98 protein-coding genes and 2 tRNA genes (1 of these 100 only partly in view) are annotated in these 114,255 nt (G+C 75.2%); 57 read left to right on the forward strand and 43 right to left on the reverse strand.

The genetic code is table 11. The annotated features are described in order from the left end of the window. The 5 genes from Ani05nite_RS21055 to Ani05nite_RS21075 form a co-directional block, all read left to right on the forward strand. Window positions 1–953 (forward strand): alpha-L-rhamnosidase-related protein (locus Ani05nite_RS21055; protein ID WP_275410591.1); only part of this gene is annotated, 953 nt, incomplete at its 5' end. A gap of 29 nt (window positions 954–982) precedes the next feature. Next, window positions 983–2,293: an ABC transporter substrate-binding protein gene (locus Ani05nite_RS21060; RefSeq protein WP_203770623.1), complete on the forward strand. Its 1,311-nt coding sequence runs from the start codon at window positions 983–985 to the stop codon at window positions 2,291–2,293. An 8-nt stretch (window positions 2,294–2,301) separates the two neighbouring features. Further along, window positions 2,302–3,228: a carbohydrate ABC transporter permease gene (locus tag Ani05nite_RS21065; protein ID WP_203770625.1), complete on the forward strand. Its 927-nt coding sequence runs from the start codon at window positions 2,302–2,304 to the stop codon at window positions 3,226–3,228. Continuing rightward, window positions 3,225–4,082 carry a carbohydrate ABC transporter permease gene (locus tag Ani05nite_RS21070; RefSeq protein WP_239130457.1) on the forward strand — a complete coding sequence of 286 codons (858 nt, stop codon included), beginning with the start codon at window positions 3,225–3,227 and terminating at the stop codon, window positions 4,080–4,082. Before Ani05nite_RS21065 ends, Ani05nite_RS21070 begins: the two co-directional genes overlap by 4 nt. Window positions 4,083–4,200: 118 nt before the next feature. Then, window positions 4,201–5,661, forward strand: a complete 1,461-nt coding sequence (locus tag Ani05nite_RS21075; protein ID WP_203770627.1) for an aldehyde dehydrogenase family protein — start codon at window positions 4,201–4,203, stop codon at window positions 5,659–5,661. Here Ani05nite_RS21075 and Ani05nite_RS21080 read toward each other — a convergent pair. From Ani05nite_RS21080 to Ani05nite_RS21095, 4 genes are read right to left on the reverse strand one after another with little or no spacing between them, the layout of a single operon-like run. Further along, complete coding sequence (locus tag Ani05nite_RS21080; RefSeq protein ID WP_203770629.1) at window positions 5,606–6,403, reverse strand: ABC transporter ATP-binding protein; 798 nt, start codon at window positions 6,401–6,403, stop codon at window positions 5,606–5,608. The two genes, Ani05nite_RS21075 and Ani05nite_RS21080, sit on opposite strands and share 56 nt — an antisense overlap. A 12-nt stretch (window positions 6,404–6,415) precedes the next feature. Beyond that, window positions 6,416–7,192, reverse strand: a complete 777-nt coding sequence (locus Ani05nite_RS21085; RefSeq protein WP_203770631.1) for an ABC transporter permease — start codon at window positions 7,190–7,192, stop codon at window positions 6,416–6,418. Next, entirely contained in the window at window positions 7,189–7,995 is an 807-nt protein-coding gene (locus Ani05nite_RS21090) for an ABC transporter permease (protein ID WP_203770633.1), read from the reverse strand. Before Ani05nite_RS21090 ends, Ani05nite_RS21085 begins: the two co-directional genes overlap by 4 nt. Beyond that, a complete protein-coding gene (locus tag Ani05nite_RS21095; RefSeq protein WP_239130458.1) occupies window positions 7,992–8,954 on the reverse strand; it encodes an ABC transporter substrate-binding protein in 963 nt (320 codons plus the stop codon). Before Ani05nite_RS21095 ends, Ani05nite_RS21090 begins: the two co-directional genes overlap by 4 nt. Before the next feature lie 113 nt (window positions 8,955–9,067). Here Ani05nite_RS21095 and Ani05nite_RS21100 point away from each other — a divergent pair, with 113 nt between their 5' ends. Genes Ani05nite_RS21100 through Ani05nite_RS21140 form a run of 9 tightly spaced genes read left to right on the forward strand, consistent with a single transcriptional unit; the run spans window position 9,068 to window position 16,529 of the window. Continuing rightward, window positions 9,068–10,210 (forward strand): 4-hydroxybenzoate 3-monooxygenase, encoded by a 1,143-nt coding sequence (locus Ani05nite_RS21100; RefSeq protein ID WP_203770635.1) that lies wholly within the window; start codon window positions 9,068–9,070, stop codon window positions 10,208–10,210. Continuing rightward, window positions 10,207–11,010, forward strand: coding sequence for a CoA transferase subunit A (locus Ani05nite_RS21105; RefSeq protein ID WP_203770637.1), 804 nt, complete (start codon window positions 10,207–10,209; stop codon window positions 11,008–11,010). The genes Ani05nite_RS21100 and Ani05nite_RS21105 overlap by 4 nt, the downstream gene beginning before the upstream one ends. Then, a complete protein-coding gene (locus tag Ani05nite_RS21110; RefSeq protein WP_203770639.1) occupies window positions 11,007–11,765 on the forward strand; it encodes a CoA-transferase subunit beta in 759 nt (252 codons plus the stop codon). Before Ani05nite_RS21105 ends, Ani05nite_RS21110 begins: the two co-directional genes overlap by 4 nt. Further along, entirely contained in the window at window positions 11,762–12,436 is a 675-nt protein-coding gene (gene pcaH, locus Ani05nite_RS21115; RefSeq protein ID WP_203770641.1) for a protocatechuate 3,4-dioxygenase subunit beta, read from the forward strand. The genes Ani05nite_RS21110 and pcaH overlap by 4 nt, the downstream gene beginning before the upstream one ends. Then, the gene (gene pcaG, locus Ani05nite_RS21120; protein WP_203770643.1) at window positions 12,433–12,948 is read left to right on the forward strand and encodes a protocatechuate 3,4-dioxygenase subunit alpha; all 516 of its coding nucleotides are present in this window, start codon (window positions 12,433–12,435) and stop codon (window positions 12,946–12,948) included. The genes pcaH and pcaG overlap by 4 nt, the downstream gene beginning before the upstream one ends. Continuing rightward, entirely contained in the window at window positions 12,923–14,590 is a 1,668-nt protein-coding gene (locus Ani05nite_RS21125) for a lyase family protein (protein WP_203770645.1), read from the forward strand. The genes pcaG and Ani05nite_RS21125 overlap by 26 nt, the downstream gene beginning before the upstream one ends. Continuing rightward, on the forward strand, window positions 14,587–15,354 hold the full coding sequence (gene pcaD / locus Ani05nite_RS21130) for a 3-oxoadipate enol-lactonase (RefSeq protein ID WP_239130459.1): 768 nt from the start codon (window positions 14,587–14,589) through the stop codon (window positions 15,352–15,354). Before Ani05nite_RS21125 ends, pcaD begins: the two co-directional genes overlap by 4 nt. Further along, window positions 15,347–15,727, forward strand: coding sequence for a 4-carboxymuconolactone decarboxylase (gene pcaC, locus Ani05nite_RS21135; protein WP_203770648.1), 381 nt, complete (start codon window positions 15,347–15,349; stop codon window positions 15,725–15,727). Before pcaD ends, pcaC begins: the two co-directional genes overlap by 8 nt. A 4-nt stretch (window positions 15,728–15,731) precedes the next feature. Continuing rightward, the gene (locus Ani05nite_RS21140) at window positions 15,732–16,529 is read left to right on the forward strand and encodes an IclR family transcriptional regulator domain-containing protein (protein ID WP_239130460.1); all 798 of its coding nucleotides are present in this window, start codon (window positions 15,732–15,734) and stop codon (window positions 16,527–16,529) included. On the opposite strand, the gene Ani05nite_RS21145 is transcribed toward Ani05nite_RS21140, so the two are convergent. Together Ani05nite_RS21145 and pdxR are read right to left on the reverse strand one after the other, a co-directional pair. Next, window positions 16,510–17,565 carry a diguanylate cyclase domain-containing protein gene (locus Ani05nite_RS21145; protein ID WP_203770650.1) on the reverse strand — a complete coding sequence of 352 codons (1,056 nt, stop codon included), beginning with the start codon at window positions 17,563–17,565 and terminating at the stop codon, window positions 16,510–16,512. The genes Ani05nite_RS21140 and Ani05nite_RS21145 overlap by 20 nt on opposite strands. Window positions 17,566–17,863: 298 nt before the next feature. Continuing rightward, window positions 17,864–19,270, reverse strand: a complete 1,407-nt coding sequence (pdxR, locus tag Ani05nite_RS21150; protein WP_203770652.1) for a MocR-like pyridoxine biosynthesis transcription factor PdxR — start codon at window positions 19,268–19,270, stop codon at window positions 17,864–17,866. Window positions 19,271–19,328: 58 nt separating this feature from the next. Here pdxR and Ani05nite_RS21155 point away from each other — a divergent pair, with 58 nt between their 5' ends. Then, window positions 19,329–20,297 carry an EamA family transporter gene (locus Ani05nite_RS21155; protein WP_203770654.1) on the forward strand — a complete coding sequence of 323 codons (969 nt, stop codon included), beginning with the start codon at window positions 19,329–19,331 and terminating at the stop codon, window positions 20,295–20,297. Next, window positions 20,294–20,962 carry a B3/B4 domain-containing protein gene (locus Ani05nite_RS21160; protein ID WP_203770656.1) on the forward strand — a complete coding sequence of 223 codons (669 nt, stop codon included), beginning with the start codon at window positions 20,294–20,296 and terminating at the stop codon, window positions 20,960–20,962. The genes Ani05nite_RS21155 and Ani05nite_RS21160 overlap by 4 nt, the downstream gene beginning before the upstream one ends. A gap of 57 nt (window positions 20,963–21,019) precedes the next feature. Here the strand turns inward: Ani05nite_RS21160 and fliQ are convergent, their stop codons facing one another. After that, the gene (gene fliQ / locus Ani05nite_RS21165; RefSeq protein ID WP_203766748.1) at window positions 21,020–21,289 is read right to left on the reverse strand and encodes a flagellar biosynthesis protein FliQ; all 270 of its coding nucleotides are present in this window, start codon (window positions 21,287–21,289) and stop codon (window positions 21,020–21,022) included. Window positions 21,290–22,188: 899 nt separating this feature from the next. On the opposite strand from fliQ, the gene Ani05nite_RS21170 reads away from it, so the two are divergent. From Ani05nite_RS21170 to Ani05nite_RS21180, 3 genes are all read left to right on the forward strand, one after another. Then, window positions 22,189–23,097 carry a SemiSWEET transporter gene (locus Ani05nite_RS21170; RefSeq protein ID WP_203770658.1) on the forward strand — a complete coding sequence of 303 codons (909 nt, stop codon included), beginning with the start codon at window positions 22,189–22,191 and terminating at the stop codon, window positions 23,095–23,097. A gap of 101 nt (window positions 23,098–23,198) precedes the next feature. Continuing rightward, the gene (locus Ani05nite_RS21175; protein ID WP_203770661.1) at window positions 23,199–25,430 is read left to right on the forward strand and encodes a putative bifunctional diguanylate cyclase/phosphodiesterase; all 2,232 of its coding nucleotides are present in this window, start codon (window positions 23,199–23,201) and stop codon (window positions 25,428–25,430) included. A gap of 35 nt (window positions 25,431–25,465) precedes the next feature. Then, a complete protein-coding gene (locus tag Ani05nite_RS21180; protein WP_203770663.1) occupies window positions 25,466–26,503 on the forward strand; it encodes an LLM class flavin-dependent oxidoreductase in 1,038 nt (345 codons plus the stop codon). Window positions 26,504–26,524: 21 nt separating this feature from the next. Here Ani05nite_RS21180 and Ani05nite_RS21185 read toward each other — a convergent pair whose 3' ends face one another. From Ani05nite_RS21185 to Ani05nite_RS21210, 6 genes are all read right to left on the reverse strand, one after another. Then, entirely contained in the window at window positions 26,525–27,343 is an 819-nt protein-coding gene (locus Ani05nite_RS21185) for an SAM-dependent methyltransferase (protein ID WP_239130461.1), read from the reverse strand. Beyond that, window positions 27,340–29,406, reverse strand: coding sequence for a bifunctional diguanylate cyclase/phosphodiesterase (locus tag Ani05nite_RS21190; RefSeq protein ID WP_203770665.1), 2,067 nt, complete (start codon window positions 29,404–29,406; stop codon window positions 27,340–27,342). The genes Ani05nite_RS21185 and Ani05nite_RS21190 overlap by 4 nt, the downstream gene beginning before the upstream one ends. After that, the gene (locus Ani05nite_RS21195) at window positions 29,403–30,035 is read right to left on the reverse strand and encodes an RNA polymerase sigma factor (RefSeq protein WP_203770667.1); all 633 of its coding nucleotides are present in this window, start codon (window positions 30,033–30,035) and stop codon (window positions 29,403–29,405) included. Before Ani05nite_RS21195 ends, Ani05nite_RS21190 begins: the two co-directional genes overlap by 4 nt. Window positions 30,036–30,117: 82 nt before the next feature. Continuing rightward, window positions 30,118–31,104, reverse strand: a complete 987-nt coding sequence (locus Ani05nite_RS21200) for an aminoglycoside phosphotransferase family protein (protein WP_203770668.1) — start codon at window positions 31,102–31,104, stop codon at window positions 30,118–30,120. Then, on the reverse strand, window positions 31,101–31,406 hold the full coding sequence (locus Ani05nite_RS21205) for a hypothetical protein (protein WP_203770669.1): 306 nt from the start codon (window positions 31,404–31,406) through the stop codon (window positions 31,101–31,103). The genes Ani05nite_RS21200 and Ani05nite_RS21205 overlap by 4 nt, the downstream gene beginning before the upstream one ends. Before the next feature lie 44 nt (window positions 31,407–31,450). Further along, complete coding sequence (locus Ani05nite_RS21210; protein WP_203770670.1) at window positions 31,451–32,404, reverse strand: GlxA family transcriptional regulator; 954 nt, start codon at window positions 32,402–32,404, stop codon at window positions 31,451–31,453. A 144-nt stretch (window positions 32,405–32,548) separates the two neighbouring features. On the opposite strand from Ani05nite_RS21210, the gene Ani05nite_RS41915 reads away from it, so the two are divergent. Beyond that, on the forward strand, window positions 32,549–32,680 hold the full coding sequence (locus Ani05nite_RS41915) for a hypothetical protein (protein WP_275410592.1): 132 nt from the start codon (window positions 32,549–32,551) through the stop codon (window positions 32,678–32,680). Between the two features lie 70 nt (window positions 32,681–32,750). Here Ani05nite_RS41915 and Ani05nite_RS21215 read toward each other — a convergent pair whose 3' ends face one another. Next, a complete protein-coding gene (locus Ani05nite_RS21215) occupies window positions 32,751–33,542 on the reverse strand; it encodes a hypothetical protein (RefSeq protein ID WP_203770671.1) in 792 nt (263 codons plus the stop codon). A gap of 204 nt (window positions 33,543–33,746) precedes the next feature. Here Ani05nite_RS21215 and zwf point away from each other — a divergent pair, with 204 nt between their 5' ends. The 8 genes from zwf (at window position 33,747) to Ani05nite_RS41920 (ending at window position 41,798) form a co-directional block, all read left to right on the forward strand. Beyond that, complete coding sequence (gene zwf / locus Ani05nite_RS21220) at window positions 33,747–35,141, forward strand: glucose-6-phosphate dehydrogenase (protein ID WP_203770672.1); 1,395 nt, start codon at window positions 33,747–33,749, stop codon at window positions 35,139–35,141. 63 nt (window positions 35,142–35,204) lie between these two features. Continuing rightward, window positions 35,205–35,277 (forward strand) — tRNA-Cys (locus Ani05nite_RS21225). Window positions 35,278–35,300: 23 nt separating this feature from the next. Next, window positions 35,301–36,854 (forward strand): ankyrin repeat domain-containing protein, encoded by a 1,554-nt coding sequence (locus tag Ani05nite_RS21230; RefSeq protein ID WP_203770673.1) that lies wholly within the window; start codon window positions 35,301–35,303, stop codon window positions 36,852–36,854. Between the two features lie 58 nt (window positions 36,855–36,912). Next, window positions 36,913–36,985 (forward strand) — tRNA-Asp (locus tag Ani05nite_RS21235). 22 nt (window positions 36,986–37,007) lie between these two features. After that, window positions 37,008–38,333 carry an SDR family NAD(P)-dependent oxidoreductase gene (locus Ani05nite_RS21240; RefSeq protein ID WP_307836711.1) on the forward strand — a complete coding sequence of 442 codons (1,326 nt, stop codon included), beginning with the start codon at window positions 37,008–37,010 and terminating at the stop codon, window positions 38,331–38,333. Further along, entirely contained in the window at window positions 38,330–39,466 is a 1,137-nt protein-coding gene (locus Ani05nite_RS21245) for a leucine-rich repeat domain-containing protein (RefSeq protein WP_239130462.1), read from the forward strand. The genes Ani05nite_RS21240 and Ani05nite_RS21245 overlap by 4 nt, the downstream gene beginning before the upstream one ends. Then, on the forward strand, window positions 39,463–40,632 hold the full coding sequence (locus Ani05nite_RS21250) for an AAA family ATPase (protein ID WP_203770675.1): 1,170 nt from the start codon (window positions 39,463–39,465) through the stop codon (window positions 40,630–40,632). The genes Ani05nite_RS21245 and Ani05nite_RS21250 overlap by 4 nt, the downstream gene beginning before the upstream one ends. Then, a complete protein-coding gene (locus tag Ani05nite_RS41920; RefSeq protein WP_275410593.1) occupies window positions 40,629–41,798 on the forward strand; it encodes a vWA domain-containing protein in 1,170 nt (389 codons plus the stop codon). Before Ani05nite_RS21250 ends, Ani05nite_RS41920 begins: the two co-directional genes overlap by 4 nt. On the opposite strand, the gene Ani05nite_RS21260 is transcribed toward Ani05nite_RS41920, so the two are convergent. The 7 genes from Ani05nite_RS21260 to Ani05nite_RS21290 all read right to left on the reverse strand — a co-directional run bounded on the left by Ani05nite_RS21260 (window position 41,785) and on the right by Ani05nite_RS21290 (window position 52,278). Then, entirely contained in the window at window positions 41,785–42,288 is a 504-nt protein-coding gene (locus Ani05nite_RS21260; RefSeq protein ID WP_203770677.1) for a deaminase, read from the reverse strand. The two genes, Ani05nite_RS41920 and Ani05nite_RS21260, sit on opposite strands and share 14 nt — an antisense overlap. 18 nt (window positions 42,289–42,306) lie before the next feature. Further along, the gene (locus Ani05nite_RS21265) at window positions 42,307–42,873 is read right to left on the reverse strand and encodes a hypothetical protein (protein WP_203770679.1); all 567 of its coding nucleotides are present in this window, start codon (window positions 42,871–42,873) and stop codon (window positions 42,307–42,309) included. 59 nt (window positions 42,874–42,932) lie between these two features. Further along, entirely contained in the window at window positions 42,933–43,373 is a 441-nt protein-coding gene (locus Ani05nite_RS21270; RefSeq protein ID WP_203770681.1) for a hypothetical protein, read from the reverse strand. Further along, complete coding sequence (locus Ani05nite_RS21275; protein ID WP_203770683.1) at window positions 43,370–43,855, reverse strand: hypothetical protein; 486 nt, start codon at window positions 43,853–43,855, stop codon at window positions 43,370–43,372. The genes Ani05nite_RS21270 and Ani05nite_RS21275 overlap by 4 nt, the downstream gene beginning before the upstream one ends. Next, window positions 43,848–45,617 carry a hypothetical protein gene (locus Ani05nite_RS21280; RefSeq protein ID WP_203770685.1) on the reverse strand — a complete coding sequence of 590 codons (1,770 nt, stop codon included), beginning with the start codon at window positions 45,615–45,617 and terminating at the stop codon, window positions 43,848–43,850. Before Ani05nite_RS21280 ends, Ani05nite_RS21275 begins: the two co-directional genes overlap by 8 nt. An 83-nt stretch (window positions 45,618–45,700) precedes the next feature. Then, entirely contained in the window at window positions 45,701–46,669 is a 969-nt protein-coding gene (locus tag Ani05nite_RS21285; protein WP_203770687.1) for a hypothetical protein, read from the reverse strand. A gap of 131 nt (window positions 46,670–46,800) precedes the next feature. Beyond that, on the reverse strand, window positions 46,801–52,278 hold the full coding sequence (locus tag Ani05nite_RS21290; protein WP_203770689.1) for an ATP-binding protein: 5,478 nt from the start codon (window positions 52,276–52,278) through the stop codon (window positions 46,801–46,803). Between the two features lie 293 nt (window positions 52,279–52,571). Between Ani05nite_RS21290 and Ani05nite_RS21295 the strand changes: the two genes are divergently transcribed. The 4 genes from Ani05nite_RS21295 to Ani05nite_RS21310 all read left to right on the forward strand — a co-directional run bounded on the left by Ani05nite_RS21295 (window position 52,572) and on the right by Ani05nite_RS21310 (window position 57,217). Continuing rightward, window positions 52,572–54,182 (forward strand): methyl-accepting chemotaxis protein, encoded by a 1,611-nt coding sequence (locus Ani05nite_RS21295; protein WP_203770691.1) that lies wholly within the window; start codon window positions 52,572–52,574, stop codon window positions 54,180–54,182. An 8-nt stretch (window positions 54,183–54,190) separates the two neighbouring features. Continuing rightward, window positions 54,191–55,219, forward strand: a complete 1,029-nt coding sequence (locus Ani05nite_RS21300; RefSeq protein ID WP_203770693.1) for a BMP family lipoprotein — start codon at window positions 54,191–54,193, stop codon at window positions 55,217–55,219. 146 nt (window positions 55,220–55,365) lie between these two features. Beyond that, complete coding sequence (locus tag Ani05nite_RS21305) at window positions 55,366–56,913, forward strand: methyl-accepting chemotaxis protein (RefSeq protein ID WP_239130479.1); 1,548 nt, start codon at window positions 55,366–55,368, stop codon at window positions 56,911–56,913. Window positions 56,914–56,926: 13 nt separating this feature from the next. After that, the gene (locus Ani05nite_RS21310) at window positions 56,927–57,217 is read left to right on the forward strand and encodes a hypothetical protein (protein ID WP_203770695.1); all 291 of its coding nucleotides are present in this window, start codon (window positions 56,927–56,929) and stop codon (window positions 57,215–57,217) included. Between the two features lie 9 nt (window positions 57,218–57,226). On the opposite strand, the gene Ani05nite_RS21315 is transcribed toward Ani05nite_RS21310, so the two are convergent. Next, the gene (locus tag Ani05nite_RS21315) at window positions 57,227–58,150 is read right to left on the reverse strand and encodes an AEC family transporter (protein ID WP_203770697.1); all 924 of its coding nucleotides are present in this window, start codon (window positions 58,148–58,150) and stop codon (window positions 57,227–57,229) included. Window positions 58,151–58,306: 156 nt separating this feature from the next. After that, entirely contained in the window at window positions 58,307–58,747 is a 441-nt protein-coding gene (locus Ani05nite_RS21320; RefSeq protein WP_239130463.1) for a spore germination protein GerW family protein, read from the reverse strand. A 234-nt stretch (window positions 58,748–58,981) separates the two neighbouring features. Here Ani05nite_RS21320 and Ani05nite_RS21325 point away from each other — a divergent pair, with 234 nt between their 5' ends. From Ani05nite_RS21325 to Ani05nite_RS21345, 5 genes are all read left to right on the forward strand, one after another. Then, entirely contained in the window at window positions 58,982–59,854 is an 873-nt protein-coding gene (locus Ani05nite_RS21325) for a universal stress protein (RefSeq protein ID WP_203770699.1), read from the forward strand. Further along, the gene (locus Ani05nite_RS21330) at window positions 59,835–61,502 is read left to right on the forward strand and encodes a GAF domain-containing sensor histidine kinase (protein WP_203770701.1); all 1,668 of its coding nucleotides are present in this window, start codon (window positions 59,835–59,837) and stop codon (window positions 61,500–61,502) included. Before Ani05nite_RS21325 ends, Ani05nite_RS21330 begins: the two co-directional genes overlap by 20 nt. Window positions 61,503–61,620: 118 nt before the next feature. After that, window positions 61,621–62,613, forward strand: coding sequence for an Acg family FMN-binding oxidoreductase (locus Ani05nite_RS21335; protein WP_203770702.1), 993 nt, complete (start codon window positions 61,621–61,623; stop codon window positions 62,611–62,613). Beyond that, the gene (locus Ani05nite_RS21340) at window positions 62,610–63,566 is read left to right on the forward strand and encodes an Acg family FMN-binding oxidoreductase (protein WP_203770703.1); all 957 of its coding nucleotides are present in this window, start codon (window positions 62,610–62,612) and stop codon (window positions 63,564–63,566) included. The genes Ani05nite_RS21335 and Ani05nite_RS21340 overlap by 4 nt, the downstream gene beginning before the upstream one ends. A 511-nt stretch (window positions 63,567–64,077) precedes the next feature. Continuing rightward, on the forward strand, window positions 64,078–65,904 hold the full coding sequence (locus Ani05nite_RS21345) for a right-handed parallel beta-helix repeat-containing protein (protein ID WP_203770704.1): 1,827 nt from the start codon (window positions 64,078–64,080) through the stop codon (window positions 65,902–65,904). Here Ani05nite_RS21345 and cydC read toward each other — a convergent pair. From cydC to Ani05nite_RS21365, 4 genes are read right to left on the reverse strand one after another with little or no spacing between them, the layout of a single operon-like run. Beyond that, entirely contained in the window at window positions 65,894–67,615 is a 1,722-nt protein-coding gene (gene cydC, locus Ani05nite_RS21350; protein ID WP_203770705.1) for a thiol reductant ABC exporter subunit CydC, read from the reverse strand. The two genes, Ani05nite_RS21345 and cydC, sit on opposite strands and share 11 nt — an antisense overlap. After that, window positions 67,612–69,240 (reverse strand): thiol reductant ABC exporter subunit CydD, encoded by a 1,629-nt coding sequence (gene cydD / locus Ani05nite_RS21355; protein WP_203770706.1) that lies wholly within the window; start codon window positions 69,238–69,240, stop codon window positions 67,612–67,614. The genes cydC and cydD overlap by 4 nt, the downstream gene beginning before the upstream one ends. Then, window positions 69,237–70,256 carry a cytochrome d ubiquinol oxidase subunit II gene (gene cydB, locus Ani05nite_RS21360; RefSeq protein WP_203770707.1) on the reverse strand — a complete coding sequence of 340 codons (1,020 nt, stop codon included), beginning with the start codon at window positions 70,254–70,256 and terminating at the stop codon, window positions 69,237–69,239. The genes cydD and cydB overlap by 4 nt, the downstream gene beginning before the upstream one ends. 12 nt (window positions 70,257–70,268) lie before the next feature. Then, window positions 70,269–71,660, reverse strand: coding sequence for a cytochrome ubiquinol oxidase subunit I (locus tag Ani05nite_RS21365; protein ID WP_203770708.1), 1,392 nt, complete (start codon window positions 71,658–71,660; stop codon window positions 70,269–70,271). 155 nt (window positions 71,661–71,815) lie between these two features. Here Ani05nite_RS21365 and Ani05nite_RS21370 point away from each other — a divergent pair, with 155 nt between their 5' ends. Beyond that, the gene (locus Ani05nite_RS21370; protein WP_203770710.1) at window positions 71,816–72,433 is read left to right on the forward strand and encodes a thiamine pyrophosphate-dependent enzyme; all 618 of its coding nucleotides are present in this window, start codon (window positions 71,816–71,818) and stop codon (window positions 72,431–72,433) included. A 15-nt stretch (window positions 72,434–72,448) separates the two neighbouring features. Here Ani05nite_RS21370 and Ani05nite_RS21375 read toward each other — a convergent pair whose 3' ends face one another. Next, a complete protein-coding gene (locus Ani05nite_RS21375) occupies window positions 72,449–74,581 on the reverse strand; it encodes a sigma-70 family RNA polymerase sigma factor (RefSeq protein WP_239130464.1) in 2,133 nt (710 codons plus the stop codon). 351 nt (window positions 74,582–74,932) lie between these two features. On the opposite strand from Ani05nite_RS21375, the gene Ani05nite_RS21380 reads away from it, so the two are divergent. Next, the gene (locus tag Ani05nite_RS21380) at window positions 74,933–76,351 is read left to right on the forward strand and encodes a pectinesterase family protein (RefSeq protein WP_203770712.1); all 1,419 of its coding nucleotides are present in this window, start codon (window positions 74,933–74,935) and stop codon (window positions 76,349–76,351) included. Between the two features lie 32 nt (window positions 76,352–76,383). Further along, a complete protein-coding gene (locus Ani05nite_RS21385) occupies window positions 76,384–77,820 on the forward strand; it encodes an RICIN domain-containing protein (RefSeq protein WP_203770714.1) in 1,437 nt (478 codons plus the stop codon). A 46-nt stretch (window positions 77,821–77,866) separates the two neighbouring features. Here the strand turns inward: Ani05nite_RS21385 and Ani05nite_RS21390 are convergent, their stop codons facing one another. Further along, the gene (locus Ani05nite_RS21390; protein ID WP_203770716.1) at window positions 77,867–78,394 is read right to left on the reverse strand and encodes a hypothetical protein; all 528 of its coding nucleotides are present in this window, start codon (window positions 78,392–78,394) and stop codon (window positions 77,867–77,869) included. Between the two features lie 17 nt (window positions 78,395–78,411). Here Ani05nite_RS21390 and Ani05nite_RS21395 point away from each other — a divergent pair, with 17 nt between their 5' ends. Then, on the forward strand, window positions 78,412–79,152 hold the full coding sequence (locus Ani05nite_RS21395; RefSeq protein WP_203770718.1) for an SAM-dependent methyltransferase: 741 nt from the start codon (window positions 78,412–78,414) through the stop codon (window positions 79,150–79,152). Window positions 79,153–79,166: 14 nt separating this feature from the next. Here the strand turns inward: Ani05nite_RS21395 and Ani05nite_RS21400 are convergent, their stop codons facing one another. Both Ani05nite_RS21400 and Ani05nite_RS21405 read right to left on the reverse strand, forming a co-directional pair. Further along, window positions 79,167–79,982, reverse strand: coding sequence for a DUF4142 domain-containing protein (locus Ani05nite_RS21400; RefSeq protein WP_307836713.1), 816 nt, complete (start codon window positions 79,980–79,982; stop codon window positions 79,167–79,169). 113 nt (window positions 79,983–80,095) lie between these two features. Continuing rightward, window positions 80,096–80,740 carry a TetR/AcrR family transcriptional regulator gene (locus Ani05nite_RS21405; RefSeq protein WP_203770720.1) on the reverse strand — a complete coding sequence of 215 codons (645 nt, stop codon included), beginning with the start codon at window positions 80,738–80,740 and terminating at the stop codon, window positions 80,096–80,098. Here Ani05nite_RS21405 and Ani05nite_RS21410 point away from each other — a divergent pair. Beyond that, window positions 80,726–81,100: a VOC family protein gene (locus Ani05nite_RS21410; protein WP_203770722.1), complete on the forward strand. Its 375-nt coding sequence runs from the start codon at window positions 80,726–80,728 to the stop codon at window positions 81,098–81,100. The genes Ani05nite_RS21405 and Ani05nite_RS21410 overlap by 15 nt on opposite strands. Window positions 81,101–81,132: 32 nt before the next feature. After that, window positions 81,133–81,681: an ester cyclase gene (locus Ani05nite_RS21415; RefSeq protein WP_203770724.1), complete on the forward strand. Its 549-nt coding sequence runs from the start codon at window positions 81,133–81,135 to the stop codon at window positions 81,679–81,681. A gap of 65 nt (window positions 81,682–81,746) precedes the next feature. Here the strand turns inward: Ani05nite_RS21415 and Ani05nite_RS21420 are convergent, their stop codons facing one another. Beyond that, complete coding sequence (locus Ani05nite_RS21420) at window positions 81,747–82,049, reverse strand: DUF1905 domain-containing protein (protein ID WP_203770726.1); 303 nt, start codon at window positions 82,047–82,049, stop codon at window positions 81,747–81,749. Window positions 82,050–82,154: 105 nt separating this feature from the next. Between Ani05nite_RS21420 and Ani05nite_RS21425 the strand changes: the two genes are divergently transcribed. Both Ani05nite_RS21425 and Ani05nite_RS21430 read left to right on the forward strand, forming a co-directional pair. After that, the gene (locus tag Ani05nite_RS21425; protein ID WP_203770728.1) at window positions 82,155–83,378 is read left to right on the forward strand and encodes an SGNH/GDSL hydrolase family protein; all 1,224 of its coding nucleotides are present in this window, start codon (window positions 82,155–82,157) and stop codon (window positions 83,376–83,378) included. 34 nt (window positions 83,379–83,412) lie between these two features. Further along, window positions 83,413–84,633 carry a cysteine desulfurase-like protein gene (locus tag Ani05nite_RS21430; protein WP_203770729.1) on the forward strand — a complete coding sequence of 407 codons (1,221 nt, stop codon included), beginning with the start codon at window positions 83,413–83,415 and terminating at the stop codon, window positions 84,631–84,633. 382 nt (window positions 84,634–85,015) lie between these two features. On the opposite strand, the gene Ani05nite_RS21435 is transcribed toward Ani05nite_RS21430, so the two are convergent. Then, complete coding sequence (locus Ani05nite_RS21435) at window positions 85,016–85,540, reverse strand: putative immunity protein (RefSeq protein WP_239130465.1); 525 nt, start codon at window positions 85,538–85,540, stop codon at window positions 85,016–85,018. Window positions 85,541–85,748: 208 nt separating this feature from the next. Here Ani05nite_RS21435 and Ani05nite_RS21440 point away from each other — a divergent pair, with 208 nt between their 5' ends. Then, entirely contained in the window at window positions 85,749–86,534 is a 786-nt protein-coding gene (locus tag Ani05nite_RS21440) for an ATP-binding protein (protein WP_203770731.1), read from the forward strand. Here the strand turns inward: Ani05nite_RS21440 and glpK (Ani05nite_RS21445) are convergent. Together glpK (Ani05nite_RS21445) and Ani05nite_RS21450 are read right to left on the reverse strand one after the other, a co-directional pair. Further along, a complete protein-coding gene (gene glpK, locus Ani05nite_RS21445; RefSeq protein ID WP_203770732.1) occupies window positions 86,527–88,029 on the reverse strand; it encodes a glycerol kinase GlpK in 1,503 nt (500 codons plus the stop codon). The two genes, Ani05nite_RS21440 and glpK (Ani05nite_RS21445), sit on opposite strands and share 8 nt — an antisense overlap. Next, window positions 88,026–88,793, reverse strand: coding sequence for an IclR family transcriptional regulator (locus tag Ani05nite_RS21450; RefSeq protein WP_203770733.1), 768 nt, complete (start codon window positions 88,791–88,793; stop codon window positions 88,026–88,028). Before Ani05nite_RS21450 ends, glpK (Ani05nite_RS21445) begins: the two co-directional genes overlap by 4 nt. Before the next feature lie 114 nt (window positions 88,794–88,907). On the opposite strand from Ani05nite_RS21450, the gene glpK (Ani05nite_RS21455) reads away from it, so the two are divergent. Together glpK (Ani05nite_RS21455) and Ani05nite_RS21460 are read left to right on the forward strand one after the other, a co-directional pair. After that, window positions 88,908–90,425: a glycerol kinase GlpK gene (gene glpK / locus Ani05nite_RS21455; protein WP_203770734.1), complete on the forward strand. Its 1,518-nt coding sequence runs from the start codon at window positions 88,908–88,910 to the stop codon at window positions 90,423–90,425. A 37-nt stretch (window positions 90,426–90,462) separates the two neighbouring features. Beyond that, a complete protein-coding gene (locus Ani05nite_RS21460) occupies window positions 90,463–92,184 on the forward strand; it encodes a glycerol-3-phosphate dehydrogenase/oxidase (RefSeq protein ID WP_203770735.1) in 1,722 nt (573 codons plus the stop codon). A gap of 207 nt (window positions 92,185–92,391) precedes the next feature. Here Ani05nite_RS21460 and Ani05nite_RS21465 read toward each other — a convergent pair whose 3' ends face one another. Next, window positions 92,392–92,934, reverse strand: coding sequence for a DUF2569 family protein (locus Ani05nite_RS21465; protein ID WP_203770736.1), 543 nt, complete (start codon window positions 92,932–92,934; stop codon window positions 92,392–92,394). 556 nt (window positions 92,935–93,490) lie between these two features. On the opposite strand from Ani05nite_RS21465, the gene Ani05nite_RS21470 reads away from it, so the two are divergent. The 4 genes from Ani05nite_RS21470 to araD all read left to right on the forward strand — a co-directional run bounded on the left by Ani05nite_RS21470 (window position 93,491) and on the right by araD (window position 96,154). Further along, entirely contained in the window at window positions 93,491–93,877 is a 387-nt protein-coding gene (locus tag Ani05nite_RS21470) for a response regulator (RefSeq protein WP_203770737.1), read from the forward strand. A 493-nt stretch (window positions 93,878–94,370) separates the two neighbouring features. Further along, the gene (locus Ani05nite_RS42400) at window positions 94,371–94,820 is read left to right on the forward strand and encodes a hypothetical protein (RefSeq protein WP_239130466.1); all 450 of its coding nucleotides are present in this window, start codon (window positions 94,371–94,373) and stop codon (window positions 94,818–94,820) included. Continuing rightward, window positions 94,817–95,356: a RidA family protein gene (locus tag Ani05nite_RS21480; protein WP_203770738.1), complete on the forward strand. Its 540-nt coding sequence runs from the start codon at window positions 94,817–94,819 to the stop codon at window positions 95,354–95,356. Before Ani05nite_RS42400 ends, Ani05nite_RS21480 begins: the two co-directional genes overlap by 4 nt. A 78-nt stretch (window positions 95,357–95,434) precedes the next feature. After that, window positions 95,435–96,154: an L-ribulose-5-phosphate 4-epimerase AraD gene (gene araD / locus Ani05nite_RS21485; protein ID WP_203770739.1), complete on the forward strand. Its 720-nt coding sequence runs from the start codon at window positions 95,435–95,437 to the stop codon at window positions 96,152–96,154. A gap of 10 nt (window positions 96,155–96,164) precedes the next feature. On the opposite strand, the gene surE is transcribed toward araD, so the two are convergent. Together surE and Ani05nite_RS21495 are read right to left on the reverse strand one after the other, a co-directional pair. Beyond that, on the reverse strand, window positions 96,165–97,040 hold the full coding sequence (gene surE, locus Ani05nite_RS21490; RefSeq protein ID WP_203770740.1) for a 5'/3'-nucleotidase SurE: 876 nt from the start codon (window positions 97,038–97,040) through the stop codon (window positions 96,165–96,167). A gap of 155 nt (window positions 97,041–97,195) precedes the next feature. Continuing rightward, the gene (locus Ani05nite_RS21495; protein WP_239130467.1) at window positions 97,196–97,690 is read right to left on the reverse strand and encodes a CAP domain-containing protein; all 495 of its coding nucleotides are present in this window, start codon (window positions 97,688–97,690) and stop codon (window positions 97,196–97,198) included. A gap of 192 nt (window positions 97,691–97,882) precedes the next feature. On the opposite strand from Ani05nite_RS21495, the gene Ani05nite_RS21500 reads away from it, so the two are divergent. Further along, entirely contained in the window at window positions 97,883–101,113 is a 3,231-nt protein-coding gene (locus Ani05nite_RS21500) for an ATP-binding protein (protein WP_203770742.1), read from the forward strand. Here Ani05nite_RS21500 and Ani05nite_RS21505 read toward each other — a convergent pair. Beyond that, window positions 101,110–103,212: an alpha/beta hydrolase gene (locus Ani05nite_RS21505; RefSeq protein WP_203770744.1), complete on the reverse strand. Its 2,103-nt coding sequence runs from the start codon at window positions 103,210–103,212 to the stop codon at window positions 101,110–101,112. The genes Ani05nite_RS21500 and Ani05nite_RS21505 overlap by 4 nt on opposite strands. Before the next feature lie 72 nt (window positions 103,213–103,284). Here Ani05nite_RS21505 and Ani05nite_RS21510 point away from each other — a divergent pair, with 72 nt between their 5' ends. Beyond that, window positions 103,285–104,334, forward strand: coding sequence for a class I SAM-dependent methyltransferase (locus Ani05nite_RS21510; RefSeq protein WP_203770746.1), 1,050 nt, complete (start codon window positions 103,285–103,287; stop codon window positions 104,332–104,334). Here the strand turns inward: Ani05nite_RS21510 and Ani05nite_RS41925 are convergent. The 3 genes from Ani05nite_RS41925 to Ani05nite_RS21525 form a co-directional block, all read right to left on the reverse strand. Next, a complete protein-coding gene (locus Ani05nite_RS41925; RefSeq protein WP_275410598.1) occupies window positions 104,331–105,329 on the reverse strand; it encodes a methyl-accepting chemotaxis protein in 999 nt (332 codons plus the stop codon). The genes Ani05nite_RS21510 and Ani05nite_RS41925 overlap by 4 nt on opposite strands. A 114-nt stretch (window positions 105,330–105,443) precedes the next feature. After that, a complete protein-coding gene (locus Ani05nite_RS21520) occupies window positions 105,444–108,131 on the reverse strand; it encodes a molybdopterin-dependent oxidoreductase (protein ID WP_203770748.1) in 2,688 nt (895 codons plus the stop codon). Continuing rightward, window positions 108,128–108,931, reverse strand: a complete 804-nt coding sequence (locus Ani05nite_RS21525) for an FAD binding domain-containing protein (protein ID WP_203770749.1) — start codon at window positions 108,929–108,931, stop codon at window positions 108,128–108,130. The genes Ani05nite_RS21520 and Ani05nite_RS21525 overlap by 4 nt, the downstream gene beginning before the upstream one ends. Window positions 108,932–109,129: 198 nt before the next feature. Here Ani05nite_RS21525 and Ani05nite_RS21530 point away from each other — a divergent pair, with 198 nt between their 5' ends. Both Ani05nite_RS21530 and Ani05nite_RS21535 read left to right on the forward strand, forming a co-directional pair. Then, window positions 109,130–110,344, forward strand: coding sequence for an APC family permease (locus Ani05nite_RS21530; protein ID WP_203770750.1), 1,215 nt, complete (start codon window positions 109,130–109,132; stop codon window positions 110,342–110,344). Between the two features lie 120 nt (window positions 110,345–110,464). Then, window positions 110,465–111,154: a response regulator transcription factor gene (locus Ani05nite_RS21535; protein WP_203770751.1), complete on the forward strand. Its 690-nt coding sequence runs from the start codon at window positions 110,465–110,467 to the stop codon at window positions 111,152–111,154. Between the two features lie 5 nt (window positions 111,155–111,159). Here Ani05nite_RS21535 and Ani05nite_RS21540 read toward each other — a convergent pair whose 3' ends face one another. Beyond that, window positions 111,160–113,001, reverse strand: coding sequence for a sensor domain-containing diguanylate cyclase (locus Ani05nite_RS21540; protein WP_203770752.1), 1,842 nt, complete (start codon window positions 112,999–113,001; stop codon window positions 111,160–111,162). A gap of 301 nt (window positions 113,002–113,302) precedes the next feature. Between Ani05nite_RS21540 and Ani05nite_RS21545 the strand changes: the two genes are divergently transcribed. Then, window positions 113,303–114,255, forward strand: partial view of an ABC transporter substrate-binding protein gene (locus Ani05nite_RS21545; protein WP_203770753.1) — the 5' portion only. The gene runs 412 nt beyond the window's last position; the window shows 953 of its 1,365 coding nt (coding positions 1–953); it begins with the start codon at window positions 113,303–113,305; its stop codon lies off the right edge, out of view.

Here is a 114,255-nt window from a genome sequence, read left to right on the forward strand (position 1 = left end):
CCCGCCGGTACGACCGGCTGGCGGCCCAGGTGCGCGCGGCGTTCGCCCGCGAGTACGTGACCAGCTCCGGCCGGGTGCTCGGGGACGCGGCGACCACGTACGCCCTGGCGTTGCAGTGGTCCCTGCTGCCGGCCGAGGCGCAGCGGCTCCACGCCGGCCGGCGGCTGGCCGACCTGGTCCGGACGGCCGGCTTCCGGATCAGCACCGGCTTCGTCGGCACGCCGCTGATGACCGACGCGCTGACCGACGCGGGCGAGCCCGAGCTGGCGTACCGGCTGCTGCTGCAGACCGGCTGCCCGTCCTGGCTCTACGCGGTGACGATGGGCGCGACCACGGTCTGGGAGCGCTGGGACAGCATGCTGCCCGACGGCAGCATCAACCCCGGCGAGATGACCTCGTTCAACCACTACGCGCTGGGCGCGGTGGCCGACTGGCTGCACCGGCGGGTCGCCGGGCTGGCCGCGGCCGCGCCGGGCTACCGGCGGCTGCTGGTCCGGCCGGTCCCCGGTGCCGCGCTGACCTCCGCGTCGGCCCGGCACCTCACGCCGTACGGCGAGGCCGCCGTCTCGTGGCGGCGGGCGGACGGCCGGCTGCGGCTCACCGTCACCGTGCCGGTCGGGGCGGAGGCCGAGGTGCACGTGCCCGGGGCGGCGGCGGGGGTCGAGGTGCGTCACGGCACCCACGAGTGGACCGTGCCCGACCCGTACGCCCACGGCCCGGCGCTGGCCGCCGAGCCCACCATCCGCGAGGTCATGGACCACCCGCCGGCCTGGGACCAGGTCGTCGCGGCGGCCGCGGCGGCCGGGGCCGGCGACGAGGCGCAGGTGGCGCAGCGGCTGCGGCCGTACCTCGACGCCCCGGCGACCGGCCTCGCCGACGCCCTCACCGCCGGCGGCTTCGTCCCCGGCGCCGCCGAGCTGCAGGCGCGGCTCGCCGGCCTGTCCTTCCCGTAGCCCGCACCCACTCCCCCGGAGGCACCCCGATGAGATTCCGACCGCTGATCCTGCTCGCCGTCACCGGGCTGGCCCTGTCCGCCTGCAGCGCCGGCAGCCTCGGCTCCAGCGACGACGAGGGCGGCGGCAAGGTCGCCCTGTCGTTCCTGGTGGACAACTCCGAGGACGCCGCGCGGATCGGCGAGCAGCTCGCCCGGGACTTCACCGCCGCCAACCCGGACATCACCGTCAAGGTCGAGACCCGGCCGCAGGGCGCCGAGGGCGACAACCTGATCAAGACGCGGCTGTCCACCGGCGACATGACCGACGTGTTCCAGTACAACTCCGGGTCGCTGTTCCAGGCCCTCGCCCCGCAGAAGAACCTGGTGTCGCTCGACGACCAGCCGTGGGTGGGCCACCTGGACGACAACTTCAGGACCACCGTGTCGACCGGCGGCCGGACCTACGGCGCGCCGTGGGGCGGGTTCATCGCCGGCGCGATCATGTACAACAAGGCGGTCTACGCCAGGCTCGGCCTCCAGGTGCCGAAGACCTGGGCCGCGTTCATGGCCAACAACGCCCGGATCAAGGCGGCCGGCATCGCCCCGGTGATCCAGACCTACCAGGACACCTGGACCTCCCAGCTGTTCGTGCTGGGCGACTTCCACAACGTCACGGCGGCCGAGCCCGACTTCCCCGCCCGCTACACGAGGAACCAGGCCAGGTACGCCACCTCGCCGGCCGCCCTGAAGGGCTTCCGGCACCTGCAGGAGGTGCACGACGCCGGCTACCTCAACAAGGACTTCGCGTCGGCCAAGTTCGACGACGGGCTGAAGAAGCTGGCCCGCGGCGAGGGCGCGCACTACCCGATGCTGTCCTCGGCGGTCAGCACCATCGTGGCCAACTACCCGCAGCAGGCCGGGGACATCGGCCTGTTCGCCATCCCGAGCGACGACGCGGCCCGCAACGGCCTGACGGTCTGGTCCCCGGCCGGCGTCTACATCCCCACCTCCACCGCGGGCGCGAAGCTCGACGCGGCCAGGAAGTTCCTCGCCTTCATCGCCAGCCCGGCCGGGTGCGCCTCGACCGGCACGGCCAGCACGCCGGTCGGCCCGTACGCGGTCAAGGGCTGCCGGCTGCCGGCCGACGTCACCCAGGTGGCCAAGGACACCCAGCAGTACCTGGACCGCCCGGGCGGCTCCAGCCTGGCGCTGGAGTTCCTCTCGCCGATCAAGGGCCCGGCCCTGGAGCAGATCACCGTCGAGGTGGGCTCCGGCATCCGCCCGGCGGCCGACGGGGCGGCGCTCTACGACCAGGACGTGCGCAAGCAGGCCCAGCAGCTCGGGCTCGAGGGCTGGTAGGACCCGCGATGGCCACGACAACGATGCGCCGGACGCCGGCCGGACGCCGCGCCACGGGCGCCCCGGCGCCGGGGGTCGGGGCGCGCAGCCCGTACCCGTACTGGTTCTACCTGCCCGCGGCCGTGATCTACGGCCTGCTGTTCATCGTCCCGACCCTGACCGCGTTCTACTTCAGCCTGACCCGCTGGACGATCTTCGACGCGCAGTTCATCGGCCTGGACAACTACGTCACGTTCTTCCGGGAGCCGGCGCTGGTCTCCGGCCTGACCCACACTCTGGTGTACGCCGTGGTCACCTCGGGCGCCAAGGTCGTGCTCGGGATGCTGCTGGCGCTGCTGCTCACCTCGCGGATCGTCGGGCGCGGCTACCTGCGCTCGGTGGTGTTCTTCCCGGTGCTGGTCAGCACCATCGGCGTCGGCCTGACCTTCACCGTGCTGATGAACCCGGACCAGGGCCTGATCAACGACGCGCTCGCGGTGACCGGCATCGACGGGCCGGCCTGGCTCACCGACCCCCGGTACGCGCTGCTGTCGGTCGCCCTGGTCGACGTCTGGAAGGGCGTCGGGCTGGCCACGGTCATCTTCATCGCCGGCATCGTGAGCATCCCGCGCGAGTACTTCGAGGCCGCGAAGGTCGACGGGGCGGGCGCCTGGGACACCTTCCGGCGGATCGTCCTGCCGCTGTCCCGCCCGGCCACGGTCACGGTGATCCTGTTGTCGCTGATCGGCGGCCTGCGGTCGTTCGACCTGATCTGGGCGATGACCCGCGGCGGGCCGGGCTTCACCTCCGACGTCATCGCCTCGGTGATCTACAAGCAGTACCAGGCCGGCTTCTACGGCCTGTCCACCGCGGGCAACGTCGTGCTGTTCCTGGTCGTGACGGCGATCGTGGTCCCGCTGTCGCGGCTGCTCAACCGCAAGGAGGTCGACCTGTGAGTGCCGTCCCCGCCCCCGGACCACGCCGCAAGCCGCGGCCGAACTACCTGCTCAGCGCGGTCGCGTTCCTGGCGTCGCTGGTCGTGTTCGTGGTGCCGTTCGTCTTCGTCGCGCTGACCGCGGTGAAGGACCGCCGGCAGGCGGCCGACCTGGACTTCTCCTGGCCACACCGGTTCCGGCTGGTGCAGAACTTCGTCGAGGTGATCCGGGCCCGCGACTACCTGCTGATCATCGCCTACATCAACAGCACCGTCCTGACGGTGGCCAGCGTGACCCTCATGACCGTACTCGCGGCCATGGTCGCCTACGTGCTGCAGCGCCGGCGCGGCCGGTGGAACGGCCTGGTCGACTTCCTGGTGCTGGCCGGGCTGATCATCCCGCCGGCGGTGGTGCCGACCATCTGGGTGCTGCAACGGCTCGGCCTGTTCCGCAGGATGCCCGGGCTGATCCTGGTCGAGGTGGCCTTCGGGCTGGCCTTCTGCGTGCTGCTGTTCCGGGCGTTCATCGCCACCATCCCGCGGGAGCTGGACGAGGCCGCGGTCCTCGACGGCGCCGGCCCGGCCCGGCTGTTCTTCCGGGTCATTCTGCCCCTGCTGCGCCCGGTCATCGTCACGGTGGTGCTGGTGCAGTCGGTGTTCGTCTACAACGACTTCGTCAACCCGCTGTACTTCCTGCCGGGCGAGCAGAACGCGACCGTGCAGCTGACCCTCTACAACTTCAACAGCCAGTTCAGCACCCAGTACAACCTGCTGTTCATGGACATCCTGCTGATCACGATCCCGCCGCTGATCATGTTCCTGGCGTTCAACCGCCAGATCGTGGCCGGCATGACGGCGGGGGCGGTCAAGGGCTGACCGGGCCGCTCGCGGCGGCGCCCCCGGTTGACCACCACCACCGGCCGGATTAACGTTTCCCCCACGGTTCGGTCCGAACAGCTGTTCGCATGCCGAACACACCCCGGGAGGTGGCCCCGTGACCGAGAACCGAAGCCTGCTCATCGGCGGCGAGGAGGTGGCCGCCGCGGACGGGCGCACCACCGAGGACCTCAACCCGCACACCGGCGACGTCGTGGCCACCGTCGCGGCGGCCTCGCCGGCCGACGTCACCCGGGCCGTCGACGCGGCCGACGCCGCCTTCGCCGGCTGGTCGACCACCGCGCCCACCGAGCGCCGGCGGATCCTCACCCGGGCCGGCGACCTGCTGGAGGAGCGCGCCACCGAGGCCGCCGCGCTGATGGCCCGGGAGACCGGCGGCACGCTCGGCTGGTCGCTGTTCAACGTCGGGCTGGCCGCGAACATGTTCCGCGAGGCCGGCGCCCTGACCACACTGCCGGTCGGCGAGGTGCTGGCCGGCGCCGACCCCACCGCGCTGTCGCTGGCCATCCGCCAGCCGGCCGGGGTGGTCGCCGCGTTCGCGCCGTGGAACGCCCCGCTGATCCTCGGCGCGCGGGCCGTCGCCGCGCCGCTGGCCGTCGGCAACACCGTGGTGGTCAAGGCCAGCGAGGACGCGCCGCTGGCCTGCGCGCTGTTCCTGGCCGACGTGCTGCGCGCGGCCGGGCTGCCACCCGGCGCGCTCAACGTGCTCACCAACGACCGGGCCGACGCGGCCGTGGTGGCCGAGACGCTGATCGGCGACCGCCGGGTGCGCCGGGTCAACTTCACCGGCTCCACCGGCGTCGGCCGGCGCATCGGCGAGCTGGCCGCCCGCCACCTCACCCCGGCGGTGCTCGAGCTGGGCGGGAAGAACTCGGTGCTGGTGCTCGACGACGCCGACCTGGAGTACGCGGTGAACGCGGTGGCCTTCGGCGCGTACCTGAACTCCGGGCAGATCTGCATGTCCGCGGACCGGGTGATCGTGCACCGGACGCTGGCCGACGAGTTCTCCGCCCGGCTCGCCGAGAAGGCCAAGGGCCTGCCCGCCGGCGACCCCACCGACCCGCACACCGTGATCGGGCCGCTGATCAACGCGCGCGCGGCCGAGCGGGTGGCCGGCCTGGTCGACCGGGCGGTGGCCGGCGGCGCCCGGGTGCTCACCGGCGGCGGCCCGCCGGACGGCGCGCACTACCCGGCCACGGTCCTGGCCGGCGTGACGCCGGACATGGCCGTCCACACCGAGGAGATCTTCGGCCCGGTGGCGACCGTGCTCTCCGTGGCCGACGAGGAGCAGGCCATCGCGGTGGCCAACGACAGCCCGTACGGGCTCACCGCCGGGGTGCTGACCCGCGACGTGAACCGCGGCTTCGCCGTCGCGCGGCGGCTGCGCACCGGCATCGCCCACGTCAACGACCAGTCCGTGGACGACGACCCGACCGCCCCGTTCGGCGGCGTCGGCGACTCGGGCTACGGCCGGTTCGGCGGCCGGGCCGGGGCCGAGGCGTTCACCGATCTGCGCTGGATAACTCTCCAGCAGCGCCCGAAGCAGTACCCGTTCTAGCCTTCGCCGCCTGGATCTGGGCGTAGACGCGGGTACGCAGGGCGGCGAAGCGCGGGTCGGCCCGGGTGTGCAGCTGGTCGCGCTCGGCCGGCAGGTCGACGGCCAGCTCGTCCTGCACGACCGTCGGGGACGCCGAGAGCATCAGCACCCGCTGGCCGAGGTAGACGGCCTCGTCGATGTCGTGCGTGACGAACAGGATCGTCACACCGAGCCGCTGCCACAGCGACCGGACCAGATCCTCCAGGTCGGCCCGGGTCTGCGCGTCGACCGCGGCGAACGGCTCGTCCATGAGCAGGATCGACGGCTCGTACGCCACGGCCCGGGCGATCGCCACCCGCTGCTGCATGCCCCCGGACAGCTGCCACGGGTACGCGGACTCCGTGCCGTCCAGCCCGACCGCGGTCAGCGCCTCGGCGACCAGCTCCCGGCGGCGTGCCCTGGCGACCTTCTTCTGCCGCAGCGGGAGGTCGACGTTGTCGCGGACCGTCAGCCACGGGAACAGGCTGCGGCCGTACTCCTGGAAGACGATCGCGAGGCCGCTCTTGTCGCCCACGGTGACCTCGCCGGAGGTCGGTTCGAGCAGACCCGCGATGCAGCGCAGCAGCGTGGTCTTGCCGCAGCCGGACGGCCCGACCAGGCAGACCAGCTCGCCCTCGGCCACGGTGAAGGTGAGGTCGCGCAGCGCCTCCACCTCGCGGCGGCCGGACCGGTAGACCTTGCGCAGGCCCTTGACCTCGAGCATCGTCGTGCCTCCCTAGGAACGCCGCTGGGCGTCGCGCAGACCGTGGTACCAGGCCAGCGCGAAGTGCTCGGCCAGCCGGAACAGCTCGGACAGCCCGAAGCCCAGCAGCCCGAGCAGGATGATGCCGCTCCACATCTCCGGGATGGCGAAGCTGCGCTGGAACTGCACGATGGTGAAGCCCAGGCCGTTGCTGGCGGCGAACATCTCGCTGATCACCATGAGGATGATCGCGATGGACAGGGCCTGCCGCAGCCCGGCCACGATCCGCGGGGACGCCGCCGGCAGCAGCAGGTGGCGCAGCCGGGCCACGCCGGTGATGCCGTACGCGCGGGTGGTGTCGGACAGCACGCTGTCGGTGGACCGCACGCCCTCGACGGTGTTGAGCAGCACCGGCCACACGCAGCCGGAGACGATGACGATGACCTTCATGCCGTTGCCGATGCCGGCGAACAGCATGATGACCGGGACCAGCACCGGCGGCGGCACCGCCCGGAAGAACTCCAGCACCGGCTCGGCCGCCGCGCGCAGCCGCGGGCTCGCGCCGATCGCCACGCCCGCCGCGATGCCGATCAGCCCGGCCAGCAGGTAGCCCGCGCCGAGGCGGGCCAGGCTGGGCAGCACGTCGGCGCGCAGCCGCTCGGGGGTCCAGGTGTCGGCGAAGGCGGCCAGGATCTGCCGCAGCGGGGGCGCGTAGAAGTTCTCGCTGTTCGCGCTGGCGGCGTACCAGGTCACGATCAGCGCCGCGGGCAGCCCCACGATCAGCAGCAGTCTCCGGAGCACGCCGGTCATGCCGCGACCTCCCCGCGCACCGACTGGTGCCAGGCCAGGAAGTGGCGCTCGGCGCGGCGGGCGGCCAGGTTGATGGCCACGCCGATCAGGCCGGTGACCACGATGAGGGCGTACATGGTGGGGATGGCGCCGGAGGTCTGCGCGACCGCGATGACCGCGCCGAGGCCGGGGGCGCCGATCACCAGTTCGGCGGTGACGGCCAGCACCAGGGCCACCGAGGCGGCGAGGCGCACGCCGGTGAACACGTACGGCAGGGCCGTGGGCCAGAGCACGTACCGGATCCGGGCCGCGGCGGTGAACCGGAAGCTGCGGGCGGTCTCCTCGGCCACCGGGTCGACGTCGGCCACGCCGTACAGCACCTGGACGAGCACCTGCCAGAAGGCCGCGTAGACCACCAGCAGCAGGGTCGAGCCGAGGTCCGAGCCGTACAGCAGCACGGCGAGGGGGATCAGCGCGACCGACGGGATCGGGCGGAGGAACTCGACCGTCGAGGCGGTGACCGCGCGCAGCACCGGCACCGCGCCGATCAGCACGCCCACGGCCACCCCGGCCGCCACCGCGACGGCCAGGCCGATCGCCCAGGCCGTCAGGGTGTCGCCGACGGCCACCCAGAACGCGGCGGTGGCCGCCTCGTCGGCCAGGGCGGCCAGGATCCGGCTGGTCGGCGGCAGGGAGCGGTCGGACACGATCCCGGCGCGGGGCAGCAGCTCGACCAGCACGAGCAGCCCGGCCAGGCCGGACAGGCCGAGCAGGGCCCGGCCCGCCGGCCGGACGCGCGCCACCCCGGCGCCGGCCGCGGTCATGGCAGGATCTTGTCCAGGTCGGGGGTGGCGCCGCCGAAGATGCCGTCCTGCGCGCCGAGCTTGCTCAGCGTCTCGACCGACGGCTTGTTGATCTCGACCGGCCACTTCGGCAGGGTCAGGCTCGCGCGCACCTTGGGATCGATCTTGGTGTACGAGCCGAGGATCTCCCGGACCTCCTCGGGGTGCGCCGAGGCGTAGGCCAACGACTCGTTCATCGCCTCGGTGAACCGCTTGACCAGGTCGGGCTTGTCCGCGATGAGCTTGGTGGAGGCGAAGTAGGCGGCCACGGTGAGGTTCGGCGCCGCGTCGACGTAGTTCCAGGCGACCACCCGGCCGCCGGCGGCGGTCACGGCCGACAGCGACGGCTCGACCACCCAGGCGGCGTCGACCTGGCCGGCCTCGACGGCGGCCGGCATGTTCGGGAACGGCATCTCGACGAAGCTGATCGTGGACGGGTCGCCACCCGCCTTGCGGACCGACTCCCGCACGGTGGTGTCGCCGATGTTCTTCAGCGTGTTCACCGCGATCTTCTTGCCGGCCAGGTCGGCGGCCTTGGTGATCGGGCTGTCCTTCCGGACGACGACGCCGCCGAAGTCCTTGCCGGCCTCGCCGGTCGAGGCGACGCCGTTGCTCACCATCTTGACCGGCACGTTCTTGGTCTGGGCGAGGAGCAGGGAGGTGATGTTGCTGAAGCCGAACTGGAACTGGCCGCTGACCACGCCGGGCACGATCGCCGCGCCGCCCTGGCCGCTCTCCATGGTCAGCTCGATCTTGCGGTTGCCGAAGAATCCCTGTTTCTGGCCCAGGTAGATGGGCGCGACGTCGACGATGGGGATGACCCCGACCTTGACCTGGTCGACCCCGCCGGCCGGGGCGGCCCCGGTGTCTTCGGACGACCCGCACCCGGCCCCGGCTCCGACGAGGGCGAGCACGGTCATCCCCGTGATGAACCGGCGCATTACCGAACCTCCTGGAATCTGGTGTTGTGCGCTCTCCGCACGTAAGTTCTCATAGAGAACGTAGGGTGTGGTCCCGCTCACGTCAACGACCAACATCGATACGGAGGCCGGGCATGCGCACACAGGTCGGCATCGTCGGGGCCGGGCCGGCCGGGCTCGTCCTGGCCCGGTTGCTGCACCGCGCCGGGATCGACGCGGTGGTGCTCGAACGCCGCTCGCGATCCTATGTGGAGAGCAGGGTCCGTGCGGGGGTGCTCGAGCACGGCACCGCCCAGCTGCTCGACGAGCTGGGGGTCGGGCAACGGATGCGCCGCGAGGGCATGGAGCACCGCGGCATCGAGCTGCGCTTCGGCGGCGCCGGGCACCGCATCGACCTGGCCGCGCTGACCGGGAAGACCATCACCGTGTACGGCCAGCAGGAGGTGGTCAAGGACCTCATCGCCGCCCGGCTCGCCGACGACCTGCCGCTGCACTTCGAGGCCGAGGTCACCGGCGTCGACGGCACCGTGCTGGAGTACCGGCAGAACGGCGTCCGGCACCGCCTGGAGTGCGACTTCGTGGCCGGCTGCGACGGCTCGCACGGCGTGGCCCGGATGGCGCTGCCGGACGGCGCGCTGCGGACGGCCGAGCGGGTGCACCCGTACGCCTGGCTCGGCATCCTGGCCCGCTCCCCCGCGGCCGCCGAGGAGCTGGTCTACGCCTACCACGAGCGCGGCTTCGCCCTGCACAGCATGCGGACCCCGGACATCACCCGGCTCTACCTGCAGGTGCCGCCCGGCACCGAGCTGGCCGACTGGCCCGACGCGCGGATCTGGGACGAGCTGCGCACCCGGCTCGACCTGCCGCTGCAGGAGGGAGAGATCCTGGAACGCGGCGTCACCGCGATGCGTAGCTTCGCCGTCGAGCCGATGCGCCACGACAAGCTGTTCCTGGCCGGCGACGCGGCGCACATCGTCCCCCCGACCGGCGCCAAGGGCATGAACCTGGCCGTCGCCGACGTCCGGGTGCTGGCCGAGGCGCTGGCCGCGCACTACCGCGACCACACCGACGAGCTGCTGGACAGCTACTCGGCGACCTGCCTGAGACGGGTCTGGCAGGTGCAACGCTTCTCCAACTGGATGACCACCATGCTGCACCGCCACGACGGCGACGACGAGTTCGGCCACCGGGTGCAGCTCGCCGAGCTGGAGTACGTGACCCGCTCCACCGCCGCGGCGACCACGCTCGCCGAGAACTACGTCGGGCTGCCCCGGTGAGCGGCCGGATCGTCCCGCTCGCCGACGCGGTCGCCGAGCTGGTGCACGACGGCGACACCGTGGCGCTGGAGGGCTTCACCCACCTGATCCCGGTCGCCGCCGGCCACGAGATCATCCGGCAGGGCCGGCGCGGGCTGACCCTGGTGCGGATGACCCCGGACATCGTCTACGACCAGCTCATCGGGGCCGGCTGCGCGGCCAAGCTGGTCTTCTCCTGGGCCGGCAACCCGGGCGTGGGCTCGCTGCACCGCTTCCGCGACGCCGTCCAGCACGCCTGGCCGGCGCCGCTGGAGATCGAGGAGCACAGCCACGCGGGGATGGCCAACCGGTACGTGGCCGGCGCGTCCGGGCTGCCGTTCGCCGTCCTGCGCGGCTACCTCGGCACCGACCTGCCCGCGCACACGGCCACCATCGCCCCGATCACCTGCCCGTTCACCGGCGAGACGCTGACCGCCGTGCCGGCGCTGAACCCCGACGTCGGCATCGTGCACGCCCAGCGCGCCGACCGGGCCGGCAACGTGCAGTTCTGGGGCATCACCGGGGTGCACAAGGAGGTCGTGCTCGCCTCGGCCCGCTCCCTGGTCACCGTCGAGGAGGTGGTGGACGAGCTGACCCCGGTGCCCGGCGCGGTGGTGCTGCCCGGCTGGGCGGTCACCCGGGTCGCGCACGTGCCCGGCGGCGCGCATCCCTCGTACGCGATGGGGTACAGCGACCGCGACAACGACTACTACCAGGCCTGGGACGCGATCAGCCGGGACCGCGGCGCGTTCACCGAGTGGCTCGCGGGGGTGACCGCATGAGCTGGACCGCGGACGAGATGATGACCGTCGCGGCGGCCCGGGCCCTGCGCGGCGACACCCGCTGCTTCGTCGGCATCGGCCTGCCCAGCACCGCGGCCAACCTGGCCCGCCGCACCCACGCCCCGGACCTGGTGCTGGTCTACGAGTCCGGCACGATCGGCGCCAAGCCGGACCGGCTGCCGCTGTCCATCGGCGACGGGGTGCTGGCCGCCACCGCCGACGCGGTGGTCGGCGTGCCCGAGATGTTCAACTACTGGCTGCAGCCCGGCCGGATCGGCGTGGGCTTCCTGGGCGCGGCCCAGATCGACCGGCACGGCAACATCAACACCACGGTGATCGGCCCGGACTACGCCGACCCGCGGGTACGGCTGCCCGGCGCGGGCGGCGCCCCGGAGATCGCGGCGTCCTGCGGCGAGGTCATCGTGATCGTGCGGCAGAGCACCCGCACGTTCGTCGACCGGGTGGACTTCGTGACCTCGGTGGGCCACGGCGACGGACCCGGCGACCGGGCCCGGCTGGGCCTGCGCGGGCGGGGTCCGGTGCTGGTCATCACCGACCTGGGCGTGCTGGAGCCTGATCCGGACGACCGGGAGCTGACCCTGACCCGGCTGCACCCCGGGGTCACCGCCGAGCAGGCCGTCGCGGCCACCGGCTGGAAACTGCGCGTCGCCGACACGGTGACCACCACCGAGGCCCCCAGCGAGCCGGAACTGACCGCGCTGCGGGCGCTGACCGGAGCGAAGGAGCACCCATGACCTCTCCCCATCCGCCACTGCTGTCGCCGGGCTACAAGTCGACGGTCCTGCGCGCGCCGCGGCAGGCGCCGATCCTGCTGCCGCACACCCTCACCGAGCTGACCGGGCCGGTGCTGGGCGAGGGCCCGGTCGCCGCCGCGGACGCCGACCTGACCCGCGACGGCGGCGGCGAGGCGCAGGGCCAGCGGATCGTGGTGCACGGCCAGGTCCGCGACGCCGACGGCCGGCCCGTGCCGGACACCCTGCTGGAGGTGTGGCAGGCCAACGCGGCGGGCCGCTACCGGCACAAGTGGGACGGCCACGACGCCCCGCTCGACCCGCACTTCGCCGGGGTGGGCCGGACCATGACCGACGCGCAGGGCCACTACCGCTTCGTGACGGTCAAGCCGGGGGCGTACCCGTGGGGCAACCACCCGAACGCGTGGCGGCCCGCGCACATCCACTTCTCGCTGTTCGGCCGGGCGTTCACCCAGCGGCTGGTGACCCAGATGTACTTCCCCGACGACCCGCTGTTCGCCTACGACCCGATCTACCACTCGGTGCCGGAGTTCGCCCGCGACCGCCTGGTCGCCGGCTTCGACCTGTCCGCGACCGTCGAGTCGTGGGCGCTGGGCTTCCGCTTCGACATCGTGCTGACCGGGGCGGCCGCCACGCCGATGGAGACCCGGTGACCGCGCCCGGCACCCCGTCGCAGACCGTCGGGCCGTACCTGTCGATCGGGCTGAGCTGGGCCGAGGGCCCGGCCGTGGTCGCGGCCGACACGCCCGGGGCGGTGTGGTTGCGCGGCGAGATCCGCGACGGCGACGGCGCCGTGGTCAAGGATGCCCTGGTGGAGACCTGGCAGGCGGACCCGGACGGCCGGTTCCACACCCCCGGCTTCCGCGGCCTCGGCCGCTGCCCGACCGGCGACGACGGCCGGTACGCCATCCGCACGGTCAAGCCGGGCGTGGTGGCGGACCAGGCGCCGCACCTGGCCGTGTCGGTGTTCGCCCGCGGGCTGCTGCACCGGGTGGTCACCCGCGTGTACTTCGCCGACGAGGCGGCGGCGAACGCGGCGGACCCGGTCCTCGCCCGGGTCCCGGGTGAGCGGCGCGGCACGCTGATCGCGGAGCAGTCGGCGGACGGCTACCGCTTCGACATCATCCTGCAGGGGCCTGATGAGACCGTCTTCTTCGCCCTCTGAGGACGCCGGCGCGCCGGGCCCGGCTTCTCCGGGGGCCGACAACGCCGGCTGGCCGCCCTCTCCTGGCCCGGCTTCTCCCGGCCCGGCCTCCCCCGAGGCCGGCTCGCCGGGCCGGGGCGGCGGGTTGTTCGACGGGGTGCTCGGGGCCGGGGACGTGCGGGCGGCCGTCGGGGATGCGGCGTGGGTGCGGGCGATGCTCGACGCCGAGGCCGCGCTGGCCCGGGCGGCCGCCCGGTGCGGGACCGCCACCGCCGCGGATGCCGCAACGGTCGCCGCGGCCTGCGCGGAGCTGGCGGTGGACCCCGGTGAGCTGGGCGCCGAGGCCGCCGGCACGGGCAACCCGGTGGTGCCGCTCCTCGAGCGGTTGCGCGCGGCCCTGCCGGCCCCGGTCGCGCCGCTGGTGCACCGGGGCGCCACCAGCCAGGACATCATGGACACCGCCGCCATGCTGGTCACCCGGCGGGCGCTCGCGCCGCTGCTGGCCGACCTGAGCGCCGCGGCGGACCTGGCGGCCGGGCTCGCCGACCGGCACCGGGGCACGGTCCTGGCCGGGCGCACGCTGCTCCAGCAGGCGCTGCCCACCACGTTCGGGCTGGTCGCGGCGAACTGGCTGAGCGGGCTGGACAGCGCCCGGCGCCGACTGGCGGAGGTGCGCGAGCACCGCCTCGCCGCCCAGCTCGGCGGGGCCGCCGGCACGCTCGCCGCCTACGCCGCCACCGGCATCCCGGCCGGCCCACCGGACGCCGGCTCGCCGGACGCAGGCCCACCGAACTCAGGCCCACCGAACTCAGGCCCGGCAGGAGCCGACCCGGCAGGAGCCGACCCATCAGGCGCTGGGACGGCAGGCGCCGGGACGGCAGGCGCTGGGACGGCAGGCGCTGGGACGCCAAGCGCCGAAGGGGCGGGCCCACCGCCCGGGTCCGCCGCTTCGGCGTCCCTGGCCGACCCCGGCCTTCGCATGCTGGCCGCGTTCAGCGCCGAGGTCGGGCTGGCCGAGCCGGACCTGCCCTGGCACACCGAGCGGACCCGGATCGCCGACCTGGCCGGCGCGCTCGGCGCCGCCGCCGGGGCCGTGGGCAAGGTGGCCCGGGACCTGGTTCTGTTCGCCCAGACCGAGGTGGGCGAGCTCGCCGAGGGCGGCACCGGCGGCGGCTCCTCGACGCTGCCGCACAAGCACAACCCGGTCGCCGCGGTCAGCGCCGCCGCCGCGGCCGCCCAGGCCCCCGGGCTGGTCGCCACCCTGCTCGCCGCCATGGCGCACGAGCACCAGCGGGCGGCCGGCGCCTGGCACGCCGAGTGGCAGCCGCTGCGCGCCCTGCTCGTCGCGACCGGCTCGGCCGCCCACCAGCTGCGCCGGGCGCTGGCCGGGCTGTGGGTCGACGCCGGCCGGATGCGCGCCAACCTCGAGCTCACCCGCGGCGCGCTGCTCGCCGAGCGGGTGGCCGGGGCGCTGCGCCCGGCCCTGGGCGCCGAGGCGCACGCCGTGGTGCGGGCGGCGGTCGCGCGCGGCGAGCTGGGCGCCGATCCGGTTCTGCTCGCCCACCTGGGCCCGGACCGGCTGGCCGGGCTGCTGGCCCCCGAGACGTACGTGGGCAGCGGCGACGCCCTGATCGACCGGGCCCTCGAGGCGGCGCGGCGGTGAGCGCGGTGGCGGTGCACCACCGGGTGGACGGGCCGCCGGACGCCCCCGTCCTGCTGATGATCAACTCCCTGGGCGCGGACCTGAGCATGTGGGAGCCGCAGCTGCCGGCGCTGACCCCGCGGTTCCGGGTGATCCGCTACGACGCGCGCGGTCACGGTCGTTCCCCCGTACCCCCGGGCCGGTATGCCCTGGCCGACCTCGGCCGCGACGCGCTCGCGCTGCTGGACCGGCTCGGGGTCGCGCGGGCCCACGTCTGCGGGCTGTCGCTGGGCGGCATGACCGCCATGTGGCTCGCCGCGCACGCCGCGGCGCGGGTCGACCGGCTGGTCCTGGTCTGCACGTCCGCGCTGCTCGGGCCGGCCTCGGCCTGGGCCGAGCGGGCCGCCACGGTGCGCGCCGAGGGCACCGGCGCGATCGCCGACGCCGTCGTGGACCGCTGGGTCACGCCCGGCTACGCCGCGGCCCACCCGGGCGAGGTGCGCCGGCTGCGGGACATGGTCGCGGCCACCCCGGCGGCCGGGTACGCGGGCGCCTGCGCCGCCATCGAGGAGATGGACCTGCGCCCCGACCTGCCCGGCATCCGCGCACCCACGCTGGTGGTGGCCGGGGCCGAGGACCCGGCCACCCCGCCCGCCCACGGCGCCCTCATCGCCGCCGGCGTCCCCGGCGCCCGGCTCGAGGTCGTCAGCCCGGCGGCCCACCTGGCCAGCTACGAGCGGGCCGGGACCGCGAACCGACTCATCCTGGAGGCGCTCGATGGCTGAGGACTACGACCGGGGCATGGCCGTACGGCGGGCGGTGCTCGGCGACGCGCACGTGGACCGGGCGGTCGCGGCCACCACCGGCTTCACCGCGCCGTTCCAGGAGTTCATCACCCGCACCGCCTGGGGGCAGGTGTGGACCCGCGACGGGCTGGACCGGCGGACCCGCTCCTGCGTCACGCTGGCCCTGCTGACCGCGCTGCAGTGCCACGACGAGCTGGCGATGCACGTCCGCGCGGCCCGCCGCAACGGGCTGAGCCCCGACGAGATCGCCGAGGTCCTGCTGCACACCGCCGTGTACGCCGGCGTGCCCGCCGCCAACGCCGCCTTCAAGATCGCCGAGGCCGTGCTGGCCGACGACGGCGCCGGGGCGTGACGCCGTGGTGCGACCGATCGGCGACCAGGCCCGCGAGCCGCACTTCGTGCAGTCCCTGGAGCGCGGGCTCGCGGTGATCCGCGCCTTCGACGCCCACCACCGGGAGCTGACCCTCAGCGAGGTGGCCCGGATCTGCGAGCTCACCCGCGCCGCCGCCCGCCGCTTCCTGCTCACCCTCACCGACCTGGGCTACGTCCGCACCGACGGGCGGCTGTTCTCGCTGACGCCGCGGGTGCTCGAGCTCGGGTACGCGTTCCTGTCCAGCCTGTCGCTGCCCGAGGTGGCCGAGCCGCACCTGGAGCAGCTCTCGGCCGAGGTGCACGAGTCGTCGTCGATCTCGGTGCTGGACGGCGACGACATCGTCTACGTGGCCCGGGTGCCGACCCGGCGGATCATGGCCGTCGCGATCAACGTGGGCACCCGGTTCCCGGCGTACGCGACGTCGATGGGCCGGGTGCAGATCGCCTACCTGCCGGACGAGCAGCGGCAGGCGTACCTGGCCCGGGTCCGCCTGGAGCGGCTGACGGCGCGGACGGTCGCCACGGCCGGCGAGCTGCGCGACGAGCTGCGGCGCGTCCGGGAGCAGGGCTACGCCATCGTCGACCAGGAGCTCGAGGAGGGGCTGCGGTCGATGGCCGCTCCCGTGTTCGACCGGTCCGGCAACGTCGCCGCCGCGGTCAACGTCTCGGTGCACGCCAGCCGTACCTCGGTGGCGGTGATGCGGGCCGAGCTGCTGCCGCCGCTGCTGACCGCCGCCGAGCGGATCACCGCCGACCTGCGGGTCACCACACCGGTGCGTTAGCCCGCCGCTTCTCGCGGTACATGGCCGCGTCGGCGGCGGCGGCCAGCCGGGCGAAGTCCTCGCCGGCCGTGCCGAGCGCGTAGCCCACGCTCGCCCCGATGCGGTACACCCCGGTCGTGCCGTAGATCGGCTCGCGGATCGCCTCGCGCAGCCGCTGGGCCGTCTCGGGCAGCGCCCGGGAGAGGTCGTCGCCGGTCAGCACCGCGACGAACTCGTCGCCGCCGGTGCGGGCGAGCACGTCGTCGGGGCGCAGGTGGTGCTGGAGCCGCTGGGCGACGATGCGCAGCACCTCGTCGCCGGCCTCGTGCCCGGCGTCGTCGTTGACCTTCTTGAAGCCGTCCAGGTCGACCACCAGCACCCCGACGTCCGGCGCGCCCGCTCCGGGCAGGGCCTCGACGCGGCGCTTGAGCAGGGCGCGGTTGGCCAGGCCGGTGAGGCTGTCGTGGGTGGCCGCGTACTCCGCCTCGGCCTGGCTGCGCTCGAGCTGGGAGTGCAGCCGGGCGTGCTGGATGGCGATGGCGGCGTGCTCGGCGAACAGGGCCAGGATCTCCTGCTGGTGGATGTCCGGGCGGCGGCCGTCGGCGGGCAGGTCGACGCTGAGCACACCCACCCAGTCCCCCGACGGGGCCATCAGCGGCGCGAAGAGGCTGTCCAGCGGGTGCCACATCTCCGGGTCGTCGGACGGCTCGATGTCGGGCACCCAGACGTAGAGCGACTCCGGCACGCCCTTGCGGTGGTCGACGAAGTAGAGCGAGCCCCAGCGCTCCGCCCGGTCGAAGAGCTCCTGCCAGTTCTCCGCGGCGCCGCGGGTGCCCAGCAGCTCGCGGCGCACCTCGTCGTTGCCGGCCACGGCCACGGTGCTGTAGTCGCCGTTGTCCTCGACCAGGTTGACGGCGGCCAGGCCGAAGCCGGACGCCTCGACGACCCCGGTGACCACCGCGTCGAGGGTCTGGGTGAGGTCGAGGCTGGCGTGGACACGCTTGGTCACCGCGTGCAGGGCCCGCAGGGCCTGCAGCTGCGGATCGGAGGCCGTCACCCGCGCTCCCTTCGCCACACCGTGATCAACCGACCGTAGTGCATCCGCCTACGGTTCGTGGACCCCGTTCATCGGTGGCCGCGCCCGCAAGCTGAGCTGTCCGGCCTCGCGGCCGCACGGGGCGCAGGCCGTCCACGCTATCCGGCACCCGGACCTCAAGGGGCCCGCGGCTCGCCGACGGCGATTTCCGCGCGGCCGGCGCGGCCGGGCGACGGCCCGTGGACCGCCCGCTTCCCCCTCCGGCCGACGTTCGAGCTGGTCGCGCGGCACGGGACCGCTCGTTCGGCAGCCGTACCCGTCACCGGGCGCCCCGAGCGCCCAGCACCTGGCCCATCCGCCGCGCCGCCTCGAGCAGCCGGTCCGGCGCCACCGCCGCGTAACCGAGCACCAGGCCGGGCGGCCCGTCGAGCTGCCGGTGCCAGGAGAGCGGGTGGGCGCGGACGCCGGCCCGCTCCAGCCGGCGCGCCAGCTCGGTGTCGTCGCCGGCCCCGGGCAGGGTGATCAGCAGGTGCAGCCCGGCGGCGACGCCTTCCACCCGGGCCTGCGGCACGTGCTCGCGCAGGCCCTGCAGCAGCGCGTCGCGCCGGCGGACCTGACGCCGGCGCACCGTGCGCAGGTGGCGTTCGTAGTCGCCGGTGGCCAGCAGCCGGGCGAAGACCAGCTGCGGCAGGGCCGGGTTGCCCAGGTCGCTGGCGTGCTTGGCGGCCACCAGCTCGGCGTGCCGGTCGCGCGGGGCGAGCAGCCAGCCCAGGCGCATCCCGGGCGCCAGGGACTTGGAGACGCTGCCGGCGTACGCGACCCGGTCGGGCGCCGACGCCTGCAGCGCGGCCACCGGGGCGCGGTCGTAGCGGTGCTCGGCGTCGTAGTCGTCCTCGATGATCAGGCCGGGCCCCGCGAGCAGGGCCCGGCGACGGGCCGGGCTCAGCACCACCCCGGTCGGGAACTGGTGGGCGGGGGTCAGCAGCACGGTCTCGAGGCCGGTGGCGGCCAGCAGGTCGACCCGCAGGCCCTCCCGGTCGACCGGGACGCTGACCGGACGCAGACCCCAGTGGGTCAGCTCGTCGCGGGTGCCGCGGGACCCCGGGTCCTCGACCGCGACCTCGGTGACCCCCCGTGCGCGTACCGTCTGCGAGAGCAGGGCCAGCGCCTGGGCGACGCCGCCGACCACGATGAGGTCGTCGGGGCCGGCGTGCACCCCGCGGGTCCGGGCCAGCCAGCCGGCCAGCTCGGTGCGCAGCCGCGGGTTGCCGCGCGGGTCGCCGTACCCCAGGTCGGCGTTGGTCGCGGCCGCGAGCACGGCCCGCTCGGCGCGCAACCAGGCCGCGCGGGGAAAGGCCGACAGATCCGGTACGCCGGGTGAGAGGTCGAGATCGACGCCGGGCGCGGGCGGCAACGGCAGCCGCATCGCGGGCTCGTCGCGGGGCCGGGCGGACGGGGCGGGTGTGGTCGCCGGCCCGGAGACCACGGTGCCCGCCCCGGTACGGCCGCTGAGCAGCCCCTCGTCGGTGAGCCGCTGGTACGCCTCGACCACCACGCCCCGGGACAGCCCGAGATCGCCGGCCAGCACCCGGGTCGCGGGCAGCCGGGCCCCGGCGCCGAGCCGGCCGTCGGCGATGGCGGCGCGCAACGCGTCGACCAGCCAGGCGGTCACGCCGCGGGCGGGGGCGGCGCCGCGGTGCAGCTCCAGGAAGTCGATTTGGTCCACTCCTCAAGCCCGCAATTGGTCCTTCTGGTGGACCATACCCGCGACGAGCATGGTCGGCATGTCCCGTCTCCTGCCCCTCGCCGCCGGGTCCGCGGCCATGACCTGCGTCGGCGGCAGCGTCGCCGTCTCGGCCGAGATCGCCGGCGCCCCGCTGTTCACCGTCCAGAGCCTGCGCTACGCCCTGGCCTGCCTGCTCCTGCTCGGCTTGGCCGCGCTGACCCGGTACCGGCCGGTGCGCCCCCGCGGCGCCGAGTGGCTCTGGCTGACCGGGATCGCGGCCACCGGGCTGGTGCTCTTCAACCTGGCGCTCGTGCAGGGCGCCCGGCACGCCGAGCCGGCGGTGCTGGGTGTCGCGGTCGCCTGCGTGCCGGTGCTGCTGGCGGCCATCGGCCCGCTGCTGGAGGGCCGCGGCCCGGCGCCGTCGGTGCTGGCGGGCGCCGTGGTCGTGACGGCCGGGGCCGGGCTGGTGCAGGGCGTCGGCCGCGCCGACGGCGCCGGGCTGGCCTGGGCGGCCGTGGCGTTCGGCTGCGAGGCGGCGTTCACCCTGCTCGCGGTGCCGGTGCTGGGCCGGCACGGTCCGGTCGGGGTGTCGGTGCACACGACCTGGCTGGCCGCGGCGATGCTGGCGGTGCTGGGCGTGCTGCACGAGGGACCGGCGGCGGCGCTGCGGCTCACCGGGCCGGACCTGCTCGCCGGGGCGTACCTGGCGGTGGCGGTGACGGCGGTGGCGTTCGTGCTCTGGTACGCCTGCGTGTCCCGGATCGGCGCCGGGCGGGCGGGGCTGCTCACCGGCATCGCGCCGATCGCCGCGGCGCTGGCCGGGGTGGCGCTGGGCGGTCCCGCGCCGCGTCCGCTGGTCTGGGTGGGCATCGCCGTGGTGGCGCTGGGCCTGGCCGTCGGCCTGCGCACCTCGCCACCCGACCCCGGCCCGACACCCGACCCCGGCCCGCCGGCCGCCCGCCCGGCCGACGCCGCGCCGCCCGGTCCCGTGCTCGCCGCCGTCGCCGGTGGCCGGGTGATCGCATGATGTTCCGTCACCACGACGACATCTGGCGGGACTTCCCGGGCCTGGCCGCCGGCGCCCTGCTCGTACCGCAACCGCCCGCCCCCGGCGAGGCCGCCGCGATCGTCGCCCGGCACCTGACGACCGCGCGGGAACGCCTCGCCGCCGGCCCCGAGGGACAGTTCCCGGCGATCCAGGCCTGGCGGCGGGCCTTCACCGCCATGGGCCTGCGCGCGACGCAGTACCGCTGCGCCAGCGAGTCCCTGCTGCGCCGGCTGCGGCGCGACGGCGACCTGCCCCGGGTGCACCCGCTGGTCGACGTGTGCAACGCGGTGTCCGCCGCCTTCGCCGTACCGGTCGCGGCCCTCGACCTCGCGCGGATCGACGGCGACCTGGAGGTCCGGTACGCCACCGGCGACGAGGTCCACCTGACCTTCGGCGGCGACCGGGAACACCCGGCGCCCGGCGAGGTGACGTTCGCCGACACCGGCGGCAACGCCCACGCCCGGCGCTGGGCCCACCGGCAGAGCGGGCTGTCCGCGGTGAGCGCGCGGACCGGGGCGGCGCTGATCGTCGCGGAGGCCCACCACGGCTCCGGCGTCGAGGCGGTCGTGGCGGCGCTGGCGGAGGCGCTGGCGCCGGCGCGGGCCTCCGTGCTGACCCGGGACGCGCCCCGGTTCACCCCATAGGGTCCACACACGACGAAGGGCCGCCCGGTGGGCGGCCCTTTCTCGTCAGCTTCGCGCTCAGGCGACCAGCGTCGGGATCCTCTCGAACAGCTGCGTCGTGAACGTCACCATCTCATGCAACATCCAGTTCCCCGAGAACAGAATCGCCGCACCCACCCCCACCGCCTTGGGCACGAACGACAACGTCGCCTCCTGGATCTGGGTCACCGACTGGAACAACGAGATCGCGAACCCGATCAGCAACGCCGTCAACAACACCGGCGCACACATCTTCGCCGCGATCGTCATGGCCTGCAGCCCCAGCTCAACAATCTGCGTGTCCGTCATGCCAACCCCATCGGGACACCGCCCGAGCCGGGGAGCGCAGATCGGGGGCGCCCGGGTTGCCGTTCGGTTCGGGCCCGGCGAATCCTCAAGTCCGCCCTTCCGCGACCCCGCACACACCCTCTAGAGCGTCCTAGGATGATGGGGTCGGGGCGAGGGGATCGCGGGCGGAAGAAGGTCGCCCGTCGCGGTCGGGCGCCGCCTGAGGGCGGCCGAGCGGGCCCGGGGGCGAGGCCCGCGGCGCGGAAGCAGGCCGCCCGGCACGGTCCGACGCTGCCTGAGGGCGGCCGAGCGGGCCCGGGGCGAGGGTGCGGGCGGGAAGGGTGTGGTCTGCGGCTGCTCGGGCAGGCGCCGGAGGACCGGCGGCCCGAGGTGCGAAGGTCCGGGGCCCGACGGCATGGCCGGGGTGAGGTCCGGGATGGTCGGGCGTGGCCGGGGAAGTTCGGGCAGGCCGGGACGGGCGGCGGCCCTGGGCGGCGACGGTCCACGGCCGAAAGAGCGTGACACGCGTGTAGCCCGTGCTGGTCGGGCGGGCAGGCCCGGGCTGGTCGGGCGGGCGGGCCGGGCGGACGGGCCCGGGACGGGGATCCGCGGCGGAAGGGCGTGACCGCAACGATCGGGCGGGCTCGCGGCGAAAGGCCGTGGCCCGGATCGGCTGGCGGGCCGGGAGCCGTGCTGCTTCCCGGTCGGGGCCGCTCCCCCGCTGCGCCCACGCCGGGGTCGAAGGAGCGGCAGGCGGCCCCACAGTCGCTCGCTCCCCCGGCGATCTGGTTGCGAAACGGTGGTTTCCCGCCGTGTCACCTCTCACGGATGGATCTTGTCAGCCGGTCCCCCGGAGGCCCGATGGGGCAGGAGGCCGGAACGCTCCGGCCGTCTCCCTTCCCCACGACCGGATATGGATCATGCACTCCACTGCTCTGCTCGGCTGGTTCGGCGCCGCCCTGTCCATCGTTCTCCCCTGGCCCCAGGTCTGGCGATCGGTCGCCCGCGGCCGCACGAAGGGGCTCTCCGCGACGGCCTGCTGGCAGGGCGTGGCGATGCCGGTCGGCTGGATCACCTACGGCCTGCTGACCGGGGAGCTGGTGCAGGTGGTGACCAACACCGTGACGGGTGTGGCCGGGCTGGCGGTGCTGGTGACGGTGCTCGTGAAGCAGGGTGAGCTGCGTACCGGCCGCAACCTGGCGATGAGCGCGGCCGGTGCGGCCATCGTGGTGTCGGCGGCGGCGGCCAGCGCGGTCGCCGGGTGGCTGGCCGGCGTCGGCGGCGCCCGGTCGGCGGCGTTCCTCGGGGCGGTGCTGGCGTGCGCCGCCGTCCTCGGCGCGATCCCCCAGCCGCTGTCGCTGCTGCGGGACCGGCGGCAGGACCTGGCCGGGCTGTCCCCGCTGCGCTGGTGGCTGGCCGCCGCCGCGTGCGCCTGCTGGTGCTCGTACGGGCTGGCGACCGGCCAGCTCGCCGTCTGGTCGTCCGCGCTGGTGGGCCTGAGCAGTGCGCTGATCGTCTGCTGGCGGCTCGTCGCCGACCGGCGCGACCGGGCCGCGGCCGCCGGCCGTACCGTCGCCCCGGCGGTCCGGGTGGCGCACAGCCCGGCCCGGGTCGTCCGCCCGGCCGGCGCCGGTGGCCTGCTGCCCGTTCGCGGCGTCGCCTCGGCCTCGGCGCGCATCGTGCGGCCGGCGCCGACCGCGGCCCGGCCGGTGGCCGGCCCGGCGCGGGTCCGGTCCGCCCCGGCCCGCCCGGCCCGTGGGGTGGCCCGCGTGCCCCGGGCGGCCCCGCCCGCGACCGTGGTCCTGGCGCGGGTGCTCGCCCCCGCCTGACCGCCCCGCACGACCGCCGGGCCCGCCGCGGCCGACCGCTCATCCGTGGCCGCGGCGCGCCGATCAGGGAGCCGGAACAGTTGACGAGACGGGGGTTTTCCATGCGCGGTTGGCTGCCGGCCGGCGGCGGCCTGCGCGACGAGGACTGGGCTCGTCGCCATCGGCTGCTGACGCTGCTCCTGGCCTCGAGTCTGCTCGCGCTGACCGCGTTCGGGGCGCTGCGCCACGGGCCGGCGGCGGACTGGCTGCTGACCGTGCTGCTGGTCTTGCCGTGCATCGTGGGCGCGGTGCTGCTGCCGGCCCGCCGGCTGCCCTCGATCGCCGTCGCGGTGGGCTTCACCGTCGCCTGCGCCGGCTTCGTCGCCGTGTCGGGCGGCCTCACCGAGGCCCACTTCGGCTTCTTCATCGCGGTCGCCGCGCTCGCGCTGTACCGCGACTGGGCCCCGTTCGGGGTGTTCCTGCTGGGCACGACGCTGCACCACGCCGTGTTCGGCACGATCGTCAGCGACCTCACCTACGACCACCACAGCGCCATGGCCCACCCGTGGCTCTGGGCCCTGCTGCACGGGCTGGCGGTGCTGTTCGCCGCCGCGTTCCAGGTGGTCGCCTGGGGGCTGACCGAGGCCGAGGAACGCCGCGCCGAGGACCACCTGGCCGAGAGCCGGGCGCAGCTCAGCGTCGCCTTCGACGAGACGCCGGTGCCGATGGCGATGCTCGCCCTGGACGGGCGGCTGCTGCGCACCAACTCGGCGTACCGGTCCTGGCTGGGCCTGCCGGCGGAGCTGCCGCCGGGGTTCGCGGTGACCGACCTGCCGCTCACCCCGGTCGACCCGGCCGACGCGGACGTCTTCGCCTCCCTGGCCGACGCCCCGGACGCCGTGACGTTCACGACCGCCTACCGGCGCCACGACGACGGCTCCGTGATGCACGTCGAGGTGCACAGCAACGGGCTGCGGGACCGCTCCGGCGCGCTCCAGCTCATCTTCGTGCACTGCCTGGACGTCACCCGGCAGCAGGAGCACGAGGCGGCCCTGCGCCGGCAGGTGCGCCAGGACGCGCTCACCGGGCTGCTGTCCCGCGCGGCCTTCGAGGTCGACCTGGTGGCGCGGCTCGGCGCCGACCCGGGCCCGGTCTCGGTGCTCTACCTCGACGTGGACCGCTTCAAGACGATCAACGACGGTTCCGGGCACGCCGTCGGCGACGAGGTGCTCCGGGCGGTGGCCGGCCGGGTCGCGGGGGCCGTCCCGGCCGGCGCGCTGGTCGCCCGGCTCGGCGGTGACGAGTTCGTGGTGGCGCTGCCCGGCCCGCCGGAGATCGCGCTGGGGGTGGGCCGGGCGATCCTGGCCGCGCTGGCCGAGCCGCTGCCCGTCGCCGGCGCCCAGCTGCCGGTAGCGGTGAGCATCGGCCTGGCCACCGGGCACGGGCCGGACCAGGCCGAGCAGACCGTGCTCTCCGCCGACACCGCCATGTACGCGGCCAAGCGCGCCGGCGGCAACCGCCTCGAGGTGTTCAGCGACGACATGCGGGTGGCGGTGCGGCAGCGCATCACCGCGGAGTCCCGGCTGCGGCAGGCCCTGGCCGGGCGGCGCGAGGCGACCCTGCCGGTCTGGTTCCAGCCCATCGTCTCGCCCGCCACCGGCCGGATCGTCGGCGCCGAGGCGCTGGTCCGGATGTGGACCACCGAGGGCGAGCTGCTGGCGCCCGGCCACTTCATCGCCGCCGCCGAGGAGACCGGCCTGGTCGTCCCGCTCGGCGAGCACGTGCTGGCCCAGGCCCTGCGGCACCTCGGCCGGTGGCGCCACGAGCTCGGGTACGTGTCGGTCAACGTCAGCCCGCGCCAGCTGGCCGAGCCGGGGTTCGTGCCGATGCTGGCCCGGGTGCTGGCGGCCGGCGCCCTGGACGACCCGGCCCGGCTGGTCCTGGAGATCACCGAGACGGCGCTGCTGGCCGACTCCGGCGACCTGCAGGACCGGCTGCACGCGATCAAAGCCCTGGGCGTACGGATCGCCCTCGACGACTTCGGCACCGGCTACAGCTCGCTGACCTGGCTGCAGTCCGTGCCGGCCGACATCGTCAAGCTGGACCGCTCGTTCGTGGCGGGGCTGGCGCACGACCCGCGCAAGGCGTCGATCATCTCGGCGGTGCTGTGGCTGGCCCGGTCGCTCGGCCTGTCGGTGGTCGCCGAGGGCGTGGAGGACATCGCGGACTGGGACGCGCTGCGCACCGCCGACTGCCCGGCGATCCAGGGCTACTACTTCAGCCGGCCGGTGACCCCGGGCGACTTCGAGGCGATGCTGGCCGAGCGCGGCGCGGCCGCCCTGCAGACGGTGTAGGAGCCGGCCCGGCCCGGGTGAGGCATGATCGACACATGCTGCCCGTGGAGTTCGGCCTGGACACGTTCGGCGACGTCACCGTCGGCCCGGACGGCGTACCGCTGCCGTATGCGCAGGTCATCCGCAACGTCGTGGAGCAGGCGGTGCTGGCCGACGAGACCGGGGTGGACGCGTTCGGGCTCGGCGAGCACCACCGCGACGACTTCGCGGTCTCGGCGCCGGAGATCGTGCTGGCCGCGATCGCCAGCCGCACCCGGCGGATCCGGCTCGGCACCGCCGTGACCGTGCTCAGCTCCGACGACCCGGTCCGGGTCTACGAGCGTTTCGCCACCCTCGACGCCGTGTCCCACGGGCGGGCGGAGATCACCCTGGGCCGCGGCTCGTTCACCGAGTCGTTCCCGCTGTTCGGCTACGACCTGGACGACTACGACCGGCTCTTCGCGGAGAAGGCCGACCTGATGGCGGAGCTGCTCCGGGAGGACGCGGTGACCTGGCACGGCACCGTACGGGCGCCGCTGGAGGCCCAGCAGGTATACCCCAAGACGGCGTCCGGGCGGATCACCACCTGGGTCGGCGTGGGCGGCAGCCCGGAGTCGGTGGTACGGGCCGCCCGCTACGGTTTCCCGCTGGTGCTGGCCGTCATCGGCGGCGACCCGGCCCGCTTCGCCCCGTACGTGGAGCTGTACCACCGGGCCCTGGACCAGTACGAGCGCGAGCCGCTGCCGATCGCGGTGCATGCGCCCGGCTTCGTCGCCGCCACCGACGAGGAGGCGGTCGAGACGCTGTGGCCGCACGCCCGGGCCATGCTCACCCGGATCGGCGCCGAGCGCGGCTGGCCGCCGCTGACCCGGGAGCGCTTCGAGGCCGACATCGCCGAGGGCGCCTGGCACGTCGGCTCGCCGGAGACCGTGGCCCGCAAGATCGCCCGGACCGTGCACGTGCTGGACGTGCAGCGTTTCGACCTGAAGTATTCGGCCGGGACGCTGCCGCACGAGGCGATGATGACCGCGATCCACCTCTACGGCACCGAGGTGATCCCCCGGGTCCGCGAGCTGTTGGAGAACCAGGACTGACCGGCCCGCGGCCCGGCCGGCTCAGGGCTTGCGGGCCACCCCGGCGACCACGGCCATGTCGCCCGGTGCGCCGTCGCCGCCGGACGGCCACTCGTGCACCCAGACCAGGCCGGGCGGCTCCAGCACCGCGTCTCCGAAGAAGCGCATGATCTGCGCCCGGCTGCGCCCGGTCGCGGTGGACACGTCCGTGCGGCGGTAGAGGTCGGCGACGCCGTCGGTGGCCGCGTCGGCCGCGGTCTCCGAGACGCCGTGCGAGATCGCCACGTACGACCCCGGCGGCAGGCTCGCCACCAGCCGCTCGACCGCCGGGTACGCGTCGTCGTCCGGCACGAAGTGCAGCATGGCCACCAGCAGCAGCCCGATCGGCCGGTCCGGGTCGAGCAGCCGCCGCACACCCGGGTGGCCGAGGATGGCCTCGGGGAACCGCATGTCGGCCTGCACCGCCGTGGCGTGCCGGTTGTCCCGCAGGATCTCGCCGGCGTGCGCGACGGCGACCGGGTCGATGTCGACGTAGACCACCCGGGCGTCGGGGACCCGGCTCTGGGCGATCTCGTGGACGTTGCCGACGGTCGGGATGCCGCTGCCGATGTCGAGGAACTGCCGCACGCCGGCGTCCAGCATGAACTGCACGGCCCGGTGCAGGAACGCGCGGTTGGCCCGGGCCATCTCGCCGGCGGCCGGCAGCATCGCCAGCAGCCGCTTGGCCGCCTCGCGGTCGGCGGAGAAGTTGTGGCTGCCGCCGAGCAGGGCGTCGTAGATCCGGGCGCTGCTGGGCCGGCTGGAGTAGTCCGCGTCAGCGTTGCCCATGCCGAGGAAGCTTACTCCACTGTGGTCGGTCATGAGGCCACCCGCCGGTCCGCCAGGGCGACCAGGGCGGGCACCCGCAGCAGCGCGCCCACCTGGTGCGGAGTGCCGGGCGGACCGAACCGCAGGCCCTGGGCCCCGTCGACGCCCGTGCCGGCCAGCCTCGCCTGGGCGTCGTCGTCGTCGACGCCGTGCACGGTGAGGGTCAGCCCGAGGGCGTGCGCGACCCGGGTCAACCCGGCGAGCAGCTCCCGGTCGGTGTCGACGCCGCAGGCCGGGGACTGCACCCGCGAAGCCGGGGTGCGCAGACCGTGCAGCGGCAGCTCCCGCAGATACGCCAGGCTGCCTCCGCCGGAGCCGAAGTCGTCCAGTTCGAGCCGGACGCCGAGGGCGGCCAGCGCGGTCAGCACGGTCTGGCTGTGCTCCCCGGCCGGCACGGCGTCCAGCCCGGACAGGTGCAGGTGCAGCCGCTCGGGCGGCAGGCCGCTGCCGGTGAGCGCGTCCCGGACCAGGTCGACGACGTCCGGGTAGCCGATCTGGTGCACCGGCAGGTCGAGGCCGACGAACGGGCCCGTACGGCCGCCGTCCCAGGCCATCGCCTGCCGGCAGGCCTGGTCCAGCAGGCTGCCGGCGAGCCGGGTGGTGGTGTCGCGGTCGCCGGTGAGCTGGCCGATCCGCCGCAGATCGAGCACGCCCAGGTGCGGGTGCCGCCAGGCCATCCGGGTGTGCAGCCCGGCCACCCGGCCGGTGCCCAGCCGCACCACCGGCTGGTACGAGGGCGGCCCGGTGACCAGGCCGCTGACGCCGGTGGCGGAGCCGGCCCGGCGGGGACCGGCCGGGCGCGGGTCGTACACCGCCCAGCCGCTGGTGCCGGCCCGGGCCTGGCGCAGCGCGATCTCGGCGTCGACCAGGACGCGGGTGACGTCCAGCCCCGAGGTCGGCACGTCCACGACACCGACCGCGGCGTGCAGCGCGGCGGTCAGCCCGGTGCCGGGCAGCGAGGCCGGCTCGGCCAGCTCGCGGGTCAGGCGCTCGGCCAGCTCGGCCAGGTGGGCCAGGCCGCCGCTGTCCTGCACCAGCAGCACGAACGCGTGCGCGCCACAGCGGGCCAGCAGGTAGTCCGGGTGCCGGGCGACCCGCTGGAGCCGGCGGGCCACCTCGGCCAGCACGTGGTCGCCGGCGTCGGCGCCGAACTGCTCGCCGACCGCGGCCAGCCCGCCCAGGTCGACCAGGCAGAGCCCGACGTGCCGGGCCGGGTCGTCGCCGTTGGCCGACTGCCGCAGGCGCTGCACCAGGCGGGCCTTGTTGGCCAGGCCGGTCACCGGGTCGTAGTAGGCGAGCCGGTGGTAGCGGGCCTCGCTGTGCTGCAGCGCGGACTGGAACTCGCGGGCGGCCCGCTGGGTGGCCCGGTGCAGCGACTCCTGCTGGGCCAGGGTGCGGGCCTGCAGCGCGGCGGCGAACCCGGCGGCGAAGGCGCTCGCGACCTGGCGAGCCGGGCGGCTCACGGTGTCCCCGTGGCCCAGGTGGTCGAGCAGCAGCGTCATGGTGGCGGGCAGCGCCTCGGTCCGGCTGATCCCGAGGGCGACGGCCTCCGCGCCCACCCGGTAGGCGGCGTCCAGGTCCGGCGGGTCGGCCGCGGCCGCGCGGGCCAGGCAGTCGGCGTACGCCCCGAGGGTGCGGGCCGCGACCTCGCCGGCCATCGGCAGGTAGACACCGGCCGCGGTGGTGGCGGCGTACCAGCTGTCGCCCACGCTGCGGCCGGCCGCGCCGGGGGCCGGGAGGGTGGCCGGCTCCAGCGGACCCGCCGGCAGGCAGCCGGGCGTGTGCCGGGCGCTGAGCACCGTACGGGCCGCCTGCTCGAGGGCGGCGTCCGTGTACTGCACCGCGGTCTCGAGGGCGGCGGCGACGATGCCGTCGGCGCGGTGCCGGGCGTCCTCGATCAGCCTGTCCACTTCCCCGCCGGCCGCGGCCGGCTCCGCCTCGCCGGGCACCGGGTCGTAGCCGCACTCCGCGAGGATCTCGTTGAGCGCGGCGATCATCATCGCGTGGGTGAGCCCGCCGTCGTCCGGCGGGAACCCCTCGTCGCGCGCAGTGGTCATGACCGGCCTCCCTCGGACTCGGGCGCCACGGCGGGGCCCGGCCCCGGCCCGCGCTGCGGCGGGACCGCCTGCCACATCGCCACCGCCTGCTTGCGGCCCAGCTTGAGCGCCGTGCGGACCGCCTCCGGCGTCTTGCCGACCAGCTGGGCGATCTCGGTCGGGGTCAGGCCCTGGGCGGACAGCTCGAGCGCCTCGCGGCGGGCCGGCGGCAGCTGGGCCAGCACCCCGGCGAACCACTCCATCAGCTCGTACTCGACCAGGTCGGGATCGGCCCGGCCGGCGCCGAGCTCGCCGACGTCGGCCACCAGCACCTCGACGTCGCCCGGCCCGGCGCTGCGCCGCTGCTTGAGCCAGTACGACCGGGCCGCCGTACGCACCCAGGCCACCGGATGGGTCAGCTCGGACCAGCGGCGCAGCGCCTCCCGGATCGCCTCGGCAACGGCGTCCTGGGCCTCCCAGCGGTCGGCGCCCTCCCGCAGCAGGCTGCGCACGAGGCCCGCCCAGTAGCGCCGGAAGAACTCCTCGATCTGCTCGGCGGGCGGCGGGTCGGGGATGCCCGCCCGGGGCGGCGCGGGCGACGGCGCACTGTCCACATCGTCCGTGTCGTGCGTGTCGTGCGTGTCCTGCACCGATGTCTCCGTTCGCCCGGGAACTCCCCCTAGTTAGGTCTCCGGGAGCCGGTCTCCGTGACATCGACGGCCAAGATTCTTTTCAGGCGCGGGCGAGCGCCTCCCGCATCGCGGTGGCCAGCCGCACGGTCGCCGCGAGATCGGCGCGCCCGGCGGCCGCGGCGGCCGCGACCCCGAGCCGGTACGTGACCCGCCCGCGCGCGGTCATGGTGCCCCACCGCCAGTCCGCCCGCAGCAGCCGGGCGAAGTGGTCGGCGCCGTCCCGCTCGGCCCGCTCGACCAGGGCGTCGCCCCGGATCACCCAGCCCACGCAGGCGTCCGCGAGGTCCCCGGGCGGGTCGCCGCCGGCCAGCGACCGCCAGGTGTCCCGGTACGCCTGCTCGGCTTCGCGCAGCACGGGCTCCGGTGTGGACCGTACGCACCAGCAGGTCGGGAAGCCGATCCGCAGGTAGGCCAGCTCGCCGATCCCGGGGCCGGCGGCCGCGCCCTCCAGGTCGACGAAGCGCACCCCGCCGGCGGTGGAGATCTCGTTGCCCGGACAGGGGTCGCCGTGCAGCAGCGCCGCGGCCCCCGCCCCGCGGATCCGGCCGAGCAGGGCGTGCAGTTCCGCCTCGGCGCCGGACGGGACGGCGACGCCGAGGCCGCGGGCCAGGGCCAGGAACGCCCGCACGTCCGGCCCGCCGGGTCCGGGGTCGGCGGGCAGCTCGCCGGGGCCGACCGCGTGCAGGCGGGCCAGCGCGGAGGCGTAAAGGACCGGCCAGGGCCCGCCGTCCGGCCCGGCGGCCAGGTGTTCGAGCACCAGCACGCGCCGCTCGGGGTCGGCGGCGAGCACCTCGGGGACGACGGGCGGGCGCGCGGCCCCGGCCCGGCGCAGGGCGGTCAGCTCGCGGGCGAACCGGCCGGCGGGGTCGGCGCCCCCGACGATCTGCTTGACGACGGCCGGCGTACCGGCGAACTCGGCCCGCCAGACCCGCGACCGGGGGCTGCTGGCGAGGCGGCGGACGCGGCGCGGCCGGCCCAGCCGTTCGCGCAGGGCGGGCCCGAGCGGCAGGGCCCGCCGGAGGATCACGCGGCGATCATCCGGATGATCGCGTTGCCGCCGAGCATCAGCACGTCGGCGCCGGCCACCAGGGCCATGGCCAGGTGCATCCGCCGGCTGGTCAGCTCCGGGTCGCCGCCGGTCAGGCCCAGCGCGGCGATGACCAGCGCGAGCAGCACCAGCGGGATGCCGAAGATCAGCAGCACCCCGACCGAGCCGGGGGTGCGGCCCTGCGCCACGAGCAGGGTGAGCATCACCGCCGGTCCGATGCCGAAGAACAGCACGGCGAGCCCGCCGTACCACCGCAGCGACCGCGTCGCGTCCGTCACCATGCACCTCCGATGCGGTGGCCATGGTATCCAGCGGCGGCGCCGGGTCAGTGGCTCCGGGTCCGGAACATCGACCGGTACGCCTGCGGCGTGGTGTCCAGCCGGTGCCCGAAGTGGTGGCGCAGGGTGGCGGCGCTGCCGAAGCCGGCCCGGACCGCGATCGCGTCCACGCCGAGGTCGGACTCCTCCAGCAGCCGGCGGGCCAGCAGCACGCGCTGGCCGGTGAGCCAGTCGTGCGGCGTGGCGCCGGTTTCGGCCCGGAACCGGCGGGCGAAGGTGCGCGGCGCCATGTGCGCCCGCGCGGCGAGCGTCTCCACGGTGTGCGGCTGGTCCAGGCTGCCCAGCACGTGGGACAGCAGCGGTTGCAGCGTCTCGCACTCGACCGGCTGCACCGGGGTCTCGATGAACTGGGCCTGGCCGCCGTCGCGGTGCGGGGGCACCACCATGCGGCGGGCCAGCTGGGTCGCCACGGCGGAGCCCTGCTCCTCGCGGATCAGGTGCAGGGCGCAGTCCACCGCCGCGGCGGTGCCGGCGCTGGTGATCACGGTGCCGTCGGCGACGTACAGCACACCGGGGTCGACCTTCGCCCGGGGGAAGCGGGCCGCCAGCGCGTCGGTGTGCCGCCAGTGGGTGGTGCAGCGGCGGTCGTCGAGCAGCCCCGCCTCGCCGAGGGCGAACGCGCCGGTGCACACGCTCATCACCCACGCGCCGCGGGCGTGCGCGCGGCGCAGCACGTCGAGGACCGCCCCGGGCGGCGTCAGCTCGGTGTCGCTGGGCACGACCGCGACCAGGTCGGCCCGATCGGCCGGTCCCAGGTCGTGGCCGGGCGAGATGGTGAAGCCCGCATGGGTACGCACGTCGCGCCCGTCGGCGCTGCACACGGCGAACTCGTAGCCGGGCAGCCCCTCGGCGGTGCGGTCGTAGCCGAAGAGCTCGCAGAGCACGCCGAGCTCGAAGACGGCCACGTCGGGCAGGGCGATGACGGCGACGCTGCGCAACATGCCGCCACCCTACGACGCGCTGGCAGGATTTTGAAGATGTATGGCATCCCTGCCACTGTCGGCCGACCGGCGACCGGCGCATGCTGGGTGTCGCAACCCGGTGCGCACCGGCCCTCCACCAGCCGGAACAAGGGTGTGAACGTCATGGGCATCGCCATCCTGCTCTTCTTCGTCGCCATCGCCGTCGCCTCGGGCGCCGGGCTCACCTTCGACAGCCGCGACAGCGGCGACTGGAAGCCGACCGCCGACGGCGTGCGGGCGCCGGATCGATGGTGACCCGCAGGCGAACGGCGCCGGCCCGGCCCGCGTGAGCGCGGGACGGGCCGGCGCCGCCGGGTCCGTGCGGTTACTTCTTCTTCGGGGCCTGCTCCGCGGCGCCGGCCTGCTCGTCGGCACCGGCCTGCTCGTCGGCACCGGCCTGCTCGTCGGCACCGGCCGCGTCACCGGCGCCCGCGGCCTCGGCCGCGGCGGCCTTGGCGGCCGACAGGTCCAGGCAGGCGACCAGCAGGGCCGCCCGGGCGTCGGTGACCGCGGCGTCGAGGTCCGCGGCGCCCGCCTCCTGGCCGGCTCCGGCTTCCTCGCCCGCGCCCGCCTCCTCGGCAGCGCCCTTCTGCTTGCCGCCCTTGGCGTTCCCGCCCTTGGCGTTCCCGGCCTTGGCGTTGCCGGCCTTCGCGCCCATCTTCCTGGCGTACTTCTTGGCCACGGCCTTCTTGGCCTTCTTGGACATCTCGGCCGGGGCGGCCCCGTCCCCGGCGGCGCCCGCCTCCCCGGCCCCGGCCGCGGCCTCGGCGTCCGCGGCGGCCTGGTCGATGGCGAACTGGTCGCACGAATCCTCGAGCGCCTGCGCCGACGCGGCGGCGGCCTGGGCGGCGCTGATCTCCTGCTCCGGCGCCAACGGCTCGCCGTCACAGACCACGGCGCCCGCGTTGATCTCCAATTTCTCGCAGCCGGCGATGTCGAAGTTCTGACCGTCGACCACCACGATCTCCGACGCCTGGGCCTGCTCGCCCGCCGAGGCCAGCTGCAGCCCGGAGACCCCACCCAGCACCAGCACCCCGGCGATGACCGCGCCGCCGACCGCCTTCCGGTTGACCCCGGTCCTGCCGGCTCCGATGCGTCGTCGCTGTCGCAGTCTCATCACCACTCCTCGTCGTCGGTCGGCACTTGTCGTTCGGCAGCAAGTACGCGACCGCGCGGCGATCGGGTTCAGATTCGCGGCGAATTCATCCGGTTCAAAATACCGGCGACCATTTTCCGCAGATCATGAGAACAGCGGCCCGGGTCACAGCTTGTCCCGCCGTCGGCGCGATTAGCCGGGCACCGAACGGAGAATGGTGGGGCCATGGCAACTGCGAAGACGGTTTTCGTGCTGTTCGGGGCGACCGGGGACCTGGCGCGGCGGATGGTGCTGCCCGCCTTCTACACCCTGGCCATCGAGGGACTGCTGCCGCCCGGGTGGGCGCTGATCGGCAACGGCCGCGGCGACGTGGCGCACGAGGACTTCCGCAAGCACGTGCACGACGCGCTGGTCGAGTTCGGACCGCACCCGGACCAGGGGCCGTGGCGCGAGTTCGAGCGGCGGTTGTACTTCGCCGGCGGCGGCTTCGACACCGACTCCCCCGGCAGCCTGCTGGATGTGATCGGCCACGTCCGCCGCGAGCTCGGCCCCCGCCCGGAGCTGGTGCACTACCTGGCCGTGCCGCCGCAGGCCTTCCCCGGGCTGACCCGGGCGCTGGGACAGCACGGCCTGGCCGAGGGCGCCCGCGTGGTCTACGAGAAGCCGTACGGCACCTCGCCGAAGAACTTCCGGTCGCTCAACCGCATCGTGCACACCGTGCTGGACGAGTCGCAGGTCTACCGGATCGACCACTTCCTCGGCAAGGAGGCCACCCAGAACCTGCACGTGCTGCGCTTCGCCAACGAGCTGTTCGCGGCGAACTGGCACCGCGACCACATCGAGAGCGTGCAGATCGACGTGCCCGAGACCCTCGGCGTGGCCGACCGGGCGGCCTTCTACGACGCGACCGGCGCCGTGCTCGACATGCTCGTCACGCACCTGTTCCAGGTCGCCGCCGAGGTCGCCATGGAGCCGCCGGCCAGCCTGGGCGCCGCCGACCTGCAGTCCGCCCGGGAGCGGGTGATCCGCTCGTTCCGGCCGCTGGACCCGGCCGAGGTGGTGCTGGGCCAGTTCGACGGCTACCGCGACGTCAAGGGGATCGCGGCGCGGTCGCGGACGGACACGTACGTCGCCGCGAAGCTGTGGATCGACAACGCGCGCTGGAAGGGGGTGCCGTTCCTGCTGCGTACCGGCAAGCGGATGGCGGCCGGCGAGCAGCGGGTCACCCTCGTGCTGCGCACCCCGCCGCGGCCGCTGAAGGGCCTGCCGGCCCAGGCCAACGCGCTGACGTTCTCGCTGGCCGGCGACGGGCAGATCGAGCTGCGGCTGCTGGCCAAGAAGCCCGGGGTGGAGCTGCAGGTCGAGCCCGCGACCGTCACGCTGCCGCTGGCCGAGCTGCCGGACGCCGAGCCGCTGCCGCCGTACGTGCGGCTGATCCACGACGTGCTGCTCGGCGACCGGTCGCTGTTCACCCGCCCGGACGGGCTCTCGGCGGCCTGGCGGGCCGTGCAGCCGATCCTGGACGCGCCGCCGCGCCTGGCCAGGTACCCGCAGGGCTCCTGGGGCCCGGCCGCGGCCCGCAAGCTCGCGGCGCCGCACGGGTGGCTGCTCGGCCAGTGACGCCGGTTCCGCCGGGGTCGTGCGGAGACCCGGACCGGCGGTGGCGCTAGAGTCCTGCCCCGGCGGGCCGTAGCGCAGAGGTCGTCGCGCCGCACTGCACATGCGGAGGACGCCGGTTCGATTCCGGCCGGTCCGCCGCCTGCACGGGAGGGGGCCGGCGTGGAGCGGCGACGGGAACGCCTGCGGTACCTGCGCGCGCTGAACCTGGCCGCGCCGGCCGGGATGGTCGCCGCGGCCACCGAGCGCCGGCTCGCCGGGGACTGGCGGGGCGCGTGCACGGCCGCGCTCGTCGACGTGCCCTTCGACCTGCGCTCGGTCGCGTCGACGTACGGCGCCGCGCACGCCGCGCGCATCGAGGCCGAGCTGGCCGGTCTCGCCCCCGACCTGCTGCGCCGGTTCCTGCCCCGGGCCCAGGGCCGGCTGATCCCGCGGGCCACCGTGGTGCTGTCCCGCGCCGACGAACCCTGCCGCGGCGCCCGCGCGGGCTCCCGCCGGGCCGGCCCGGTGCTCGTGGCCACCCTGCCCAGGAGCTGGCAGGTGGCCCGGCAGGGCATCACGCTGCAGGTGACCCACCGCCTGCCCGCCACGTTCCACGACCTGCCGGACTGGTGCTGGCACGCGGACGCCGTCGCCGACCGGCGCTGGGCGTACGGCGCCGGCCCGGACCGCCTGGCCTGGCACTTCGCCGACGGGTCGCCGTACCCCCAGGGCACCGTGACCCCCGCCGAGCAGGCGGCCGACCGCCCGGGCGAGGTCGAGCGGACCGCCGCGCTGCTGAGCGCCCACCGGCCGGTGCGGGCGTTCGAGGCGGCGGGCTTCACCGTCGACGAGTCGACGCCCCACCGCTACGGCCCGGACCTGCCCGCGCTGCTGACCCGGCTGGGCCCCGCGCTGCCGATGGCCCGGGCCGAGCTGCTCCGGCTCGTCCGCCGCTACCAGCAGGAGGAGTTCTCCGCGCTGTACGGCCAGATCGGCGTGGCCCGCCTGACCGTGCGCCGGCAGGGCCACTCCGCCCTCGCCGGCCCGTGGATGTTCGGGGTGCCCGCCCCGGTCGAGGCGGCGCTGCTGCGCTTCGGCGACCTCGGCCCGGAAGAGCTGCACCCGCTGGCCCACGAGGCCCTGTTCCCGGGCCGGACCCAGCGCCGGCGGACGCTGGTACCGCACGCGCCGGAGGCGATCCGGGTCCGCTGCGGCACCGAGTGGCACACGGTGCTGGCCACCGGCGGGCAGCTGCGCACCCCGCACCACGACGACGCGGAGATCCGGCGCGAGTTCCTGCTGGCCGGCCTGGGCGGGCCGATCAGCGGCTGCGCCGCCGCGCTGCGGGGCTGGCGCACCGGCAGCCGGCCGATGGCCAAGGACGTCCGCAAGGACCGGCAGGCGCTGTTCGCCCTGGCGCTGCACGGCGACACCGACGGGCTGCTGGCCCGGCTGGCCGGCGGGCTCGATCCGGCGTTGCGCGGCCCGGGCGGCGGCACCCTGCTGCACTGGCTCGCCCACCTCGACCACGACCGCCTGCTGCCGGTGCTGCTCGGCGCCGGGCTGTCGACGGACGACCGCGACCACGAGGGCCGGACCCCGCTGCACGCCGCGGCCGAGTCGGCCGCCGAGGCCACGATGGCCGCCCTGGTCGCCGCCGGCGCCGACCCGGACGCCCGGGACCAGCGCGGCCGGACGCCGGCGACGGTGCTGGCGCAGGTACGCGCGCCGTAGCGCGGACCGCGGACGCCCCCGGGCGGGATGGCCGCGGTTGGCTATGCTTCCGCGCGGCGGGGCCGTAGCGCAGAGGTCGACGCACCCGCCCATCAAGCGGGGGGACGCCGGTTCGATTCCGGCCGGTCCCGCCCCGGGCCGGAGGGGGACGCGGTGCCGATCGACCGGACGCAGCTGGCGGCGTGCCTGGCCGTGCTCGAGCGGCTCGACGACCCCGACCTCGACGAGGCCAGCCGGCTGGAGCTGGAACGCGCGGTCACCGCCGCGGCCCGCACCGTCAAGCGGCGCGCCAAGGCCCGCCGCGCCGCGCAGACCCGGGCGGCGGACCGGGCCGTGCTGGCCGCCGCGACCCGCTTCCACACCGAGATCCCGCCGGCGGCGCCCGGGCCGGCTCCGGCCGCCGGTCCCGGCACGCTGCGGCGCGACCGGTTCTGCTACGTCTGCAAGGCGCGGTACCGGCGGGTCGACGCCGACTACCACATGCTCTGCCCGCCCTGCGCCGACGAGAACAGGGCCCGCCGGCATGCCCGCTGCGACCTGTCCGGGCGTACCGCCGTGGTCACCGGCGGGCGCGTGAAGATCGGCTTCCACACCGCGCTCAAGCTGCTCCGCGACGGCGCCGAGGTGCTGGTCACCACCCGGTTCCCCCGCGACGCCGCCCGCCGGTACGCGGCCGTGCCCGACTTCGGCGACTGGGCGCACCGGCTGTCCGTGCACGGGCTGGACCTGCTCGACCTGCGCGCCACCCTGGACTTCGTGGCCACGGCCGGGCGGCGCTGGGCCGGGCTCGACATCCTGGTCAACAACGCCGCGCAGACGCTGTACCGGCCCGCGGCGTACCACCGGGAGGTGCGCGCGGCCGAGGCCGCCGCCCTGGCCGGGCCGGCCGCCCGCGTCGCGATCACCGCGGGCGGCCCGGCGCTGCCGTCCACCGCCGGCGACCCGCTGTTCCCGGCCGGGCAGCACGACGAGACCGGCCACCAGCTGGACCTGCGCGAGGTCAACTCGTGGGTGCTGCACGACGCCGAGGTCAGCCCGCACGAGTGGCTGCAGGTGCACGTCGTCAACGCGTTCGCGCCGTTCCTGCTGACCTCCCGGCTGCGCCCGCTGCTGGCCGCCAGCCGGCACCCGCAGCGGCACGTCGTGCAGGTGTCGGCGATGGAGGGCAGCTTCTCGCGGCGGGGCAAGACCGTGCGGCACCCGCACACCAACATGGCCAAGGCGTCGCTGAACATGCTGGTGCGCACGGTCGCCCCCGACTACGCCCGGGACGGCATCCACATGAACAGCGTCGACACCGGCTGGGTCACCGACGAGCGCCCGCACCCGGGCAAGTCCGCCCAGCGCGCGGCGGGCTTCCGGCCGCCGCTGGACGTCGTGGACGGCGCCGCCCGGGTGTACGACCCGATCGTGCGCGGCCTGGGCGGCGAACCGGTGAGCGGCCAGTTCCTCAAGGACTACCGGAGCGTGCCCTGGTGACCGAACCGAACCCGGTGCGCTGCCCGGCCCTCGCCGGCCCGGACGCCGGCCCACCCGGCCCGGCCGACCTCGCGCCGCTGCTGGCCCGCCTGGCCACCACGGCCGCGGTGGCCCGGCCCGAGCGGTTCCCGCGCGGGACGGTGCAGCCCGACGGCCGGCTCGACCTGTGCAAGCAGGCGCTGGGCCCGGACCAGGCGGCCCGGGTGGTCGCGGCGGCGGTCGGCTCCCCGCTGGTTCGCCACCTCCTGCTGGGCACCAACGGCCTGGGCACCGAGGGCGCCCGGGCGGTCGCCGGCGCCCTGCGGCCCGGGCACCACGTCGAGACGCTCTACCTGGGCTGCAACCGGATCGGCCCGGAGGGCGTGGACGCGCTGGCCGCCCGGCTGGCCGACGACGACACCGTGCGGGCGTTGTGGCTCAAACGCAACCCGGTCGGCGACGACGGCGTGGCCCGGCTGGCCGCGGCCCTGCGGCGCAACGCCACCGTCCGCACCCTGGACCTGGTCAACGTCGGCCTGACCGTCCGCGGGCTGACCGCGCTGGCCGGCGCGCTGGCCGCCCGCCCGGCCCGGCTGCAGCGGCTCTTCCTCGGCGGCAACGGCTTCGGGCCCGAGGTGGCGCCGGCGCTGGGCACGCTGATCCACGCGGCCGGGGTCCGCGAGATCTCCCTGGCCGCCAACCACCTCGGCGACGCCGGGGCGGCCGCGCTGGCGGAGCTGGCCGAGGGCGTGCCGCTGACCCTCGGGCTCGGCGGCAACGGCCTGACCCCCGTGGGGGCGGGCGCGCTGGCCGGCCGCCTGGGCGCGTGGACGGCCCTGGATCTGGCCCGGCCGCCGTCGCAGCGCGCGCTCGGCGCGCACGGCAACGTGGTCGGCGACGAGGGCGCGTACGCGCTGGCCGACGCGCTCGGCCGGGCCCGGCTGCGGCGGCTGGACCTGCGGCGGACGGAGATCGGCGGGCGCGGCGCCCGGCGGCTGGTGGCGGCGGTGGAGGGGCATCCGACGATGGCGTACCTGGGGCTCAACGGCGGGGTGCCGCGCCGGCAACGGCGCCGGGCGGCGGAGCTGCTCGCCGGGCAGCCGGCGCCGGTGGCGCACGAGGACGTGCGGGCGATCGCGAGCGTCTACCGGTGACCGCCCTCGACGCCGCCGACCGGCTGGTCGCGGCGACCCGGGCCGGGCGGCTCGAGCCCACCGAGGAGCCGCGGGCCGAGGCGCTCGCCCTGGCCGTCGCCGCGAACCTGCCCGTGCTGATCTGGGGCGAGCCGGGCATCGGCAAGTCGGCCACGCTGCTGCAGCTGGCGGCCGGGCTGGGCCTGCCGATGGAGACGGTCATCGCCAGCGTGCACGAGCCGTCGGACTTCGCCGGGCTGCCCATCGTCGGTGACTCCCCCGCCACCGACGGCGTGCCGATGGCCCCGCCGGACTGGGCGGTGCGCCTGGCCCGTACCGGATCGGGCCTGATCTTCTTCGACGAGCTGTCCTCGGCGCCGCCGGCCGTGCAGGCCGCCCTGCTGCGGGTCGTCCTGGAACGCCGGGTGGGCAGCCTGCGCCTGCCGGAGCCGATCCGGATCGTGGCCGCCGCCAACCCGCCGGCCAGCGCCGCCGACGGCTGGCACCTGGCGCCGCCGCTGGCCAACCGCTTCGTGCACCTGCCGTGGGCCCACGACCCGCGCACGGTCGCCCGCGGCCTGGCCGGCACCTGGCCGGCGGTCACCGTGCCGGTGGTCCGGCCGGAACGCGCCGGGGCCGCCCTGGCCCGGGCCCGCGGGGCCCTGGCCGGCTTCCTGACCGCCCGCCCCGGGCTCACCCACCACCTGCCGGCGGACGCGGAGAGCCGCGGCGGGGCCTGGCCGTCGCCGCGGACCTGGGAGATGGTGCTGCGGCTGCTGACGTTCCACTACAGCGCCCGGACCGGCCGGGAGGCGCTGGCCCTCGCCGTCGCCGGCGCGGTGGGCCCCGGCGCCGGGCTGGAGTTCGTCACGTACCTGGAGAACCTCGACCTGCCGGACCCCGAGCGGGTGCTGGCCGACCCGGCGGCGTTCACGCTGCCCGAGCGCGGCGACCGGCAGCTGGCGTTCCTCACCGCGGTGATCTCGGCGGTGCGCGCGGACGTCACCCGCCCGCGGTGGGAGGCCGGCTGGGTGGTGCTGGAGAAGGCCGTCGCGGCCGGCGTGCCCGACGTGGCCGCCCGCGCGGCGGCCGACCTGGCCGCGCTGCGCGAGCCGGGCTGGCCGGTGCCGGCCACTGTGGAGGCCTTCGCCGAGGTGCTGTCGCTGTCCGGCCTGCTGCCCGGGTGAGCGGCGCCCTGGACCGGACCCGGCTGCTGGCGGCCCGCTACCGGGCGGCGCAGGACCGGCCGTACCTGGCGACGGCGCTGTTCAGCCTGACCGTGGTGGAGTCGCCGCACGTTGCCACGATGGGCGTGGACCGGCGGTGGCGCTGCCACGTGTCGCCCGCGTTCGTGGCCCGCACGCCGGTGCCCCAGCTGGCCGCGGTCTGGATCCACGAGGTCGCCCACCTGCTGCGGGACCATCACGGCCGGGCGGACCGGCTGCCGGCCGGCGCCACGCCCGACCATCTGCGGATCAACGTGGCCCAGGACTGCGAGATCAACGACGACCTGCTGGCCGACCGGCTGCCGCTGCCGGCCGACCGGGTCGAGCCGGCCACCTACGGCCTGCCCGCGGGCCTGCTGTTCGAGCAGTACCTGACGTTGCTGCCGCCGGAGGTGCGGGCCCGGTCCGACTGCGGCTGCGGCGCGCACGGCGCCGAGCGGCCGTGGGAACGCGACGGGGCCGGCGGCGTCAGCCCGGCCGAGGCCGAGGCGATCCGGCGGGACACCGCCCGGCAGATCCTCGGCCGGGGCGACGTGCCGGCCGGCTGGCGGCGCTGGGCCGGCCGGACCCTCGAGCCGCGGGTGGACTGGCGGCGGCAGCTCAGCGGCGCGGTCCGGGAGGCGCTGGCCTGGGCCGGCGGGGCGGTGGACTACACGTACGCGCGGCCGTCGCGGCGCTCGGCGGCGCTGCGCGGGGTGGTCCTGCCCCGCCTGCGCCGCCCGGTGCCGCGGGTGGCGATCGTGGTGGACACCTCGGGGTCGATGGGTGAGCCGGAGCTGGCGGCGGCGCTGGCCGAGGTGGCCGGGGTGCTGCGCGTGGTCGGCGTCGGCGGCAACCGGACCACCGTGCTGTCCTGCGACGCGGCCGTGCACGTGGCCCGGGCGGTCTACACGGTCGGCGAGGTGCGGCTCTCCGGCGGCGGCGGCACGGACATGCGGGTGGGCGTCGCCGAGGCGCTGAAGTACCGGCCCCAGGTGGTGATCGTGCTGACCGACGGCCTCACCCCGTGGCCCGACACGCCCCCGGAGTCGGCCCGGCTGATCGCCGCGCTGATCGGCCCGGCCGCGCCCCGGCCGCCGGACTGGATCACGACCGTGGCCGTGGACGGACCGGTCAGCGGGCGGTGACCTGCTCGTACAGCCGGAACGGCGCGGCCGCGTCGGCCCCGGTGCGTCCGGCGCGGGCGATGCCCGGCAGCACCTGGGTGACGGCGTCGATGAGCCGGGCCGTGGTGTCCGGGTCGGGGTCGACGGACGCCGCGACCAGCGCCTTGTCGGCCGCGTAGACGATCTCGCGGATCCCGGCCGCGGCGGCGACCAGCCGGCAGATCGCGCAGGGCTCGCAGTTGGCGTAGACGACGGCGCCGGACAGGTCGGCCGTGCCGAGCCGGCGGGTGGCGTCCCGGACGGCGGCGACCTCGCCGTGCCCGGACGGGTCGTGGTCGTCCAGCAGGGTGTTGACGCCGCCGCCGAGCACGACCCCGTCGCGGACGACCAGCGCCGCGAAGGGCAGCCGGCCGGCGGCGGCCCGGGCCAGGGCCAGCTCGACGGCGCGGGCCAGCGCCGTGCTCTCGTCGAGCCGGGCGCCGATCAGGGATTCGACATCGACCGTCGTCATGCCCCGACTGTAGAACGGTCAGCGGCGTCGCGGTGGCCCCGGGAACACCGCCTCGGTGATCGTGGCCACGCCGACGAGGCGCTGCCGCTCATGCATGGTGATCCGGTCGCCGGGGGTCAGGTGGTGCCAGCGGGCCGCGGTCAGCGGGGCCAGCCGGACCGGGCCGGCCCCGCCGGGCGGCAGGTCCTCGGCGAACTCGACCCAGATCAGCGCCACGGCCGGGTCCGGCGCCCCGGCCGGGGTGACCAGGCCGATGTCCCACAGGGGACGCACCCGCCCGGCGCCCGGCACCGGCTCGCGCCGGGCCCCGGGGAGCAGCCGCAGCTCGGCCCGGATGACGCCGTGCAGCACCTCCCGGCGCCGCCACGCGCACCAGGCGGCGCTGCGCTCCAGGCCCAGCCGGTGCGCGGCCTCCTCGAGGTGCTGGAAGAAGGACGTCGTCGCCGGATAGTCGTCGCCCCGGTCGAGCAGCACGTCGAGGGCGAGCGCCCACTCCCGCTGGGCCAGGCACTCGTCGAGGTCGGCCCGGGGCAGCCCGGCGGGCAGCTCGCCCGCCGCCTGGCGCAGGAGATCGGGCACATCCACGCCAGCGATTGTGCCGCCCCGGCGATCCGCGCGCGCCGCGCACCCGGGCCGGGTGCCGGCTACCGGACCGCGACGATGTCCGACACGACCGCGGGCCGGGTGGACGGGTGGTCCACCGCGCCGCCGGTGAGCTGGCTGATGACCCCGTCGATGAGGTCGGCCACGGCGGCGTAGCCCTCCGCCGACGCGGCCAGGTTCCAGGGCAGGACCACGCCCACCGCTCCGCGGGGCGTCTCCACGGTCAGCCGGCGCAGCGCCGACCCGGCCGGCGGGGGCGACGCCGGCCCGGCCGGGAAACCGGCCTGCTCCAGTCCGCGCCACAGGGCCCGCACCGCGGCGGGCGGGATCCGGCCGGTCCAGGACCGCGGCCCGGGCGACACCGGGAAGTGGTGGTCCAGCCGGGTCACGCCGTCCGGCTCGATCACCAGCTCGCTGCGGCCCCAGGGGTCGCCCGGGTCGTGCTCGTTGCCGACGCTGTAGCGGTAGCGGCGTTCCGTCATGTCCCATCCCATCGGGCTCGCCGGAAAGAAATGCCCAGGGCGGCCGCGGCCAACGCCGCGGCCAGCGCCGGCCCGAGGATCCACCCGGCACCGGTACGCCCGGCCCAGACGCCCAGGCCGGCGAGCGCGACCGCGTTGCCGAGCGCCGCCACCCCGAGGTGAGCATAGTTCTGGCTCAACAACGCCAGGCAGCCCGCGCCGAGCGCCACCGCACCACCGAGGACCGCCGCCGCCCCGACTGCGACGTCGGAGCCCAGGACGGCGGACCCCGCCACTGCGGCGGCGCCGCCCAGCCCGGTGACCGTCGCGCCGAACAACAGGGCGTCGGCGCGCAGCAGCGCCACGCCGGCCAGGACGATCCCGGTCCCCACGGCGAAGAGCGAGACTCGCAGCAGATCCCCGCCCGCGCTCTGGACGGCGACCCCGTAGAGCAGCGCGGCGCCGAGCACCATGACCGCGGCCGCCATCGGACGCCTACTCATGCCGGCCGCCGAGCACCTCGACGGCGTCCCAGGTGAGCTCGTGCGAGTCGTCGAACCGGCCGTGGGTCATGCTCAGGCGTATCCGGGCCCGGCCGGCGGCGCCGCACGCCGCGCACTCCCCCGCCAGCTCGCCGGCGTAGCCGTCCTCGGACTCGGCCACCCGGTCGTCGTCGTGATACCGCCACTGCACCGGACCGGCCACCCGCAGGGGCACGCCGCAGCCCGGGCAGGGCACCTGGAGCACGGCGGACACCGGTGGCCAGCTGAACCGCAGCGCGAGGGGCCGGCGCAGCTGGAGCGCCGGCGACGGGCGCGGGAAGTGCGTGCCGACCCGCAGCGCGTCCGGACCGTGCCGCAGCAGGGGGCTCAGCGGGCCGGGCGGCAGCGGGTGGACGCCGGCGCGGATCTGCCGGGCCGTGCCGAGGTGGACGAGGCGGGTCAGCTCGGCCGCCCGGTCCTCGTCGGCGGCCGGGCCGAGCCGTTCCCAGCCGGGGGCCGGGTCGCTGCGGGCGGCCTGCCGGGCGGCCCGGATCCCGGCGGTCAGCGCCCGCGGCAGGTCGCCGGAGACGGCGGCGTGCAGGCACTCCGCCGCCACGCCGGCGCCGAACCAGTCCAGCTCGGTCACCCACCGGTCGGCGGTGTCGTCGTCCGGCGCCGCCAGCCAGGCCCGCAGGCCACCCAGCGGGTCCTCGGCCCCGTCGTCGCCCGGCGCGGCCCCGGCCGACTCGAGCGCGGCGAGCGCCCAGCGCAGGGCCTCCCGCAGCAGCCGGGCCCGCTGGGCGGCGTCCAGGCCGTCCGCCGGATCCGCCCCGGGGTACGCCGCCGCGCCGGCCGCCAGCGCCTGCGTCAGGCTCCGGCGCAGGGGGTCGGACGGCGTGTGCCGGTGCAGGTGCTCCAGCGGGGCGCGCAGCTCGGGCACGTGCCGGAGCAGGTGCTCGTACGCCACCAGCTCCGGCAGGTCCCGCTCGTCCGGATGGACCAGGATCCGGGTAGCGATCGCCGCGGCCACCCCCGGATCGTCCGCGTGCGCCAGGGCACCGGCCGCCGTCCGCTGCACGTACCCGTCAGCGGCCAGATACCCGACCAGGGCCGCCTGCACCGCGTCGGTACGCCGGCGCCAGATCAGCCCCGGCAGGAACGCCTCGCGCACCTTCGGCTCGGTCTCGGCGCACGCCGCGACGACGTAGGCGACGCTGTCGGCGGCGTACCGCAGGCTCTGCGCCGCCGCGAGCCGCACCGGCGGGGCCGGATCGCTCAGCATCCGCTCCAGCTCGGCCAGGGTGACGCCCTTGGCGCCCTCGATCGCCTCGACCCGCACCGCCGGCGACGGGTCGGCCAGGCCCCGCCGGGTCAGCTCGCCGGTGCGGTGCAGCGACAGCATGGCCTTGAGCGCCCGCAGCCGCAGCCGTTCCTCGCCGCTGTCCGCCAGTTCCCGGCGCACCGGCTCGTAGCGCCCGCCCAGGTAGTAGAGCAGCGTGCCGACCCGCTCGTCGTCCTCGGTCAGGTCGAACGCGGCGGCGCGGATCCGCTCGTCGAGCCCGTCCTGCCGGTCCAGGATCCGGCGCAGCCCGGACGCGGCGGCGCTGCCGACGTGCTCGTAGACCTCGGCGATCCCCCCGGTGGTCCGCACCTCGGTGGGGTCGTGCAGCGCCAGGTCCAGCAGCCGGCCGACGAGCTCGGCGCCGCCCTCGTCGCCGGCCCGCCGGGTGGCCCGGAGCCGGACGTGGTCGTCGGAGCTGTCGAGCTCCTCGATCAGTGACATGGCAGCAATGTAGAAGCCGGCGGGCGGGCGGCGGCTCCCCCCATCGTGCCGCGACGGTCCCGCCCGGCCGGCGGCCGGTCAGCTCACGCCTTGTCGGCCTGCCTCAGCAACTCGCTCGCCCGGCGGTCGGCGAACCCGGTGACGGCCTGCTGCCCGGCGCCGAAGACGACGGCCACGCCCAGCAGCGCGGCCACGGTCCCGACCGTCACGCCGGCCAGCCCGCCCAGGATCAGCATGATGCCGACGATCGCCACCAGCGGGCCGATGGCCAGCTTCAGCAGGGCCTGCTGGGTCGGCAGCCGGTACGGCAGGCCACCCGACCGGGAGCTGATCATCGACGGCACGCCGCTGACGAAGGCGCCCAGCGCGCCGGCGAGCATCACGAAACCGAGCAGCTTCCACGGCGCCGTCGCGCTCGCGTCGGACGGCGCGGTGATCAGCCGGAGATCGTCGCTGCGCCACTGCACGAGCAGCAGCACGGCCTCGGCGAGCAGCGCGGCCGACGAGATGCCGAGCATCCGGTTGCGCAGCCGCCGGGCGGATTCGTGGAACTCGTCGGAGGCCGCGTGGCAGGCCCGCATCAGCGTCTGGACGGCGGCCCGCAGGGTCGGCTCGTTCTGGCGTTCCTCCGGCGTCAGGGCGCCCAGGGCCGCCAGCGCCGGGTGGTCCCCGGGCAGGTACCGGGCGGCCGCGGCGACGTGCCCCGGTAGCCGTCCCACCAGGTCTGCGCGGCTGCGCAGCGCCACCATGGCCTCTTCCACGGCATGGATGGTCTGCCAGGCGTACTCGACGTCGCCGCCCCGCAGCCACCGCATCGGCCCGCCGCCGCGCAGGGCGGACTCGGCCTCGGTCAGCTGTCCGCTCAGGTCGGCGACGCTCTCGCCGTGGTCCGCGTTCAGCTCCCGCAACTGCCGGCGCAGGTCCTCGATCCTCGTCCGGGCCCTGACCTGCCAGGCCGCGCGGGGGACGCCGGGTAGCGGCGCGGGCGGGCCGCCGCCGATGGTCCCGTCGGCGACCGGGACGGGCTCGGCTGTCAGGTCGCGAGTTGTCATCGGTCCGTCCTCCTTCGGCCGGCCGTGGTCCCTCCTTCCCCGATCAGAACGCGACGGCGCCGGCCGCGGTAGGGCAGAAAGCCCCGCGACGGCCGGACCGCGGCGCCGGACCGGCGCCGCGGTGTGCCGGGTCAGCGCTTCAGGCCGTGCTCGATCGCCTCGATGATGCGCGGCCGCAGCTCGGCGGCCCTGATGATGGCGTCCACGGAGCCCACCTCGACCGCGCGCTGGATGCTGTGCACCCGGTCGAACTCGGCGGCGACCTGCCCGAGCTTCTCCGCCCGCACGGCCGACTGCACCTCGGCGAGCTGCACGTTCAGCGCGGCCCGCTCGGCGCCGCTGGCCGCCGAGACCCGCGCCTGCAGCTCGGTCACCCGCGGGTCGGTCGCGGTACGGGTGTTCACCTCACCGGAGAACACCACCGCCGCGGCCGGGGCGCCGCCGAGCACCGACGCGAACGAGCCCTCCAGGGCCAGGACGGTCATGTTCGGGTTGAGGGCCTTGGAGAACACGACGAACGCGCCGCCGTGGTAGCGGGAGATCACGCAGAACACGATCGGGCCGGCGAAGTTGACGATCGCGCGGCCGATCTCGGCGCCGTACTCCAGCTGGAGCTTGCGCATGGACTCCGGCGAGCCGTCGAAACCGGACAGGTTGGCCAGCACCACCAGCGGCCGGTTGCCCGACGCCGCGTTGATCGCCCGGGCCGTCTTCTTCGACGACCGGGGGAACAGCGTACCGGCGGTGTAGGTGTCCGGCCCGTCGGTGGGCGGGAACCCCCGCCGCGGCACCGACCGGGACTCGATCCCGATGAGGCACACCGGCCAGCCGCCGATGTGCACGTCCTGCACCGCGGCGGTGTCGGCGTCGGCCATGCCGGCCCAGCGCTCCAGCACCGGGTGATCCTGATCGGACAGCGCGCGCATGACCGTACGGATGTCGAAGGCCTTCTTGCGGTCCGGGTTGTGCTCGGCCGAGAAGATCTCCCCGACGGTGCCGAAGTCGCTGCCCGCGACCGCGTGCGGGAACGCCGAGACGTCGCGATCCACCGGGTCGCTGGTGGGCGCCCGGCGCGGCCCGGTCTCGCCCGGCGCCACGTAGCTGTGGTCGTAGTGGGCCATCAGCACGTCGCGGGCGGCCGGCAGGGTCGGCGCCCAGTACTGCGCCTGGCCGTTCGGGCCCATCACTCGGTCGTAGCCGCCGATGCCGAAGTTGTCCTCGGCGGACACGCCGCCGGAGAAGTCCAGCGACTGCTTGCCGGTCAGCACCATCGCCGAGTCGGGCGTCATCACCAGGATGCCCTTGGTGTGCATCAGCATCGTGGCCTCGGCGTTCCAGTACGGCTGGGCACCCACGTTGATCCCCGCGACCACGATGTTGATCTCGCCGCCGGCCTGGGTGAACGTGACGATTCGCTTGAGCGCGGCGGCCACCCAGTCCATGTTCTCGGTGCCCGAGGACATCGAGATGCGCGCGCCCGCCGACAGCGCGAACCACTCCAGCGGCACCCGCATCCGCTCGGCCAGGTCCAGCGCCGCGATCACCCGGGAGCACTCCGGCTCCGACAGCGCGCCCAGCGCCTTGGTCGGGTCGCCGAGCAGCACGACGCGGGTGACGCCCTCGGCGTACCGCTCGGTGGGGGTGGTGACGACGCCGGCCACGATGGCCGCGGTGTTGCGGCCCTTGGGCCGGTCCACCGGCACGAGGGCGCCGTGGGCGTCCAGGTCGTGCTCGACGAAGCTGCCCCGCGGGCCGGCGAGCAGGCCGGTCAGCTCGTACGGGTAGACGTTGCCGCGCCGGGCGGCCCGCAGCACCTTCTGGCGGTAGTCGTCCAGCGGCTGCACCGGCTCGGTCGACGGCTTGTCGACGTGCAGGGTCGCGCCGTTGCCCGGGTCCAGGGTGATCCGCACGGCCACCTCGCGCAGGTCCCCGCCGGCGTTGCGCTGGCGGGCCACGAACTGGACCTCCTCCAGCCCGGCGCCCGCCGACGTCGGCAGGATGCGCTGGACCAGGGCGGTCAGCTCCTCGCCGGTCAGGTCGGTGGCCGGCCAGACGTACATCATGATCCGGTTGGTGTCGAGCCGCTTGTTCGGCGGGCGCTGGGCCTGGATGTTGCGGATGGCGTCCAGGCCGGCGGTGATCGCGTCCTCGACCGCGGGCAGCGCGACCAGCCGGCCGTCGGACTCGCGCAGCGGCGTGAGGTCGCGCACCTGGCCCATCGCGAAGAGCCGCTCGTCGGCCGGGTTGCTCTTGGCGACCGCCTTGAACAGGTAGATCTCCTCGTCGGCCGAGGGCAGCCGGGTGAGGTCGAACTCGCGCAGCCGCTGCAGTTGCAGGCGCCGCGCGATCTGCGGGTGCAGGCCGCGGATCAGCCTGTCCTCGGTGAAGCCGGCGCCGTCGGGGCGGAAGGTGAAGTGGTGATGCATCGCGCCGGTGGTGCCGACGACGGTCGTGGTGACCCGGCGGACCCCGGCCGGCAGCGGGCGCTCGGCGAGCAGCTCGGCCAGCCGGACCGCCATCGCGTCGGCGTCGGGCTGGCCCGCCCACGTGACGTAGAGGTCGGCGACCAGCCCGCGCTCGGCCACCTCGGCGGCGAGCGTGCCGGCCGCGGCGAGGGCGTCGGGCAGCGCGGCGATGTCGACCGCGGTGGTGGCCACCCGGGTCACGCGCTCGGCCCCGGTGTGCTCGGCCGTGACGAACCGGCAGCCCCCGACGTCCCGGGCGGACACCCCGGACAGGCCGCGGTTGCCGTAGTAGCGCCGGGTCAGCACCTCCAGCAGGGCGGCGTGGTCGCGTCCGGGCCGGCCCATCCGCTGGCCGACCAGCCGGACCAGCGGCTCGGCGCTGGCCACCATGGCCTGGATGCGCTGGGCGCGGTCGGGCGCGTCCGGGTTGCGGTCCAGGTGGCGCAGCTCCGCCCGGACGGCCGCGTAGACCTTGGCGCGGTTGCGGCGCAGCAGGGGCTGGACGAACCAGCGGAACACCACCCCGCGGGCCAGGTCGGTCACCGCGGGGAAGCGCACCTGGGTGGCCTCCACCAGGTGTTCCAGGGTGAGCCCGGCCCGCTCGCCGAGCGCGTCGACCGGCGGCGCGCCGGCCAGCCAGCCGCGCAGCACCTCGGAGACGACCACCGCGTCGGCGGACAGCCGCTGCTGGGCCAGGAAGATCCGGAAGACCGCGGCCTCCAGCTCCGGCGTACGGTCCAGATCGGCCACGCCGTAGTGCCCGAGCACCCGCCTCAGCTTGGCCTGGAAGCCCTCGGTGACGCCGGCGCGTTCCACGTCGAGGCTCTGCAGGTAGCTGTGGAAGTACTCGCGGGGGCTGTGCACCGGGCTGCCCGGCTCGACCTCCACGTCGCCGGCCGGCTTGTTGCGGCTCAGCTCCGACAGGTCGGCGAACACCGTCAGCAGCTCCAGCTCGCCGGGCAGCGGCTGGCCGCCGAGCTCGGCGCGGGCGGCCACGTAGCCCGACAGCAGGCGCTTGCGGTCCTGCGGGTCGACGTCGAAGCCCAGCAGCAGGCTGCGCAGGTCGCGCAGGCTGTGGGTGATCCGGTCGGCGGCGGACACGTCGGCCGGCGCGGCCGGCAGGTCGATCTCGACGGTCTCGGTGGGCGCCGCGGCCTGCTCGGCGGCGCCGTCGGCGAGCGGCTCGAGGCGCATCAGCGGCGTGCCGGTCTCGACCTGGCTGCCCACCGACACGGGGCACTCGCGGACCCGGGCCCGGAACGGCGCGCGCAGCACCGTCTCCATCTTCATGCTCTCCAGCACCAGGATCGGCGCGCCCGCGTCGACCTCGTCCCCGACGGCCAGCGGGGTCGCCACCACCAGCGCGGGCGCCGGCGACCGCACGACGCCGCCCTCGTCGCGGCTGATCCGGTGGGTGACCCCGTCGACCTCGACCAGGTGGATCGGGCCGTGCGTGGCCGACACCACCCGGAAGCGGTGGCCGTTGACCAGCACCCGGCCGCTGTGCGCGTCGAACCGCTCGACCTCGACGTCGGCCGGGTGCATCTCGCCGCCGCCGGAGATGCCGACCCGGAAGCGCTGCGGGCCGACCCGGGCGACGCTGACCCGGTAGCCGACGCCGCGCAGCTTGAGGTCCAGCGGGCGGCTCTCGTGCCGCACCTGCGGGCGGCCGCCGTGCGCGGTGGCCAGCAGCCGCTGCCGGCTGACCTCCTCGACGTCCTGGTACGCCTCGATGGCGGCCGCGGCCAGGGCGACCGCGGAGTGCCGGTGGCTGACCAGCCGGCCCTGGGCGCGGACCCGGTCGATCCAGCCGGTGTCGGCGCTGCCGTCGATCACCTCGGGCTGGTCCAGCAGGTCGAGCACGAAGCTCTTGTTGGTCGTGCCGCCCTCGATGATCACCGTGGTGTCGGCCATCGCGCGGCGCAGCCGGGCCAGCGCCTCCTCCCGGTCCCGCCCGTACGCGATGATCTTGGCGATCATCGAGTCGAAGTCGGCCGGGATGGTGTCGCCCTCGCTGACCCCGGTGTCCACCCGGATGCCCGGGCCGGTGGGCAGCACCAGCCGGGCGATGCGACCCGGCGACGGGGCGAAGTCGCGGTCGGGGTCCTCGGCGTTCAGCCGCGCCTCGACCGCGTGGCCCGCCTCGGCCGGCTGGGCGCCCTCGAGCTTGCCGCCCTCCGCCACGTGCAGCTGCAACCGGACCAGGTCGGTGCCGGTGGTGATCTCGGTGATCGGGTGCTCGACCTGGAGCCGGGTGTTGACCTCGAGGAACGCGAACAGCTTGTCGCCCGGGTGGTAGAGGAACTCGACGGTGCACGCGCCGCGATAGCCGACCGCGACCGCCAGGCGCTCGGCCGAGGCCTTGAGCTCGGCCGCCTGCTCGGGGGCCAGCACCGGGGAGGCGGACTCCTCGATGACCTTCTGGTTGCGCCGCTGCACCGAGCAGTCGCGCACGCCCAGCGCCCAGGCGGTGCCCTGCCCGTCGGCGATGACCTGCACCTCGACGTGCCGGGCCCCGGTGACCAGCCGCTCCAGGAACACCACGCCGGAGCCGAACGCGCGCAGCGCCTCCTGGCTGGTCCGCTCGTACGCCTCGGCCAGCTCGTCGCCCGAGGCGACCATCCGGATGCCGCGCCCGCCGCCACCGGCGGTGGCCTTGAGCATCAGCGGGTAACCGATCTCGGCGCCGGCGCGCAGCGCGTCGGCCAGCGTGGCGACCTCGCCGCGGCTCCACGGCGCGACCGGGACACCCACCTGCTCCGCGATCAGCTTCGCGCCGATCTTGTCGCCCAGCTTGCGCATCGCCTCCGCGCCCGGCCCCACGAACGTGACGCCGATCTTGTCGCAGAGCTCGGCGAACGCCGGGTCCTCGGCGACGAAACCCCAGCCCACCCAGGCCGCGTCGGCGCCGGTCTCGACCAGCGCCCGCTCCAGCACGGCGAGGTCGAGGTAGGGGCGGGCCGAGGCCGGGCCCAGCGGGTAGGCGATGTCCGCCTCCCGCACGAACGTCGCGGTGCGGTCGGCGTCGGTGTAGAGGGCGACCGTCTCGATCCGCGTCCCGGTCTCGGCGGAAAGATCCCGGACCGCATGGATGAGCCGCATGGCGGCCTCACCACGGTTGACGATGGCGACACGACTGAACACCGGCTGAGCCTCCCGAGACCTGCGCGCGGCAGGCGACGTCCGGGTCCCGGACCGCCGCCTGCACCTAGATCTCCCAGCCTGCTGGATGAGCACCCGGTAAACCAATGCCGGGACCACGCACGCCGGAGCCGGTGTTTTGTGGGAATCCCACAAAGACGGTTGGTCAGCGGGCCACCGCCGCCTCGACGTGCCGATCTTGACGGCGGATCCGCTCAGCAACGGCGGCCGGCGGCCGATCGGAGGACAGGGGCTCGCCGCGTCGGGCCCGGCGCAGCGGACGAAAGGCTCACCACGTGCGGCGGTTCACGATCGGCGCCCGGCTCTCCGGGACGTTCGCCGCGGTCCTGGTCCTGCTGCTCGGGGTGGCCGCGATGGCCTTCGCGACCATCGTCGAGCAGCGCGACGCGGCGGATCGGGTCCGGCGGCTGGAGGTGCTCACCCGGCAGGGCGAGGCCATCAAGACCCACGCCGCCACCCTGAACGGCTGGCAGGCCGCCTCGATCAACGACATCTACCGGCTCGGCGCCGCCCGCGCGCTCGGCGGCGACTCGGTGGCGTACCAGGCCTGGCAGCAGGAACGCGACCGGTTCCGAGAGTTCCTCGACCGGGTCGGCGAGGGCGCGCTCACCGCGGGCGAGCGCGAGCTGTTCGACCGGGTACGGGCCGAGCTGGCGACCTACGTGCAGGTCAACGACCGGCTGGTGGCCGCGTACCGGCCGGGCACACCGCAGGCGCTGTGGAACGCCGACCAGATCGCCATGTACGACAGCTGGAACAGCTACTACCGGATCATGGTGGCGGCCCAGCAGCTCGCCGCCTCCGTGGACGCGCGCAGCGTCGCCGCCGTACGCTCCTCGGCCCGCGACGCCGAGCGGGCGCAGTGGGCCATCGGGCTGGTCACCGCCCTGGCGCTGCTGCTCGGCGCGGTCTCGGCGTACGTGGTGACCCGCAGCATCGTCCGCCCGGTCGCCGCCGCCCGCGACGCCCTGCGCCGGGTCGCCGACCGCGACCTCACCGTCGCCGCGGTCCCGGCCGGGGCCGGCCGCGACGAGGTCGCCCAGCTGGCCACCGCGCTGGGCCAGGCCGTCTCGGCCGTGCGCACCGTGGTGTCCGACGTGGCCGGGCAGGCCGCGGCGCTGGCCCGGACCTCCGCCGAGCTGGATGCCGTGTCGGGCGCCTTCACCCGGTCCGTCGGGGAGACCTCGCAGCAGGCCGACCTGGTGGCCGGGGCCGCCGAGGACGTCAGCCGCAACGTCGACGCGATGGCCGCCGGCAGCGAGGAGATGGGCATCTCGATCGGGGAGATCGCCCGCAACGCGACCGACGCCGCGCACGTGGCGGCCGAGGCGGTCGCCGCCGCCGACACCGCGAACCGGACCGTCGCCAACCTGGGCACGTCGTCGCAGGCCATCGGCGACGCCGTACGCCTGATCACCAGCATCGCCGCGCAGACCAACCTGCTCGCCCTCAACGCCACCATCGAGGCCGCCCGGGCGGGTGAGCTGGGCAAGGGCTTCGCGGTGGTGGCCGGCGAGGTCAAGGATCTGGCCCAGGAGAGCGCCCGCGCCGCCGAGGAGATCGACGGCCTGGTCCGGGCCATCCAGGACGACACCGGGGCCGCGGTCACCGCGATCGGGCACATCGGCGGGGTGATCGCCCGGATCAGCGACTTCCAGACCAGCATCGCCGGCGCCGTGGAGGAGCAGACCGCGACCACCGGCGAGATGAGCCGCGGCGCGGTCGCCGCCTCCAGCGGCACGTCGAGCATCGCCGAGAACATCCGGGCCGTCGCGGCCGCCGCCTCGGCCACGTCCAGCGAGGTCACCCGGTCCCGCGAGGCCGCGGCCGAACTGACCCGCATGTCCACCACGCTGCGCGACGCCGTCGCCCAGTTCCGGTACTGAGGATGCTGATGCGCCAGAGAATCGTCGCCGCCCTGCTGGTCGCGGCCCTGTCCGGGTGCGCGGCGACGCCGGCCGCCGTCTCCAGCGACGCGCTGACCGGGCTGGGCGCGGAGGTGATCCACGTCGGGGTCGCGTACGACACCGCCGGACGCGGGGACAAGAGCTTCAACGACGCGGCCGGGGCCGGGCTGGACCGGGCCCGCAAGGAGCTGCTGGTCGAGGCCACCGAGGTCACCGCCGCGGCGGAGAACGACGAGGGCCGCGCGGCCAGCCTGCGCCAGCTCGCCGCCGGCGGCAGCAACCCGGTGATCGCCGTCGGCTTCCTGTACGCCGCGGCGATCGGCACGGTGGCCCAGGAGTTCCCGGACACCCTGTTCGCGATCATCGACGACGCCTCGGTCACCGCGGACAACGTCGTGTCGCTGCTGTTCGCCGAGGAGCAGGGGTCGTTCCTGGTCGGCGCCGCGGCCGCGCTGGCCTCCCGGACGGGGCGGGTCGGCTTCGTGGGCGGGGTCGACGTGCCGCTGATCCGCAAGTTCGAGGCCGGCTACACCGCGGGCGCCCGCAGCGTCGACGGCGACATCCGGGTCGACGTGCGCTACCTGAGCCGGCCGCCGGACTTCAGCGGCTTCGGCGCGCCGGACAAGGGCCGGGCGGCGGCCGCCCGGCTGCTCGCCGACGGGGCCGACGTGGTCTACGCCGCGGCCGGCGGCTCCGGCGCCGGGGCGTTCGAGGCCGTCGCGGCGGTGCCCGGGGCGTGGGCCATCGGCGTCGACTCCGACCAGTACCTGAGCGCGCCCGAAGCGGTGCGGCCCCGGGTGCTCACCTCCATGCTCAAGCGGGTCGACAACGGCGTGTTCCAGGAGATCCAGGCGTACATCAAGGGCGACCGCAAGGGCGGGGTCAAACGGTACGACCTCAAGGTCGACGGCGTCGGCTACGCCACCAGCAACCCGGCGGTCCGCAAGTACCGGCCGCAGCTCGAACAGGCCCGCTACCGCATCCTCAGCGGCGCGGTCCGGGTGCCGTCGAGCTGACCGGACGCACGGCATTGGCGATAAAGGCTACGACTGCCGCCCCGGTGGCCGAAGCTGGGAGCGACGGGGTGAACGGCGGACGAAGGAGAGACAGCGTGGCTGGACGCGGCGGTTTGGGCTCGGCGTTCGACAATCGTCCATTGCGGGTGAAGATCGGCGCGGCCGTGCTGGTCGCCACCGTGATGGGCGTGATCATCGCGACGGTCTCGCTGCAGACGCTGTACCGGATGAGCGACACGTCGATCTCCGCACAGCGGCACGACCTCACCGTGCTGAAGGCGTCGTCGTCGGTCGGGCAGAACCTGGAGGGCTTCGTCGCGTCGACCAGCTCGATGGTCGCGTACCCGGCGATCGCCGGTGAGATCGCCAAGGGCATGGCGGTCCAGCAGCAGACCGTCGACGAGGGGCTGCGGACGCTGGCCGCCAACCTCGACGACGCGACCGGCCGGGCCCTGATCACCCGCATGCAGGCCGACTGGGCGGCGTTCCAGAAGTTCTTCGCCGAGCCCGCGCCGTCCGGGGCCCCGGCCCCGCCCAGCGAGATGGCCGCCGCCCTGGCGAAGTTCGACGAGCTGCACAGCGCCCTGGTCGCCGACCAGACCGCGGTCGAGAAGTACGTCGCCGACGGCGTCGCCGCCCAGATCGCCGACGCCGAGGACCGCAAGAGCAGCGCGGTGCGCACCGTGGTCATCCTGCTGGTGGTCGGCGTCGTGGTGAGCCTGTACCTGGGCATGCGGGTCGCCAACCGGGTGCGCCGCGCGGTCGCCGGGGTCTCGCACGCCGCCGAGGGCCTGGCCGAGGGCGACCTGACCCGCTCCTGCAACGTGACCGAGCGCGACGAGGTGGGCCGGATGGCCGCGCTGCTCGACCGCGGCATCGGCCGGCTGCGCCAGGACATCGTGCAGCTCGCCGGGAACGCGACCACCCTGCAGAACTCGGCCGAGCAGCTGACCGCGGTCTCCAGCGCGGTCGGCTCGGCCGCCACCGAGGCCTCCGTGCAGGCCGGTTCGGTCGCCGCGGCGGCCGACGTCGTCTCCAACAACCTGCAGATCGTCTCCAGCGGCTCGCAGGACGTCGGCGCGTCCATCCGCGAGATCAGCGCCTCGACCTCGGAGGCGACCGGCGTCGCGGCCAAGGCGGTCGAGGTCGCGGCGGCCACCAACGCCACCGTCGCGCGGCTCGGCGAGTCGTCCACCGAGATCGCCACCGTCGTCAAGGTGATCACCGCGATCGCCGAGCAGACCAACCTGCTGGCCCTCAACGCGACCATCGAGGCGGCCCGCGCGGGTGACGCCGGCAAGGGCTTCGCCGTGGTCGCCAGCGAGGTCAAGGACCTGGCCCAGGAGACCGCCAAGGCCACCGAGGACATCGTGCGCCGGGTGGAGACGATCCAGTCCGACACCTCCGGCGCGGTGGCCGCGATCGGCGAGATCAGCGCGATCATCGAACAGATCAACGGCATCCAGGTGACGATCGCGTCCGCGGTCGAGGAGCAGACCGCCACCACCGGCGAGATGAACCGGACCCTCTCGGAGGCCGCCGACGGGGCGGGCAACATCGCCGCGACCATCGCCGGGGTCTCCGACGCCACCCGGCGCACCACCGACACCGTCGACGAGACCAGCCGGGCCGCCGGCGAGCTGGCCGTGATGTCGCGCCAGCTGCAGGACCTGGTGTCGCGGTTCCGGTACTGACCCGGGAGCGCCGGTGAGCGACGAGAACACCTACGTCCGCGACCAGAACGCGCGGGTCGACCCGCTCCTCACGATGGGCACGCTGACGGTGGGCGGCCTGCGCGAGCTGCTGGAGGACCTGCCGGACGACGCGGTGGTGGTCGTCGGTGGCGACGACGACTGCGTCCCGCTGGCCGACGTGCAGGAGTGCTGGTACTTCCCCGCCTCCCGGCAGTACGCGCCGCTCGGGCGCGACGCCGACGGCAACGTCCACGAGCCGGGGCCGCGCGACCTGTACGCCGTCCTGCTGCAGCCCGCGGAGTGAGCGCCGGGCTCAGCCCAGCCAGGCGGCCACCGCCACCAGCGTCACCACCGCCACCGCCGTCGACAGCACGATGGTGTCGCGGGCGAACCCCGTGCTCCGGCCGAAGCGGCCGGCGAAGATGAAGACGTTCTGCGCGGTGGGCAGGGCCGCGGTGACCACCGCGGCCAGCAACGCCGGCCCGGCCAGGTGCAGCAGGTGCCGGCCGATCAGGTAGGCCAGCAGCGGATGGACCAGGGTCTTGAGCCCGACGGCCAGCCAGCGCTCGGACGCGCCGGGTCCCGGGCGCAGCGGCCGGCTACCGCACAACGACATGCCCAGCGCCAGCAGCGTCATCGGGACGGCGGCCCCGCCCAGCAGCACGAACGGTTGCAGCAGCGGTTGCGGTATCCGCCAGTGGGCCAGCGCCACGGTGATGCCGGCCGCCGAGGCGATCATCAGCGGGTTGCGGGCCGGCATCGCCGCCAGCCGGCGCAGCGACGGCCGTTCCTCGCCGGTGGCCACCTCGAGCACGGCGAGCGCCGTCGGGGCGGCCAGCAGCACCTGGAACATCAGCACCGGGGCGATGTAGGCGACGTCGCCCAGGACGTAGGCGGCGATCGGGATGCCCAGGTTGCCGGCGTTGACGTAGCCGGCGGCGAGGGCGCCCACGGTCAGGTCGGCGACCGGACGCCGCCACAGCAGCCGGGCCAGCGTGATCGAGAGGGCGGCCACCAGCAGTGTGCTGAGCACGAACGCGGCCAGCGCCCCGGTGAGGATCCGGCCCAGCGTGGACGTGGCGAGCGTGACGAACAGCAGCGCCGGCGCGGTCACGAAGAACGCGAGCCGGGTCAGCGTGTCCAGCCCGGCCGGGCCGAGCAGCCCGGACCGGCCGACCAGGTAGCCGGCCAGGACCAGCGCCCACACGACGGCGAACCCGGTGACGACCTCACGCACCCGGGCCGCCCGGGGGCCGGGGCTCGATCAGATTCTCCACGACCGCAGCAGTGTGCCACGGTCCCGGTGGGCACGGCCGGGCCGCCGGGGCCGGGCGGGAGCCGGGCCGCCCGGCCGGTGTCGCCGTGGCTCACCGCGCGCGCCCGGGCTCCTCCGTCAGCGCCGGCGCAGCCGCGGGGCCTTGATCGTGATCGGGGGCCGGAACCGGCGCGCCGCGACCGGCCGCCGCGACCCCGCCCGGGCCTGCACGATCGCGCGGGCCAGCAGCAGCCCGGCCACCGCCACCACCTGGCCACCCATGATGATCTTGTTGACGTCCACGGCCGGCATCCACTTGACCCGGCCGTCCCGCAGCACGTACACCCCGAGCGCCTTGGCGGTCATGCCGAAGCCGCCGCCGGTGCCCCCGGTGGGCTGGCCCTGCTCGGCCGGGCCGGTGCCGCCCCCGCCGCCCCCGCCGCCGCCGACCCGGGCGACCGGCAGCACGATCGTGCCGGCCTGGCTGACCGGCGGTCCGAACGCCTTGCCGGCGTCGGCGTTGCCGACGAGCTCCCGCAGACCGGCGAAGACGTCGGTGTCGTGCGAAGTCTGGGTCATGGCAGGCCCCTCTCTGACGCCGCGGGGCCGGCGGTCCCGCTCCTGGCAGCCGTCCACCGGCAACGTTCGCGCCGGACCGCCGTCCGGTCAAGGGCCACGCGACCCGGAAACCGTGCGGGCCGCGCGGCGGCGGGCCCGCCGGGCAGGTCGAAAGTCCCTGGCCATTGGTGACCAGCCGCTCTGCCGGGCCGCGCCGGCCGCCCGCATGATCGAGCGATGGAGAGGAGACCCGCCATGACGACTTCGGCCATCGCCGTCGGCACCGACGGCACCCCGACGAGCGAGGCCGCCGTGCGGTGGGCCGCCGCCGAGGCTGCCTGCCGAGGCCTGCCGCTGCGCATCGTGTACGCCTACGGCGACGCCCGCGACACCGCCGAGCACCTGCTGGCCGGCGCCGTGCTGGACGCCGCCGTGCGTCAGGCCCAGGCCGCCGCGGCCGATGTGGCCGTCAGCGCCGAGGCGGTGTGCGGCGAGCCGACCCCGGTGCTCCTCGACCTCGACGACGTGGACCTCATCGTGCTCGGGCACCGCGGGCGCGGCGGCTTCCTCAGCCTGCTCCTGGGTTCGGTCGGCCGGCAGGTCGCCACCCACGCGCGGGTGCCCGTCGTCGTCGTACGGGGCCGGGCCGACACGGCCCGCGGCCCGGTCGTGGCCGGGCTCGACGGGTCGGAGACCGACGACGGCGTCCTCGACGGCGCGTTCGCCGCCGCCGCCCGGTACGGCTGCCCGCTGGTCGTGCTGCGCACCCACACCCCGCCCACCCCGCTGTGGGTGGGTGACATCCCGACGGCCGACGACGGCGTCCCGGCGCTCGACACCGTGGCGCGGAACCGGCTGCAGCAGCAGCTGGCCCCCTGGCGGGTCGCCTATCCCGAGGTGGACGCCGAGGCCGTGGTGTCGCCGGACGACGTGAGCGCCGTGCTGGTCGCGGTGTCGCACAACGCCCGGCTGGTGGTGGTCGGGCACCCGGGGCACGGCCCGGTGGTCGACGCCCTGGTCGGCTCGACCGGCCTGCACCTGCTGCACCACGCGGGCTGCCCGGTACTGGTCGCACCCCGGCCCGCGGTGGCCTCGCTAGCATCTGCTCATGGTCACGCCGAAGGGTAACGAGCAACCGTCGCTGGGACTGACCCCGCTGTCCCGGGTCCGGCTCGACGAGCTGCTGCAGGAGATGCTGGTCCGGGTCGGGGAGGTCGTCACCAGCCGGGAGCGGCTGCGCGCCCTGCTGGACGCGGTCGTCGGCATCGGCACCGACCTCGACCTGCGCAGCACGCTGCAGCGCATCGTCGAGTCCGCGTGCGCGCTGGCCGGCGCCCGCTACGGCGCGCTCGGCGTCATCGGGGCCGACATGCAGCTCTCCGACTTCATCACGCACGGCATCGACCCCGCCGCGCACGCCCGGATCGGCGATCTCCCGCACGGCCGCGGCGTCCTCGGCCTGCTCATCACCGACCCGCACCCGGTACGCATGCCGGACATCACCAAGCACCCCCGCTCGTACGGCTTCCCGCCGAACCACCCGCCGATGCACAGCTTCCTCGGCGTCCCGGTCCGCACCCGGGACCAGATCTTCGGCAACCTGTACCTGGCCGAGAAGCAGGGCGCCGACGAGTTCACCGAGGACGACGAGGAGATCATGGTCGCCCTCGCCGCCGCCGCGGGCGTGGCCATCGACAACGCCCGGCTGTTCGCCCTGGCCCAGCGGCGCGAGCGCTGGCTGTCGGCGGCCGCCGAGATCACCGGGGTGCTGCTCGGCACGGTCCGGCGTACCGAGGCGCTGCGGCTGATCGCCCGCCGGGCCCGCGAGATCGCCGGCGCCGAGCTCGTGCTCGTCCTGCTGGCCGGGGACGACGGGAGCCGGTACACGATCGAGGTCGCCGACGGCGGGGACGAGATGGTGGGCAAGGTGCTGGCCGTGGACGTGGAGGCGTTGCGCGCGGAGGGCGCCGAGCTGGGTGACGTCGCGGACTGGCCGGCTCCCGTACCGTCCGGCCCGGTGCTGGCGGCGCCGCTGGCCGGCGCCGACCTGCCCCAGGGCGTGCTGATCGTGGCCGGGGTCACCGGCAGCGGCGAGGACGACGCCGCGCTGCTGGCCAGCTTCGCCGGCCAGGCCGCGCTGGCCCTCGAGCGGGCCCGGGCCCAGGAGGAGCGCGAGCAGCTCGTGGTCCTCGAGGACCGCGAGCGCATCGCCCGCGACCTGCACGACGTCGTCATCCAGCGGCTGTTCGCCACCGGCATGCAGTTGCAGGGGGTGGCGCCGCAGGCGCTGCGCCCGGAGGCCGCCAAGCGGATCAACGCGGCCGTCGACGACCTGGACGCCACCATCCGCGACATCCGCCGGTCGATCTTCGAGCTGCGGGCGCCGGTGGGCGCCTCGCTGCGGACCGAGCTGCGCGACGCGGTCGAGGCGGCGACCACCGCCCTGGGCTTCCGGCCGGTCCTGGACGTATCGGGCCCGGTGGACAGCGCCGTGCCCGACGACGTGGTGCCGGAGGTGCTCGCCGTGCTGCGTGAGGCGCTGTCGAACGTGGCCCGGCACGCCCGGGCCAGCACGGCACGGGTGTCGGTGCGGGCGGCCGGCGGCGAGGTGGTGGTCCAGATCGAGGACGACGGCGTGGGCACCGACCCCGCGACCGCCCGCGGCGGCCTGGTCAACATGGAGGAACGCGCCGCCGACCTGGGCGGCAGCTGCGCGGTGAGCCCGGCCGAGGGTGGCGGCACGGTGATCACCTGGCGGGTGCCGATCGGCGCCTGACCGCACCGGGCCGCCAGTGGTCCCGTCCGGGTGGGCGGGGCGACTCGGGTCTTTCGGCCCTGCTCACCGCCGTGCCGGGGCACGATCGTAGAGGGAGACCGACCAGGAGGATCCCACGATGACCGCGCACCTGTCCGAGGCCACCCGGCAGCTCGAATCGGCCGCCGAGGCCGCCTTGCACGCCCCCTCGGTCTTCAACACCCAGCCGTGGCGCTGGCGGATCACCGGCGACACCCTGGAGCTGTACGCGGACCCCGACCGCCAGCTCGCCGCGACCGACCCGGAGGGCCGGCTGCTGCTGCTCAGCTGCGGCACCGCGCTGCACCACGCCCGTACCGCCCTGGCCGCGGCCGGCTGGTCGAGCACCGTGGAGCGGCTGCCCGAGCCGGCCCGTCCGGAGCTGCTGGCCCGCGTCCACCTCGGGCCGGCCGTCCCGGCCGACCCCGAGGCGCAGCGGATGGCCGCCGCGATCAGCCGCCGGCGCACCGACCGGCGGGCCTTCGGTGACCAGCCGGTCACCGACGAGACGCTGACCCGGCTGCGCCGCTTCGTCGAGTTCGAGGGTGCCTACCTGCACGTCGTGCCCGGCGACCAGGTGCCGGCGCTGGCCATCTCGACCGAGCGCGCGGCCGGCGCGCAGCAGGACGACCCGGCGTACCGGGAGGAGCTGGCCCGCTGGACGAGCCGCCCGCAGGGCAGCGGTGACGGCGTGCCGCCCACGACGGCGGTGGAGCCCGCGCTGCGCCGGGTGCCGATCCGGGACTTCGCCCCCGAGGGCAACGCCGGCCTGACCGCCGGGGCGGGCGTCGACAAGGGCGCCGCCTACGTCATCGTCTTCGGGCTGACCGACCAGCGCGTCGATCTGCTGCGCGGCGGCGAGGCGCTGTCCGCGCTGCTGCTGCTGGCCACCGCCGAGGGCCTGGCCACCGCGCCGCTGAGCGAGGCCGTCGAGGTGGCCTGGTCGCGGTACGCGCTCACCGGCCTGCTCGCGGGCATCGGCGAGCCGTACATCGCTGTCCGGCTCGGCTACCCGCTCGACCGCGAGCCGTTGCCGCCCCAGGCCCGGCGTGCCGCGGCCGAAACGATCGAGATCGAACGGGACCCGTCATGACGACCTACGACGAAGCCGACCTGCGCCACGCCGCCGCCGCCGCGGTCCGGGCGCCCTCCCTGCACAACAGCCAGCCGTGGCGGTTCCGGCTGCGGGCCGGCGCGATCGAGGTCCTGGCCGACCCCGCCCGCCAGCTGGCGGTGGCCGACAGCACCGGCTGGGCGGTCCGGATCGCCGGCGGCGCCGCCATCCTGAACGCCCGGCTGGCGCTGGCCGCCGCGGGCACCCCGGCCGAGCTCGTGCTGCGTCCCGACCGCGCCGAGCCGCACCTGCTCGCCCGGCTGACCCCCGGCCCCGCGCGGCCGCCGACCTACACCGAGGTGGACCTCGCCGCGGCCATCCCCCGCCGGCACAGCAACCGCCAGCCGTTCTGGCCGGACCCGGTCCCGCCGGAGGCGCGGCAGCGCCTGATCGAGGCGGCCCGGGCCGAGTCCGGCTGGCTCGACCTGCTCGTCGGGATGACGGCGCTGAGCGGCTTCGCGGAGATCGCCCAGAGCGCCGACCGGGTGCTGCGCCGCGACGCCGGCTACCAGGCCGAGATGTCGACGTGGACCCACGCCGACAGCGCGCCCGACGGGATCGCGGTGCTGGCCGGCGCCCCCCGCGCCGAACCGCAGGACCTGCTCCCCCAGCGTGCCTTCGCCGACCGGCGGCGGGCGCCGGGCCGCGACTTCGAGCCCGAGCCGCTGGTGGCGGTCCTCGGCACCGCCGGTGACCGGCCCCAGGACCAGCTCATCGCCGGCCAGGCCCTGCAGCGGGTGCTGCTCACCGTCACCGACGCGGGGCTGGCCTGCTCGATGATCTCGCAGCCGATCGAGGTGCCGGCGGCCCGCGATCAGCTGCGCCGCTCGCTCGGGCGGTCCGGCATGCCGCAGATGGCCCTGCGGATCGGCTACGGGCAGCCCGGGCATCCCACCCAGCGGCGGGCCGTCGAGGACGTGCTGAGCGACTGAGCCGGTCCGGCGCGGTCGGTTCGACAGCGACGGGGCCGGGCGGGCCGAGGCCCGCCCGGCCCCGCTCATCTGCCGAGGTAGTTGTCGTCGCAGGTTGATGTCCGCGGCACAGACGATCCCACTGATCGCCTGCCGGCTGTTGAAGCAGGCCGGAATGGATCCCTCGCGCAGGTTCCATTCGTGGTGCCCGTTCTTCCGGGAATTCCATTTCAGGCGTTCTGCCGGCGCTCCGCCCTCACCGCGGCCGCGGCGACGGCGCCCTGCGCCGCGCGCGCCCAGCACCGCGCACTGCAACAAACCTGCACATCGATTCCATTGACTCTCATATATCGGCGAGTAAGGATTTCGGCACGGAACAACCGTCCCGGAAACCGCCGAAGCCGATCCCGGGCAGGTGCCGCACGCTGCGGTGACGACCGCTCCCGGCCGTATCCCGCGGCATTTCGACGGCTCATTGTCGTGCGCTGCGCGCCTTTCGGCGGCCTCCATTGCGACAAGGAGAAAACACCCGATGGCACCCTCATTCCGGGCCCGCCGGCTGCGCCGGAGCGCCGCCGCCGGCGCGCTGGCCGTGCTCGTGACGGCCGGCCTGGCCGCCACCGTGACCGCCGCCCAGGCGGCGACCGTGTTCACCGCCGATTTCGAGTCGGGCAGCACCAGCGGCTGGTCGAAGTCGGGCGGCACCTGGTCGGTCGTGGCCGACGGCTCGCAGACCCTGCGGCAGAGCAACGCCGGCAGCGAGAACGCCCGCGACCTGGCCGGCGACGCGGGCTGGACCGACTACACCGTCTCGGCTCGGGTCAAGCCGCTCTCGTTCGGCTCGGGCGGTTTCGTCGGCCTGCTGGCCCGGGCCCGGACCTCGACCACGTTCTACCGGCTCGCGCTGCTGCCCGGCCAGGCCCAGCTGCAGGCGGTCAACAGCGGCAGCGTCACGGTGCTCGGCACCTCGTCGCGGGCCGTGACCGCCGGCACGTGGTACGCGGTGAGCCTCAGCGTCACCGGCTCGACCATCAGCGGCAGCGTCGACGGGTCCCCGGTGGGCTCCGGCGCCGGCGCCGTCTCGGCGGCCGGCCGGATCGGCGTCCAGACCGCCTACGCCACCGCCGGCTTCGACGACATCACCGTCAGCACCGGTGGCGGCGGCACCCCCTCGCCGACCGGCCCCACCGGCAGCCCCACCGCCAGCCCGACCACGAGCCCCACCGCCAGCCCGACGCCCAGCCCCACGGCGACCACCCCGCCACCGAGCTCCGCCGACACCCTCTACGTGGCGCCCACCGGCACCGCGGGCGCGGCCGGCACCCAGGCCAGCCCGACCACGCTGGCCTCGGCGATCACCCGGGTCACCGCCGGCGGGACGATCTACCTGCGCGGCGGCACCTACGCGAACGCCCAGACGATCACCATCGCGCCCGGCAACAACGGAACGTCGAGCGCCCGCAAGAACATCGCCGCCTACCCGGGCGAGACGCCGGTGCTGAACTTCTCGGCCATGGCGGAGGACCCGGCCAACCGCGGCCTGGCCGTCAACGGGTCGTTCTGGCACATCTCCGGCATCGTCGTCGAGCGGGCCGGTGACAACGGGATCTTCGTCGGCGGCAGCAACAACATCATCGAGCGCACGGTGACCCGCTTCAACCGCGACACCGGCCTCCAGCTCTCCCGGATCGCCTCGGACACGCCGAACAGCCAGTGGCCGGCCGGCAACCTCATCCTGAGCGCGGAGTCGCACGACAACGCCGACTCCGACGGCGAGGACGCCGACGGGTTCGCGGCCAAGCTGACCGTGGGCCCGGGCAACGTCTTCCGGTACGCCGTGTCGCACAACAACATCGACGACGGCTGGGACCTCTACACCAAGACCGACACCGGGCCGATCGGCGTGGTCACCATCGAGGACTCGCTGGCCTACGACAACGGCACGCTCAGCAACGGCGGGCAGGCCGGCAACGGCGACCGCAACGGCTACAAGCTCGGCGGCGAGGACATCAAGGTCAACCACATCGTCCGGCGCAACATCGCCTACCGCAACGGCAAGCACGGGTTCACCTACAACAGCAACCCGGGGTCGATGACGATCTCCAACAACATCAGCATCGACAACACGCAGCGCAACTTCTCGTTCGACGCCGGCACGTCGGTCTTCCGCAACAACACCTCGTGCCGCAGCGGCAGCGGGACCAACGACCGCATCACCGGCGACGCGGACGGCTCGAACCAGTTCTGGTCCGGCGCCAACGGGTCCCGGTGCGCCGCGCTGACCGGCGCCCTGGGCTGGTCCTTCGCCTCCGACGGCCGCCTGGTCGTGACGCTGGGCGGGCGGCCGGTCACGCCGTAACCGCGACGCTCACCGCGCCGGACCCGGCCGCCACGGCGCCGGGTCCGGCCCCGCGGTCCGCGTGCGCGCCGGCCGGCCCGGCGAGCGTGACGATCTCGTCCACCCCGGACAGTCCGTCGAGGCGGTGGGTGATCAGCAGCACCGTACGGTCCTCGGCGGCGGCCAGCAGGTCCCGGGTGAGCGCGGCCGCGGTGTCGTCGTCCAGGTGCTCGGTCGGCTCGTCGAGGATGAGGATCCGGAAGTCGGCCAGCAGCGCCCGGGCCAGGGCGAGCCGGCGGCGCTGGCCGCCGGAGAGCTGCACACCGTGCTCCCCGACCAGGGTCGCCGGGCCGTCCGGCAGCCCGTCCACCCAGTCCAGCAGCCGCGCCGCGGCCAGCGCGGCCCGCACCTGGGCCCCGGTGGCGTCGCGCCGGGCGATGCGCAGGTTCTCCTCGATCGTGGTGTCGAACAGGTACGCGTCCTCGCTCAGGTAGCCGACCAGCTGCCGGACCCGGTCCCCCGGCAGGTCCCGCAGGTCCACGCCGTCGATGCGGACCGCGCCGGCGGTGGGGTCGAGGAAGCGCACGAGCAGCGCCGCGACGGTGCTCTTGCCCGAGCCGCTCGGCCCGACCAGCGCCACGCGGCGCCCCGGCGGCAGCACCAGGTCGAAGTCGCGGACGGCGGTGCGGCCGGGCGCCCAGCCCGCGGTGACCCGGTCCAGCCGGACGGTGTGCGGTCCCGGTCCGACCTCGAGCGGGTGGGCGGGCTCGGGCACCGGCGCCGGGGCCGCGATCACGTCGGCCAGGCGGCGCAGGGCGCTGCGGGCGCCGGCGAAGCGCTGGGCGGCGGCGGGCAGCCCGGCGGCCGCCTCGAACACGGCCAGCGGCGTGAGCACGACGACCGCGAGCAACTCGCCGGACAGCGTGCCCGCGCGCACCGCGACCGCGCCGGCGCCCAGGCCGACGAGCACGCTGAGGCCGGTGGCCAGGGCGGTCACGGCCGCGGAGGCGCCGGCCGCGAGGCTGGAGCGCCGTTCGGCCTCGCGCAGCCGGGAGTCGACGTCGCCCAGCCGGGCCAGCTGGGCGCCGGTGGCGCCGTACGCGATCAGGTCGGGCAGCCCGTGCAGCAGGTCGACGGTCCCGGCGGCGAGCTCGCCGCGCAGCGGGGCGAGCCGGCCGTCCGCGCGCCGCGCCGCCGCGGCCTGCAGCCACGGCACCACCACGCCGACGACCACCAGGCCGGCCGCCAGCGTCAGGCCGGCGACCGGGGACAGCGTCGTGACCAGCGCGACCGCGCCGGCGCCCACGACCGTGGTGACCGCGTACGGCAGCACCACCCGGGTGAGCAGGTCGAGCACCGCGTCGACGTCGGTGACCAGCCGCTGGACCAGGTCGGCGCGGCGGAAGCCGGCCAGCCCGGCCGGCGCCAGCAGCTCCAGCCGGGCGAACAGCCGCACGCGCAGCTCGGCCAGCACGCGCAGCGCGCCGTCGTGCCCGGCCAGGCGTTCGACGTAGCGCAGCACCCCGCGGCTGATGCCGAAGGCGCGCACGGCCACGATCGCCACCATCAGGTGCAGCACGGGCGGGTGCAGGGCGGCCCGCGAGATCAGCCAGGCGGCGGTGGCCATCAGGCCGACCCCCGCGCCGGCCGCGCCGACCCCGGCGACGACCGCGAGCAGCAGCCCGGGCGCGGCCGGGCGGGACACCCGGCGCAGCAGCCCCAGCCAGCTCATCGCGCACCGGCCGGGGTCCGGGCCAGGTCGACGACCCGGTCGGCGACGGCGATCAGCTCGGGGCGGTGGGCGGCGATGAGCACGGTACGCCCGGACGCCAGCCGCCGGATCGCGGCGAGCACGTCGGCGGCGGTGGCGGCGTCCAGGTTGGCGGTCGGCTCGTCGAGCAGCACCACCGGCGTGTCCCGCAGGAACGCCCGGGCCAGGGCGATGCGCTGGCGCTGCCCGGCGGACAGCCCGGCGCCGTCGTCGCTGAGCACGGTGTCGAGCCCGTCCGGCAGGGCCTCGACGAACGCCGCCGCGCCGGCCTGCGCCAGGGCCCGCCGTACCTCGGCATCGGTGGTCCCGGCACCCAGGGCGACATTGGCCCGGATCGAGGCGGCGAACAGCTGCGGTCGCTGCGGCACCCACGCGACCTGCCGGCGCCAGGCGGCGGGGTCCAGCTCCGCCAGCGGCACGCCGGCCACGCGCACCGCGCCCCGCGCCGGGGTGGCCAAGCCGAGCAGCACGGCCAGGGCGGTGGACTTGCCGCAGCCGCTCGGGCCGGTCAGCGCCACCACCTCGCCCGGCTCGATGACCGCGGACAGGCGCAGCGCCGCCTCGGCCCGCTCCGGATACGTGACCTCGACGTCGTCGAAGACGATCCGCCCGGCCGTCACGGTCCGCTCCCCCGCGGGCGGCACCGGGGTGTCGAGCACGGCGAACGCCTCCTCGGCGGCCGCGAGCCCTTCGGCGCTGGCGTGGTAGTTCGCGCCGACCTGCCGCAGCGGCAGGTACGCCTCGGGCGCCAGGATCAGCACCAGCAGCGCGGTGGCCAGGTCGAGGTGGCCCGACACCAGGCGCAGCCCGATGCCCACGGCCACCAGGGCCACCGACAGGGTGGCCAGCAGCTCGAGCACCAGCGAGGACAGGAACGCGGTCCGCAGGGTGCGCATCGTCAGCCGGCGCTGCTCGGCGCTGATCCGGCGGATCGTGACCACCTGGGCCTTGGCCCGCCCGAAGAGCTTGAGCGTGCCCAGCCCGGCGACCACGTCGAGGAAGTGGTGCGAGAGCCGCTGCAGCAGCCGGAACTGGCGGCGGTTGGCGGCCTCGGTGTGCCGGCCGACCAGGGCCATGAAGACCGGGATCAGCGGCAGCGTCAGCGCGATGGTGACGGTGGCCACCAGGTCGGCGCCCAGCAGCCGGGCCAGCACGATCGCGGGCACCAGCGCGGCCAGCACGAGCTGCGGCAGGTAGCGGGCGAAGTAGGCGTCGAGGGCGTCCAGCCCGCGGGTGACCAGGGTGGCGAAGGCACCGGTGGCGCCGCGCGGGCCGAGCGCCGCCACGTGGGCGAACAGGCGCCGGCGCAGCTCGCTCTTCGCGGCGGCGGCGGACCGCGCCGAGGCGACCTCCTGGGCCCAGGCCAGCGCGGCCCGGGCGGCGACGACGGCGGCCAGCCCCAGCAGCGTCCCGCGCAGCTCCCGAAGGCCGGCGCCGTGCAGGAACACGGCCGTGATGCCGTCGGCGAGCAGCGTGGCCTGCGCGACGATCAGCCCGGCGGTCGCGACGCCGAGCAGCACCGTGACGGCCAGGTACGCCCGCGTGCTGCGGGCGTACCGGAGCAGCCGGGGGTCGAGCGGCTTCACACCTTCTCCCGGGCCGGGGCGCTCGCCGGCGGGATGTGCGCGACGGTCAGCCGCTTGCGGAACACCCAGTAGGTCCAGCCCTGGTAGGCCAGCACCACCGGGGTGAAGATCACGGCCACCCAGGTCATGACCTTGAGCGTGTACGGCGTCGACGACGCGTTGTCCACGGTGAGGCTGTTCGCGGCCACGGTGGCCGGCATGACGTCCGGGAACAACGTGACGAAGAGCGCGAAGGTGGCCAGCACGATCGTCGCCCCGGTGGCCAGGAACGCCCAGCCCTCCCGGCGCGCGTACGCGGCCAGCACCGCGCCGGCCAGCGCCGCCGCGGCCAGGGCCGAGAGGATCCAGCCGCCGTGGTCGCGGTGGGCGATGGCCGTCCAGAGCAGGAACGCGCCCGCGATCGCGATGACCGGTCCGCCCAGCGTGGCGGCGAGCCGGCCGGCGCGCTCGCGCACCTCGCCGTCGGTCTTCAGCGCCAGGAACACGGCGCCGTGCAGCGTGAAGAGGGTCAGCGTGGTCAGCCCGCCGAGCAGCGCGTACGGGTTGAGCAGGTTGAAGAAGCCGCCGACGTACTCGTGGTCGGCGTCCAGGGCCACCCCGCGCACGATGTTGCCGAACGCGACGCCCCACAGCAGCGCCGGGACCAGGCTGCCGCCGATGATGCAGGCGTCCCAGCGGCGGCGCCAGCGGTCGTCGTCGACCTTGCCGCGGTACTCGAAGGCGACGCCGCGCAGGATCAGCGCGACCAGGATGATCAGCAGGGGCAGGAAGAAGCCGGAGAAGAGGGTGGCGTACCACTCCGGGAAGGCGGCGAACGTGGCGCCGCCGGCGACCAGCAGCCACACCTCGTTGCCGTCCCAGACCGGGCCGATGGTGTTGATGAGCAGGCGCCGCTCGCGCTCGTCGCGGCCCAGCACGGGCAGCAGGATGCCGACGCCGAAGTCGAAGCCCTCCAGCAGGAAGTAGCCGGCCCAGAGGATCGCGATGAGCGCGAACCAGACGGTGGTGAGTTCCATGGTCCCGTTCTCCTAGTACGCGAAGGCCAGCGGGCGGTCGGCGTCGTCGTCGCCGGGCGTCTCGATCTCCGGGGCGCCGGCCCGGGCGTACCGGACGAACAGCCCGACCTCGATGACGGCGAGGACGCCGTACAGCAGGGTCAGCACGATCAGCGAGGTCGCCGCCTCCGCGCTGCTGACCGCCGGGGAGCCGCTCTCGGCCGTCTTGAAGACGCCGAACACGGTCCACGGCTGCCGGCCCATCTCGGTGAAGATCCAGCCGAACGAGTTGGCCAGCAGCGGCATGGCCACAGTGGCGATGGCGGCGGTCCAGAGCCAGCGGTTGGCCGGGGTGCGGCCACGCCGGCTGGTCCACAGGGCGAGCGCCGCGACCGCCATGGCCAGGGCGCCGAAGCCGATCATGAGGCGGAACGACCAGTACGTGACGGGCACGTACGGGGCGTACTCGCCGGGGCCGTACTTCCGCTCGTACTGCTGCTGGAGGTCGTTGATGCCCTCCACCTCGCCGCCGGGGCTGCCGGTCGCCATGAACGACAGCAGCGACGGGATGCGCACGCTGGCCACCTCCTCGCGCCCGTCGAGCGAGCCGATGGTGAACAGCGAGAAGGAGGCCGGCTCGGACGTGTCGTAGAGCGCCTCGGCGGCGGCCATCTTCATCGGCTGCTGCTCGGTCATGATCCGGGCCTGCAGGTCGCCGGTGATCAGCACGCCGACCCCGGCGATCAGCACCACCCAGGCGCCCAGCCGCAGCCCCGGGCGGAACACCTCCTCCTGGTTGCCCCGGCGCAGGTGCCAGGCGCTGACCGCCAGCAGCAGCGCCCCGGCGGTCAGGAAGCAGGCGGTGATCGTGTGCGGGAAGGTGACCAGCGTCGTGGAGTTGGTCAGCAGCGCGCCGATGCTGTGCAGCTCGGCCCGGCCGGTCTCCGGGTTCACCTGGTAGCCGACCGGGTGCTGCATCCAGGAGTTGGCCGCGAGGATGAAGTACGCCGACAGCAGCGTCCCGATCGAGGCCAGCCAGATCGTCGCCAGGTGCAGCTTCTGCGGCAGCCGGTCCCAGCCGAAGATCCACAGTCCGAGGAAGGTCGACTCGAGGAAGAAGGCGAGCAGCCCCTCGATGGCCAGCGGCGCCCCGAAGACGTCGCCGACGAAGCGCGAGTAGTCGCTCCAGTTCATCCCGAACTGGAACTCCTGCACGATGCCGGTGACCACGCCCATCGCGAAGTTGATCAGGAAGAGCTTGCCCCAGAACTTCGTGGCCCGCAGGTACTGCTCCTTGCCGGTCCGCACCCACGCGGTCTGCAGCCCCGCGACCAGGGCCGACAGGCCGATCGTGAGGGGCACGAAGATGAAGTGGTACACGGTGGTGATGCCGAACTGCCACCGGGCGATGTCGAGCGCGTCCACGCGAGGTCCTTTCCACGACTGCCCCGAGTCTTGGTGATCTCCGGCGCCACCCAGCAGGGCCGAAGGTCCCTACCGGTCCCGGATCCGACCCTTCCCCTGCCGCGCGCCCGCGCGGGCGCGCACACTCACACGAGACGCACCGGGAGGTGTCCGTGATGACCGGAAGACATCAGGCGACGGCCGCGCAGCGCACGGAGCTCCTGCACCGGATGCTGCTGCTGCGGTGCGGCGGGGCCGGCGACGCCACCTTCGGCGACCTCGGCGAGGCGATCACCGTGGGCCTGCGCAGCGCGCTGAGCCCGTTCGACACCCTGGCCGAAGGTCCCGTCCTGGCCGTCGAGCTGGCCCAGGAGGACGTGCTGCGGCACCTGCCGGCGGTGACCGTGTGCTTCGTCGGCGCCGCGGCGGCGCCCGGATTCACCATCAGCCTCGGCCACGCGATCGACGACCGGCTGCCGGTGCTGTTCTGCTGCGCCGACCGGCACGAGGCCCACCCGGCGGGCACCGGCGGCATGCCGGTCGAGACGGTGGACGGCACGGACGTGGAGGCGGTGGGCCGGGCCGCGCTGACGGCGGTTCATCCGGTACGCGCCGGAGCCGGCCCCCGCCTGCTGCACTTCCGGATCGACGCCCCACGTCCCGGTGACCCGCCCGACCCGATCCGGATCCTGGCCGACCGGATGCGCGCCGACCACCAGCTCGACGACAACGCGCTGCTGGCGATCGAGAAGCACGTCGCGGCCCAGCTCCTCACCCGGGCCGGACTCCGGTAGCGGCGCCGGCCGCGGTCAGCCGGCCATCGACGCGCCCATGCCGTTGCCGGTGGCCAGGAAGTCCGTGCCCGGCAGCGTGCCGGCCGCCGTCCGGGGCCCCTGCGCGGTTGCCGGGTCGGTGGAGCGGAAGCTCGCCGCATCCCAGCCGTCCTGCTGCCAGCTGGTGCGCGACGCCCGCGCCGACGGGGACAGCCCCTGCGGCGCCGCGTTGTCGACCGCCACGTCGGCCCGCAGCACCGCCGCGGCGTCCGGCATCGCGAAGCCCGTGCCCCGGTTGCGGAACGCGGTGCTGTTGGTCAGCTCCAGCGCCGCCGGGTTGCGCTCGTCGGTGAACCCGTGGCCGGCGTTGTCCCAGGCGGCGCAGTGCCGCAGCCGGTGGGCCGCCGTGGCCGGCGGGTCGCCGCCGCCGAGGGCGAAACCGCTCGCGCCGTTGCCGTACGACCAGGTGTACTCGACCGTCACCGGGTCGGCGAAGGAGCCCAGGTCGATGCCGGTGCTGCCGTTGCCGGCGGCGCGGACGCCGCGGATCACGTTGCCCGCGCCGGCGCCGAACTGCACGCCCAGGCCGATGCCCACCCCCGCCGCGCCGGCCGGGTCGCGGTTGTCCGTGAAGTCGCTGTCCAGCACCTGGTTGCCGATCGTGCCCGGGTCGCGCAGCATCAGGCCGGAGCGCACGTTGTCGTGCAGCCACAGCCGGCGCAGCACGGTGTCGCGGCAGCCCCGGCAGACGTACGCGTGACTGCGCGACCCCCGCACCTCCAGCCCCTGCACGGTCCAGTACGCCGTGCGCTGGGTGATCGCCCACTGGTCGGCGGGGATGCCGGCGGCGTCGATGACCGGCCGCTCGTCGCGGTAGTTGCTGAGGGTGATGCGCCGGGCCGCCGTACCGCTGGTGGTGATGGTGATGCCCGCGGCGGGCCGGTAGGTCCCGCCGCGCAGGGCGATCGTCTGTCCCGGCCGGATGGCCGCCACCGCCCGCTGCAGGGTGGCGTACGGCCGGCGCAGGCTGCCGTCGCCGGAGTCCCGGCCGCCGGGGGCGACGTAGATGTCGGCGCGGCGCACCCCGAGGCCGGTCGCCGCCGGCGCGGCCGTGGTGGCGCCCGGGGTCGGTGGGGCCGGCACGGCCGGCCGCAGGGTGGGCGGGGCGAGCGGCCGCGTGGTCAGCGTGGGCAGCGCGATGCCGCTGCCGGCGCCCCCGGGCGGCAGCTCGGTCCGGTGCACCGCGTAGACCATCCCGCCGCCGACCGCCAGCGTCGCGACCGTGCCCACGGCCAGCGCCTTGTGGTGCAGGAACGCCTGGAGCTGGCCGAGGACCGAGGCGCCGGCGGCGGCCCCGGTCTTGGCGATGAGCCCCGCCTTGAGCCCGGCGAGCAGGGCCACCGGCACCGGCAGCGCGGCGACGCCGAGCAGCAGTTCCTCGGGCGCGATCAGTCCCCGGCCCCGCGGGCCGCAGCGCGGGCACTCCCGGACGTGCCGGACCAGGCGCTTGCGCCACAGCGGGTCGGCCGCGCCGTTCCACCGGCGCAGCCGGCTGCTCAGCTCGGGGCAGCGCGGCCGCGCGCCCAGCGCCCGCACGATGCCCCGGGCCGCGTCGAGCTGGGCCTTCATCCGCTGCACCCGCACCGCGGCGTGCCGGGGCGGCACCCGCAGGGCCGCGGCGAGCTCCCCGCGGGTCAGCTCGCCGGCCGTCTCCTGCCACCAGAGCCCGAGCAGGGTCCGGTCGGCGTCGTCGAGCCAGTGCACCGCCCGGACCAGCTCGCGGCGCTGCTCGGCGACCACCAGCTCGGCGGTGGCGCGCTCGGCGAAGTCGCCCTCGGGGTCGGGCAGGTCCGCCGGCTCGGCGGCCCGGCGCAGCCGGGCGGCGCTGCGGGAGCGCAGGTGCAGCTGGATCTGCCGGTACGCGATGGTCACCAGCCAGGACCGGTAGCGCTCCGGCTCGCGCAGCGAGGGCAGGGCGTGGATGGCGCGCAGCATGGTCTCCTGCACCACGTCGTCCACGTCCGGGTGGCCGCCGAGGGCGCGGCCGATGACGTTGTAGACCAACGGGAGGTGGGCGGCGACGAGCTCGTCGAGGGCGCCGGCGCCACCGGCCTGGGCGTCGCGGACGAGCCGGGCCACGTCGTGTCCGACGACCTGACTCTGCGTCACCGCGGGACCCTCCTTCGTCTCCGCCGGACCGGAGCCCGGGGCGGCGCACCGGGCGATCCGCCGGACATAGACGCCTATCGTTGACGGGGCTCCGGCCACGCTCCGACGCCGGCCGGATGAGCTGCGGTAATGCGATGGCGATCGATGGCTGCGCCGTATCGTGACACAGCCCGCGAGGCCTGTAAAGCGAGCCCCCGGCGACCTCGCCGAACATTTTCGCGCGATTTCTGTTGTCCGGTGGCCGGCCGCGCATCTACGACAGTGCCGCTCCACCCCCGGGGCGGTGATGACTCAACGTGACCACATGGGAGCGCTCCCGCTGCCGTGGACCCCGTACGAGAGGACCGGACAGTGTCTGGATCAAGGCTGGCGAGACGTCTCCTGGTGGCCGCGCTGGCGGTCGCCGTTCCCGGGGCCGCGATCGCCTCCGGCACCCTGCCGTCGCAGGCGGCCGCCCTGCCCCCGGCCGGCGGCACCTACCAGCTCGTGGTGACCAAGAGCGGCATGTGCATCGACGTACCCGCCGCCTCCACCACCAACGGCACCACCCTGCAACAGTGGGGCTGCACCACCGGCGCCACCTGGCAACAATTCAAACTCACCGCCACCGGCGCCAACTACCAACTCGTCAACGTCGCCAGCGGCAAATGCATCGACGTCCCCAACTCCTCCACCACCAGCGGCATCCAACTGCAGCAGTACACCTGCGGAACCTCCCAGGCCAACCAGCAATGGAAACTCACCCCCAGCGGCACCGGCACCTTCCAGATCAGCAACCTCAACAGCGGCCTCTGCATCAGCGACCAGGGCGCCTCCACCACCTCCGGCACCCCCGTCATCCAGGAAACCTGCACCGCCAACAGCAACAAACAATGGGCCTTCCGCCCGGTCGCGACCGGCAGCGCGACGGTCGCCGCCGACGGCACCGGCCAGTACCGGACCGTGCAGGCGGCGATCGACGCGGTCCCGGCCGGCAACACCACCCGCCGGGTCATCACCATCAAGGCCGGCACGTACCGCGAGATCGTCACCGTGCCGGCGACCAAGCCGTTCGTGACGCTGCAGGGCCTCGGCGCCTCCGCCGCCCAGACGGTCATCGTCAACAACCACAGCTCGGCCGGCGGCTACGGCACCTCGGGCAGCGCGTCGGTCTTCGTCAACGGCGCCGACTTCGCCGCATCGAACCTGACCATCGCCAACGACTACGGCGAGGGCAGCCAGGCGGTCGCGGCGAACCTCAACGGGGACCGGGCGGTCTTCGACAACGTGCGCTTCCTCGGCAACCAGGACACGTTGCTGCTCAACAACTACCGCGCCTACGTGAAGAACTCCTACGTCGAGGGCACGGTGGACTTCATCTTCGGCGGCGGCACCGCGGTGTTCCACGCCAGCACCATCCACGAGCGCCGCAGCTCCGGCGGGCCGATCACCGCGGCGCGCACCGACCCGGCCAAGGCGTACGGCTTCCTGATCTACAAGTGCACGGTCACCGGCGTGGCCAACAACGTCACCCAGCTCGGCCGCCCGTGGGGCGCCGACGCCCAGGTGCTGGTCCGCGAGTCGGCCCTCGGCGCCACCATCAGAACCGCCCAGCCCTGGACCGACATGTCCGGCAACACGTGGCAGAACGCGCGGTTCCTGGAGTACCGGAACACCGGCTCCGGCGCCGGCACGAACGGCAACCGGCCCCAGCTGAGCGACGCGTCGGCGGCCGCCTACACCCCGCAGAAGTACCTGGCCGGCAGCGACGGCTGGAACCCGGTCGGCTGACTCCCCCGCATCCCTTCGTCCCAGGAGAATCCATGACGTCCCGGAAACGCGCCGCCCTGCTGGCGGCCGTCCTCGCGGTCCCCGCCGCGTTCATCGGCTACTCGGTCCTGCCGTCGCAGGCGGCCGCCCTGCCCCCGGCCGGCGGCACCTACCAGCTCGTGGTGACCAAGAGCGGCATGTGCATCGACGTACCCGCCGCCTCCACCACCAACGGCACCACCCTGCAACAGTGGGGCTGCACCACCGGCGCCACCTGGCAACAATTCAAACTCACCGCCACCGGCGCCAACTACCAACTCGTCAACGTCGCCAGCGGCAAATGCATCGACGTCCCCAACTCCTCCACCACCAGCGGCATCCAACTGCAGCAGTACACCTGCGGAACCTCCCAGGCCAACCAGCAATGGAAACTCACCCCCAGCGGCACCGGCACCTTCCAGATCAGCAACCTCAACAGCGGCCTCTGCATCAGCGACCAGGGCGCCTCCACCACCTCCGGCACCCCCGTCATCCAGGAAACCTGCACCGCCAACAGCAACAAACAATGGGCCTTCCGCCCGGTGGCGGCCGGCCGGCAGTGGCCCGGGACGCCGGACGGCTTCGCCTCCACCGGCGGCGGCACCACCGGCGGCGCGGCCGGGCCGACGGTCACCGTGACCACGCAGGCCGACCTGCAGAAGTACGTCACCGCGACGACCCCGTACGTCATCCGGGTCGCCGCGGCGATCACCATCACGCCCAAGGGCACCGAGCTGAAGGTGCAGTCGAACAAGACCATCGTCGGCGCCGGCACCAGCGGCCAGATCGTCGGCGGCGGCTTCTTCCTCGGCGCCGGCGTCCACAACGTCATCATCCGGAACCTGACCATCCGCGACACCCGGATGGCCGACGACGACCCGGACGACAAGGTCTACGACTACGACGCCATCCAGATGGACACGGCCGACCACGTCTGGATCGACCACAACACGCTCACCCGGATGAACGACGGCCTCATCGACAGCCGCAAGGACACCAGCTACCTGACGGTCTCGTGGAACGTGCTGGCCGAGAACAACAAGACCTTCGGCATCGGCTGGACCGACAACGTCATTGCCCGGATGACGATCCACCACAACTGGATCCACGACACCAACCAGCGCAACCCCAGCACCGACAACGTCGCGCTGGCCCACCTCTACAACAACTACCTGCAGAACGTCACCTCGTACGGCAACTACGCGCGCGGCGCGACCAGGATGGTGCTGGAGAACAGCTACTTCGACAACGTCAAGAACCCGTACTACCCCGACGCCACCGCCCAGCTGCGGCAGAGCGGCAGCGTGGTGGTCAACTCCTCGGGCAGCCAGTCGACGCTCGGCTCGGCGTTCACCCCGAGCAGCTACTACGCGTACACGCTGGACCCGGCGGCCGACGTGCCCGCGCTGCTGAAGCAGTACGCCGGGCCGCAGGCGACCATCGGCCTCTGACGCGGCGGTGCGCCGGGGCCGGCCGCGCGGCCGGCCCCGGCGCGTCTCAGCGGGTCCGCAGGGCGCCGGCGAGCGCCGGTAGGCGGCGGTCTCGGCGGTACAGCGCCATGGCGCTGCGGCCGAGGCGGGCCGCGATCGCCCGGGCGGACACGGCGGCCAGGCCGTCGGCGTCCGCGACGGCGATGCCGGTCCGCACGATCTCGTCCAGGTCGAGCTGCTGGCGCGTACCCTCACCGCCACGGCCGTCGCGGCCGGGGTGGACCGCTTCGCGTCCTACGGCTACTCCTGGCTCGCCCTGGCCGGGCTGCAGCTCGCGGCCCGCACCGACCGGCTCGCCGCGCCGGCCATGGGCGGGTTCCCAGCGCTCGGCGGCCCCTACGGCCCGATGCTGACCGTCACCCACGCCCCATCGCGAGGCGCTGGCCGCCCAGGGCCGGCCGCCCCGCACGACCGCGGTGCGGCCGGGCGACGGGGACTCGGCCGAGGTGACGCTCAGCCCGGAGCAGGCCCGCGTCGGCGACGGCGACCGGCCGACCGGGTGCTGTCCGTCCTGGTCCCCCGGCTGCGTCGGCACTGGTGTTGAATTCCGGTGTGGACCGCCGACTGAGCAGCATCGCCCATGCCCGCCACCCGATCGCGGCGCCGATCCTCGGCGTCAACGTCAACCGGCTGCTGCGCCGCGCCGACCGCCAGCCGGCCGCCCGGATCCTCGATCTGGGGTGCGGGCAGGCCGCCTGGGCCCTGCAGGCGCTGGCCCACCACCCGGACGGGCACGCCGACGGCGTCGACATCGACCGGTACGCCCTGGAGCGCGCGGCGGCCGCGGCCGACGCGCGGGGCCTGGCCGACCGGCTGACGCTGCACGAGCGGGACGCCCGCGACTACGTGCCGGACGGCGAGCACGACCTGGTGCTGTGTGTCGGCTCGACGCACGCGTTCGGCGGGCTCACCGGGACGCTCGCGCTGGCCGGCCGGCACGTGCACCCCGACGGCGTCCTGCTGGTCGGCGAGTGTTTCTGGGAGGCGCCGCCGACGCCCGAGGCGCTGGCGGCGCTGGGCGCCGAGCCGACGGACCACACCGGCCTGGCCGACCTGGTCGCCACCGTCGAAGCGGCCGGCTGGGCCCCGGTGTACGCCCACATCAGCGACACCGCCGAGTGGGACGACTACGAGTGGTCGTGGACCGGGTCGCTGACCGCCTGGGCGCTCGACAACCCGGGCCACCCGGACGCCGCGGCCGCCCTCGCCCTGGCCCGCGACCGCCGCGAGGGCTGGCTGCGCGGTTACCGCAAGGTGCTGGGCTTCGCGACCCTGGTGCTGCGCCGGCGCTGAGCCCCGGCGGCGGCTCAGGTCTCGTAGTACCGGCCCCGTTGCCGCCGGTAGGCCCGGCGGGGATCGCGCCCGAACTGCCGCAGCACGAAGCCGGTCACGGCCGCGCTGGCCAGCGCGACCAGCACGAAGGCGAGCACCGGCGGTCCCTCCACCGGCGCGGACGACCCGGCCGGTCGGGCCTGGGCGGCGTTCGCCACCGCGCCCGGGGCGGCCGGCGGCGGCGCGGTCGGCAGCGCCGCGAAGTCGACGATGCCGCTGCTCTCCAGCAGCGTCATGTGGGTCATGACGAACTGGTTGGTGCGCTGGGCCAGCTTGCGCACCGTGTCGTTGCGGGTGCTGGCCCGGATCGTGGCGATGGCCGGGAAGATCTTGCCGTGCGCGGCCCGCAGCCGGTCGATGTAGATCCGGTCGAAGTCCTCGCCCTCCGCGTCGCGCATCTCGGCGAGCCAGCCCTGCTGGTCGGCGTTGGGCTTGCTCGGCAGGGCCACGTCCAGCTTCTTGGCCGCGTCCCGGACGAGCTTGTCCAGCGCGACGTGTTGCGCGGCGATGTCGCGCCCGATGGCCTGGATCCGCGGATCGCCCGACTTCTCCTGGGCCATCTCGCCGGCGGGGATCTCCCACAGCCCGGCGAGGCGGACCTTGACCGCGAAATCGCGGTCGGCGTCGGAGACGTCGCCCCGGCCGCGGTCGGTGAGCAGCCCGTTGGGCGGCACCGGTACGCCGGGTTCGGCCCGCGCCTGCTGCGGGTCGAACAGCATCACGATGACGGCGAGCAGCGCGGCACCGGACAAGTGGCGACGCCACCGCGGCATCCGAACGACGGCGAACACGTCGGCCTCCAGACAGGGGGGTGGGACGAACCCTGGTGAGCGGTGATACGGGGTGCGGGCCCCTTCGGATCAATCCCCGGGACGGATCTTGGCGGAGCGGCGCCGCCTCCCGGTCACCCGGACGGGGCGACGAGGGCCGCCGTGAGCACGGCGGCGGTGCGTTCCTGCCATTCGTCCGCGGTCCACCGGCAGACGTCGGTGAACTGCAGGTAGGTCTCGGCATTGCCGTGGACGAACGCGATGTCGCGGGCCAGCTCGACGGTCAGCCCGGGCTTGAGGGCGCCCCGGCCGGCGAGCAGCTCCGCGAGAAGGCCGTGCGCCAACCGGGTCTGCGCCTGGTTGGCGTCCCACTGCGCGGCCACCTCGGGGTCCGTGCCGGTGGCTCCGCGCACCACCCGCATGAGCGGGGCGATCCGGTCCAGGATGACCCGGCCGGTGGCCAGCCACAGCGCGATGATCCGGGCCGGATCGGTCTCCTGCCGGATCTCCTGGACCCACGGCCGGTCCAGCAGCGGCACGGGGTCGTCGTCGCCGACCGCGGCGACGTCCAGCGCCTCCTTGAGCAGGGTCCGCTTGTTACCGAAGTGGAAGTAGACCGTCTGCACGGCGACGCCGGCCTGCTCGGCCACCTGATCCAGCCGCGTCGGGCCGTAGCCGTGCGCGACGAACTGCGCGGCCGCGGCGGCCACGATGCGCCGGCGGGTGGCCCGCGCCCGCTCGGCCCGGCTGACCCGGGGCTTGACTTGTCCGGCTTCCACCACGTCAAGCTCCCGGTCGCCGACCTCGCCCGCAGCCGGAAGTGGTACGCCACCGTGCTCGGCCTGCGCGTCGAGATCGAGTTCATCGAGGACGGGGCGCTGCGCGGGCTGGCCCTGACCGACGCGAGCGGTCGGCTGCGCCTGGCCCTGCGGCTCGATCCCGTACGGGCGGCGGCCCTCGCCGGCTTCGACCCGATCGCCCTCGAGGTGCCCGCCCGCGACGACGTGCAGGCCTGGCGGGTCCGGCTGGACGAGCTGGGCCAGCCCCACGGCGGCGTCGTGGCCGGGCACCGCGGCGGCGCGGTCCTGGTCGGGCTGCACGATCCGGACGGCATCGAGATAAGGCTCTACGCGGACTGAGCCACCGCCCAGCACCGACTCGGAGGAAAGCCATGAGCACCCTGCCCGTCACCGACGACAAGAGCACCGCGATCGCCTCCATCCGCCTGATGGCGTCGGGAGAGCTCGCCGACCTGGCGGCCGTCTACACCGCGGACGTCGTCAACCGCGAGGCCCGCAACGAGCCGCCCGACACCCGCGGAACCGGCCCGGCAGCCCTGTACGCCACCGCGCGCTGGCTGCGCACCGCCTTCTCCGACCTGGCCTGGGAGATCCACGACGCGGCCCGGGACGGCGACCTGGTCGTCGTGCACGCCACGATGTCCGGCCGCCAGACCGGGCCGTTCGTCTCGTACGAGCCCGACGGCTCGATCGGTGCAGTCTTCCCGCCCCGCGGCCGCCGCTTCGCCGTCACCCAGACCCACTGGTTCCGCATGCGGGACGGCAGGGTGGCCGAGCACTGGGCCAACCGCGACGACCTCGGCATGGGCCGGCAGCTCGGCTGGACGCCACCGAGCCCGGCCTACCTCGTCCGGATGCTGCTGGCCCGCCGCCGGGCCAGGCGCGCCGCGGCCGCCGCGAGCCCGGCCACCACCTCCTGACCCCGCCCCAGGACCGGACGGAAACCCGCCCCCAGGACCGGACGGAACCCGCCGCCGGGCCCCGCTCAGAGGTCGATCAGCTCCACGGACACCCGTACCGTGTCGCCCGCCTCGACCTCCTCGGCCCGGCGGACCGCCCGCTTGACCGGCAGCGCGTAGCTGTCGCGCGCGCCGTCCGGGAAGATGGACGTCGTCCAGGCGGTGCCGCCGATCCGGACCCGGACCCGCAGCGAGCCGAACCCGCGGGCCCGGCCGCCGGCGCGTTCCCGGATCTCCGCGGAGGCCCCGGCCGGCAGGCTGACGAAGGTCCAGCTGTCGAGCTTGCGGGCGTCCCAGATCCACAGTTCGGCCTCGAAGTCCACCACCATCGCCGCAGCATCGCACGAGGGTCCGACAACGCCGCCGCGCTTGCCAACGCCGGTGTCTTCGCCGAGCATCGACGCATGTCCCGGATATCGAAGTACATAGATGCCATGAGGCGCCCGGCGGCGCGGGCCGCGCTCGCCGCCGCGCTGCTGTCGGCCCTCGTCGCCGCGCCCGCGTCCGCCGCCCCGGCCTCGCCCCCCACGGCGCCCTGGACCGGCGCCTGGGCGACCAGCCCGCAGCGCGAGGCGGGCCCGGCCTTCGCCGACCAGACCCTGCGCATGCTGGTGCACCCCACGCTCGGCGGCGCCCCGGTACGGCTCCGGCTCAGCAACGAGTACGGCGACCAGGACGTCACCTTCGGCGCGGTCGGCGTGGCCCGGGCGGCCGCCTCCGGCGCACCCGACCTGGTGGCCGGCACCAGCCGCCCGGTCACCTTCCGCGGCCGGGGCGCCGTCACGGTCCGGGCCGGCACCCACGTCCTCAGCGACCCGGTGCCGCTGGCCGTCGCGTACGGCCAGGACCTCGCGGTCGACCTCTACGTCACCGCGGGCGGCGACGCGGCCGCGATCACCGGGCACGACGCCGCCCAGGGCACCCAGTTCGTGGCGGACGGCGACCGGGCCGGCGCACCGGGAGCGGCGTTCACCGGCACCGTGAACTCCTGGTTCTGGCTGGCCGGGGTCGACGTGCGACCGGCGCCGGCCGTGCCGGGCAGCATCGTGGCGCTCGGCGACTCGATCACCGACGGGGCGTACACCACCTGGAACGGCAACGACCGGTGGACCGACGTGCTCGCGGCCCGGCTCCAGGCGCTGCCCGCCCGGCGGCGGTTCGGCGTGCTCAACGAGGGCATCGGCGGCAACCAGGTCCTGACCGACCGCACCGACTGCTGCGGCGCCGGGACCAGCGTCTCGGCCCTGCGGCGGGAGCGCACTGACGTGCGGCAGCAGACCCGGGTGCGGTACCTGATCCTCGCCGAGGGGATCAACGACATCGGCTACCACGCCGACGCCGACGCGCTGATCGCCGGGATGCGGACGATCGCCGACCGGGCCCACCGGGCCGGCCTGCGGGTGATCGGGGCGACGATCACGCCGTACGGGTGCGACGCCGGGTGCTTCGACGCCACCCAGGAGGCCACCCGGCAGCGGGTCAACGCCTGGGTGCGGGGCAGCGGGGCGTTCGACGGGGTCGCGGACTTCGACGCGGTGCTGCGGGACCCGGCCGATCCGGCGCGGGTGCTGCCGGCGTACCAGGCCGACCCGCTGCACCCCGACATCGCCGGTCAGCGGGCGATGGCGCAGGCCGTGGACCTGAGCCTGTTCCGCTGAGCTGGGCCGACTGAGGCTGCGTTAAGGTCGGCCCATGCCGTACGACGTCGCCCGGGTCCGGGCCACCTATCCCGCGCTGGCCGAGGGCTTCGCCCACCTCGACGGGGCCGCCGGCACCCAGGTGGCCGCGCCGGTCGCCGACGCGATCGCCGCGACGCTGCGCCGGGCGGTGTCCAACCGCAGCGCGGCCTTCGAGCCCGGCCGCCGGGCCGCGGAGATCGTCGCCGCCGCCCGGTCCGCCGTGGCCGACCTGGTCGGCGGCGAGCCGGCCGGGGTGGTCCTCGGCCCGAGCGCGACCGCCCTGACGTACGTGGTGGCGCGCACCCTGGCGCAGTCCTGGCGGCCCGGCGACGAGGTGGTCGTGTCGCGGCTCGACCACGACGCCAACGTGCGGCCCTGGGTGCAGGCGGCCGAGGCCGCCGGGGCCACCGTCCGCTGGGCCGAGTTCGACCCCGACGGCGACCTGCCCGCGAAGCAGTACGCCGACCTGGTCGGCCCACGCACCCGGGTGGTGGCGGTGACGGCCGCCAGCAACGTGACCGGGGCGATGCCGCGGGTCCGGGAGATCGCCGACCTGGCCCACGCGGCCGGCGCCCTGGTGTACGTCGACGGCGTGCACGCCACCGCGCACGTGCCGACCGACGTGGCGGAACTGGCCGCGGACTTCTACGTCACCAGCGCGTACAAGTGGTCCGGCCCGCACCTCGCGGCCGTGGTCGCCGCCCCGGCCCGGTGGGAGTCGCTGCGGCCGGCCAAGCTGATCCCGTCGTCCGACGCGGTGCCGGACCGCTTCGAGTTCGGCACCCCGAGCTTCGAGCTGCTGGCCGGGATGACCGCGGCCGTGGACCACCTGGCCGCCCTGCCGGAGCTGTCCGGCGCGGGCGCCGCCACGCCCGGGGCGTCGCGCCGGCAGCGGGTGGTGGCCGGCATGGGCGTGGCCGCCGCGTACGAGGCGGAGCTGCTGAAGCGGCTGCTGGCCGGCCTGCACGCCGACCCGGCCGTGACGGTGCTCCCGGCCCCGGCCGAGCGGTGCCCGACGGTGTCGTTCCGGGTCCGGGGCCAGTCCCCCGCCGAGACCGCCGCCGCGCTGGGCGAGCAGGGCGTCTGCGTCTTCTCGGGCGACTACTACGCCTACGAGTACTTCACGGCGACGGGGTTGCGGGACAGCGGGGGCGCGGTCCGGGCCAGCATCTACCACTACAACACCGCCGCCGAGGTCGACCGGCTGCTGGGGGCGCTCGGCTCCGGTTCCTGACGGCGGCGCGGCCCTGACGGGCGGGGCGGGTCCTGTGGCCCGTGGTCCCGGCCGGCGCGAGCAGGTCCCGCGGGCCGGCGCGTCAGCGCCGGCGGTCCCGGTGAGCACGCGGCCTGCGGTCAGCCCGGACCGGTCCCGCGGCGCGCGGTCGGGAAAGCGCGAGCCGGGCGCGCCGCCCGCGACCCCGCCAAGCACGCACCCCGCGATCCCGCACGCACGCGGCCCGCAGTCAGCCCGCGCCGGTCCCACAGCCCGCGGTCCGGCGAAGCGCGAGCCGGTCACACCGCGGCCGCTGACAGGCAGATCACCGGCGGCCGAGGCCGGTGCCCGGCCGCGTGGCCACCCGGACCGCCCCGGCGCCCTCAGAGCCCGCGCCCGCCCGTCAGGTAGCGCGGAGCGCCTCGTCCAGCTCCCGCAACAGCTCCCCGGGGCGTCCCCCGCCGGCCGGCGCCGCGGGATAGCGCCGGAGCACCGCGACAACCGCCGGCGTCACCCGCTGCCGGGCCCGGGTCAGCTGCTCGGCGCCGACGGCCCGGTCGTCGCCCGCCCGCAGCTCGGCCGCCCGCGCCGCGTGGGCCGCGGCCCCGAGGATGTGTTTGACCTGGTGCGGATCGGCCAGCGGATGCAGATACGCCGCCGAGGCCGCGCTCATCGCCGCGCGCGCCGCGTCGGCCGCGGCCGCGGTGCTCGCCTCCCGGGCCGCCCGCAGGGCCGCCCACGCGGTGTCGCGCAGCGCCTTCCCGCGCCGGCCGCCGCGGGCGAACGTCCACGCGGCGTCGATCGCGTCGCGGGCGCGGAAGTCGCCCGGGTGGGCCTGCTCGAAGATCTCCAGCGCCTCCCCGGCGTAGCCGGCCACGGCCCGCAGGTCCGCCGGGCTCAGCGCGATCCCGCTGGTTCCACTCGGCACGGTGGCCATCCTCGTGCACGCACCGGGGGCGCCGCCACCCGCCGCTCACACCCGGCGCCGTCGATGCATGCTGCCTACCGCATCGATGGGGGTCACGGTGTCGCCCGTTGGAGTGGTCACCCCGCCGCGCCGTTGACGACGTGCGGCGCCGCGAACAGACTCCCGGGGTGGCCGTGCGACGGGGGCGGCCTCTACCGGGAGTGGGCCCATGGCGGAGGTCGGACCTCCTTACCTGTTCGGCGGGGACGCCGGCAGGTGCTACACCGTCACCTGCGACGTGGACACCACCGTGCTGGAGATGGCCGTCCGCGGCCGCTTCAGCCTGCGGCTGAGCGTGGACGTGTACGCGGCGCTGCGCAAGTGTCTCGCCGAGCACCCGGCGGCGATCATCGTCGATCTCGCGCGGTTCGACGACCCGTACGCCGGCAGCGCGGCGATGTGGCTGGCCGTGAACCGGGCGGCCACGGCCATGTACCCGCCCGTCCGGATGGCGTTGGCCGTGTCCCCGGCGACCCCGCTGGCCGGCCGGTTGCGCCGCCTCGGCGTGCGGCTCCCGGTCTTCCCCACAACGGCGCAGGCCCAGGAGGTGATGGCCGGCGCCCCGGTGAAGGAGCGCCTGCGCCTGGGCGGGCTGCCTCCCGATCCGTCGTCGGTGTGCGTGGCCGGCGATCTCGTCGACGCCGCCTGCGACACCTGGCACCTGCCGGAGCTGCGCGAGCCCAGCCGGGCCATCATGTCGGCGCTGGTCGGCAACGCCGTCGAGCACGCCGGCACCGAGCTCGGCGCCGCCGTCTGGCGGCGCGGGACCGGGCTGCACCTCTCGGTCCGCGACGGCGATCCCCGGCTGCCGCGCCTGCTGGACCGCCAGGCCGGCGGGCGGGGCCGCGGGCTGCGGATCGTCGACGGCAAGTCCACGGCGTGGGGCGCGATCCCCACCGCCGACGGCAAGATGGTCTGGGCCACCCTGCGGACCCGGCGACAGTGGATCACCTGACCGCCGGGGTCCGGATCCAGCCCAGCGTGCGCTCCACCGCGGCCTGCCAGTTCTCGTGCTCCGCGGCGCGCCGGGCCGGGTCCATCGCCGGCGCCCACTGCGCCGCCCGGTGCCAGTTGCGGCGCAGGCCGGCCAGGTCGGGCCAGTAGCCCACGGCCAGCCCGGCCGCGTACGCCGCGCCCAGCGACACCGTCTCGGCGACCATCGGGCGTACCACCGGCACGTCCAGCACGTCGGCGATGAACTGCATCAGCAGGTTGTTCGACGTCATGCCGCCGTCCACGTTCAGCGCGCGCAGGGCCAGCCCGGAGTCGGCGTTCATCGCGTCGACCACCTCGCGGGTCTGCCATCCGGTGGCCTCCAGCACCGCCCGGGCCAGGTGGCCCTTGGTGACGTAGCTGGTCAGGCCGGCGATCACGCCGCGGGCGTCGCTGCGCCAGTGCGGGGCGAACAGGCCGGCGAAGGCCGGGACGATGTAGCACCCGCCGTTGTCGTCCACCGTCCGGGCCAGCGTCTCGATCTCCGCGGCGCTGCCGATCAGGCCGAGGCCGTCGCGGAACCACTGCACCAGCGAGCCGGTGACCGCGATCGAGCCCTCCAGCGCGTACGTGGCGGGCTCGCCGGCCAGCTGGTACGCCACCGTGGTGAGCAGCCCGTGGCCCGAGCGCACCGGCTCCGTTCCGGTGTTGAGCAGCAGGAAGCCGCCCGTGCCGTACGTGCACTTGGCCTCGCCGGGGCTGAAGCAGGTCTGCCCGAACAGGGCGGCCTGCTGGTCGCCCAGCGCCGCGCCGATCCGCACGCCCGGCAGCGCGGTGGTCGCCGTGCCGAGGACACCGACCGACGGGCGCACCTCGGGCAGCATGGCCATCGGCACCCCGAAGAAGTCGCACGCCTCGGCCGACCAGCGCAGGGTGCGCACGTCCAGCAGCATGGTCCGGCTGGCGTTGGTCACGTCGGTCACGTGCAGCCCGCCGGTCAGGTTCCAGATCAGCCAGGTCTCCATCGTGCCGAACAGCACCTCGCCGCGTTCGGCGCGCTCGCGCAGCCCCGGCGTCTCGTCGAGCATCCAGCGGATCCGCGGCGCGGAGAAGTAGCCGGCCAGCGGCAGCCCGCAGCGCTCCTGCACGGCCGCGGCCCCCGGCTCGCCGGCCAGGCCGGTGACCATGGCGGCGGTCCGGGTGTCCTGCCAGACGATCGCCGGGCCGACCGGGACGCCGGTGTGCCGGTCCCAGAGCACGGTGGTCTCGCGCTGGTTGGTGATGCCCAGCGCAGCCACCTGGCCGGCGGTGATGCCGGCCTCGGCCAGCGCCTGCGGGGCGAGCCGGCGCACGTTGCGCCAGATCTCGGCGGCGTCGTGCTCGACCCGGCCGGGCCGCGGGTACGACTGGTGGTGCTCGCGCTGCACCACCGACACCAGCCGGCCCTGCCGGTCGAAGACGATGCACCGGGTGCTGGTCGTCCCCTGGTCGACGGCGACCACGTAGCGCTCGGTCACGAGCCGACCTTGGCCAGGTCGCGGGAGACGGCCCGGGCGATCTCCCGGACCAGGGCCACCAGGGCGGCCCGCGGCCGGCCGGCGGAGTCGCAGATCCGGTCGGTGGGGCCGGAGACGCCGATCGCGCCGACCACCAGCCCGCCGTACGTGCGGATCGGCGCGGCCACGCCGGCCTGCCCGGCGACCGACTCCTCGACCTCGGCCGCCCACCCTTGCGTGCGCACCTCGGCGAGGGTCCGGCGCAGCGCCGCGCCCTTGGTCACCGTGCGCCGCGTGTACGCGGTCAGCGGCCCGGCCCCGGCGTCCCGCGCGCTGAGCGCGTCGTGGGCCAGCAGCACCTTGCCCAGGGCGGTGGCGTGGGCCGGCAGCAGCGCCCCGGTCTCGAGCTGCTGCGGGGTGTCGTCGGGCCGGAACACGTGGTGCACCACCAGCACCTGACCGTCGAGCAGGGCGCCCACCCGCACCGCCTCCCCGCTGCGGGCGGCGAGCGGGTCGGCCCAGTTGATCACCCGCGAGCGCAGCTCGTTGCGGTCCAGCGGCCGGGTGCCGGGCGCGAGCACCGCCGCGGCGAGCTGGTAGCGCCCGGTGGCCGGGTCCTGCTGGACGAAGCCGACGTGCCGCAGGGTGCGCAGGATGCCGTGGGTGGTGGCCTTGGCCAGGCCCAGCGACGCCCCGATCTCGCTGGCCCGCAGCCAGCCGGAGCCGGCGGCGAGCAGCCGGATGACGGCCGCCGCACGCTCGATGGACTGGATGAGGCCGGGCACGACCGTGATCGTAGCCCGCGAAATGGTTCGACATCGTCGAACCGTCGTCGTTGCCGCCGGGTGCGGGCGTGCCTACCGTTCCGGGTCTGACCTCACAGACGGAAGGGACGGCCGGTGGCGGACTTCGTCGGCGCGGTGGACCAGGGCACCACCAGCACCCGATTCATGATCTTCGACCGGTCGGGCGCCGAGGTGGGCCGGCACCAGCTGGAGCACGAGCAGCTCATGCCCCGGGCGGGCTGGGTCGAGCACAACCCGTTGGAGCTCATCGGCAACACGCACACGGTGATCCGGACGGCGCTGCAGCGCACCGGGCTCGGCCCGGCCGACCTGGCCGCGCTGGGCATCACCAACCAGCGCGAGACCACCGTGGTGTGGGACCGCCGGACCGGCCGCCCGCTGCACAACGCGATCGTCTGGCAGGACACCCGGACCGACCGGATCGCCGCCGCGCTGCACCGCGACGGGCGCGCCGAGCTGGTCCGCGAGCGCACCGGGCTGCCCCCGTCGCCGTACTTCTCCGGCGGCAAGCTGCAGTGGCTGCTGGAGAACGTCAGCGGGCTGCGCGCCGCCGCCGAGCGCGGCGACGCGGTCTTCGGCACGGTCGACAGCTGGCTGCTGTGGAACCTCACCGGCGGGATCGACGGCGGCGTGCACGTCACCGACGTCACCAACGCCAGCCGCACCATGCTGATGGACCTGGAGACGCTGGACTGGGACGACGAGCTGCTGGAGATCTTCGGCGTGCCGCGGGCCATGCTGCCGGCCATCCGCGCGTCCAGCGACCCGGCCGGCTACGGCGTCACCCGCGCCGACGGCCCGCTCGGCGGCGCCGTGCCGCTCACCGGCGCGCTCGGCGACCAGCAGGCCGCCATGGTCGGGCAGGTCTGCTTCTCCCCCGGCGAGGCCAAGAACACCTACGGCACCGGCAACTTCATGCTGCTCAACACCGGCACCAAGCCGGTCCGGTCGGCCAGCGGCCTGCTCACCACCGTCTGCTACCGGTTCGGCGACGAGCCCCCGGTGTACGCCCTGGAAGGCGCGATCGCGGTCACCGGCGCGGCCGTGCAGTGGCTGCGCGACCAGCTCGGCGTGATCACCGACGCCGCGCAGAGCGAGGCCCTCGCCGCCCGGGTGCCCGACAACGGCGGCGTCTACTTCGTCCCGGCGTTCTCCGGCCTGTTCGCGCCGTACTGGCGCTCCGACGCGCGCGGCGCCATCGTCGGGCTGTCGCGCTACGACACCGGCGCCCACATCGCCCGGGCCACCCTCGAGGCCATCTGCTACCAGAGCCGCGACGTCATCGAGGCGATGGAGCGCGACTCCGGCGTCCACCTCGAGGTGCTCCGGGTCGACGGCGGGGTGACGGCCAACGCGCTCTGCATGCAGTTGCAGGCCGACATCCTGGGCGTACCGGTGAGCCGCCCCGCGGTGGCCGAGACCACCGCGCTGGGCGCCGCCTACGCGGCCGGCCTCGCGGTCGGCTTCTGGTCCTCGACCGAGGAGCTGCGCGCCAACTGGCGCGAGGCCCGGCGGTGGCTGCCGCACTGGTCCGGCGAGCAGCGGGCCACCGGGTACGCCGGCTGGCAGAAGGCCGTCCAGCGCACCCTCGACTGGGTCGACGTCGCGTGAGCTCCGCAGCCAGGGGCCCGTCAGAAGGGAACTGCCCATGAGAACCGGCACATTGTCACCGCAGTCCCGCGCAGCCGCGATCGCGGCGCTGTCCGGCGAGGAGCTGGACGTCCTGGTGATCGGCGCCGGCGTGGTCGGCGCCGGCGCCGCCCTGGACGCCGTCACCCGGGGGCTGTCGGTGGGCCTGGTGGAGGCCCGCGACTTCGCCAGCGGCACCTCCAGCCGCTCCAGCAAGCTCATCCACGGCGGCCTGCGCTACCTGGAGATGCTGGACTTCGGCCTGGTCCGCGAGGCGCTGCGGGAACGCGGGCTGCTGATCCAGCGGCTGGCCCCGCACCTGGTGCGCCCGGTGCCGTTCCTCTACCCGTTGCAGCACCGCGGCTGGGAACGCCTGTACGCCGGCGCCGGCGTCGCGCTCTACGACACCATGGGCATCTCCAGCGGCAACGCCCGCGGCCTGCCCCGGCACCGGCACCTCGGCCGCCGCGCCGCGCTGCGGGTCGCCCCCGGGCTCAAGCCGGAGGCGCTGGTCGGCGCGCTGCAGTACTACGACGCTCAGGTCGACGACGCCCGGCACACCATGTTCCTGGCCCGCACGGCCGCCGCGTACGGCGCGCACGTCGCCTCCCGCACCCGGGTGACCGGCTTCCTGCGCGAGGGCGAGCGGGTCACCGGCGTGACCGCGGTCGACCTGGAGCACGACGTCACGTTCGAGATCCGGGCCCGCCAGGTGATCAACGCGACCGGCGTGTGGACCGACGACACCCAGGCGCTGGTCGGCGAGCGCGGGCAGTTCCACGTCCGCGCCTCCAAGGGCGTGCACCTGGTCGTGCCGCGCGACCGCATCCACTCGGCCACCGGGCTGATCCTGCGCACCGCGACCAGCGTGCTGTTCGTGATCCCGTGGGGGCGGCACTGGATCGTCGGCACCACCGACACCGACTGGAACCTGGACAAGGCGCACCCGGCCGCGTCCAGCCGCGACATCGACTACCTGCTGACCGAGGTCAACAAGGTCCTGGTGACCCCGCTGACCCGGCAGGACGTGCAGGGCGTGTACGCCGGCCTGCGCCCGCTGCTGTCCGGCGAGTCGGAGATGTCGTCGCAGCTGTCGCGGGAGCACACGGTCGCCAGCCCGGCGCCGGGGCTGGTCGTGGTGGCCGGCGGCAAGTACACGACGTACCGGGTGATGGCGCGCGACGCCGTCGACGCCGCGGCGCACGGGCTCGGCGGGGGCGTGCCGGCCTCGTGCACGGAGAACGTGCCGCTGCTGGGCGCGGAGGGCTTCGCCGCCCTGTGGAACCAGCGCCGGGTGCTGGCCCGCGAGGCCGGCCTGCACGTGGCCAGGGTCGAACACCTGCTGCGCCGGTACGGGACGCTGGTCGACGAGGTGCTGGAGCTGGTGCGGCGGGACCCGGCGCTGGGTGAGCCGCTGGCCGGGGCCGAGGACTACCTGCGGGCGGAGATCGCGTACGCCGCGGCGCGGGAGGGTGCGCGGCACCTGGAGGACGTCATGACCCGGCGGACGCACATCTCGGTGCAGACCTTCGACCGGGGGCTGGCCGCCGCCCGGCCCGCCGCCGAGCTGATGGCCGCGGTGCTGGGCTGGAGCGCGGAGCAGGCCGACCGCGAGGTCGAGCACTACACCGCCCGGGTGCGCGCGGAGCGGGCCTCGCAGGAACAGCCGGACGACGAGACCGCCGACGCCGCCCGGCTGGGCGCGCCGGAGGTGGTCCCGCTGGTCGGCCAGCCCGGCTGACCCGGCGCGACCCAGGCGGACCGGTCCGGGCCGGCGGACCGGTCCGGGCCGGCGGGCGCGGCCGGTTCGTGGAGCGAGGAACCGCCGAGGCGCCCGCGCGCGGTTCGTTCCCGGTCGTGGCCATCGGTCCGTCGAATCCGGATCTGCCGAGAAGCGTGCATCCGGAGCGGCAGGACCACGCCGGTTGTCGATGCCGGCGGGGAGAAGTCACCCGCGAAAGGTCCTACGGACGCGCCTGGAGGTGACGAAATAGGCGGTCATCAGGACGGGCGGAATCGCGTCGATCGCCAGGCCCACTGTCGACTTCATGCCCATGGCATGCCATCCCACCAGAAAGGACAGCGACAGGATGTTGAAAATGACGTTGTGCGCGACGGCGGAACGTTTCCTCTTCCCCATGAGCAGGTACAGGACAACGGTGTAGAGGATCAATGACGCGTTCGAAGTGACATAGAACGTCAAAGCGGGCGCTGAAACGAACGACGTGAGGCCGACCAGCGACGGGTCAGCGGCGATGACGAGCGAGGCGATGGTCAGCGCCAAGCCGTGCAGCGCCAACCCGGCCAGCGCGACGAGATAGACGACAAGCCATCCCCGGATCGGAGTGCGCCCGGCCTCCGGCCCGTCACCGGACAGCCGCTCCGCTGACACCAGACCGCCGGAATTCGCCCGGCCCGGCGCTTGACCACTCGTGTCCACTTCGGATCTGCCTCCACCTGAAAGCTCTCCGCGAATCCGCGTCGTCTCCATCCTTCGGCCTGTACGCCGCACCGTCCATCCTGGTAGCACCCCTTTCCAGGCTGGTGCCACCCGCACCATGCCTCTCGGCCAGGCATCCTCATCTACCGCCGCCCCGTGCGCGCGGGCCTTGTGCGCGGGTCCGCGGGCGTTCGCCCAGCCGGGTCGGTGCACCCCGTTGACACGGCGGTGTGACACGGTCAATTCGGCCGACCGGACGATGGCGCACCCGCAGCGGCGACATACGGGTGCCTCGCGCCGGCCTCTTCCATGTCGTCGAGGGAGCCCGGGACCTTCGAAGCCGGTTCCGCGCGCATCGCGACCGAAATGGGCCCGGTTGTCATCGCATGCGACCCGAACACCATGCGCATCATGGACCGGAAGCGCCAGTGCGAAGCAGTAGTACTTTGACGGGCCCGGTGGCAGAGCCGGCTATTGCGGTGGATGTCTCGGCATCCCAGGCGTGCCCACACTATGATTTCGGTGTGACGGCACCCGGGTCTGGATGCACTTCCACCTCGACAAACACGCGCCGAGGACCCCTGATCATCACACCGGGGAGCTTCGTATGCTGGCGCTGATCATTGACGATTCGGCAGTCATCCGTTCCATCCTGAGGGGGTACCTGCTGCCGTTCGGCTTCAACGTCTACGAGGCCGTGGACGGCTTGGACGCCCTGGACCTGCTCGCTGAGATTCCGACCGTTCCGGACCTCGCCCTGATCGACTGGCACATGCCGCGGATGAACGGCCTCGAGTTCCTCCGGAGCATCCGGCGTCGACAGGATCTGGCCGAGATGGTGCGCATGATGGTGACCAGCGAGAGCGAACCAGGCAGCATCGTCCGAGCCCTGGCCGCCGGAGCGCACGAGTACCTGCTGAAGCCCTGCACCGCCGACGATCTGGGCGACAAGCTTGCCTACCTGGGGATGGTGGCGCCCGTGACAGGGCGCTGAGCTGCGAGAATCTCGATTCGGCCGGGTCGAACCTGGCTCGCCACACGAGTTGACGGATTCCCCAGAAGCAGGTTGTCGGCCAGAGACTTCATCTGGCGCAGCCGGTGGACTCATTCACCGCAAATAAGGCGCGGTTCGGCGGACGCTGGTCATCCTGGTTGCCGACGGCGACCAAGCAGCCCCGAGTCGTTGCGTGTGGAGATGTCACGCAGGCAACTGCGACGCAAGGGGTTCTTACTGTCTCGCCGGTGCGGCGCGGAAACGAACCGCCGGGACGGCGACAGATGGCCCCTGGACAGGGACGATACGGTTCTTATTCTGCCACGTACGGTCCGCCGCCGGCTCGCCTCCCTGGCGCGTCACCTGGACCGGCTGGGCACCGGGCGCTGCGGCGGGCGGGCGTCGGGGCCGCCGTCGGACTCCTGCTGGGCCTGCTGCCGGGTCTGATCCTGGTGCTAGCCACCGGGGGGCCGACGCGGTCACCACGGCCGCCGTGCCGGTCTCCTTCGGGGCGATCGGCTCGCTGCCGGGGGCGCTCATCGGGGCCGTGCACTGGACCGTCCGGCTCGCCGACGTCCCCGTCGACGTCGGCGCGGCGTCCGGGCCGCTCGCCGTGCTGCGCACCGACCGCGCGAACACCCTGGCCGCCGCCTCGATCGCGGCCCTGTGCGTCGACGCCTGGCTGCGCGGGTTCGGTTTCGCGGGCATCGCCGCCGCGGCGTTCCTGGCGGTGTGCCACCTGCGGGCCTGGGGGCGATGGGTCATCCTGGTGCGGGGCCGGCTCGCGCTGACCGGGCGGCTGCCCTGGGCGCCGGCCGCCTTCCTCGAGGAGGCGCACCGGCGCGGGGTGCTGCGGCAGTCCGGCGCGTACTACCGGTTCCGGCACCTGCGGCTGCGGGACCATCTGGCCGCCCACGACCGGCGTCAGGAAGGACGGGTATGACAGCGAACCAGGAGCGGGAGTCCGCGGAGGAACGGCTCGCCGGGCTGGGCCTCGAGCTGCCGCAGCCCATGCCCCCGGCGGGCAGCTACCTCGGCGTGAAGCGGCACGGCGAGTTGCTGTACGTCTCGGGCCACGGCCCGGTACGGGTCGACGACCGGGGCCGGCTGCCCGGGCGGGCCGACCGCGAGATCGCGTGGGCGGACGTGCCCGCCAACCTGGTCCGGGGCAAGGTGGGGCGGGACGTCACGGCCGGGCAGGCGCACGAGGCGGCCCGGCTGACCGGCCTGTTCCTGCTGGCGGCGGTGCGCGCGGAGGCGGGATCGCTGGACCGGGTGGCGTCGGTGCTCAAGGTGTTCGGCATGGTGAACTGCGCGCCCGGGTTCACCGCGACGCCCGCGGTGCTCGACGGGTGCTCCGAGCTGCTGGTCAGCGTGTTCGGCCCCCGGGTCGGCCAGCACGCCCGGTCCGCGATCGGGGTGGCCGAGCTGCCGTTCGACATCTGCGTGGAGATCGAGATGGTCGTCGCCCTCGGCTGACCGCGGCGCATTCGACCGCCACCCCTTGTGAACGCTAACATCAGCCTCGGACACCCGGAGAGACGAAGGACGAGCCGCATGCCGAACGCCGACGACCACGACCTGCGCCACGCCGTGCTGCGGGCCAACCGGATGATCCCGGAGGCCGGTCTTGCCGCCCTCACCTGGGGAAACGTCAGCGGCGTGGACCGCGCGGCGGGCATCTACCTGATCAAGCCGTCCGGCGTGGCCTATCCCGAGCTGACCGCCGACCTGCTCGTGCCGGTCGACCTGGAGACCGGCCGGGTGGTCTCCGGGCGGCTCAAGCCCTCGGTCGACAGCGAGACCCACCGCGCCTTCTACCTGCGGTGGCCGGAGATCGGCGGGATCACCCACACCCATTCCACCCACGCCGTCGCGTTCGCCCAGGCCCGCCGGGACGTGCCCGTGCTGGGCACCACGCACGCCGACACCTTCAGCGGCCCGGTCCGGGTCACCCGCGACCTGACCCCGGCGGAGTGCGAGCGCGACTACGAGTTCAACACCGCCCGGGCCGTCATCGAGCTGATCGGCGACGACGCGCTGGCCACCCCGGCCGCCCTGGCGGCCCACCACGGCCCGTTCACCTGGGCCCGGGACGCCGTCAAGTCGGTGGAGACGGCGATCGTCTGCGAGGCCGTCGCCGAGATGGCCCTCAAGACGCTCGCCCTCAACCCGGCGGCCTCCGCCCCGCAGTGGCTGCTGGACCGGCACTTCACCCGCAAGCACGGCGCGGGCGCGTACTACGGCAACGACCTCGGCGCGGCGACGGGCGCCTGACCCCGGCGTCTCACGCCCGGTCGGCGGCGTCGTCGTCGACCGGGGTACGCGGGCGCACCAGCCCGGGCAGCGCCACCACGACGTCCTCGGCCTGGCTCCACGGGCGGACCGCGGTGACCGTCGCGTACCCCCGGGCCAGCAGGTCGATGTCGCTGTCCGGCACGGCCCGGGCGTCGCCCTGCTCCAGGGTCATCCGCACGAAGTCCGCACCCGACTCGGCCACGGCCATCCGCACCTGCCCGAAGGGGGCCAGGGTGGCCCGGCGCAGGCCCGCGACCCGCTCCGCCGGGCGGTCCGGGACGTTGAGGTTGAGCACGATGCCGGCCGGCGCGGCGGCCAGCGCGGGCAGCAGCTGCCCGGCCAGCGCGGCGGCGGTGGACCAGTGCCGGTCGTCGTCGTCCATCGTGTCCAGCGCCGCGAACACCGCGTCCCCGCCGGCCGCGCCCGCATCGGGCGGCGACAACACGTCCAGCGAGACAGCCATCGTCCGGGCCCCGCCGGCCGCCGCGGTCACGGCGGCGCCGACCGTGCCCGAGTGCAGGATCGCCCGGCCGGCGTTGGCGCCGCGGTTGATGCCGGACAGCACCAGCTCGGGCGCCGGCCCGAACACCTCCAGGGCCGCCAGCAGCGCGATGTAGCCCGGCGACGCCGCGACCGCGTACACCGGCACGCCGTCGAGCCCGGCCAGCGCGGTCCGGGCGATCATCACCCGGCCCTGGTCGGTGACGGCCGTCAGCGCGGCGCTCATCCCGCTGGCCTCGTCCTGCGGAGCCGCCACCGTGACGTCGTGCCCGGCGTCGTGCGCCGCCCGGGCCAGCCAGCGGATCCCCGGCGCGTGCACGCCGTCGTCGTTGGTCACCAGCACCCGCAGCCGGCCTGCCCGCATGTCCGCCCCCTGCCGTCCGGCGCCGGGACACCGGCGCCCGAGCGTCCATGCTGGACGACTTGCCCCGGTGCGGGGAAGTCAACCACCCGGCCGGTGGGCCGCCCGCGCCGAGGGTGACCGGCTGGTTGTTCCGGCCGCAGCGCCCCCGGGACGGCTCAGAAGCCGAAGTCCTGGGTGTAGTAGGGGGTGCCGTCGGCGGTGGCGGCCACGCCGACGCCGACGGTCCGCGACGCGCAGTTGAGGATGTTGGCGCGGTGGCCGGGGCTCCTCATCCAGGCGGCGACCAGCTCGGTGGCGGAACGGTAGCCCCACGCGATGTTCTCGCCGGCGGGACGGGTGTAGCCGGCGGCCCGGACCCGGGCCGCGAAGGTGGTGCCGCCGCTGCCGGTGTGGGAGAACGTGCCGGTACGGGCCATCCACGCGCTGTGGCCGGCGGCGGCGGTGCTCAGCCCCGTGTTCACCGTGACGGCGGCGCAGCCGTGGGCGGTGCGCTCGGCATTGGTGAGGCGCACGACGTCCGCCGGCACGGTCAGCGCCTGCTCCTGCGCCGTCACCGGGGCGGCCTCGGCCGGCGACGCGACCATCGCAACGGCGACGGCGGCGGGGGCGACGAGGGCGGCCAGGGCGAAACGGCGGATGAGCTTGCGCAAGGAGGACCCTTTCGGAGGACGGCCCCGGCACAGCGCCGGGCTCACCGTTCCCTTCGGGCCGGTTCCGGGCGGCGCTGATCGCGGATCGGCTGCCGCCCGGTCGCCGTTCGGTTGCCGCCGGCCGGGCGACTGTCGGGAATCTTGCGGGTCGCGGCGGGTCCTGACCAGGCCCGGCGCTCGTACGCTGGCGGCGTGGCCCCTGAGACGGCCGGCGCGGTGTGGCTGCGCCTGGCCGGACCGTTCGCGATCCGCCGCGGCGGTGACCGTGACGCCGTGCCCCTGACCGGCAGCCGCAAGGCCCGTACCCTGCTCAAGCTGCTCGCCGTGCACCGCGCCGGGCCGGTGGGCATGGACCGCGTCGTCGACGTGCTGTGGGGCGACGCGCCGCCCCGGCAGGCCGCCGACAACGTCGCCACGCTGGTCAGCCGGCTGCGGTCGCGGTTCGGCCCGCAGCTGGTCACCGGAGGCCGCGACGGCTACCGGCTGGGCCGGCCGCCGGCGGTCGTGGTCGACCTAGATCTCGCCGCGGCCGACCTGGCCGACGCGGCCGGGCGGCTGGCGGCCGGTGAGCCGGGGCTGGCCGCCGCGGTCGCCGGCCGGGTGCTGGAGCTGCTCGGCGCCGGGCCGGCGCTGCCCGAGGACGGCGACGCCGACTGGGCGCGGCCGGCCCGCACCGAGGCGGCCGAGCTGCTGCGGCACGCCCGGCAGCTGGCCGCGGAGGCCGCACTGGCCAGCGGCGACGCCGCCACCGCCCGGGCCCGGGCGGCCGCGGCGATCACCGCCGACGGCTACGACGAAGCCGCGTACCGGCTGCTCATGGCGGCCGAGGCGGCGCTGGGCCAGCCCGCCCGGGCGCTGGCCGCCTACGAGCGGCTGCGGGTGACGCTGGCCGAGGACCTGGGCACGGACCCCGCGGCCCGGACCAGCGCCGTCCAGCTGAGCATCCTGCGCGGCGAGCAACCGTCCCTGACCCCCGGCCCGGCCGCGGTGGTCGCCCCGGCGCCGGCCCTGGCCGGCCGGGCCGCCGAGACGGCCGAGCTCGCCGCCGCCTGGCGGGCCGCCGTGGCCGGGCGCCCGGCGCTGGTGCTGATCAGCGGGGAGGCCGGGATCGGCAAGACCCGCCTGGCCGGCGAGGTGGCCGAGCTGGCCGGCCGCACCGGCGGCGAGGTGCTGTCGGTGCGCTGCTACGCGGCCGAGAGCTCGCTGTTCCTGCAGCCGTTGGTCGACGCGCTGGGCACGCACGCGGCCGGCTCGCCGGCCGAGCTGGTGCGCTCGCTCGCCTCGCCCGCGCTGACCGAGCTGGTGCCGCAGGTCGGCGCCCTGTACGGCGACGCGCCGGGTCCGGAGGTGGCGCCCGAGCTGGCCCGGGGCCGCGCCTACGAGGCGGTCAACCGGTACCTGTCCGGCATCGCCGCCCGCCGGCCGGTCCTGCTGCTGCTCGACGACCTGCACAACGCCGGCCTGGCCACCGCCGAGCTGCTGCACTACCTCGCCCGCCACGCCCGCGGCCGGCTGCTCGTGCTGGCCACGGTCCGCGCCGAGGAGGGCGCCCCGGTGCTGCGCGCCCTCGCCGAGGTGGCCGGCCGGCTCGAGCTCGGCCCGTTGCCCGAGGCGGCCGTGATCAGCCTGGCCACCGCGGCCGGCCAGGCCCGGCTGGCCCCGCGCATCCTGCACCGCACCGGCGGGCACGCGCTGTTCGTCGTCGAGACGCTGCGGGCGCTGGCCGCCGGCGACGACGGCATCCCCGAGTCGCTGCAGGCGGCCGTGCTGGCCCGGGTCGCCCGCACCGGCCCGGCCGTCGAGGAGCTGCTGCGCGCGGCCGCCGTCCTGGACGCGACGACGGAGCCGGGACTGCTCGCCGACCTGCTCGCGGTGCCGCCCGCGGAGGCCGTCCGGCGCTGTGAGCAGGCGCTCGCCGCCCGGCTGCTGGTGGTGGCCGGGCGGGCCTACGAGTTCGCCAACGACCTGATCCGCGAGGTGCTCTACACGACCACGGCGGCGCCGGCCCGGGTGGCGTACCACCGGCGGGCCGGCGAGCTGCTCAGCGCGCATCCCGAGCAGGTCGCCGCGCACGCGCACGCCGCCGGGGACTGGGACCGGGCCGCCCGGGCGTACCTGGTCGCCGGGGAACAGGCCGGCCGGCGGTTCGCCGCCGCGGACGCCGAGGCGTTGCTGACCAGCGCCCTGGACGCGGCCGGGCGGGCCGGCGCGCCCGAGGTGACCGCCCGCGCGTACCAGGCCCGGGGACGGGTGCGGGAGGCGCTGGCGGCGTACCCGGCCGCGATGGCCGACTTCCACGCGGCGGTGCGCACCGCGCGGGAGGTCGGCGACCGGCGGCTGGAGATGATCGGGCTGCGTGAGCTCGGCGGGGACGTGCCGATCGCGCTCGGGCAGCCCATCGCGGGCTGCGTGGCGTACCTGCGCGACGGGCTGGCCATCGCCGAGTCGCTGGCCGACCGGACCATGGAGGCCGACCTGCTGAGCCGGCTGGCGGTGGTCTCCGCCAGCCGGCTGCGGCTGGCCGAGTCGCTGGCCTACGCCACCCGCGCGGTGCGCACCACCCGGGCCGGCGCCGACCAGCGGGCCCTGGCCGTCGCGCTGGACGGGCTGAAGACCAGCTGGGCCTACCTGGGCGAGATCGACCGGCTGGTGCCGGTGCTGGACGAGCTGGAACCGTTGCTGCACAAGCAGAACGACCTGTGGCGGTTGCAGTGGGCGCTGTTCGAGGGCGCCTTCCCGGCGATCGCCGCCGGGCGGTGGGGCGACGCCCTGGAGCGCATCGAGGCGGCGCGCGAGGTGAACCGGCGCAGCGGGTACGGCGCCTACGCCGGCTGGTTCACCGGCAACCTCGGCTGGGTGCACCAGCTGCGCGGCGCCCACCGGCAGGCGATCGGGTACGGCCGGCAGGCGTACGCCCTGACCAGCGACACCGACCACCCGTGGTGGCGGGCCGCCGCCTGCACCCAGCTGGCCGGCGCGCTGCTCGCCGCCGGCGCCGAGGACGAGGCGACGGCGTTGCTGCTCCAGGGGTGCGAGCGCGCCCGGGGCGAGGGCGGCGAGGCGTACCTGGTGCGCTGCCTGGGCCCGCTCGCCGCCGTCACCGGGTCGCGCAGCCTGCTGGAGGAGGCGGACGCGCTGGTCGCGGCGATCGAGACGCCGCCGGGCTGCGCGTGGTTGTTCGGCGCCGACGCGTACCTGTCGGTCGGGCGGGCCTGGCTGCGGCACGGCGAGCCGGTCCGGGCCCGCGCGGTGATCGCGCCGCTGCTGGCCGCCGCGAACCGGGTGCCGTGGCGGCCCGTGCAGGTACCGGCGCTGCTGCTCGACGCCGACGCGGCGCAGGCGGCCGGCGCGGAGTCGGCGCCGCAGCGCGCGGCGGCCCGGCGGCTGGCCGACCGGTACGGGCTGGCCCACCTGGTGCGCTAGAACAGCTCGGCCAGCCGGCCGGCGGCGCGGCGGGCGCCGTCGGCGGCGACCGGCCGGTACCGCACGGTCCGGCCGATCTCCTCGGCGATGGCCCGGGCCAGCGGCTCAGGCGTGGTGTCGGCGAACGCGACCCGCCGCCCGGCGCCGTAGCGGGCCAGCCGGTGCGGCACGTGCAGCTGCTGCTCGAAATGGTTCTCCAGCGGCACGTAGAGGAACGGGCGGCCGGCCGCCGTCAGCTCCATCGTGGTGCTCAGCCCGCCCTGCACCACGGCCAGGTCGGCGGCGGCCAGGTAGCGGTGCAGGTCGGGCAGGTACCCGTGCACGTCCACGCCGGGCGGCGCGGCCAGCGCGCCCGGCTCGATCCGCGGCCCGGCGACCACGACCATCCGCAGGCCGGGGACCAGCCGGGCGGCCGCCGGGTACGCCGCCGACGCCCGGCGCAGCAGGTGCACGCCGACCCCCGTGCCGCCGGCCGTCACGACGCAGACCCGTTCGTGCGGGCCCCAGCCGAACTCGGCCCGGGCGGCCCGCCGGTCGGCCAGGTCGGCCGGCGGGAAGCCGGTCACGTACCCGGTGAAGTCGAAGTGCCGGGCCGTCCAGTCGGCGATCACCGGCAGGCCGGGCCCGAACACGCCCGCCACGACGTCGCCCGGCTCGCCGACGAACAGCGCCCGGTCCCGTACCCGGGGGAAGCGGGCGATGTGCTCGAGCATCTCCGCGTTGTGGTCGGCGGTCAGCGCGGCCTCGGCCGCGCCGCCGGCCGCCATCGGCAGCCAGCCGACGAAGTCGGTGAGCCAGGCGTACGCGGTCCGCTTCAGCTCCGGGTTCTCGTGCAGGAAGTGGTCGGCGTCCCAGGCCTCGTCGGCCACCCACAGGTCGTGCCGGCGCTCCTCGGCCAGGTCGGCCAGGACCATGAAGTTGGCCGCCAGGATCTCGTCCATCCGCCGGATCGCCTGGAAGGCGTGCAGGTCGTGCCCGTGCGCCTCGGCCTCCACGTGCCGCGACTCCGAGGCCAGCCACCGCGACGCCGGGTGCACGCGTTCGCCGCGCGCCGCCAGCAGCGCGGTGACCGGATGCTGGGCCAGCCACTCCACCTGGACGCCGGGGCGCAGCCGGCGCAGCTCGGCGGCGATGGCCAGGTCCCGCCGGGCGTGGCCGAGCCCGATCGGCGACGACAGGTAGAGCACGCGGCGGGGCCGGTCCAGGGCGCGGGTCCAGCGCCGGGGCGGGTCGTCGCGGGCCCGCACGAAGTCGCGGATCCAGTGGTTGACCGGCACCGGATGCCGCGCCGGGGGCAGGTGTCCGGCCCCGGCCATCCGGATGAGCCGCCCGCCGGTCAGCTCCGCGAACCGCTCCCCCACGGCCGGGGACACGCAGCGGTCTTCCTCGCCGTGGATGACCAGGACCGGGCAGCGCAGCCCGCGCAGCAGCGCCTCGATCGCCGGCACGCCGGCCACCGACGCGGGCGCCTCCTCGCCGGCGATCAGCGTCTCCGGACCGGTCTCCAGCCCCCAGCCGACGCACTCCTCGAACTGCCGGGTGGAGTGCGGCTCGCTCAGCAGCAGGGCGAAGAACCAGTCCAGGAAGCCGCGGTAGTCGCGGCGCCAGTAGTGCCGGTTGTACTTCTGCCAGCCCTCGTAGTGCTCGCGGTCGGCCTCGAAGTCGAAGACCTCGCGTTCCGGCGGCGTCGGGGCCAGGCCCAGCACCCGCGGCGAGATGGCGACCAGGCCGGCGAACCGGTCCGGGTGCTCGGCCACCGCGATCGCCGCCCGCCACGCGCCGCGGCTCAGCCCGGCCACGACGGCCCGGTCCACCCCGGTCGCGTCGAGCACCGCCACCAGATCTGTCGCGTGGGCCCGGTCGGTGTACGCCGCCGGGTCGGCCGGCCGGTCGCTGCGCCCGTTGCCGCGCGGATCCACGGTGACGACCCGGAAGTGCCGGGACAGGTAGGCCACCTGCAGCTTCCAGATCCGCGAGTGGACGATCAGCCAGCTCGGCGCGAGCAGCACCGTCTGCGCGCCGTCGCCGTACACCGCGTAGCCGACCTTGACCCCGTCGTGGTCGACGTGGCCCTCGACGCCGGGTTCGGTTGCCCTCATCGCGTCACCCTCTCCCCCGCCATTGCAGCCGGGTTGCAACGGCGGCGCAACGCCCGGCGGCACCGTGGCGGCATGGCTATCAACGAGGACAAGCTGAACGAGTTCATCGGCCGGTTCGTCGGCGACCTGGGCGCCACCGTCGCCGCCGGCAACGTGGTGATCGGCCACCGGCTCGGCTTCTACCGGGCGCTCGCCGCGGGGCCCCTGACCCCCGGGGAGCTGGCCGCGCGCACCGGCACCGACGAGCGGTACGTCACCGAGTGGCTGCGCGGGCAGGCCGCCGGCGGCTACGTCGACCGCGACGACGACCGGTACGGGCTCAGCGAGGAGCAGGCGTTCGCGCTGGCCGACCCGGACGGCCCGCTGTACGCCCCGGGCGCCTTCCTGCTCGCCCTCGGCGCCCTGCGCGCCGAGCCCCGGATCACCGAGGCCTTCCGCACCGGCGCCGGGCTGAGCTGGGGCGAGCAGGACGCGGACGTGTTCATCGGCTGCGAGCAGTTCTTCCGCCCGGGCTACATCGCCAACCTGGTGCCGAGCTGGATCCCGGCGCTGCCCGGCACGGACGCGAAGCTGCGGGCCGGGGCGCGGATCGCCGACGTGGGCTGCGGGCTGGGCGCCTCGTCGGTGCTGATGGCCGCGGCGTACCCGCGCTCGACCGTGCACGCCTGCGACTACCACGAGGGCTCGATCGAGCTGGCCCGCAAGCGCGCGGTGGACGCCGGCGTCGCCGACCGGGTGAGCTTCGAGGCGGCGGGCGCGCAGCAGTTCAGCGGCGACGGCTACGACCTGGTGACCACCTTCGACTGCCTGCACGACATGGGCGACCCGCTGGGCGCGGCCCGGCACATCCGCGAGGCCCTGGCCCCGGACGGCGCCTGGATGATCGTCGAGCCGGCCGCCGGCGACGCGGTCGCGGACAACATGAACCCGGTCGGCCGCGTCTACTACGGCTTCTCCACGTTCCTGTGCGTGCCGAGCGCGCTGTCCCAGCCCGGCGGTTACGCCCTGGGCGCCCAGGCGGGCGAGGCGGCGATCCGGCAGCTGGTCACCGACGCGGGCTTCACCCGGTTCCGCCGGTCCAGCCAGACGCCGTTCAACAACGTCTACGAGGTCCGCCGCTAGCGGCGGCCCTGCCCCTGGACCAGGTCGTCGATGGCGGTCTGGGTGGAGGCCAGCGCCTGCATCGCGGTGTCGATCTCCTGGATGCTGCGGACCGCGTCGCTGGTCTGCGCCCGGATGCCGTCCACCTGCAGCGAGATGTTCTCGGTGGCCCGGCCGGTCTCGGTGGCCAGCTCCTTGACCTCGTGGGCGACCACGGCGAAGCCCTTGCCCATCTCGCCCGCGCGGGCCGCCTCGATGGTGGCGTTGAGGGCCAGCAGGTTGGTCTGCGAGGCGATCCCGGTGATCAGCTTGACCACCTCGCCGATCTTCACGCTGCTGGCGTCCAGGGCGGCGATCGTCTGCGCCGCGGCGGCCGACCGGGTCACCGCGGCGTCGACCGCCCGCGACAGGTCGGCGCTGACCCCGCCGAGCTGGGCGGAGGAGGCGCCCAGCTGGGCGAGCTGCTGTTCGGAGGTCTCGGCCAGGCGCTTCTCGTTGTCGATGTCGCGCAGCGCGCCGGCGACCCGCAGCGGCACCCCGCGCGCGTCGCGCCGGGTGGCGCCGGTGGCCACGAACCACCGGTACTCGCCGTTCTTGAGCTGCAGGCGGTACTCGATGTTGTACGGGGTCCGCCCGGTGCGGTCGTTGAGGTGGGCCAGGAACGCCTGCACCGTGCGCGGCGCGTCGTCCGGGTGCAGCCGCGACGCCCAGCTGCTCAGGATGTTCGGGAAGTCCCGCTCGTCGGTGAAGCCGAGCAGGTGCCGGAACTCCTGGGACCACATGAACTCGTTGTTCGGGTTCACCGGGTCGTCGGCGACCACGTCCATGTCCCACAGGCCGATGCCGGCGGCCTGGATCATCAGCTCGTAGCGCTCGATGGCGGCGGCGCTCTCCCGCCGGACCTCGGCCAGGGTCTCGCGCAGCGCCGCCGCTTCGGCCTCGGCGGGCGCGCTCCGGGCCGCCTGGTCGCCCGGGCCGGCGGCCTCCACCGTACGGATCTTGCCGCGAAACGCCACGGGAACCCCCTGCTCCGAGCGGCGCGGGCCGCGACCTGCCGATGGGCGAACTCGCACCGACGATACGGGCTCGGCCGGCGCGCCGAGGGCGGTTCGGCGCAGCCCGGGCCCCGCTCAGCCGGCCCGCAGGCGCTGCCAGATCCGGTCGCGGGTGAACGGCAGCTCGGTGAAGCGCACCCCGGTGGCGTCCCGCAGCGCGTTGGCCAGGGCCGGCGCGACCGGGTTGAACGGGCTCTCGCTCATCGACTTGGCGCCCAGCGGGCCGATCGCGTCCGCGGTGCGGGCGAGCACCACCTCGGTGTGCGGCACGTCGGCGAAGGTGGGCAGGTGGTACTGGCGGAAGGCCGCCGTGGTGACCCGGCCGGCGGCGTCGATGTCGATGTGCTCGGCCAGCGCGGCGCCGAGCGCCTGGGCCACCCCGCCCTCGATCTGCCCGCGGGTCTGCAGCGGGTTCAGGACGGTTCCGGCGTCGGCGCTGTGCACGCTGCGCAGGATCCGCAGCTCCCCGGTGCCCGGGTCCACCGCGACGCGGAACCACTGCACGTTGAACGCCACCGAGCGGGGGCTGCCGGCCCAGCGGCCCTCGGCCCGGACGGGCTCCGGCGACGACGCCGCCAGCTCGGCCAGGCCGAGCCGGCCGTGCGGGCGGATCACGCCGTCCGGGTCCAGCCCGGTCGCACCGGGCCCGGCCAGCTCCAGCAGCCGCTCGCGCAGGGCCCGGGCGGCGTGCAGGACGGCCCGCCCGGCGACGACCACGCCGGTGGAGGCGAACGCGCCGGTGTCGTGGCCGACCAGGTCGGTGTCGGACTGGCGGACCACGATCCGGTCCGGGGTGGTGCCGAGGGTGTCCGCGGCCAGCTGGGCGTGCACGGTGGTGCTGCCGTTGCCGAACTCGGTGGTGCCGACCGCGATCTCGTACCGGCCGTCGGGCAGCAGCGTGACCGCCGCGTCGGCGAAGTGCCCGCCGGGCGGCCCGGCCGCGATCATGGCCAGCGCCATGCCCTCGCCGGTGAGCCAGCCGGCGGGCGCCGCCTCGTCGGGCCCGGCCGGGCGCGCGGCTGCCGTCCGCACCGCGTCCAGGCACTGGTCGAGGCCGTAACTGCCGATGGTCAGGTCGTCCGCGTGGTCGCCGGGGGCGGCCAGCGGCTCGCCCGGGCGCACGATGTTGCGCTCGCGCAGCAGCACCGGGTCCAGGTCCAGTCGCCGGGCCAGCTCGTCGAGCACCGACTCGACGGCGAACGAGACCTGGCCCAGGCCGTAGCCGCGGAACGCCCCGGAGGGGACGGTGTTGGTGTAGACGGCGTACGCGTCGACCTTCTTGTTGGCGCAGCGGTAGACGGCGATCGACTCGTGGCAGCTGTGGTACATCACCGCCGGGCCGTGGTTGCCGTACGCGCCGGTGTCCGACACCACCCGCAGCGTGAGCGCGGTCAGCGTGCCGTCCCGGCGGGCCCCGGCCTTCATGGTGACGGTGAACGGGTGCCGGGTGGTCGCCGAGGTGAACTGCTCCTCGCGGGTGTACTCCAGCTTCACCGGCCGGCCGGTGCGCCGCACGGCCAGCGCCACCAGGTCCTCGACCAGCATCTCCTGCTTGCCGCCGAAGCCGCCGCCGACCCGGCCGGTGAGCACCCGGACCCGGTCCGGCGGCAGGTCGAACAGCTCGGCCAGGGCGCGCCGGGTCAGGAACGGGGTCTGCGTGCTGGAGCGCAGGGTGAGCCGGCCGGCCTCGTCGAGCCAGCCGATCGCCCCGTGCGTCTCCAGCGCGGCGTGCTGGACCCGGGGGGTGCGGAACGTGGCCTCGTACACGACGTCGGCGCCGGCGAACCCGGCGGCGACGTCGCCCAGCTCGGCGTGCAGCTCGCCCACCACGTTGTCGGCCGCGCGGGCGATGCGGTGCCCGGTGATTTTGTCGCCGTGCACGGCCGGCGCGCCGGGCCGCATGGCGGCCTCCGGGTCGAGGACGGCCGGCAGCACCTCGTAGGTGACCCGCAGGCGCCGGCAGCCCTCCTCGGCGGCGGCCTCGGTCTCGGCGACCACGGCGGCGACCCGCTGGCCGGCGTGCCGGACCACGTCGTCGAGCACCCGGGTGTCCGCCGGGTCCTCGTCGGCGTGCTCGTGGCGGGCGGTGGAGAAGTACCGCGGCGGCGCGTCGCGGTGGGTCAGCACCGCCGTCACCCCCGGCACGGCCAGCGCGGCGGCGGTGTCGACGGCGGTGATCCGGGCGTGCGCGTGCGGCGAGCGCAGCACCTTCAGGTGCAGCAGGCCGGGCACGTCCACGTCGAAGGTGTAGCGGGCGGCGCCGGTGACGACCTGCGGGCCGGCGGGCGCGCCGAGGCCGGCGCCGACGGCCGGACCGTCCCCCGGCTCGGCCACCGTGCGGACGCCGTGGACGGCGTCGGCGATCGCCCGGTAGCCGGTGCAGCGGCACAGGTTGCCCTTGAGCGCGCGCGGCAGGTCGGCCAGCTCCGCCTCGTCCAGCGCGGCGGTCGTCATGATCATGCCGGCGGTGCAGAAGCCGCACTGGAAGCCCTGGGCGTCCAGGAAGCGCTGCTGGACCGGGTGCAGCCCGTCCGGCGGCGCCAGGCCCTCGATCGTGGTGACCTGCCGGCCCTGGGCCCGGAAGGCGGGGTAGACGCAGCTGTGCACCGGCCGGCCGTCGACGTGCACGGTGCAGGCGCCGCAGTCGCCGCTGTCGCAGCCCTTCTTGACGCCGAAGCAGCCCTCCTCGCGCAGGTAGGTGCGCAGGCACTGGCCCGGGCGCGGCGGCCGGTCGTGGTCGGCGCCGTTGATCCGGACGGTCATCGGGCCAGCTCCGCCCGGATCTCCTCGGCGTACCGGGCGGTCAGGTGCCGGCGCCAGGCCGGCAGGCCGTGCACGTCGTCCACATAGGCGTCGCCGGGGACGGTGTCGCGCAGGGCGGCGGCCAGCTCGGCGGCCGCCGGGACCCCGGCGAACCGCAGCTGGAACGGGCGCACCGTCGCGGCGGTCACGGTCAGCACCAGCCCCGCGCCGGCCCGGCGGCCGATCAGCAGCACCGCGGACCGCCCGTGGGTGAACAGGGAGCCCTGCCGGAACGCCGTACGGCCGGTGAGCGCGGCGGCGGGCAGGGTGATCGAGCGCAGCAGCTCCCCGGGGGCCAGCGCGGTGCGGCCGTCGCCGGTGACGAGGTCCACCACGCCGAGCCGCCGTTCGCCGGCCGGGGCGAGCAGCAGGCACTCGCCGTCCAGCGCCGCGGTCAGGGCGATCATCGGTCCGGCGGGCAGCGCGGCGCAGAGGTTGCCGCCGACGGTCGCCACGTTCCAGATCTTGGCGGAGGCCAGGAAGGCCCGGCAGCAGGCGGTGGCCAGCTCGTGGAAGGCCGTGAAGCGCGGCGCCCCGGCGTAGCCGGCGAGCTCGGCGACGGTGCAGGTCGCCGCGATCTCCAGGCCGTGCTCGTGCGCGGTGACGGGTGTCCAGCCGGCGGCGGCCAGGTCGAGCAGCCGGGTGACGCCGGTCTGCGGCTCGGCGAACAGGCCGGTGCCCCCGCCCAGCCAGGCGTCGCCCGGGCGCCACTGGCCCACCGTGGCCGGGCTGACCACCTCGACGACGGTGTGCAGATCCACGTCCGGTCCCCCTGTTCCGATACCGTCCCCGACCAGGAACGCTACGGTACGCGCGGTGTGTTTCGGATGCGCGAACCGTTATCCTCACCGGTCATACGGAGATCGACGGCGGGACAGATGCAGCCGCCGCGCCCCGTCCACCGGGCGTTCACCTCCGCGGGGTGGAATGCGGACCGTGGATCCTCGGAGGACGAGCAGATGGAGCTGACCCGGCGGCTGGGCGTCACCGACGCGGTGGTGGTCGGGCTGAGCGCGATGATCGGCGCCGGGGTGTTCGCCGCCTTCGCGCCGGCCGCGGCGGTCGCCGGGGGCTGGCTGCTGGTCGCGCTGGCGGTGGCGGCGCTGGTCGCGTACTGCAACGCGGTGTCCTCGGCCCGGCTCGCGGCGGTCTACCCCTCGTCCGGCGGCACCTACGTGTACGGGCGCGAGCGGCTCGGCGACCTGTGGGGCTTCCTGGCCGGCTGGGGCTTCGTCATCGGCAAGACCGCCTCGTGCGCGGCGATGGCCCTGACCTTCGGCGCGTACGTCGCCCCGGGCCATGAGCGGCTGCTCGCCGTCCTGGCCGTCGCCGCGCTGACCGGGCTGAACCTGGCCGGGGTGCAGAAGTCGGCGCTGGCCGCCCGGATCCTGGTCGCCGCGGTGATCGTCGTGCTGCTCGCGGTGGTCGCCGCGGGCTCCACCGCCGGCCTGGCCCACCTGGGCAGCGGCCCGCGGGTGTCGCCGTGGGGCGTGCTGCAGGGCGCCGGCCTGCTGTTCTTCGCCTTCGCCGGGTACGCCCGCATCGCCACCCTGGGCGAGGAGGTCCGCGACCCGGCCCGCACCATCCCCCGCGCCGTCCCGATCGCCCTGACCGCCACCCTGGTCCTGTACGCCGCGGTGGCGCTCACCCTGCTCGGCACCCTGGGCCCGGCCCGGCTCGCCGCCACCACGGCGCCGCTGGCCGAGGTGGGCCCGCCGTGGCTGGCCCCGGTCGTGCGGGCGGGCGCCGCGGTGGCGGCGCTCGGGTCGCTGCTGGCGCTGATCCTGGGCGTCTCGCGGACGACGTTCGCGATGGCCCGCGACCGCAACCTGCCCGGGGTGCTGGACGCCGTCAGCGCCCGGACCCGGGTGCCGCACCGGGCGGAGGCCGCCGTCGGCGTCGCGGTGGCCGTGCTGGTGCTGCTGGTGGACCTGCGGGGCGCGATCGGCTTCTCGTCGTTCGGCGTGCTCGGGTACTACGCGATCGCCAACGCCTCGGCCCTGACCCTGCGCCGCGACGAGGGCGCGCCGTGGCGGGCGGTCCCGGTGGTCGGGCTGGCCGGCTGCCTGCTGCTGGCCGCGACCCTGCCGCTGCCCTCGGTCGTCTCCGGGCTGGCGGTCTTCGCGCTCGGCGTCGCCGCGTGGTGGCTGCGGCGGCGCGCGGCGCGGCGGTAGGGCGGTTCCGGTCGCCGCTCGCGGTCCTGCCATGTGGGCAGGTCTTTCCTCCGCGTCCCGCGGCGGAGGACTGTCGTGGGGTGGCCGCGGGTGCTCACGCTGTGTCTCATGGGGGCCGACATGACGGGAAACGCACGGATCCTGGTCGTCGACGACCAGCCGACCATCGTGGACCTGCTGGCGACGGTCCTGACCGGGCACGGCTTCGCGGTGGACACCGCCGGCACCGCGGCGCAGGCCGTGGCCAAGGCCGCCGAGCAGCGGCCGGACCTGGTCCTGCTGGACGTGTCGCTGCCCGACGGCGACGGCATGGACGTGCGCCGGCGCCTGGGCGCCGAGGGCGACGACACCGGGGTGGTCTTCCTGTCCGCCCGGGACACCCGCGACGACCTGGTCGCCGAGCTGGCCTACGGCGGCGAGGACTGGATCACCAAGCCGTTCGACGTCGAGGTGCTGCTGGCCCGCGTGCACGCCGTGCTGCGGCGGCTGGCCGACGCGCCCGGCAACCGGGTGCTGCGCTACGCCGACGTCGAGCTCGACCAGGAGACCGGGGAGGTGCAGCGGGCCGGCGAGCCGGTGGCGCTGCCGCCGCGCGAGCGGGAGCTGCTGCGCCAGTTGCTGCGCGACCCGGGCCGGGTGCTCTCGCACCGGCGGATCCTGGCCGAGGTCGGCGCGGACGACCCGGACGGCGGCCCGGAGGCCGTCGACCGCCTGGTCGGGTCGCTGCGCCGGGAGCTGGAGCGGCTCGGCCCGCCGCTGATCGTGACCCACCCGGGCTTCGGGTACGCGTTGCGCGCCGCCCTGCCCTGAGCTGGTCAGCGCCGGGCGGCGGCGTGCTTGCTGCGGTACATGGCCTCGTCGGCGCGGCGCAGCAGGGCTTCCGGGTCGGTCCCGGCGCCGGTCACCGCGCCGATGCTGGCGCCGATGGTGAGGCGGTGGCCGTCCACCTCGACCGGCTCGGCCAGCGCGGCCCGGAACTCCTCGGCCACCCGGGCGGCGGCGGCCGCGTCGGCGCCGGGCAGCAGGGCCGCGAACTCGTCGCCGCCGAGCCGGGCCGCCACCGCCCCGGCCGGCAGGGCCGCGGACAGCCGCTCGGCCACCCGGACCAGCACCGCGTCGCCGGCGTGGTGGCCGTACGTGTCGTTGATCGGTTTGAACCCGTCGAGGTCGATGTGCAGCAGCGCGACGCCCCCGGCCAGCGCGGCGGCCAGCCGCCGGCCGAACAGCACCCGGTTCGCCAGGCCGGTGAGCGCGTCGTGGGTGGCCTCGTGCCGGAGCCGGTCCTGCAGCTCGCGGGAGTCGGTCACGTCGCGGGCGTTGCTGACCACCGCGCCGACGCTGGGCTCGTGGGTCAGGTTGCGGCTGGTCACCTCCAGCCAGCGCCAGCCGCCGGCGCCGTGCCGGTAGCGGGCCTGGTAGGTGTAGGTGGACCCGGGGGCGGCCATCAGCCGCTGCAGGTCGGGCAGGATCGCCGGCAGGTCGTCGGGGTGGATCAGGGTGAGCACCCGCACGCCGAGCAGCTCGCCGGGCTCGTAGCCGAGCATCCGGGTGGCCGGGGTCAGGTAGGTCATGGCGCCGGTGTGGTCGATCAGCGAGGTGATGTCGGTCGAGTACTCCAGCAGCAGCCGGACCCGTTCCTCCTGCCGGCGCAGCGTGCGCAGGCCGGCCTCGGACCGCCGGACCAGCGACTCGTTCTCGGCGAAGGTGATGAGCTGCCGGCTGACCACGATCGCGGTGATCACGAGCAGGCCGCCGAGGGCGACCAGCGCGGTGCGGCTCAGGCCGGCCGGCAGCACGGCCGGCAGGAGGGCGAAGACGAGCCCGAGCATGGCGTACGGCAGCACGCTGTAGGAGCGCGGCCGGCGCGGCGGCCGGCTCGCGGTCACCCGCTCGCCGAGCTCCTGCAACCGCGGACCGGCGCTGATCAGCGCGACGGCGGCCACCTGCAGGGCGAGCGGGATCCGCCACGAGGTGGCCGCCGGCAGCACCGCTCCCTGCAGGCACTGCAGCACCGCGGCCGCGACGATCGGGGCGGCCGCCACCGAGGAGATCGGGCTGTGCCCGCCCGCGATGAGCCGGGTGACGGCGAAGGTGAGCGCGGCGCCGATGACGACCGCGGCCAGGGCGGCGCCGGCGCCGGCGCCGTACGCCGCCGAGCGGTCGGTCATGAACCAGATGGCCACGACCGCGGCGGTGACCACGGCCGTGGTGTCCAGCAGGTAGCGCACCCGGGCCCGGCCGGGTGCGGGCGGCCGCGGGTGGGTGACGACGGCGGCCGCCAGCACGGCGACCCCGGCGAGCACGAACACCGTCTGGAAGCGGCCGGTGGCCACGGCGGCGGCGTCCGGGTGGCGCAGCGCGGTGGCGAGCCGGCCGAGCTGGCCGATCAGCAGGAGGACGCCGGTGCCGGCCAGCGCGCGCCAGAAGCGGCGGTCGGCGGCGGCGCGTCCCGGCCGGTTCGCCAGCCGCAGGGCCCCGGCCACCAGCACGAGGTTGAGCGGCGGCCCGAGCCAGGCGCGGACCAGCACGTGCGTCTCGACGCCGCCGGGCCCGGCCAGCAGCCAGCCGACCGCGGCCAGCACCGTGCCGGCCAGGGCGAGCAGCACCGGATCGGTCGCGGCCGCGCGGGGCAGCGTGGTGGACCTGGCGGGCGGCATCACGGTCCTCCTGCGGGCGTTCGGGCACGGCCACGGCCGCGCTGTGCCTTCCCACTACACCGGTCGGGGGTAGCCGGCGGGGTGCGCGCCGGTGGACTCTCCGGTGCGCCGGATATCCGCGGTTTTACGGTTAGCTTTCTTAACCGTTTAAGGTCTCCCCAGGCCCGGTGCCGAATCGTTACTCGGTTGATCAAGCGGAAACATTGCGAAAGCGCCCGTCCCCCTCTTGACTGGCTTGCGGGGGAACCGGAGACGGTGACGGTGATGTCACGCCCCGGCGTGATGTGAGATAGGGAGACGCATGTTCGGTCCAACCAGAAGCCCGCGCTTTCGGAGCGCGCTCGCCGGTACGCTGGGCGTCGGCCTGGTGTTCGGTCTGGCCGCTTGCGGCGGCAGTGACGACTCGGACGACGATTCCAACACGGCTGCGCAGTCCATCGACTGCGCCCAGTTCAGCTCGTTCGGAGACCTGAAGGGCAAGACGGTCTCCGTCTACACGGGCATCGTGACGCCCGAGGACACGGCTTACAAGGAGTCGTACAAGCCGTTCGAGCAGTGCACGGGCGTGACCATCAAGTACGAGGGTGACAAGTCCTTCGAGACCCAGATCCTCGTGCGCGCCAAGGCGGGCAACCCGCCGGACCTGGCCATCGTGCCGCAGCCCGGCCTGCTCAAGCAGCTCGTGGCGACCGGCAAGGCCGTCGAGGCGCCGGCCGAGGTCGCGGCCAACGTCGACAAGTTCTGGGACAAGAACTGGAAGGAGTACGCGACCGTCGACGGCAAGTTCTACGGCGCGCCCTCCGGCGCCAGCGTCAAGTCGCTGGTGTGGTACTCGCCGAGCGAGTTCAAGGACGCCGGCTACAAGGTGCCCACGACGCTCGACGAGCTCAAGACGCTGACCGACAAGATGGTCGCGGACAAGAAGAAGCCGTGGTGCGCGGGCATCAGCAGCGGTGAGGCGACCGGCTGGCCGCTCACCGACTGGCACGAGGACATGATGCTCCGGCTGTCCGGCCCGGAGACGTTCGACAAGTGGGTCAACCACGAGATCCCGTTCAACGGCCCCGAGTCCACGGCGGCGCTGGACGCGGTCGGCGCGTACCTGAAGAACCCGGCGTACGTCAACGGCGGCCTGGGCGACGTCAAGAGCATCGCCACGACCACCTTCCAGGACGGCGGCCTGCCGATCCTGGACGGCACCTGCTCGCTGCACCGCCAGGCCAGCTTCTACGCGGCGAACTTCCCGAAGGACGC

The organism is Actinoplanes nipponensis, assembly GCF_016862275.1.
GTDB lineage: Bacteria > Actinomycetota > Actinomycetes > Mycobacteriales > Micromonosporaceae > Actinoplanes > Actinoplanes nipponensis.

Bases quoted from the DNA above. Each gene is read 5' to 3' on its own strand.
- Ani05nite_RS21060 (WP_203770623.1), top strand. From the start codon at position 983: ATGAGATTCCGACCGCTGATCCTGCTCGCCGTCACCGGGCTGGCCCTG.
- Ani05nite_RS21065 (WP_203770625.1), top strand. From the start codon at position 2,302: ATGGCCACGACAACGATGCGCCGGACGCCGGCCGGACGCCGCGCCACG.
- Ani05nite_RS21080 (WP_203770629.1), bottom strand. From the start codon at position 6,403: ATGCTCGAGGTCAAGGGCCTGCGCAAGGTCTACCGGTCCGGCCGCCGC.
- Ani05nite_RS21085 (WP_203770631.1), bottom strand. From the start codon at position 7,192: ATGACCGGCGTGCTCCGGAGACTGCTGCTGATCGTGGGGCTGCCCGCG.
- Ani05nite_RS21090 (WP_203770633.1), bottom strand. From the start codon at position 7,995: ATGACCGCGGCCGGCGCCGGGGTGGCGCGCGTCCGGCCGGCGGGCCGG.
- Ani05nite_RS21095 (WP_239130458.1), bottom strand. From the start codon at position 8,954: ATGCGCCGGTTCATCACGGGGATGACCGTGCTCGCCCTCGTCGGAGCC.
- Ani05nite_RS21100 (WP_203770635.1), top strand. From the start codon at position 9,068: ATGCGCACACAGGTCGGCATCGTCGGGGCCGGGCCGGCCGGGCTCGTC.
- Ani05nite_RS21110 (WP_203770639.1), top strand. From the start codon at position 11,007: ATGAGCTGGACCGCGGACGAGATGATGACCGTCGCGGCGGCCCGGGCC.
- pcaH (WP_203770641.1), top strand. From the start codon at position 11,762: ATGACCTCTCCCCATCCGCCACTGCTGTCGCCGGGCTACAAGTCGACG.
- Ani05nite_RS21125 (WP_203770645.1), top strand. From the start codon at position 12,923: ATGAGACCGTCTTCTTCGCCCTCTGAGGACGCCGGCGCGCCGGGCCCG.
- pcaC (WP_203770648.1), top strand. From the start codon at position 15,347: ATGGCTGAGGACTACGACCGGGGCATGGCCGTACGGCGGGCGGTGCTC.
- Ani05nite_RS21155 (WP_203770654.1), top strand. From the start codon at position 19,329: ATGTCCCGTCTCCTGCCCCTCGCCGCCGGGTCCGCGGCCATGACCTGC.
- Ani05nite_RS21160 (WP_203770656.1), top strand. From the start codon at position 20,294: ATGATGTTCCGTCACCACGACGACATCTGGCGGGACTTCCCGGGCCTG.
- fliQ (WP_203766748.1), bottom strand. From the start codon at position 21,289: ATGACGGACACGCAGATTGTTGAGCTGGGGCTGCAGGCCATGACGATC.
- Ani05nite_RS21170 (WP_203770658.1), top strand. From the start codon at position 22,189: ATGCACTCCACTGCTCTGCTCGGCTGGTTCGGCGCCGCCCTGTCCATC.
- Ani05nite_RS21175 (WP_203770661.1), top strand. From the start codon at position 23,199: ATGCGCGGTTGGCTGCCGGCCGGCGGCGGCCTGCGCGACGAGGACTGG.
- Ani05nite_RS21180 (WP_203770663.1), top strand. From the start codon at position 25,466: ATGCTGCCCGTGGAGTTCGGCCTGGACACGTTCGGCGACGTCACCGTC.
- Ani05nite_RS21185 (WP_239130461.1), bottom strand. From the start codon at position 27,343: ATGACCGACCACAGTGGAGTAAGCTTCCTCGGCATGGGCAACGCTGAC.
- Ani05nite_RS21190 (WP_203770665.1), bottom strand. From the start codon at position 29,406: ATGACCACTGCGCGCGACGAGGGGTTCCCGCCGGACGACGGCGGGCTC.
- Ani05nite_RS21205 (WP_203770669.1), bottom strand. From the start codon at position 31,406: ATGGTGACGGACGCGACGCGGTCGCTGCGGTGGTACGGCGGGCTCGCC.
- Ani05nite_RS21210 (WP_203770670.1), bottom strand. From the start codon at position 32,404: ATGTTGCGCAGCGTCGCCGTCATCGCCCTGCCCGACGTGGCCGTCTTC.
- Ani05nite_RS41915 (WP_275410592.1), top strand. From the start codon at position 32,549: ATGGGCATCGCCATCCTGCTCTTCTTCGTCGCCATCGCCGTCGCCTCG.
- Ani05nite_RS21215 (WP_203770671.1), bottom strand. From the start codon at position 33,542: ATGAGACTGCGACAGCGACGACGCATCGGAGCCGGCAGGACCGGGGTC.
- zwf (WP_203770672.1), top strand. From the start codon at position 33,747: ATGGCAACTGCGAAGACGGTTTTCGTGCTGTTCGGGGCGACCGGGGAC.
- Ani05nite_RS21260 (WP_203770677.1), bottom strand. From the start codon at position 42,288: ATGACGACGGTCGATGTCGAATCCCTGATCGGCGCCCGGCTCGACGAG.
- Ani05nite_RS21270 (WP_203770681.1), bottom strand. From the start codon at position 43,373: ATGACGGAACGCCGCTACCGCTACAGCGTCGGCAACGAGCACGACCCG.
- Ani05nite_RS21275 (WP_203770683.1), bottom strand. From the start codon at position 43,855: ATGAGTAGGCGTCCGATGGCGGCCGCGGTCATGGTGCTCGGCGCCGCG.
- Ani05nite_RS21280 (WP_203770685.1), bottom strand. From the start codon at position 45,617: ATGTCACTGATCGAGGAGCTCGACAGCTCCGACGACCACGTCCGGCTC.
- Ani05nite_RS21285 (WP_203770687.1), bottom strand. From the start codon at position 46,669: ATGACAACTCGCGACCTGACAGCCGAGCCCGTCCCGGTCGCCGACGGG.
- Ani05nite_RS21300 (WP_203770693.1), top strand. From the start codon at position 54,191: ATGCGCCAGAGAATCGTCGCCGCCCTGCTGGTCGCGGCCCTGTCCGGG.
- Ani05nite_RS21320 (WP_239130463.1), bottom strand. From the start codon at position 58,747: ATGACCCAGACTTCGCACGACACCGACGTCTTCGCCGGTCTGCGGGAG.
- Ani05nite_RS21325 (WP_203770699.1), top strand. From the start codon at position 58,982: ATGACGACTTCGGCCATCGCCGTCGGCACCGACGGCACCCCGACGAGC.
- Ani05nite_RS21330 (WP_203770701.1), top strand. From the start codon at position 59,835: ATGGTCACGCCGAAGGGTAACGAGCAACCGTCGCTGGGACTGACCCCG.
- Ani05nite_RS21335 (WP_203770702.1), top strand. From the start codon at position 61,621: ATGACCGCGCACCTGTCCGAGGCCACCCGGCAGCTCGAATCGGCCGCC.
- Ani05nite_RS21340 (WP_203770703.1), top strand. From the start codon at position 62,610: ATGACGACCTACGACGAAGCCGACCTGCGCCACGCCGCCGCCGCCGCG.
- Ani05nite_RS21345 (WP_203770704.1), top strand. From the start codon at position 64,078: ATGGCACCCTCATTCCGGGCCCGCCGGCTGCGCCGGAGCGCCGCCGCC.
- cydC (WP_203770705.1), bottom strand. From the start codon at position 67,615: ATGAGCTGGCTGGGGCTGCTGCGCCGGGTGTCCCGCCCGGCCGCGCCC.
- cydB (WP_203770707.1), bottom strand. From the start codon at position 70,256: ATGGAACTCACCACCGTCTGGTTCGCGCTCATCGCGATCCTCTGGGCC.
- Ani05nite_RS21370 (WP_203770710.1), top strand. From the start codon at position 71,816: ATGACCGGAAGACATCAGGCGACGGCCGCGCAGCGCACGGAGCTCCTG.
- Ani05nite_RS21385 (WP_203770714.1), top strand. From the start codon at position 76,384: ATGACGTCCCGGAAACGCGCCGCCCTGCTGGCGGCCGTCCTCGCGGTC.
- Ani05nite_RS21415 (WP_203770724.1), top strand. From the start codon at position 81,133: ATGAGCACCCTGCCCGTCACCGACGACAAGAGCACCGCGATCGCCTCC.
- Ani05nite_RS21420 (WP_203770726.1), bottom strand. From the start codon at position 82,049: ATGGTGGTGGACTTCGAGGCCGAACTGTGGATCTGGGACGCCCGCAAG.
- Ani05nite_RS21425 (WP_203770728.1), top strand. From the start codon at position 82,155: ATGAGGCGCCCGGCGGCGCGGGCCGCGCTCGCCGCCGCGCTGCTGTCG.
- Ani05nite_RS21430 (WP_203770729.1), top strand. From the start codon at position 83,413: ATGCCGTACGACGTCGCCCGGGTCCGGGCCACCTATCCCGCGCTGGCC.
- Ani05nite_RS21440 (WP_203770731.1), top strand. From the start codon at position 85,749: ATGGCGGAGGTCGGACCTCCTTACCTGTTCGGCGGGGACGCCGGCAGG.
- Ani05nite_RS21460 (WP_203770735.1), top strand. From the start codon at position 90,463: ATGAGAACCGGCACATTGTCACCGCAGTCCCGCGCAGCCGCGATCGCG.
- Ani05nite_RS21465 (WP_203770736.1), bottom strand. From the start codon at position 92,934: ATGGAGACGACGCGGATTCGCGGAGAGCTTTCAGGTGGAGGCAGATCC.
- Ani05nite_RS21470 (WP_203770737.1), top strand. From the start codon at position 93,491: ATGCTGGCGCTGATCATTGACGATTCGGCAGTCATCCGTTCCATCCTG.
- Ani05nite_RS21480 (WP_203770738.1), top strand. From the start codon at position 94,817: ATGACAGCGAACCAGGAGCGGGAGTCCGCGGAGGAACGGCTCGCCGGG.
- araD (WP_203770739.1), top strand. From the start codon at position 95,435: ATGCCGAACGCCGACGACCACGACCTGCGCCACGCCGTGCTGCGGGCC.
- surE (WP_203770740.1), bottom strand. From the start codon at position 97,040: ATGCGGGCAGGCCGGCTGCGGGTGCTGGTGACCAACGACGACGGCGTG.
- Ani05nite_RS21505 (WP_203770744.1), bottom strand. From the start codon at position 103,212: ATGAGGGCAACCGAACCCGGCGTCGAGGGCCACGTCGACCACGACGGG.
- Ani05nite_RS21510 (WP_203770746.1), top strand. From the start codon at position 103,285: ATGGCTATCAACGAGGACAAGCTGAACGAGTTCATCGGCCGGTTCGTC.
- Ani05nite_RS21520 (WP_203770748.1), bottom strand. From the start codon at position 108,131: ATGACCGTCCGGATCAACGGCGCCGACCACGACCGGCCGCCGCGCCCG.
- Ani05nite_RS21530 (WP_203770750.1), top strand. From the start codon at position 109,130: ATGGAGCTGACCCGGCGGCTGGGCGTCACCGACGCGGTGGTGGTCGGG.
- Ani05nite_RS21535 (WP_203770751.1), top strand. From the start codon at position 110,465: ATGACGGGAAACGCACGGATCCTGGTCGTCGACGACCAGCCGACCATC.
- Ani05nite_RS21540 (WP_203770752.1), bottom strand. From the start codon at position 113,001: ATGCCGCCCGCCAGGTCCACCACGCTGCCCCGCGCGGCCGCGACCGAT.